Annotated in this window: 98 protein-coding genes, 1 tRNA gene and 5 pseudogenes (1 of these 104 only partly in view); 35 read left to right on the forward strand and 69 right to left on the reverse strand. The window is 72.1% G+C overall.

The features are described 5' to 3' along the window. Positions 1–131: 131 nt before the first annotated feature. Together AB0M97_RS04565 and AB0M97_RS04570 are read left to right on the forward strand one after the other, a co-directional pair. A complete protein-coding gene (locus AB0M97_RS04565; protein ID WP_365959238.1) occupies positions 132–545 on the forward strand; it encodes a RidA family protein in 414 nt (137 codons plus the stop codon). Further along, entirely contained in the window at positions 542–1,048 is a 507-nt protein-coding gene (locus AB0M97_RS04570; RefSeq protein ID WP_365959239.1) for a GNAT family N-acetyltransferase, read from the forward strand. The genes AB0M97_RS04565 and AB0M97_RS04570 overlap by 4 nt, the downstream gene beginning before the upstream one ends. A gap of 105 nt (positions 1,049–1,153) precedes the next feature. Here AB0M97_RS04570 and pip read toward each other — a convergent pair whose 3' ends face one another. Both pip and AB0M97_RS04580 read right to left on the reverse strand, forming a co-directional pair. Then, positions 1,154–2,116, reverse strand: coding sequence for a prolyl aminopeptidase (pip, locus tag AB0M97_RS04575; protein WP_365959240.1), 963 nt, complete (start codon positions 2,114–2,116; stop codon positions 1,154–1,156). Positions 2,117–2,153: 37 nt separating this feature from the next. Beyond that, positions 2,154–3,053, reverse strand: coding sequence for a uracil-DNA glycosylase (locus AB0M97_RS04580; protein WP_365959241.1), 900 nt, complete (start codon positions 3,051–3,053; stop codon positions 2,154–2,156). A gap of 396 nt (positions 3,054–3,449) precedes the next feature. Here AB0M97_RS04580 and AB0M97_RS04585 point away from each other — a divergent pair, with 396 nt between their 5' ends. Next, positions 3,450–3,899 (forward strand): RNA-binding S4 domain-containing protein, encoded by a 450-nt coding sequence (locus AB0M97_RS04585; protein WP_365959360.1) that lies wholly within the window; start codon positions 3,450–3,452, stop codon positions 3,897–3,899. Positions 3,900–3,973: 74 nt separating this feature from the next. Here AB0M97_RS04585 and AB0M97_RS04590 read toward each other — a convergent pair whose 3' ends face one another. The 6 genes from AB0M97_RS04590 to rpsA all read right to left on the reverse strand — a co-directional run bounded on the left by AB0M97_RS04590 (position 3,974) and on the right by rpsA (position 9,184). Then, positions 3,974–4,405, reverse strand: a complete 432-nt coding sequence (locus AB0M97_RS04590) for a DoxX family protein (protein ID WP_365959242.1) — start codon at positions 4,403–4,405, stop codon at positions 3,974–3,976. 102 nt (positions 4,406–4,507) lie between these two features. Beyond that, positions 4,508–5,203 carry a class I SAM-dependent methyltransferase gene (locus tag AB0M97_RS04595; RefSeq protein ID WP_365959243.1) on the reverse strand — a complete coding sequence of 232 codons (696 nt, stop codon included), beginning with the start codon at positions 5,201–5,203 and terminating at the stop codon, positions 4,508–4,510. A gap of 104 nt (positions 5,204–5,307) precedes the next feature. Next, positions 5,308–5,688: a tetratricopeptide repeat protein gene (locus AB0M97_RS04600; protein ID WP_365959244.1), complete on the reverse strand. Its 381-nt coding sequence runs from the start codon at positions 5,686–5,688 to the stop codon at positions 5,308–5,310. 50 nt (positions 5,689–5,738) lie between these two features. Continuing rightward, a complete protein-coding gene (gene coaE / locus AB0M97_RS04605; RefSeq protein ID WP_365959245.1) occupies positions 5,739–6,368 on the reverse strand; it encodes a dephospho-CoA kinase in 630 nt (209 codons plus the stop codon). Positions 6,369–6,497: 129 nt separating this feature from the next. Next, complete coding sequence (locus tag AB0M97_RS04610) at positions 6,498–7,436, reverse strand: PAC2 family protein (protein WP_365959246.1); 939 nt, start codon at positions 7,434–7,436, stop codon at positions 6,498–6,500. Between the two features lie 245 nt (positions 7,437–7,681). Beyond that, positions 7,682–9,184, reverse strand: a complete 1,503-nt coding sequence (gene rpsA, locus AB0M97_RS04615; protein WP_365959247.1) for a 30S ribosomal protein S1 — start codon at positions 9,182–9,184, stop codon at positions 7,682–7,684. A gap of 383 nt (positions 9,185–9,567) precedes the next feature. Between rpsA and AB0M97_RS04620 the strand changes: the two genes are divergently transcribed. Beyond that, positions 9,568–10,380, forward strand: coding sequence for a class I SAM-dependent methyltransferase (locus AB0M97_RS04620; protein ID WP_365959362.1), 813 nt, complete (start codon positions 9,568–9,570; stop codon positions 10,378–10,380). Positions 10,381–10,507: 127 nt separating this feature from the next. Then, positions 10,508–13,015, forward strand: a complete 2,508-nt coding sequence (gene hrpB / locus AB0M97_RS04625) for an ATP-dependent helicase HrpB (protein ID WP_365959248.1) — start codon at positions 10,508–10,510, stop codon at positions 13,013–13,015. Between the two features lie 97 nt (positions 13,016–13,112). On the opposite strand, the gene AB0M97_RS04630 is transcribed toward hrpB, so the two are convergent. Further along, the gene (locus AB0M97_RS04630) at positions 13,113–14,900 is read right to left on the reverse strand and encodes a lytic transglycosylase domain-containing protein (RefSeq protein WP_365959249.1); all 1,788 of its coding nucleotides are present in this window, start codon (positions 14,898–14,900) and stop codon (positions 13,113–13,115) included. A 374-nt stretch (positions 14,901–15,274) separates the two neighbouring features. On the opposite strand from AB0M97_RS04630, the gene AB0M97_RS04635 reads away from it, so the two are divergent. Beyond that, the gene (locus AB0M97_RS04635; RefSeq protein WP_365959250.1) at positions 15,275–16,129 is read left to right on the forward strand and encodes a DUF4184 family protein; all 855 of its coding nucleotides are present in this window, start codon (positions 15,275–15,277) and stop codon (positions 16,127–16,129) included. Here AB0M97_RS04635 and AB0M97_RS04640 read toward each other — a convergent pair. Both AB0M97_RS04640 and polA read right to left on the reverse strand, forming a co-directional pair. Further along, on the reverse strand, positions 16,050–16,640 hold the full coding sequence (locus tag AB0M97_RS04640) for a hypothetical protein (protein WP_365959251.1): 591 nt from the start codon (positions 16,638–16,640) through the stop codon (positions 16,050–16,052). The two genes, AB0M97_RS04635 and AB0M97_RS04640, sit on opposite strands and share 80 nt — an antisense overlap. Before the next feature lie 419 nt (positions 16,641–17,059). Further along, positions 17,060–19,786, reverse strand: a complete 2,727-nt coding sequence (gene polA / locus AB0M97_RS04645; RefSeq protein WP_365959252.1) for a DNA polymerase I — start codon at positions 19,784–19,786, stop codon at positions 17,060–17,062. Positions 19,787–20,050: 264 nt separating this feature from the next. On the opposite strand from polA, the gene AB0M97_RS04650 reads away from it, so the two are divergent. The 9 genes from AB0M97_RS04650 (at position 20,051) to AB0M97_RS04690 (ending at position 30,211) form a co-directional block, all read left to right on the forward strand. After that, on the forward strand, positions 20,051–22,330 hold the full coding sequence (locus AB0M97_RS04650) for an FdhF/YdeP family oxidoreductase (RefSeq protein WP_365959253.1): 2,280 nt from the start codon (positions 20,051–20,053) through the stop codon (positions 22,328–22,330). Between the two features lie 54 nt (positions 22,331–22,384). After that, the gene (locus tag AB0M97_RS04655; protein ID WP_365959254.1) at positions 22,385–22,873 is read left to right on the forward strand and encodes a hotdog fold thioesterase; all 489 of its coding nucleotides are present in this window, start codon (positions 22,385–22,387) and stop codon (positions 22,871–22,873) included. Between the two features lie 302 nt (positions 22,874–23,175). Continuing rightward, on the forward strand, positions 23,176–23,583 hold the full coding sequence (locus tag AB0M97_RS04660) for a hypothetical protein (protein ID WP_365959255.1): 408 nt from the start codon (positions 23,176–23,178) through the stop codon (positions 23,581–23,583). Further along, complete coding sequence (locus AB0M97_RS04665; RefSeq protein WP_365959256.1) at positions 23,580–24,185, forward strand: Tat pathway signal sequence domain protein; 606 nt, start codon at positions 23,580–23,582, stop codon at positions 24,183–24,185. The genes AB0M97_RS04660 and AB0M97_RS04665 overlap by 4 nt, the downstream gene beginning before the upstream one ends. 286 nt (positions 24,186–24,471) lie before the next feature. Continuing rightward, on the forward strand, positions 24,472–25,704 hold the full coding sequence (locus AB0M97_RS04670; protein WP_365959257.1) for a branched-chain amino acid ABC transporter substrate-binding protein: 1,233 nt from the start codon (positions 24,472–24,474) through the stop codon (positions 25,702–25,704). A gap of 112 nt (positions 25,705–25,816) precedes the next feature. Next, positions 25,817–26,749, forward strand: a complete 933-nt coding sequence (locus AB0M97_RS04675; protein ID WP_365959258.1) for a branched-chain amino acid ABC transporter permease — start codon at positions 25,817–25,819, stop codon at positions 26,747–26,749. Between the two features lie 5 nt (positions 26,750–26,754). Continuing rightward, complete coding sequence (locus tag AB0M97_RS04680; RefSeq protein WP_365959259.1) at positions 26,755–28,584, forward strand: branched-chain amino acid ABC transporter permease; 1,830 nt, start codon at positions 26,755–26,757, stop codon at positions 28,582–28,584. Positions 28,585–28,589: 5 nt separating this feature from the next. Continuing rightward, on the forward strand, positions 28,590–29,498 hold the full coding sequence (locus AB0M97_RS04685; RefSeq protein WP_365959260.1) for an ABC transporter ATP-binding protein: 909 nt from the start codon (positions 28,590–28,592) through the stop codon (positions 29,496–29,498). Next, positions 29,495–30,211, forward strand: a complete 717-nt coding sequence (locus AB0M97_RS04690) for an ABC transporter ATP-binding protein (RefSeq protein ID WP_365959261.1) — start codon at positions 29,495–29,497, stop codon at positions 30,209–30,211. Before AB0M97_RS04685 ends, AB0M97_RS04690 begins: the two co-directional genes overlap by 4 nt. Before the next feature lie 116 nt (positions 30,212–30,327). Here AB0M97_RS04690 and AB0M97_RS04695 read toward each other — a convergent pair whose 3' ends face one another. Then, positions 30,328–30,987: a response regulator gene (locus AB0M97_RS04695; protein WP_365959262.1), complete on the reverse strand. Its 660-nt coding sequence runs from the start codon at positions 30,985–30,987 to the stop codon at positions 30,328–30,330. A gap of 99 nt (positions 30,988–31,086) precedes the next feature. On the opposite strand from AB0M97_RS04695, the gene AB0M97_RS04700 reads away from it, so the two are divergent. Then, positions 31,087–31,161, forward strand: a tRNA-Leu gene (locus AB0M97_RS04700). A gap of 86 nt (positions 31,162–31,247) precedes the next feature. On the opposite strand, the gene pyk is transcribed toward AB0M97_RS04700, so the two are convergent. Both pyk and AB0M97_RS04710 read right to left on the reverse strand, forming a co-directional pair. Continuing rightward, the gene (gene pyk / locus AB0M97_RS04705) at positions 31,248–32,684 is read right to left on the reverse strand and encodes a pyruvate kinase (RefSeq protein ID WP_365959263.1); all 1,437 of its coding nucleotides are present in this window, start codon (positions 32,682–32,684) and stop codon (positions 31,248–31,250) included. Positions 32,685–32,927: 243 nt separating this feature from the next. Next, positions 32,928–33,650, reverse strand: a complete 723-nt coding sequence (locus AB0M97_RS04710; RefSeq protein ID WP_365959264.1) for an SIMPL domain-containing protein — start codon at positions 33,648–33,650, stop codon at positions 32,928–32,930. Between the two features lie 147 nt (positions 33,651–33,797). Between AB0M97_RS04710 and AB0M97_RS04715 the strand changes: the two genes are divergently transcribed. Further along, a complete protein-coding gene (locus AB0M97_RS04715) occupies positions 33,798–35,600 on the forward strand; it encodes a 5'-nucleotidase C-terminal domain-containing protein (protein WP_365959265.1) in 1,803 nt (600 codons plus the stop codon). Positions 35,601–35,670: 70 nt separating this feature from the next. Here the strand turns inward: AB0M97_RS04715 and pepN are convergent, their stop codons facing one another. The 3 genes from pepN to AB0M97_RS04730 all read right to left on the reverse strand — a co-directional run bounded on the left by pepN (position 35,671) and on the right by AB0M97_RS04730 (position 39,377). Beyond that, entirely contained in the window at positions 35,671–38,163 is a 2,493-nt protein-coding gene (gene pepN, locus AB0M97_RS04720; RefSeq protein WP_365959266.1) for an aminopeptidase N, read from the reverse strand. Between the two features lie 57 nt (positions 38,164–38,220). Further along, a complete protein-coding gene (locus tag AB0M97_RS04725; protein WP_365959267.1) occupies positions 38,221–38,850 on the reverse strand; it encodes a response regulator in 630 nt (209 codons plus the stop codon). A gap of 182 nt (positions 38,851–39,032) precedes the next feature. Further along, entirely contained in the window at positions 39,033–39,377 is a 345-nt protein-coding gene (locus AB0M97_RS04730) for a chorismate mutase (protein ID WP_365959268.1), read from the reverse strand. A gap of 91 nt (positions 39,378–39,468) precedes the next feature. Here AB0M97_RS04730 and AB0M97_RS04735 point away from each other — a divergent pair. After that, positions 39,469–40,361, forward strand: a pseudogene (locus AB0M97_RS04735) (hypothetical protein). Between the two features lie 15 nt (positions 40,362–40,376). Here AB0M97_RS04735 and AB0M97_RS04740 read toward each other — a convergent pair. After that, a complete protein-coding gene (locus AB0M97_RS04740) occupies positions 40,377–41,099 on the reverse strand; it encodes a VWA domain-containing protein (protein WP_365959269.1) in 723 nt (240 codons plus the stop codon). A gap of 205 nt (positions 41,100–41,304) precedes the next feature. On the opposite strand from AB0M97_RS04740, the gene AB0M97_RS04745 reads away from it, so the two are divergent. Then, entirely contained in the window at positions 41,305–42,213 is a 909-nt protein-coding gene (locus AB0M97_RS04745; RefSeq protein WP_365959270.1) for a chitosanase, read from the forward strand. Positions 42,214–42,346: 133 nt separating this feature from the next. Here the strand turns inward: AB0M97_RS04745 and AB0M97_RS04750 are convergent, their stop codons facing one another. From AB0M97_RS04750 to AB0M97_RS04760, 3 genes are all read right to left on the reverse strand, one after another. Beyond that, complete coding sequence (locus tag AB0M97_RS04750) at positions 42,347–43,810, reverse strand: glutamate synthase subunit beta (protein ID WP_365959271.1); 1,464 nt, start codon at positions 43,808–43,810, stop codon at positions 42,347–42,349. Next, a complete protein-coding gene (gene gltB, locus AB0M97_RS04755) occupies positions 43,803–48,395 on the reverse strand; it encodes a glutamate synthase large subunit (RefSeq protein ID WP_365959363.1) in 4,593 nt (1,530 codons plus the stop codon). Before gltB ends, AB0M97_RS04750 begins: the two co-directional genes overlap by 8 nt. 368 nt (positions 48,396–48,763) lie before the next feature. Further along, positions 48,764–49,495, reverse strand: a complete 732-nt coding sequence (locus tag AB0M97_RS04760) for a VIT1/CCC1 transporter family protein (RefSeq protein WP_365959272.1) — start codon at positions 49,493–49,495, stop codon at positions 48,764–48,766. Positions 49,496–49,656: 161 nt separating this feature from the next. Here AB0M97_RS04760 and AB0M97_RS04765 point away from each other — a divergent pair. Beyond that, positions 49,657–50,290 (forward strand): annotated as a pseudogene (locus AB0M97_RS04765) (CoA ester lyase); the annotation flags it as partial. Between the two features lie 66 nt (positions 50,291–50,356). Here the strand turns inward: AB0M97_RS04765 and lgt are convergent. The 11 genes from lgt to hisI form a co-directional block, all read right to left on the reverse strand. Continuing rightward, positions 50,357–51,307, reverse strand: coding sequence for a prolipoprotein diacylglyceryl transferase (gene lgt, locus AB0M97_RS04770; protein ID WP_365959273.1), 951 nt, complete (start codon positions 51,305–51,307; stop codon positions 50,357–50,359). Positions 51,308–51,416: 109 nt separating this feature from the next. After that, positions 51,417–52,193 carry a thioredoxin domain-containing protein gene (locus AB0M97_RS04775; RefSeq protein WP_365959274.1) on the reverse strand — a complete coding sequence of 259 codons (777 nt, stop codon included), beginning with the start codon at positions 52,191–52,193 and terminating at the stop codon, positions 51,417–51,419. Between the two features lie 98 nt (positions 52,194–52,291). After that, positions 52,292–53,107: a tryptophan synthase subunit alpha gene (gene trpA / locus AB0M97_RS04780; RefSeq protein ID WP_365959275.1), complete on the reverse strand. Its 816-nt coding sequence runs from the start codon at positions 53,105–53,107 to the stop codon at positions 52,292–52,294. After that, positions 53,104–54,387, reverse strand: coding sequence for a tryptophan synthase subunit beta (gene trpB, locus AB0M97_RS04785; protein WP_365959276.1), 1,284 nt, complete (start codon positions 54,385–54,387; stop codon positions 53,104–53,106). Before trpB ends, trpA begins: the two co-directional genes overlap by 4 nt. 109 nt (positions 54,388–54,496) lie before the next feature. Then, positions 54,497–54,664, reverse strand: a complete 168-nt coding sequence (locus AB0M97_RS04790) for a hypothetical protein (RefSeq protein ID WP_365959277.1) — start codon at positions 54,662–54,664, stop codon at positions 54,497–54,499. Between the two features lie 20 nt (positions 54,665–54,684). Continuing rightward, a complete protein-coding gene (gene trpC, locus AB0M97_RS04795; protein WP_365959278.1) occupies positions 54,685–55,494 on the reverse strand; it encodes an indole-3-glycerol phosphate synthase TrpC in 810 nt (269 codons plus the stop codon). Between the two features lie 177 nt (positions 55,495–55,671). Continuing rightward, positions 55,672–56,064 carry a DUF2752 domain-containing protein gene (locus AB0M97_RS04800; RefSeq protein ID WP_365959364.1) on the reverse strand — a complete coding sequence of 131 codons (393 nt, stop codon included), beginning with the start codon at positions 56,062–56,064 and terminating at the stop codon, positions 55,672–55,674. Positions 56,065–56,285: 221 nt separating this feature from the next. Further along, positions 56,286–56,531, reverse strand: a complete 246-nt coding sequence (locus AB0M97_RS04805; RefSeq protein ID WP_365959279.1) for an HGxxPAAW family protein — start codon at positions 56,529–56,531, stop codon at positions 56,286–56,288. A gap of 115 nt (positions 56,532–56,646) precedes the next feature. Beyond that, positions 56,647–57,288, reverse strand: a complete 642-nt coding sequence (locus AB0M97_RS04810) for a TIGR02234 family membrane protein (protein WP_365959280.1) — start codon at positions 57,286–57,288, stop codon at positions 56,647–56,649. Positions 57,289–57,340: 52 nt separating this feature from the next. After that, complete coding sequence (locus tag AB0M97_RS04815; protein WP_365959281.1) at positions 57,341–58,834, reverse strand: anthranilate synthase component I; 1,494 nt, start codon at positions 58,832–58,834, stop codon at positions 57,341–57,343. Positions 58,835–58,845: 11 nt separating this feature from the next. After that, positions 58,846–59,250 carry a phosphoribosyl-AMP cyclohydrolase gene (gene hisI / locus AB0M97_RS04820; protein WP_365959282.1) on the reverse strand — a complete coding sequence of 135 codons (405 nt, stop codon included), beginning with the start codon at positions 59,248–59,250 and terminating at the stop codon, positions 58,846–58,848. Positions 59,251–59,321: 71 nt separating this feature from the next. On the opposite strand from hisI, the gene AB0M97_RS04825 reads away from it, so the two are divergent. Continuing rightward, entirely contained in the window at positions 59,322–59,957 is a 636-nt protein-coding gene (locus AB0M97_RS04825) for a TIGR03085 family metal-binding protein (protein WP_365959283.1), read from the forward strand. A gap of 79 nt (positions 59,958–60,036) precedes the next feature. Here the strand turns inward: AB0M97_RS04825 and AB0M97_RS04830 are convergent. The 10 genes and pseudogenes from AB0M97_RS04830 to hisD form a co-directional block, all read right to left on the reverse strand. After that, positions 60,037–61,305, reverse strand: a pseudogene (locus tag AB0M97_RS04830) (MFS transporter). Between the two features lie 56 nt (positions 61,306–61,361). After that, complete coding sequence (locus tag AB0M97_RS04835; RefSeq protein ID WP_365959284.1) at positions 61,362–61,949, reverse strand: helix-turn-helix domain-containing protein; 588 nt, start codon at positions 61,947–61,949, stop codon at positions 61,362–61,364. Positions 61,950–62,069: 120 nt separating this feature from the next. After that, positions 62,070–62,825 carry an imidazole glycerol phosphate synthase subunit HisF gene (gene hisF, locus AB0M97_RS04840; RefSeq protein WP_365959285.1) on the reverse strand — a complete coding sequence of 252 codons (756 nt, stop codon included), beginning with the start codon at positions 62,823–62,825 and terminating at the stop codon, positions 62,070–62,072. After that, on the reverse strand, positions 62,822–63,232 hold the full coding sequence (locus AB0M97_RS04845; RefSeq protein WP_365959286.1) for a RidA family protein: 411 nt from the start codon (positions 63,230–63,232) through the stop codon (positions 62,822–62,824). Before AB0M97_RS04845 ends, hisF begins: the two co-directional genes overlap by 4 nt. Next, complete coding sequence (gene priA / locus AB0M97_RS04850) at positions 63,229–63,954, reverse strand: bifunctional 1-(5-phosphoribosyl)-5-((5-phosphoribosylamino)methylideneamino)imidazole-4-carboxamide isomerase/phosphoribosylanthranilate isomerase PriA (RefSeq protein ID WP_365959287.1); 726 nt, start codon at positions 63,952–63,954, stop codon at positions 63,229–63,231. The genes AB0M97_RS04845 and priA overlap by 4 nt, the downstream gene beginning before the upstream one ends. Before the next feature lie 2 nt (positions 63,955–63,956). Beyond that, on the reverse strand, positions 63,957–64,595 hold the full coding sequence (gene hisH / locus AB0M97_RS04855; RefSeq protein WP_365959288.1) for an imidazole glycerol phosphate synthase subunit HisH: 639 nt from the start codon (positions 64,593–64,595) through the stop codon (positions 63,957–63,959). After that, a complete protein-coding gene (locus AB0M97_RS04860; protein WP_365959289.1) occupies positions 64,592–64,756 on the reverse strand; it encodes a hypothetical protein in 165 nt (54 codons plus the stop codon). The genes hisH and AB0M97_RS04860 overlap by 4 nt, the downstream gene beginning before the upstream one ends. Continuing rightward, positions 64,753–65,346, reverse strand: a complete 594-nt coding sequence (gene hisB, locus AB0M97_RS04865; RefSeq protein WP_365959290.1) for an imidazoleglycerol-phosphate dehydratase HisB — start codon at positions 65,344–65,346, stop codon at positions 64,753–64,755. Before hisB ends, AB0M97_RS04860 begins: the two co-directional genes overlap by 4 nt. After that, positions 65,343–66,452, reverse strand: a complete 1,110-nt coding sequence (locus AB0M97_RS04870) for a histidinol-phosphate transaminase (RefSeq protein WP_365959291.1) — start codon at positions 66,450–66,452, stop codon at positions 65,343–65,345. The genes hisB and AB0M97_RS04870 overlap by 4 nt, the downstream gene beginning before the upstream one ends. After that, on the reverse strand, positions 66,449–67,774 hold the full coding sequence (gene hisD / locus AB0M97_RS04875; RefSeq protein WP_365959292.1) for a histidinol dehydrogenase: 1,326 nt from the start codon (positions 67,772–67,774) through the stop codon (positions 66,449–66,451). Before hisD ends, AB0M97_RS04870 begins: the two co-directional genes overlap by 4 nt. A 222-nt stretch (positions 67,775–67,996) precedes the next feature. Here hisD and AB0M97_RS04880 point away from each other — a divergent pair, with 222 nt between their 5' ends. From AB0M97_RS04880 to ybaK, 4 genes are all read left to right on the forward strand, one after another. After that, entirely contained in the window at positions 67,997–69,574 is a 1,578-nt protein-coding gene (locus AB0M97_RS04880; protein ID WP_365959293.1) for an oxidoreductase, read from the forward strand. Positions 69,575–69,644: 70 nt separating this feature from the next. Continuing rightward, positions 69,645–69,812, forward strand: coding sequence for a hypothetical protein (locus AB0M97_RS04885; protein ID WP_365959294.1), 168 nt, complete (start codon positions 69,645–69,647; stop codon positions 69,810–69,812). 11 nt (positions 69,813–69,823) lie between these two features. Continuing rightward, on the forward strand, positions 69,824–70,564 hold the full coding sequence (locus tag AB0M97_RS04890; RefSeq protein ID WP_365959295.1) for an LON peptidase substrate-binding domain-containing protein: 741 nt from the start codon (positions 69,824–69,826) through the stop codon (positions 70,562–70,564). A gap of 28 nt (positions 70,565–70,592) precedes the next feature. After that, positions 70,593–71,102, forward strand: coding sequence for a Cys-tRNA(Pro) deacylase (gene ybaK / locus AB0M97_RS04895; RefSeq protein WP_365959296.1), 510 nt, complete (start codon positions 70,593–70,595; stop codon positions 71,100–71,102). A gap of 108 nt (positions 71,103–71,210) precedes the next feature. Here the strand turns inward: ybaK and AB0M97_RS04900 are convergent, their stop codons facing one another. From AB0M97_RS04900 to AB0M97_RS04915, 4 genes are all read right to left on the reverse strand, one after another. After that, entirely contained in the window at positions 71,211–71,903 is a 693-nt protein-coding gene (locus AB0M97_RS04900; RefSeq protein WP_365959297.1) for an AAA family ATPase, read from the reverse strand. Positions 71,904–71,937: 34 nt separating this feature from the next. Continuing rightward, positions 71,938–72,759, reverse strand: a complete 822-nt coding sequence (locus AB0M97_RS04905; RefSeq protein WP_365959298.1) for an ABC transporter permease — start codon at positions 72,757–72,759, stop codon at positions 71,938–71,940. An 89-nt stretch (positions 72,760–72,848) separates the two neighbouring features. Beyond that, the gene (locus AB0M97_RS04910) at positions 72,849–73,823 is read right to left on the reverse strand and encodes an ABC transporter ATP-binding protein (RefSeq protein WP_365959365.1); all 975 of its coding nucleotides are present in this window, start codon (positions 73,821–73,823) and stop codon (positions 72,849–72,851) included. A gap of 108 nt (positions 73,824–73,931) precedes the next feature. Next, positions 73,932–75,143: an NYN domain-containing protein gene (locus AB0M97_RS04915; protein WP_365959299.1), complete on the reverse strand. Its 1,212-nt coding sequence runs from the start codon at positions 75,141–75,143 to the stop codon at positions 73,932–73,934. 224 nt (positions 75,144–75,367) lie between these two features. On the opposite strand from AB0M97_RS04915, the gene AB0M97_RS04920 reads away from it, so the two are divergent. Continuing rightward, the gene (locus AB0M97_RS04920; protein WP_365959300.1) at positions 75,368–75,532 is read left to right on the forward strand and encodes a hypothetical protein; all 165 of its coding nucleotides are present in this window, start codon (positions 75,368–75,370) and stop codon (positions 75,530–75,532) included. 136 nt (positions 75,533–75,668) lie between these two features. On the opposite strand, the gene dnaE is transcribed toward AB0M97_RS04920, so the two are convergent. Beyond that, a complete protein-coding gene (dnaE, locus tag AB0M97_RS04925) occupies positions 75,669–79,208 on the reverse strand; it encodes a DNA polymerase III subunit alpha (RefSeq protein WP_365959301.1) in 3,540 nt (1,179 codons plus the stop codon). Positions 79,209–79,428: 220 nt separating this feature from the next. Here dnaE and AB0M97_RS04930 point away from each other — a divergent pair, with 220 nt between their 5' ends. The 5 genes from AB0M97_RS04930 to AB0M97_RS04950 all read left to right on the forward strand — a co-directional run bounded on the left by AB0M97_RS04930 (position 79,429) and on the right by AB0M97_RS04950 (position 85,563). After that, positions 79,429–80,754 (forward strand): DUF2252 domain-containing protein, encoded by a 1,326-nt coding sequence (locus AB0M97_RS04930; protein ID WP_365959302.1) that lies wholly within the window; start codon positions 79,429–79,431, stop codon positions 80,752–80,754. A gap of 66 nt (positions 80,755–80,820) precedes the next feature. After that, positions 80,821–81,513, forward strand: a complete 693-nt coding sequence (locus AB0M97_RS04935; protein WP_365959303.1) for a hypothetical protein — start codon at positions 80,821–80,823, stop codon at positions 81,511–81,513. 97 nt (positions 81,514–81,610) lie between these two features. Next, positions 81,611–82,435, forward strand: a complete 825-nt coding sequence (locus tag AB0M97_RS04940; protein ID WP_365959304.1) for a thioredoxin domain-containing protein — start codon at positions 81,611–81,613, stop codon at positions 82,433–82,435. A gap of 130 nt (positions 82,436–82,565) precedes the next feature. Beyond that, positions 82,566–84,236 (forward strand): alkaline phosphatase D family protein, encoded by a 1,671-nt coding sequence (locus AB0M97_RS04945; RefSeq protein ID WP_365959305.1) that lies wholly within the window; start codon positions 82,566–82,568, stop codon positions 84,234–84,236. A 337-nt stretch (positions 84,237–84,573) separates the two neighbouring features. Continuing rightward, the gene (locus tag AB0M97_RS04950; protein ID WP_365959306.1) at positions 84,574–85,563 is read left to right on the forward strand and encodes a zinc metalloprotease; all 990 of its coding nucleotides are present in this window, start codon (positions 84,574–84,576) and stop codon (positions 85,561–85,563) included. On the opposite strand, the gene AB0M97_RS04955 is transcribed toward AB0M97_RS04950, so the two are convergent. Continuing rightward, positions 85,545–86,138, reverse strand: a complete 594-nt coding sequence (locus tag AB0M97_RS04955) for a dienelactone hydrolase family protein (protein WP_365959307.1) — start codon at positions 86,136–86,138, stop codon at positions 85,545–85,547. The genes AB0M97_RS04950 and AB0M97_RS04955 overlap by 19 nt on opposite strands. A 128-nt stretch (positions 86,139–86,266) precedes the next feature. Here AB0M97_RS04955 and AB0M97_RS04960 point away from each other — a divergent pair, with 128 nt between their 5' ends. Next, entirely contained in the window at positions 86,267–87,415 is a 1,149-nt protein-coding gene (locus AB0M97_RS04960) for a mechanosensitive ion channel domain-containing protein (RefSeq protein WP_365959308.1), read from the forward strand. Positions 87,416–87,723: 308 nt separating this feature from the next. On the opposite strand, the pseudogene AB0M97_RS04965 reads toward AB0M97_RS04960, so the two are convergent. From AB0M97_RS04965 to AB0M97_RS04985, 5 genes and pseudogenes are all read right to left on the reverse strand, one after another. Next, positions 87,724–87,930, reverse strand: a pseudogene (locus tag AB0M97_RS04965) (Na+/H+ antiporter); the annotation flags it as partial. Between the two features lie 101 nt (positions 87,931–88,031). Beyond that, positions 88,032–88,501, reverse strand: a pseudogene (locus AB0M97_RS04970) (GNAT family N-acetyltransferase). Beyond that, entirely contained in the window at positions 88,498–89,442 is a 945-nt protein-coding gene (locus tag AB0M97_RS04975) for an RluA family pseudouridine synthase (protein ID WP_365959309.1), read from the reverse strand. The pseudogene AB0M97_RS04970 and the gene AB0M97_RS04975 overlap by 4 nt, the downstream one beginning before the upstream one ends. A 60-nt stretch (positions 89,443–89,502) precedes the next feature. Further along, on the reverse strand, positions 89,503–90,198 hold the full coding sequence (gene lspA, locus AB0M97_RS04980) for a signal peptidase II (protein ID WP_365959310.1): 696 nt from the start codon (positions 90,196–90,198) through the stop codon (positions 89,503–89,505). Between the two features lie 65 nt (positions 90,199–90,263). Next, positions 90,264–91,454: a TraR/DksA C4-type zinc finger protein gene (locus tag AB0M97_RS04985; RefSeq protein ID WP_365959311.1), complete on the reverse strand. Its 1,191-nt coding sequence runs from the start codon at positions 91,452–91,454 to the stop codon at positions 90,264–90,266. 585 nt (positions 91,455–92,039) lie between these two features. Between AB0M97_RS04985 and ileS the strand changes: the two genes are divergently transcribed. After that, positions 92,040–95,186 (forward strand): isoleucine--tRNA ligase, encoded by a 3,147-nt coding sequence (ileS, locus tag AB0M97_RS04990; protein ID WP_365959312.1) that lies wholly within the window; start codon positions 92,040–92,042, stop codon positions 95,184–95,186. A gap of 200 nt (positions 95,187–95,386) precedes the next feature. Here the strand turns inward: ileS and AB0M97_RS04995 are convergent, their stop codons facing one another. The 16 genes from AB0M97_RS04995 to rsmH form a co-directional block, all read right to left on the reverse strand. Beyond that, positions 95,387–96,481: a DivIVA domain-containing protein gene (locus AB0M97_RS04995; RefSeq protein ID WP_365959313.1), complete on the reverse strand. Its 1,095-nt coding sequence runs from the start codon at positions 96,479–96,481 to the stop codon at positions 95,387–95,389. Between the two features lie 53 nt (positions 96,482–96,534). Then, on the reverse strand, positions 96,535–96,819 hold the full coding sequence (locus tag AB0M97_RS05000) for a YggT family protein (protein ID WP_007448661.1): 285 nt from the start codon (positions 96,817–96,819) through the stop codon (positions 96,535–96,537). Positions 96,820–96,880: 61 nt separating this feature from the next. Further along, a complete protein-coding gene (sepF, locus tag AB0M97_RS05005; RefSeq protein WP_365959314.1) occupies positions 96,881–97,522 on the reverse strand; it encodes a cell division protein SepF in 642 nt (213 codons plus the stop codon). A 125-nt stretch (positions 97,523–97,647) separates the two neighbouring features. Next, positions 97,648–98,367, reverse strand: a complete 720-nt coding sequence (locus AB0M97_RS05010; protein WP_365959315.1) for a YggS family pyridoxal phosphate-dependent enzyme — start codon at positions 98,365–98,367, stop codon at positions 97,648–97,650. Between the two features lie 5 nt (positions 98,368–98,372). Then, complete coding sequence (pgeF, locus tag AB0M97_RS05015; protein ID WP_365959316.1) at positions 98,373–99,101, reverse strand: peptidoglycan editing factor PgeF; 729 nt, start codon at positions 99,099–99,101, stop codon at positions 98,373–98,375. Next, a complete protein-coding gene (gene ftsZ / locus AB0M97_RS05020) occupies positions 99,098–100,288 on the reverse strand; it encodes a cell division protein FtsZ (RefSeq protein WP_365959317.1) in 1,191 nt (396 codons plus the stop codon). Before ftsZ ends, pgeF begins: the two co-directional genes overlap by 4 nt. Before the next feature lie 288 nt (positions 100,289–100,576). After that, a complete protein-coding gene (locus AB0M97_RS05025; RefSeq protein WP_365959318.1) occupies positions 100,577–101,371 on the reverse strand; it encodes an FtsQ-type POTRA domain-containing protein in 795 nt (264 codons plus the stop codon). A gap of 22 nt (positions 101,372–101,393) precedes the next feature. Beyond that, positions 101,394–102,491 carry an undecaprenyldiphospho-muramoylpentapeptide beta-N-acetylglucosaminyltransferase gene (murG, locus tag AB0M97_RS05030; protein WP_365959319.1) on the reverse strand — a complete coding sequence of 366 codons (1,098 nt, stop codon included), beginning with the start codon at positions 102,489–102,491 and terminating at the stop codon, positions 101,394–101,396. Positions 102,492–102,497: 6 nt separating this feature from the next. Continuing rightward, on the reverse strand, positions 102,498–103,859 hold the full coding sequence (gene ftsW, locus AB0M97_RS05035) for a putative lipid II flippase FtsW (protein WP_365959320.1): 1,362 nt from the start codon (positions 103,857–103,859) through the stop codon (positions 102,498–102,500). Between the two features lie 74 nt (positions 103,860–103,933). Then, entirely contained in the window at positions 103,934–105,352 is a 1,419-nt protein-coding gene (murD, locus tag AB0M97_RS05040; RefSeq protein WP_365959321.1) for a UDP-N-acetylmuramoyl-L-alanine--D-glutamate ligase, read from the reverse strand. Beyond that, positions 105,334–106,404 (reverse strand): phospho-N-acetylmuramoyl-pentapeptide-transferase, encoded by a 1,071-nt coding sequence (mraY, locus tag AB0M97_RS05045; RefSeq protein WP_365959366.1) that lies wholly within the window; start codon positions 106,402–106,404, stop codon positions 105,334–105,336. Before mraY ends, murD begins: the two co-directional genes overlap by 19 nt. Continuing rightward, complete coding sequence (murF, locus tag AB0M97_RS05050; protein ID WP_365959322.1) at positions 106,404–107,819, reverse strand: UDP-N-acetylmuramoyl-tripeptide--D-alanyl-D-alanine ligase; 1,416 nt, start codon at positions 107,817–107,819, stop codon at positions 106,404–106,406. The genes mraY and murF overlap by 1 nt, the downstream gene beginning before the upstream one ends. 28 nt (positions 107,820–107,847) lie before the next feature. Continuing rightward, on the reverse strand, positions 107,848–109,374 hold the full coding sequence (locus tag AB0M97_RS05055; protein WP_365959323.1) for a UDP-N-acetylmuramoyl-L-alanyl-D-glutamate--2,6-diaminopimelate ligase: 1,527 nt from the start codon (positions 109,372–109,374) through the stop codon (positions 107,848–107,850). A gap of 194 nt (positions 109,375–109,568) precedes the next feature. Then, the gene (locus AB0M97_RS05060; RefSeq protein WP_365959324.1) at positions 109,569–111,539 is read right to left on the reverse strand and encodes a penicillin-binding protein 2; all 1,971 of its coding nucleotides are present in this window, start codon (positions 111,537–111,539) and stop codon (positions 109,569–109,571) included. After that, a complete protein-coding gene (locus AB0M97_RS05065) occupies positions 111,536–112,045 on the reverse strand; it encodes a septum formation initiator family protein (protein WP_365959367.1) in 510 nt (169 codons plus the stop codon). Before AB0M97_RS05065 ends, AB0M97_RS05060 begins: the two co-directional genes overlap by 4 nt. Before the next feature lie 135 nt (positions 112,046–112,180). Then, positions 112,181–113,137: a 16S rRNA (cytosine(1402)-N(4))-methyltransferase RsmH gene (rsmH, locus tag AB0M97_RS05070; protein WP_365959325.1), complete on the reverse strand. Its 957-nt coding sequence runs from the start codon at positions 113,135–113,137 to the stop codon at positions 112,181–112,183. 369 nt (positions 113,138–113,506) lie between these two features. Here rsmH and AB0M97_RS05075 point away from each other — a divergent pair, with 369 nt between their 5' ends. Beyond that, positions 113,507–114,115 (forward strand): carbonic anhydrase, encoded by a 609-nt coding sequence (locus AB0M97_RS05075; RefSeq protein WP_365959326.1) that lies wholly within the window; start codon positions 113,507–113,509, stop codon positions 114,113–114,115. A 320-nt stretch (positions 114,116–114,435) separates the two neighbouring features. Beyond that, positions 114,436–115,343, forward strand: the 5' portion of a protein-coding gene (locus tag AB0M97_RS05080; protein WP_365959327.1) for a MoxR family ATPase. 106 nt of this gene lie beyond the right edge of the window; 908 of the gene's 1,014 nt are visible here — the first part of the coding sequence; it begins with the start codon at positions 114,436–114,438; its stop codon lies off the right edge, out of view.

Raw genomic sequence — 115,343 nt, forward strand, 5'->3', positions numbered from 1 at the left:
GGTCGTCGCTCGTCCGGGGAGATCGCCTCCCGTCGGGGAGGTCGCCTTCTCGCCACTCGGTGAGTCACGTGAGGCGCCTCCTCATCCCGCGGCGAGGTGCCGCCCCGCCCGCCCGATCCACTGGAGCCCGCATGATCCGCCGCGTCACCGCACCCGGCCTCTTCCCGCCACCCGCCTACGCGCACGCGTCCGTCGTCGAGGCCGGTACCCAGCTCGCCTTCCTCGCCGGGGCCGTGCCCCTCGACGCCGGCGGGAACCTCGTCGGGGAGGGAGACCCGGTACGGCAGGCCGAGCAGGTGATCGCCAACCTCACGGAGCAACTTCGAGCGGCGGGCAGCGATGTGGAGCACGTCCTGACGACCGACGTGTACGTGGTGAGCGACGAGCCCGCGACCCTGTCCGCCGTGTGGGACGTCGTCACGGCGTCCGGCCTGAGCGCCGGGCCGCACGCGTCGACCCTGCTCGGCGTGGCCTGCCTCGGCTACCGGGGCCAGCTCGTGGAAATCACGGCGACCGCCGTGGTCCCCGAGGAGCGCCGGCCGTGAGCCACGACACGACCCGCGAAACCACTGGGGCCGGCGAGGCGACCGTCGTGCTGCGGCGGGCCGTGGCCACCGATGCCGAGGCGGCGGCCGGTGTCTGGCTGCGGTCGTTCTCCGCCGCACTGCCGACCGTCGTGCGGCCCCGGTCCGACGACGAGGTGCGCTGGTATTTCCGGGAGGTGCTGGTGCCGCAGGCGCACACGTGGGTCGCCGAGGCGCCGGGCGGAGGCCTGGTGGGCGTGATGGTGCTCGCCGACGGGGAGCTGGCTCAGCTCTACCTCGACCCGGACTGGCGGGGCTGCGGCCTCGGCGACCGCTTCGTCGCCCTCGCCAAAGAGCGATCCCCGTCCGGGCTGAGCCTGTGGACCTTCCAGGTCAACGAGTCCGCCCACCGCTTCTACGAACGGCACGGCTTCGAACCCGCCGAGCGCACGGACGGCAGCGGCAACGAGGAGCACGAGCCTGACGTGCGGTACGTGTGGCGACCTGGGCGTGCGGCGAGGTGACGGGGACGGACGGGCGAACGACCTCAGTCCGAGCCGTCGAGTGACGGCACCGCGCGTGCCCGTCCGAACCCCGGCCCGCGCCCGCCGACCCCACGTCCCGTCCCGTCAACCGCGCGCGTACCTGTCCGTCGCCGCCACCAGCGCGTCCGCGACTCCCGGGGTGCCCGCGTCGTGTCCGGCCTCGTCCACGACCACCAGTTCGCTCCCGGGCCAGGCGTGGTGCAGCCGCCACACGGTGCCGAGCAGATTGCCGAGGTCGAGGCTGCCCTGGACCATCGTGCCGGGGATGTCCGTGAGCAGAGGCGCGTCGCGCAGCACGACTCCCTCGTCGTTGCCCGCGCCGAGGAAGTGGTCGTTGCCGAAGTAGTGCGTGACCGTGCGGGCGAAGCCCATCCGGAACACCGGGTCCTCGAAACGCGCCACCGAGCGGGGCGGCGCCGGAATGATCGCCGTCTCCCAGTCGGTCCAGGCGCGCGCCGCCTTCTCGCGCAGTTCGGGATCGGGCGACTCGATGAGCCGGTTGTACGCGGCGGCCAGGTTCCCGTCCCGCTCCTCTTCCGGGACGAGGGCGAGGAACCGCTCGAACGCCTCCGGGAAGAGCCTGCCCAGTCCTCGCGTCAGCAGCGTCACCTCGCGGGTCGCGGCGGTCGCCACCCCGGTCAGCACCAGCTCGGACACCACCCCCGGATGCGTCTGCGCGTACCGCAGCCCGAGCACCGACCCCCACGACCCGCCCCACACCAGCCAGCGCCCGATCCCCAGGTGCCGGCGCAGCGCCTCCAGGTCGGCCATCACATGCCCGGTCGTGTTGACGCTCATGTCCGTGTCGTACACGCTCGCGTGCGGCGTCGAACGTCCGCTCCCCCGCTGGTCCAGCAGCACGATCCGATAGGCGACGGGGTCGAACAGCCGACGGAGGTAGGGACTGCTGCCGGAGCCCGGCCCGCCGTGCAGCACGAGCGCGGGCTTGCCGCGCGGGTTCCCGCAGGTCTCCCAGTAGACGCGGTTGCCGTCACCGACGTCGAGCATCCCGTGGTCGTACGGTTCGGTCTCCGGATACAGGCCCATCCGGGCACCGTAGCGTCCACGGAGCGGATCGGTCGTCTCAGTTTTCCGCGGCCACCGCCAGCCCGGCCGCCCGCGCCGCCGTGCGCAGCACATCCCGCAACATCTCCGGGGTGAGCCGCCCGGTGAACGTGTTGCGCTGACTTACGTGGAAGCACCCGAACAGATCCAGCCGCCGGTCATCGGGTTCACGTCCCTCAGGCTCACCGCGTCCCTCGGACCCGCCGTCTGCCTCCCGCCCGTCACGGCCGCCCGGCTCCCCGCTGCCGGCGGCCTCCCCATGACCGTCCTGCTCGCCGCTGTCGGCGGGTCCCTCATGACCGCCGTGTCCGCCGTGTCCGTCATGGGTGCCGGGCACGTCCGAGCCGGCGAGAGTCACCCGGGCACCGTGGGCGAACACCGGCCGCGGCCTCGGCACCGTCCAGCCCGCCTCCGCGAACGCCGGCAGAGCCGCCTGCCAGCCGAAGGCGCCGAGTACGACGGCGGCCCGCAGCGTCGGCCGCAACAACCGCAGTTCCTGGACCAGCCAGGGCCTGCAAGCGTCGCGCTCGCCGGGGGTGGGCTTGTTGGCGGGAGGCGCGCAGTGGACGGGCGACGTGACCCGCACCCCGTACAGTTCCAGCCCGTCCCCAGCCGCGACGGACGTGGGCTGCGAGGCCAGGCCCACGTCGTACAGCGCCCGGTACAGCACGTCCCCGGAACGGTCCCCCGTGAACATCCGCCCGGTCCGGTTGCCGCCGTGCGCCGCCGGGGCGAGGCCGACGATCAGCAACCGCGCGTCCGGCGGCCCGAAGCCCGGCACGGGCCTGCCCCAGTACGTCTCGTCGGCGAAGGCGGCACGCTTGACCTGGGCCACCTCCTCCCGCCAGGCGACCAGCCTCGGACAGGCCCGGCAGTCGGAGAGGCGCCGGTCGAGCAGGGTGAGGCTGCTGGTGTCCATGCCCCCAACGGTAGGCCGACGAAATTTCCGACGCCCTGTCCCGGCCCCGGTATTAAGGTCGGGGGCATGGTTGCCAAGGATGCGGACCACGACATGGCGGACGGGACAGCCGGGGCCCCACGACGCGGCGGCTCCCGCCGCGCCGACCAGGCACGCGCGGCCGAAGACCCGACCGTCGCCGGGGCCGCTGCTGAAGGCCCGACCGGCCCCGGGGCCGACGCCACAGGCCCGACCGGCACCAGGGCCGAGTCTGAGGGCACTCCCGGTACCAGTGCCCATGCCGGCGCTGAAACCACGACCGGTGCTGGCGCTGGAAGCGCCGCCGGTGCCGGCGCTGGAAACACCGCCGGTGCCGAGAACGGCGCCCCCGCCGCTCAGGACGCCCTCGACCCGAAGATCGCGGCCGCCCTCGCCGCCGCCCAGGCCGCCGGTCCCAAGAGCGGTGAGACCGTCCGCATCGACAGCTGGATCTGGGCCGTCCGCCTGGTCAAGACCCGCTCCACAGGGGCCACCGCCTGCCGGGGCGGTCACGTCCGCGTGAACGGCGAGCGCGTGAAGCCCGCCCACTCCGTGCGCGTCGGCGACGAGGTACGGCTGCGGCACGAGGGACGTGAGCGGGTCGTCGTCGTCAAGCGGCTGATCCGCAAGCGGGTCGGCGCCCCGGTCGCCGTCCAGTGCTACGTCGACAACTCCCCGCCGCCCCCGCCCCGCGAGGCCGTCGCCCCCGCCGGCATCCGCGACCGCGGCGCCGGACGCCCGACCAAGCGGGACCGCCGTGAACTGGAACGCCTGCGCGCCCTGAAAGGCCTGAGCAAGCCGGGCGGCCGACCCGGCACCGGACGGTGAGGCAGATGCCGTCCCGAGACCGGAGCCGCCGCGCATGACGAGGGTTCCGTCCCCGGGGACGCACCCCGACAACGTCACCGGGACAGTCTGAGTATGCGCAGCAGATCCGCGTTGTGTCCGCGCCGGGCCCACGCGATGAGGGCGAGCGGCAGGATCAGGATGACCGGGGTCGCGGCGTACTCGCCGTCGAAGACGGTGACCTGGACGACGAACGCGCCCACCATGAGCGCGCTGAGCGCCATGGCCGCGACCGATTGCAGTACGGGTATCAACAAGGCGACCGCACCGGCGAGTTCGAGTGCGCCGATGGTGTACATGCCCGCGCTGCCCCAGCCCAGCTCGTCGAACGACTCGGCGGCCGACGAGTGCGCGATCAGCTTGGGAAGGGCACTCGCGATTCCGAAGAAGAGCGCGAGTGCCACCTGGAGACCGCGCAGGGCGATACGGGCACGCCGCCCCTCGACGCTCGCGGGTTCGACGACGGCGGACGCGGTGTTTTCGGACATGGATCCTCCTGTGTGAAACGGTCGTGCGCTGGCACAGAGGAAGACCGCCGCGCCCCCGGCAATTCATCGCTCGCCCAAGTCCTTTTTGACGGGGCCTCTCTCCTACCCGTCCCCCGGCACTGCCCTCACCCACGTCCCGTCCTCCGTCAGGTATCGGTCCACCCGCAGGCCCGCCTCTTCGAGGGCCTCCTCGAACTGCTCTCTCGTCAGGGGGCGGGACAGGAAGGTCTGGGTCCATATCGCGTCCGGGAACGCGTACTCCACGTGGATCGAGTTGGCCCCGTCGCCCGCCGGCTCCGCCGACACGATGCGCACGGTGAAACCGGCGGGGTCGACCCACTCGCGCGGCACGCGGGTGTGGAAGTCCTCACCCTCCCGCTGGATCAGCACGCAGCCGTCCTGCGCGACATGCCGGACGCAGGTGCGCAGCAGCCCGCGCCGCACCTCGGGGTCCCCGGCGTGCACGAGGAAGGACGCGAGCATCACGACGTCGAATGTCTCGCCCAGGTCGAGCTTCTCGATCGGGCCGCACACGGTGCGCGCTCCGCGGACGCGCTCCAGCATCTCGGCGGACTCGTCGACCGCCGTGACCGTGAATCCGCGTTCCAGCAGTGGGTGCGTCACCCGGCCCACGCCGCAGCCCAGCTCGAGGATGTGCGCCCCCGCCGGGACGGCCGCGGCGATCACGTCCGGCTCGTTCCCCACCGGCAGCCGGGTGTACAGCTCGACCGCGCAGCCGTCCGGGGTGATCGCCCCGGGTCCTGTCCCCTCGTAGCCCTGACGCATTTTCAGTTCCATGCCCGTCCAACGGGCCGCGTCCGCACACCCGTTCCCTCTCGGGCACGGTTCACCCGACAGGGGGACGGCTGGCGGCGCGCAGCCCGGGCCGTGGGGCACGGCGCTCAGGAGTCGAAGCGTGCGGCCTTCAGGTATTCCGGGTTGGGGTCCAGGGCGGCGGCCAGCCGGAAGTGGCGTTTGGCCTGGTCGGGGCGGCTGAGACGCTCGTAGGTGCGGGCCAGCGCGAAGTGCGCGAAGGCGTTGTCGGGCTCGCGTTCCAGGACGATGCTGAATTCCAGTTCGGCGGGTCGCAGCTGTGCGGCGGCGAAGAAGGCGCGCGCACGCAGCAGTCGCGCCGCGGTGTTCTCCGGGTGGGCGGCGATCACGCCGTCGAGCAGCTTCACCGCGCCGCGCGGATCCCGTGCGGCGAGCAGCTGCTCGGCGGCACGGAAGTCGATGACATGGGTCTCCGGAGTCCGTCCGGTCGATCCGCTGCTCTCGTGCACGGCAGAGTCCTTCCCACGTGGGAAGGGTTCAACGCGTGAACCGGGGGCCGCTATTCCTCCCGGGCCCGAGGCGGCTGCCGCGTCACGTGGGCCCGGCGGGCCAGCTCGGCCCACACGTCCTGCACGCGCTGCCGCAGCTCCTCCAGCGGTCCGTCGTTGTCGATGACGATGTCCGCGATCTCCCGACGCTGCTCGCGGGTGGCCTGGGCGGCCATGCGCGCCCGCGCGTCCGCCTCGGTCATGCCCCGCTGCCGTACCAACCGGTCGAGCTGCGTCTCGGGGCTCGCGTCCACGACGATCACGAGGTCGTACAGCGGCGCGAGGCCGTTCTCCGTGAGCAGTGGCACGTCGTGGACGACCACGGAGTCGTCGGCGGCGGCTTCCTCCAGCTCGCGGGAGCGGGCGGCGACCAAGGGGTGCACGATCTTGTTCAGGACGGCCAGCTTCTCCGGGTCGGCGAAGACGATCGAACCCAGTCCAGGCCGGTCCAGGCTGCCGTCCGGGGCGAGGACGTCCGTACCGAAGGCCGCCACGACCGCGGCGAGGCCGGGCATCCCCGGCGCGACGACCTCGCGCGCGATGCGGTCCGCGTCGATCAGGACCGCCCCGCACTCGACGAGCAGCCGTGACACCTCGCTCTTGCCGGCGCCGATCCCGCCGGTCAGGCCCACCTTCAGCATGAGCGGAAGCTTAGGCCCTGCCACCGACAAGCCACTCGCCGGGACGGCGGACCGGCACGCCAATCGGGCGGCAAACCAGCCACCCCGCTGCGAAAGCCCGCTAGCCCTCGCCTCGCCTCCCCGCGCCCGCTAGCCGTCCCCTTCCCGCTCCGCCAGGAAGCGTTCGAACTCGCGCCCGATCTCGTCCGCCGACGGGATCTCGACTGGCTCGGCGAGCATGTTGCCGCGGGTCTCCGCTCCCGCTGCGGCGTCGTACTGGTGCTCCAGACCCTGGATGAGGGCGGTGAGTTCCTCGTCGCCCTCCTGGATCTGCCGGTCGATCTCCGTCTGCGTGCGGTGCGCGTCCGTGCGCAGCCCGTGGGCGATGCCGGGCAGGACCAGTCCGGTCGCCGCCGTGATGGCTTCCAGGACGGACAGCGCCGCGTCCGGGTACGGGGAGCGGGCGATGTAGTGCGGGACGTGCGCGGCGACGCCCAGGACGTCGTGTCCGGCCTGCATCAGGCGGTATTCGACGAGTGCCTCGGCGTTGCCGGGCACCTGGGCCTCTTCGAAGGGGCTGCGGTGGCCGGGGACGAGGTCGGTGCGGTTGCCGTGCGGGGTCAGGCCGACGGGCCGGGTGTGCGGGACGCCCATCGGAATGCCGTGGAAGTTCACGGACAGGCGTACGCCGAGGCGCTCCACGACCTGCTGGACGGCCGCGGCGAAACCCTCCCACTCGACGTCGGGCTCCGGGCCGGACAGCAGCAGGAAGGGCGCCCCGGTGGCGTCCTGGAGGATCCGCACCTCGATGGCGGGCTCCTCGTAGTCGGTCCAGCGGTCGCGCTGGAACGTCAGCAGCGGGCGCCGGGCGCGGTAGTCCACGAGCCGGTCGTGGTCGAAGCGGGCGACGAGTTGGTGGGGCAGCGAGTCGAGCAGCCGGTCGACGATCTGTTCGCCGGTCTCCCCCGCGTCGATGTAGCCGTCGAAGTGGTAGAGCATGACAAGGCCGGCCGATTCCTGGGCCAGTGCCATGTCGACCACGGCCAGGCCCTTCGGCTCCCATGCGTACAAACCCTGCGGATCAGGCACAGTGACCGTTCCTCCTCGTGTTCGTACTGGACAACGTGGCGCGGGGCACAGGCATTCCCCGCTCGTGTCCTTGATCAGGTTGTCCGCACCGCCCTCTTGCTCCGTCGTCGCCGGTCGTGGGCGTGCGCGCGGTGTGCGCCAAGCCGCCGGCACTCACCGCGGACATGGCTGAGGGCCCGCATCCATGAAGGATGCGGGCCCTCAGTCGAAGAGCTACTGCGCAGTGATCAGCTACTGCTCAGTGGTCAGCTCTGGCCACCGGCGAGCTTCTCGCGCAGCGCGGCCAGCGCCTCGTCCGAGGCAAGCGCGCCGGAGTTGTCCGGGCCCTCGGAGGAGTACGAACCGCCACCACCGCCACCGGACGCGGCCGGAGCGGCGGCCTCGCCACCCTCGGCGGCAGCGGCGGCGTCGGCCTCGCGGGACTTGATGACCTGCGCCTGGTGCTGCTCGAAGCGCTGCTGCGCCTCGGCGTACTGGCGCTCCCACTCCTCGCGCTGCTTCTCGTAACCCTCGAGCCAGTCGTTGGTCTCGGGGTCGAAGCCCTCGGGGTAGATGTAGTTGCCCTGGTCGTCGTACGACGCGGCCATGCCGTACAGGGTCGGGTCGAACTCGACCGCCGACGGGTCGGCACCGAAGGACTCGTTGGCCTGCTTCAGCGAGAGGCTGATGCGGCGGCGCTCGAGGTCGATGTCGATGACCTTGACGAAGATCTCGTCGTTGACCTGGACGACCTGCTCCGGGATCTCCACGTGGCGCTCGGCCAGCTCGGAGATGTGGACCAGACCCTCGATGCCCTCGTCCACGCGGACGAACGCACCGAACGGAACCAGCTTCGTGACCTTGCCGGGCACGACCTGGCCGATCTGGTGGGTGCGGGCGAACTGCTGCCACGGGTCTTCCTGGGTCGCCTTCAGCGACAGGGAGACGCGCTCGCGGTCCATGTCGACGTCCAGGACCTCGACCGTGACCTCCTGGCCGACCTCGACGACCTCGGAGGGGTGGTCGATGTGCTTCCAGGACAGCTCGGAGACGTGGACCAGGCCGTCGACGCCACCCAGGTCCACGAAGGCACCGAAGTTGACGATCGAGGAGACCACGCCGGAGCGGACCTGACCCTTCTGGAGGGTCGTGAGGAAGGTCTGGCGCACCTCGGACTGGGTCTGCTCCAGCCAGGCACGGCGGGACAGGACCACGTTGTTGCGGTTCTTGTCCAGCTCGATGATCTTGGCCTCGAGCTCCTTGCCCACGTAGGGCTGGAGGTCGCGGACACGGCGCATCTCGACCAGGGAGGCCGGGAGGAAGCCGCGGAGGCCGATGTCGAGGATGAGACCACCCTTGACGACCTCGATGACGGTACCGGTGACGATGCCGTCCTCTTCCTTGATCTTCTCGATGGTGCCCCAGGCACGCTCGTACTGGGCGCGCTTCTTCGAGAGGATCAGGCGGCCTTCCTTGTCCTCCTTCTGGAGGACAAGGGCCTCGATCTCGTCACCGACGGCGACGACCTCGTTCGGGTCGACGTCGTGCTTGATCGAGAGCTCTCGGCTCGGGATGACACCTTCGGTCTTGTAACCGATGTCGAGCAGGACCTCGTCCCGGTCGACCTTCACGATGACGCCGTCGACGATGTCGCCGTCGTTGAAGTACTTGATCGTCTCGTCGATCGCGGCGAGGAAAGCTTCCTCGTTACCGATGTCGTTGACCGCTACCTGCGGGGTGGTGGCGGTGGTCTCGGTGCTGCTCGTCATGTGGGAAAGGGCTCCGGTACGGACATTGAAGTCGTAGGTACTGCTTACGCCGGGAGCCCGTTTCGCTCTGCAGAAGCCGGACAGCCAAGGAAGCGCCAATCCAGACACCGGGTGCCCGGTGGCGCCTCGACAACCGAGGGGACATACAACAGATGCGAGCGCAGCCTGCTACGTCTGAGGTGCGCAGGCCCGCAGCGCAACTTGTAGCATACGGGGGCCGCCGGGCAGGGTCAATGCGCGAATCGCGCACCCGGGGCGGATCACCGCATACCCGGCACAGATCCAGCCTCCCGAGGCCATGAGGGCACCGGGCTGTCCCTGTTCCGTGCGACCGCGCGGGAGCGACCGGACGGGCTGGACGGAAGAGTACGACGAGGGAGCCGATCATCCAAGAGCCCGTAGCGTCCGAACCCGAGGCCACCCGTCGGGACGCCGGAGTCGCGGAGAGCGTCCGGGCGAACCGCGGCTGGTGGGACCGCAACGCGGACGAGTACCAGACCGAGCACGGCACGTTCCTCGGCGACGACCGGTTCGTCTGGGGGCCCGAGGGCCTGGACGAGGTGGAGGCCGAGCTGCTCGGCCCGGCCGAGGAACTGAGGGGCCGGGACGTCCTGGAGATCGGGGCCGGTGCGGCGCAGTGCGCGCGCTGGCTGGCCGCACAGGGTGCCCGCCCGGTCGCCCTGGACATCTCGCACCGGCAGCTCCAGCACGCGCTGCGGATCGGCGGATCGTTCCCGCTGGTGTGCGCCGACGCGGGCGCGCTGCCCTTCGCCGGCGGCTCCTTCGACCTGGCGTGCTCGGCGTACGGGGCGCTGCCCTTCGTCGCCGAGCCGGTGCTGGTGCTGCGGGAGGTGCGCCGGGTGCTGCGGCCGGGGGGCCGGTTCGTGTTCTCGGTGACCCATCCGATCCGCTGGGCGTTCCCGGACGAGCCGGGCCCGGAAGGGCTCACCGTCTCGGGTTCCTACTTCGACCGCACGCCGTACGTCGAGCAGGACGAGGAGGGCCGGGCGGTGTACGTCGAGCACCACAGGACGCTCGGCGACCGTGTGCGGGACGTCGTGCGGGCGGGCTTCCGGCTGGTGGACCTCGTGGAACCGGAGTGGCCGGCCTGGAACACCGCGGAGTGGGGCGGCTGGTCCCCGCTGCGCGGCAACCTGATCCCGGGGACGGCGATCTTCGTCTGCGAGCGGGACTGAGGACGCCGTCGGCGCGAGCGGGTGCAGCAGGCGTGCACGCGCGTGTGCGGGACGTCTCCTGCCGCCGCGACCGCCGGCCGGCACGCGCGCGTGCGAGACGGCTTCGGGCGCGTACGACACTGGGGGCGTGATCCGTTACGACGCTCTGGACGGCCTGCCCGTACGCACCGCCCTGCCCGCGCTCGGCGACGCCCTGGCGGGACACGGCGCCGCCGTGCTGGTCGCGCCGCCCGGGACCGGCAAGACGACGCTGGTGCCGCCGACGCTCGCGGGACTGCTCGGAGACGGGCCCGCGCGGCGGGTGGTCGTCGCCGAGCCGCGGCGAATCGCGGCGCGGGCGGCGGCCCGGCGCATGGCGTGGCTGCTGGGCGAGAAGGTCGGTGACAGCGTCGGTTGCACGGTGCGCGGTGAGCGGGTGGTGGGGCGGCACACGCGTGTGGAGGTCGTGACGACCGGCGTGCTGCTGCAGCGGCTCCAGCGGGACCAGGAACTGTCCGGCGTGGACGTGGTGGTGCTGGACGAGTGCCACGAGCGGCATCTGGACGCCGACACGGTGGCGGCGTTCCTGTGGGACGTGCGCGAGACGCTGCGCCCGGAGCTGCGGCTGGTGGCCGCGTCCGCGACGACCGACGCCGAGGGCTGGGCGCGGCTGCTGGGCGGAGCGCCGGTGGTCGAGGCGTCGGGGATGTCGTACGACGTGGAGGTGGTGTGGGCACCGCCGGCCCGGCCGGTGCGTCCGCCGCACGGCATGCGGGTCGATCCGGCGCTGCTCGCGCACGTGGCGTCGGTGGTGCGGCGGGCGCTGGCCGAGCGGGACGGGGACGTGCTGTGCTTCCTGCCGGGCGTGGGCGAGATCGCCCGGGTCGCCGGGCAGCTCGGGGATCTCGGCGCCGTGGACGTGCTCCAGGTGCACGGGCGCGCCCCGACGGCCGTGCAGGACGCGGTGCTGGCGCCCGGCGAGCGGCGCCGGGTGGTGCTGGCGACGTCGGTGGCGGAGTCGTCGCTGACGGTGCCGGGCGTGCGGGTGGTCGTGGACTCGGGGCTGGCGCGGGAGCCGCGGGTCGACCACGCGCGTGGGCTGAGCGCGCTGACGACGGTGCGGGCTTCGCAGGCGGCGGCGCGGCAGCGGGCGGGACGGGCCGGGCGTGAGGCGCCCGGCGCGGTGTACCGGTGCTGGGCGGAGGGCGAGGACGCGCGTCTGCCCCGTTTCCCGGCGCCGGAGATCAAGGTGGCCGACCTGACGGCGTTCGCGTTGCAGGTGGCGTGCTGGGGCGATCCGGACGCGTCCGGGCTGGCGCTGCTGGATCCGCCGCCGGGCGGGGCGATGGCGGCGGCGCGGCGGGTGCTGACGGCGGTGGGGGCGGTGGACGCGGCGGGGCGGGCCACTGAGCGGGGCGTACGGCTGGCGCGGCTGGGGCTGCATCCCCGGCTGGGGCGGGCGCTGCTGGATGCCTCGGCGGTGCTGGGTGCCGAGCGGGCCGCCGAGGTGGTGGCACTGCTCAGTGAGGAGGCGCCCCGGGAGTACGGGGACGATCTCGCCGGTGCGTTGCGGGCCGCGCGGCGTGGGGGTGACGCCTATGCGACGCGGTGGCGTGCGGAGGTGCGGCGGCTGCGGGGCGTCGTGGGCGAGGTGTCCGGACCGGCCGCTCGCGGGGGCGTTCCGGAGGACCGTGCGGCCGGGCTCGTCGCCGCCCTGGCCTTTCCCGAGCGGGTCGCCGCGGCGGACGGCGGCTCGTACCTCATGGCCTCCGGGACCCGCGCCGAGTTGTCCGACGGGTCGGCGCTGCGGGGTGCGCCCTGGATCGCCGTCGCCGTGGCCGACCGGCCCCTGGGCAAGGGGCACGCGCGTGTGCAGCTCGCGGCGGCGATCGATGAGGATGCCGCCCGCCTCGCGGCCGGTGCCCTCTTGAAGGAGCACGACGAGGTGCACTGGGGCGAGGGAGACGTCGTCGCGCGGCGCGTGGAACGGCTGGGGGCGGTCGAGCTCGCGGTGCGGCCGCTGCGGGAGGCGGCTGCCGGGCTGGTGCGCGAGGCGCTGCTGGAGGGGCTGCGGCGCGAGGGGTTCGCGCTGCTGCGGTGGTCGGCGGACGCGCTGGCGCTGCGGCAGCGGCTCGCCTTTCTGCGGCTGCACCTCGGCGAGCCCTGGCCGGACGTCGGCGACGAGGCCCTGCACGCGCGCGTGGACGAATGGCTGGAGCCGGAGCTGGGCCGGGCGCGGCGGCGGGCGGATCTGGCGCGGATCGACGCCGGTGAGGCACTGGGGCGGCTGCTGCCCTGGGCGTCCGGGGAGGCCGGGCGGCTCGACGAACTCGCCCCCGAGCGGATCACCGTACCCAGTGGGTCCAGAATCCGGATCGACTACTCCCGTCCGGAGCAGCCCGTGCTGGCCGTGAAGCTCCAGGAGATGTTCGGGCTCCAGGAGTCGCCCCGGGTCGCCGGGGTGCCGGTCCTGGTGCACCTGCTCTCCCCCGCCGGGCGGCCCGCCGCCGTCACCGCCGACCTCGCCTCCTTCTGGAAGGACGGCTACAAGGGCGTACGGGCGGAGCTGCGCGGCCGGTATCCGAAGCATCCGTGGCCCGAGGACCCGGCGACCGCGGAGCCGACGCGGCACACCAACGCCCGGCTGCGGCGCTGACGGCCACGCATCGCACGAGGGCACGCACACGGTCAGGGCCACGCGCGCAGGGCGCCCCGGCATGAAACAGCGGGGCGCCCTGCGGCTTCGTGGCGGGTTACGCGCTCGGGCTCGGGCTCGGCGACGGGTCGGCGGAGGGGCTGGTGGACGGGCTCGGCGACGACGTCTCGGCGGCCGTCACGGTCAGCTCGACCGTGACGGTGGCGCCGCCCGCGGTGGTGACGCGCAGCAGGAACGTGCCGCTGGTGTCGTCCGCGTAGAGCTTCGGCAGCGTCAGCAGGCCGTTGGCGTCCGTCTTCAGGCCGCTGAGGCTGCGGATCGCCCTGCCCCCGGCGTCCTTGAAGTACGGGCCCTTGTCGTTGACGGTCGGGTCGTCCGCGGACTTGACCAGGGTGGCCGTGGCGGCGACGCCGTCCGCGGCGGCTCCCTTGTAGGTGGCCTTCACCCCGACCTGCTGGGCGAACTCGCCGCCCGCGGTGCAGGTGAAGGCGGTGTTGTCGGTGCGGGTCAGGGCGTCGGCCGCGCGTTCGGTGACGGAGGCCGAGTAGTCCAGGCCGGGGACGAGGCGGCCGACGACGGTGGCGCGGACCGTGAAGGCGCCCGTCTTCTCACCCGCGCGCAGGCCGGGCGAGACCGCCACGCCGGAGCTGTTGGTGACGACAGTGGCGACGCTCTCGCCGTTGGAGAAGGTGGCGTCGGTGGAGCCGACGATGGTGAAACGTATGCGCACCGCGGCGACCGCCTTGCCCTCCCGGGTCTCGGCGCGGGTGCTGACCCGCTCGGTGAACGCGTCGCCCGCCATCGCGGTGAGCCTGTCGGTCCCCGCGTCCTCCAGGTGGTGCACCGTGTCGGTGGGCGTGGGCGACGAGGAGGGCGGCGGAGTCGGCTTCGGGCTCGGGGTGCCGGGCGGGGTGGGCTTGGGGCTCGGGCTGCCGCTGCCGGGCTTGTCGGACCCGCCGGGCTTGTCGGACCCGCCGGGCTTGTCGGACCCGCCGGGCTTCGGGGTGGACGGGGCGGCCGGCGCCGACGGCCGGGTGCTGGGCCCGGAGCCCTGCTTGTCGTCGCTGCGGCCCACCGGCAGGGTGCCGGTGCCGTCCGGGATCTCGTGCGAGCCCTTGCGGTAGTACTCCAGCCACGACAGGACCGTGTGCAGGTAGTCCTGGGAGTAGTTGTAGCTGAGGATCGCGCGGCTCAGGTCGGCCTGCACGGACAGGTCCCAGCCGTTGCGGCACAGGTAGTGGCCGGCGGCGAGGGCCGCGTCGTAGATGTTGTTGGGGTCCTTCTTGCCGTCACCGTTGCCGTCGCGGCCCGCCCACGCCCACGTGGACGGGATGAACTGCATGGGGCCGACGGCGTTGTCGTAGCTGCTGTTGCCGTCGTGGACGCCGTTGTCGGTGTCCCGGATGAGCGCGAAGCCGTTGCCGTCGAGCTGCGGGCCGATGATCGGGCTGAGCGTGGTGCCGTCGGCGCGGACCCGGCCGCCGCGGGCCTGGCCGGACTCCACCTTGCCGATGGCGGCGAGGAGTTCCCACGGCAGGTTGCAGCCGGGCTTGGCCTCGCCGAGTGCGGCGGCGGCCTTCTGGTAGGCGTCGAGGACGGTCGCGGGGATGCCGGCCTCGGCCGAGCCGGGCGGGACGGACGAGCCGTCCGTCGGCGACGGCTTCGGGCTGTTCAGCGGCGGCAGGTCCGTGTAGTAGGGCGAGTTGCCGGTCGCGCTGTCGGCGTTCGCCTCGGGTGACGGCGTGGTGTCGGCGGTGGACTGTCTGCCCTGGTCCCCCGGTGTGGCACCGGGAGCCTGGGACGCTGCCAGGGCCGCGACCGCGACCGCGGCCACTGCGGTGGTAGCCGCTCCCTTGCGCAGTCTCCTGCCGAAATGCGCCGTCATGGAGTGAACCCCTCCCGTGGACGCCGGAGCGCCCGTCGCTGCCTGGTGTACTCGCCTTGTTGTGACGGTCGGCCCGCCGCGCCGGTTGCCCTCGTGGAGCCGAAACATTCCGGCTCGCTGCGGACCCGTGGTGCCTGTGTGCAGTTGTGCCGCTGTTCGCGCGGTTTGTTCCCTGCGGTCGGCGTGCTCCCCGGGCACGGCGACCCAGGTGACCCTACGACAACTTGGGTGCGCCGGACACCCGTTCGTGCCCGGTTTTCCCCGGGTTGGCCGCCCTGTGGACAACCGGCGGGGCGGGCCGCGGGGCACGCATACTGGGCACAGGCGATCTTCGGGGCCGGGGGTCTCGTCAACGACTGTTTCGAGGAGCCGAGTTGCCTTTCACTCTCAGCCATGCGGCGGCCGTGCTGCCTGCCGTGCGCACCGACGGGACGGGGCGCGGGCCGTTGGTCCCGGCCGTCCTCGTGGCGGGTTCGTTCGCTCCCGACATGACCTATTACGCGGCGAGTGTGCTGTCCGGGGCGATGGAGTTCGGGGACGTGACGCACTCCTTCTGGGGTGTCCTCACGATCGACGTGGTGGTCGCCTGGGCCCTGGTGGGGCTGTGGCTGCTGGTGCGGGAGCCGCTGGTGGCCCTGCTGCCGCGGGCGAGACAGGCGCGGGCGGCCGCTCTGACGCGGTGCGGGGCGCCACGCGCGCGTGTCACCCGGTCGCTGGTGGCGCGGTGGTACGTGTCGGCGGTGCTGGGCTCCTTGACGCATGTCGTGTGGGACGCGTTCACGCATCACGACCGGTGGGGGATACGGGTGTTTCCCGTGCTCGGCAAGGAGGTGGCCGGCTCGCCGATGTACTGGTACGTGCAGTACGGCGGCTCGGCGGTGGCCGCCGTCGTCATCGCCGCGTTCCTGCTGTTCGCGTTGCGGCGGGCGCCGCGGGGCGAGGCGGTCGGGGTGGCGGCGCTGTCGGTACGGGACCGCTGGCTGGCCGGTGCGGTGATCGGCGGTTGCGCGGTGGTGGCCGCGGTGCAGCGGGCGTCGCGGTGGTGGGCGTACTGGAGGTCGGTCGCCGAGCCGTGGGAACTGATACCGACGGTGTGCTTCGGGGCGGGCGCGGGCCTCGTCCTGGGGGTGCTGCTGTACGCGGCCGGGGTCAGGCTGTGGCGTCCGGTCCCGGTCGGCGGTCGTCCCGGCGGCGTCGGTGCGGAGCCGGACCGTACGGGCGCCCGGTGACGGAGTCCGGGGCCGCGACGAAGACGGTGACCGTCTGCACGGGGCGGGGTCTGGGCAGCGCGGCGAGGGCGAGCGCGAGGTAGCCGCGGACGAGGTCGGTCCACTGCCGCCACGGGGGTGTCTCGCCGGGGCGGGATGCCGAGCGGAGCAGAGTGCGCGCCAGGTCGGCCCACTGGCGCCAGGACCCGGTGTCCCCGGGAGCGCCGGGGCGGGACTCGGAGCCGCGGAGTGCCAGGTCGAGCCGGCCGAGGGCGAGGTTCGTCCACTGCCGCCACAGCGGGGGGTCGCCGGGGCGGGAGGCGTCGCCGAGGGCCATGGCGCGCAGGGCGGGGTCGCGGGGGGTGAGCCGGCGTCGGAGGTCCTCCGCCGTGCACCGGAGGGCGGAGGTGAAGGTGGCGGGGACGCGGACGGTGCTTGCGGTGGCCGCGGAGGGCGGGAGTGGCACGCGGGTGCGCGCGCCGGCGTTCGCCTGTGCGGGCGCCGTCCGGCGGTGGAGCATGCGTATACCCATGCCCGCATCCTGACCGGCGGGGTGGGCGGGGGCGTTTTCGCGGGGGCCAGGCGAGTGACGCCCTCCGGGGGTGGGCGGTGCGGAGCGGGGGTGCGGTGTCGGGCCGCAGGGGGCGAAGGGCGGGGGATGCGGTGGTGCGCAGGTGACCGGGGTTGCCGTGGGCGTGGGGTGGGATGCGCGGCCCGGCGCTGTCGGGTTGCCGCCCACCCACCCTCCCCAAGCTCCCGGCTTCGCCCGGGCCCGGGGGGACCCCCAACACGCCAGCGGCACGATGGCCCGCGGCTTGCGACGGTCAGCCGCCTGCGAAGCCCGAGTACCGCACCCCGGCGTGGGAAGCGCCCGCCACTGCCCAGCCCGGCGACGCCCTTCCATGCACGCCCCCGGCGTGGAAACCCCCGCGCCCCCATCCCCGCCGAGGGCTAATGCGCTGCCGACTCCCAGTCCCGGCCCGCGCCCACCGAGACGCCCAGGGGCACTCGGAGGGTGACGGCGTTGGACATTTCGCGGCGGATCAGTTCCTCTGCGGTGGCGCGCTCGCCGGGGGCGATCTCCAGGACGATTTCGTCGTGGACCTGGAGGAGCATCCGGGACTTCAGGCCGGCCTCGCGCAGCGCCCCGTCCACCCTCAGCATCGCGATCTTGACGATGTCCGCGGCCGTCCCCTGGATCGGCGCGTTGAGGGCCATGCGCTCGGCTGCCTCGCGGCGCTGGCGGTTGTCGCTGTTGAGGTCGGGGAGGTAGCGGCGGCGCCCGAAGAGGGTCGCCGTGTAGCCGGTCGCCCGCGCCTCGTCGACCACGCGGCGCAGATAGTCCCGTACGCCGCCGAAGCGCTCGAAGTACGCGTCCATCAGGGCGCGGGCCTCGGCCGCCTCGATGTTCAGCTGCTGGGAGAGGCCGAACGCGGACAGCCCGTAGGCCAGGCCGTACGACATCGCCTTGATCTTGCGGCGCATTTCGGCGTCCACGGCGCTCTGCTCGACTGAGAAGACCTGCGCGGCGGCGGTGGTGTGCAGGTCCTCCCCGGAGGTGAACGCCTCGATGAGGCCGGCGTCCTCCGACAGGTGGGCCATCACGCGCAGCTCGATCTGGCTGTAGTCCGCGGTCATCAGGGACTCGAAGCCCTCGCCGACGACGAAGCCGCGGCGGATGGCGCGGCCCTCGTCGGTGCGGACGGGGATGTTCTGCAGGTTCGGGTCGGTCGACGACAGTCGGCCCGTCGCGGCGACGGTCTGATTGAACGTCGTGTGGATGCGGCCGTCCCCGGCGATCGTCTTGATCAGACCCTCGACGGTGACGCGGAGCTTGGCCTGCTCACGGTGGCGGAGCATGATCACCGGCAGTTCGTTGTCCGTCTGGGTGGCCAGCCACGCGAGAGCGTCGGCGTCCGTGGTGTAGCCCGTCTTGGTCTTCTTCGTCCTCGGCAGGCCCAGCTCGCCGAAGAGGACCTCCTGGAGCTGCTTGGGCGAGCCGAGGTTGAACTCGTGCCCGGCCGCCGCGTGCGCCTCCTTCACCGCCTGCTGCACCGCTCCGGCGAACATCTGCTCCATGGCCTCCAGGTGCGCCCGGTCGGCCGCGATGCCGTGGCGCTCCATCCGGGCCAGCAGTGCGGAGGTGGGCAGCTCCATGTCGCGCAGCAGGTCGGCGGCGCCGACGTCCTGGAGCCGGCTCTCGAACGCCTCGCCCAGGTCGAGGACCGCGCGGGCCTGCACCATCAGGGCCTCCCGCTCGGCGTCCTCGTCGGTGCCGAAGGCGAGCTGCCCGTCGGCCGCCGCGGCGGGCGCCAGCTCGCGGTGCAGGTACTCCAGGGACAGCGCGTCCAGGTCGAAGGAGCGGCGGCCGGGCTTGACCAGGTAGGCGGCGAGCGCGGTATCCATGGTCACGCCGCCGACGGTCCAGCCGTGCTCGGCGAAGACCCGCATGGCGCCCTTGGCGTTGTGGAAGACCTTGGGCCTGGCCTCGTCGGCCAGCCAGGACGCGAACGCCTTCTCGTCGGCCTCGTCCAGCTGCGCCGGGTCGAACCAGGCGGCGGCCCCACCGGGCGCGGCGAGCGCGACCTCGGCCACCGAGCCCGCGCCGAGCGCCCAGGTGTCGACGGTGGCGACGCCGAGCGTGCCCGTGCCGTGCTCGGCCAGCCAAGGGGCCAGCTCACCGGTGCCGAGGACCGCGCCGTCCAGCTCCACGCCGTCCGTGACGACCGGGGTGGTCTCGGCCGCCTCGGCCCCCGGGTCGACGGCGAAGAGGCGCTCGCGCAGGGAGGGGTTACGGATCTCCAGGGTGTCCAGGATCATCGCGACCGTCTTGCGGTCGTACGGGACGCGCTCGAGGTCGGCGACCGTCTTCGGCAGCTCCACGTGCCGCTCCAGCTCGGTGAGCCGGCGGTTCAGCTTGACGGCCTCCAGGTGGTCGCGGAGGTTCTGCCCGGCCTTGCCCTTGACCTCGTCGGCGCGCGCGACGAGGTCCGCGAACGAACCGAACTGGTTGATCCACTTGGCCGCGGTCTTCTCGCCCACGCCGGGGATGCCCGGCAGGTTGTCGGACGGGTCGCCGCGCAGCGCGGCGAAGTCGGGGTACTGCGCGGGTGTCAACCCGTACTTCTCGAAGACCTTCTCCGGGGTGAACCGGGTCAGCTCCGAGACACCCTTGGTCGGGTACAGCACCGTGGTGTGCTCGCTGACGAGCTGGAAGGAGTCGCGGTCGCCGGTGACGATCAGCACCTCGAAGCCGCGGGCCTCGGCCTGGGTGGCGAGCGTGGCGATGACGTCGTCGGCCTCGTAGCCCTCGACGGCGAACCGCTGCGTCCCCATCGCGTCCAGCAGCTCGCCGATCAGTTCGACCTGGCCCTTGAACTCGTCCGGGGTCTTGGAGCGGTTCGCCTTGTACTCCGTGAACTCCTCGGAGCGCCAGGTCTTGCGGGAGACGTCGAAGGCGACCGCGAAGTGCGTGGGCGCCTCGTCGCGCAGCGTGTTGGCCAGCATCGACGCGAAGCCGTAGATCGCGTTCGTCGGCTGGCCCGTCGCGGTCGTGAAGTTCTCCGCGGGGAGCGCGAAGAACGCGCGGTACGCCAGCGAGTGCCCGTCCATGAGCATCAGGCGGGGGCGGGTGCCGCCGGGGGTGGTCTCGGTCTTCTTCGATGCTGTCTCTGCCACGTCCCCGATCCTGCCACGTGCCACTGACAGCCGGGTCCTGCCACGGGCCGGCGGCTGCCCTCCCCGGCACTCGCACGGCACCGCGAGCCACCGCACGGCACCGCAAGCCACCGCCCGACATTGATCGGCCTCGCACGGCATGGCACAGCGCGGCACCGCCCGCGTTCCCGTCCACCGGGCCCCTGATCAATGTCAGTGCCGCGTGCGAGGATCGGAGACGTACCTCACACACGCCTCACACACGCAGTCGGAGAGGAGCGTGCGATGGCCACGAAGCCGCCCAAGGGCGATCCGGTCCAGGACGCGCCGCAGGTCGCCGAGCCGAAGCACGTGGCGGTCGGCTTTCGCGCGATCAGGAACAGCCTGCGCATGGCCCAGCAGCAGATGGGGGCGAAGCGCACGGCGCTGACACTGCTGCGTGTCAACCAGAAGGACGGCTTCGACTGCCCCGGCTGCGCCTGGCCCGAGCCGGAGCACCGCTCGCCGGCGGAGTTCTGCGAGAACGGCGCGAAGGCGGTGGCCGAGGAGGCCACGCTGCGCCGGGTCACTCCCGAGTTCTTCGCGGCGCACCCGGTCGCCGACCTCGCCGGCCGCAGCGGCTACTGGCTCGGCCAGCAGGGCCGGCTGACGCACCCCATGTACCTGCCGGAGGGGGCCGGGCACTACGAGCCGGTCACCTGGGAGCGGGCGTTCGACATCGTCGCCGAGGAGATCGCGGCGCTCGGCTCGCCCGACGAGGCGGTCTTCTACACGTCGGGGCGCACCAGCAACGAGGCCGCGTTCCTGTACCAGCTGTTCGCGCGTGAGCTCGGCACGAACAACCTGCCGGACTGCTCCAACATGTGCCACGAGTCGTCGGGCTCGGCCCTGTCGGAGACGATCGGCGTCGGCAAGGGCAGTGTCCTGCTGGAGGACCTCCACCAGGCCGACCTGATCATCGTCGCCGGGCAGAACCCGGGCACGAACCACCCGCGGATGCTGACCGCCCTGGAGAAGGCCAAGGCCAACGGCGCGCGGATCATCAGCGTCAACCCGCTGCCGGAAGCCGGGCTGGAGCGCTTCAAGAACCCGCAGACCGCCAAGGGCCTGACGGTGGGCGCCGCGCTCACGGACCTGTTCCTGCAGATCCGCATCGGCGGCGACCAGGCCCTGTTCCGGCTCCTCAACCAGCTGATCCTCCAGACGCGGGGCGCGGTCGACGAGGCCTTCGTCCGCGACCACACGCACGGCTTCGAGGGATTCGCCGCGGCGGCCCGCGCGGCCGACCCGGACGAGCTGCTCACCGCGACCGGGCTCAGCAGGGAGGACGTCGACAAGGCGCTGACCATGGTGCTGTCCTCCGAGCGGACGATCGTCTGCTGGGCGATGGGCCTGACCCAGCACAAGCACTCGGTGCCGACCATCCGCGAGGTGGTGAACTTCCTGCTGCTGCGCGGCAACATCGGCCGTCCGGGCGCGGGCGTGTGCCCGGTGCGCGGGCATTCGAACGTGCAGGGCGACCGCACGATGGGCATCGTCGAGCGCCCGGCCCCGGCGTTCCTCGACGCCCTGGAGAAGGAGTTCGGCTTCGCTCCCCCGCGCGAGCACGGCTACGACGTCGTACGGGCCATCCGGGCGCTGCGCGACGGCGAGGCGAAGGTGTTCTTCGCGATGGGCGGCAACTTCGTGTCGGCGTCCCCGGACACGGAGGTCACCGAGGCGGCGATGCGCCGGGCCCGGCTCACGGTGCATGTGTCGACGAAGCTGAACCGCTCGCACGTGGTCACGGGCGCGCGTGCGCTGATCCTGCCCACCCTCGGCCGCACGGAGCGCGACGTGCAGGACGGCGGCGAGCAGTTCGTGACCGTCGAGGACTCGATGGGCATGGTGCACGCCTCGCGGGGGCGTCTGGAGCCCGCGAGCCGGCATCTGCTGTCGGAGCCGGCGATCGTGTGCCGGCTGGCCCGGCGGGTGCTGGGCGCGGACAGCCGGGTGCCGTGGGAGGAGTTCGAGAGGGACTACGGGGCCATCAGGGACCGCATCGCGCGCGTGATCCCCGGCTTCGAGGACTTCAACGCGCGCGTGGCCCGCCCCGGCGGCTTCGTGCTGCCGCACGCCCCGCGCGACGAGCGCCGTTTCCCGACGGCCACCGGCAAGGCCAATTTCACGGCGGCGCCCGTGGAGTTCCCCGAGGTGCCCGAGGGCCGTCTGCTGCTGCAGACGCTGCGTTCGCACGACCAGTACAACACCACCATCTACGGTCTCGACGACCGCTACCGGGGCATCAGGAACGGCCGCCGAGTGGTGCTGGTGCATCCCGAGGACGCGCGCGAGCTGAAGCTGGCGGACGGCTCGTACGTGGATCTCGTCAGCGAGTGGAGGGACGGCGTGGAGCGGCGGGCGCCGGGTTTCCGGGTCGTGCACTACCCGACGGCGCGCGGCTGCGCGGCGGCCTACTACCCGGAGACCAACGTCCTCGTCCCGCTCGACGCCACCGCGGACACCAGCAACACCCCGGCCAGCAAGTCCGTCGTGGTCCGTCTGGAACAATCGGCGACCGACTGAGCGATTGCTCAGCCGACGCAGAGCCGTCCCGACCACGACGAAGGAGCCTGGCCCATGGGCGAGCAGCAGCACGTGAAGTTCCCGCAGGAGGTCATCGACGAGTACGCCGCGCTGGGCGTGGACCTGCGGGCGCTGTTCTCCGCCGGGCACCTCGGGACGCGGATGGGCGTGCAGATCGTGGAGGCGTCGGCCGAGCGGGTCGTCGGGACGATGCCGGTGGAGGGCAACACCCAGCCGTACGGGCTGCTGCACGGCGGCGCCTCGGCGGTGCTGGCCGAGACGCTCGGCTCGGTGGGCGCGATGCTGCACGGCGGCAGTGCGAAGGTCGCCGTCGGTGTCGACCTGAACTGCACGCACCACCGCGGGGTGCGCTCCGGCCTGGTGACCGGTGTGGCGACGCCGGTCCACCGGGGACGCAGCACCGCGACGTACGAGATCGTCATCAGCGACGAGGAGGAGCGGCGGGTGTGCACCGCCCGCCTCACCTGCATGCTGCGGGACGCCCATCCGGGCGACACCGCACCGACCGGCCCGACCGGCTGACCCGACACCCGCCCCGGCGACACCGCACCACCCGGCCCGACCTGCTGAACCGACACCCGCCCGGGCGACACCGCACCGACCGGCCCGACCGACCGGACACCCGCCCGGGCGACACCGCACCCACCGGCCCGACCGGCTGACCCGACGCCCGCCCGGGCAACGGCACACCGGCCGCCCCGGGCGGCGCGACACGCCGCGCACCCCCGGCACACCACCCCACGCCCCACACCACCCCACGCCCTCCACCACCCTCATGCCCCCGCGCCTGGCCCACCCACCCCCGCACCCCCTAACGTCGGCACATGGCAACGGCAGTTCTCCGTCCGGCAGCGGCGCTCGCGCTCGTGGTGCTGCTCACCGGCTGCGGGGCGGCACAGCCGGCCCGGGACGGCAGCGCCACCCCGCCCCCAGGGACCCCGGCCCCCCGGACCACCTCCCCCGACGACCTGTGCGCCCGCATCGTCGGACACTGGTCCCGCGAGGTCCTGAACGGCGACGCCTACGGGGACTACCAGTCGATGGGCCTGTCCAACGGCCAGTACGAGATCCTGCGCGCGGTGGTCGACGCCGCGCGGGCCGAGAAGCGGCGTGCCGGGGCACGGGCCGCCGACGCCCTGATCGACCGCAGGGCCGCGGCCGGGTGCGCGGAGCTGTACCGCACCGGCACGCCCGCCACGCCCGGCACGTCCGGCAAGGGCCCCTGGCAGTGAGCGGCATCGGCCCCGTCGAGCCCGGGGAGGGCACGCACGGCCCGCCGCCCTCCCCCCGGCGGTTCCGTGGCGCGCCGCGGGGCCGCCTCGCCGCCCTCTGCGGGCGTCACCGCCGCGCCGCCCTCGCGGGCGCGACGGCCTTCGTCCTGCTGGCGGGCGGCGGATACCTCTACGCCACGCGCCCTCGGCCGCAGCCGGCGCCTCCCCCGCCCCATCCCGCGCAGGTCGTCGAGGTCGACTACCTGGACCGGGCGGTGCCGCGCGGCGGCGGGCGGCGGGCCTTCGGCTTCGAGGTGCTGCTCGGCGTGGCGTCCGGCCCGCCGGTCACCGTGACCCGGATCGGACAGCCGTACGCGGGGCTTTCCGTGACATCCGCCCCGCGGACCCCTTTCCGGACACGGGCGGGTTCTCCCCGCAGGATCGCCATCACGATGAGAGTGACGGAATGCGGAAAAGTGCCGAAGAGCGCCGGGCTCCCTTTCCTGGACGTAACTCTACGTAATGCACGGGCAATACAAGTGCATAGTTTCCTCCTCGGTCCGCGTTACGCGCGGCATCTCTCGGAGGCCGTTCAGGTAGCCTGCAGCAACAGTTCTGTGTAATCATCAAAACCTGGAACGCGCCTGAATGACCGCGCCGGGTCCTGGGCGTTCTCACCATGTGGACGGTACGAATCAGCCTCAATTCGTCCGTTCCACCCGCTGAGTACCGCTCTGCATTACCTCGTGTCATAACAAGAGCGTCACAGCATGGCGCAGACACTCCTCCACGTTCCCCTCACACGCCTAGAGTCACGCCCAGTCACCGCGCCCGACGGATTTCATCTCCGCCCCGCGCTCGACTCGGCCGTTTCCACCGGGAAGCGGCTGCCAGGGGAAAGGACTGATCGTGCGTCAACGTTCGCTCATCGCCATCACCGCCGCGCTGGCGGCGGGAGCACTCACACTCACCGCCTGCGGCTCGCGCGACGACGACGGCGGCGGCTCGGACTCCGGTAGCGGCGGCACCACCGTCGTCATCGGCGTCGACGCCCCGCTGACCGGCGACCTGTCCGCGCTGGGCCTCGGCATCAAGAACTCGGTGGACCTCGCGACGAAGGTCGCCAACAAGGAGAAGTACGTCGAGGGCGTCACCTTCAAGATCCAGGCGCTCGACGACCAGGCGCAGCCCTCCTCGGGCCAGCAGAACGCCACCAAGCTCGTCGCCAACAAGGACGTGCTCGGTGCCGTCGGCCCGCTGAACTCCTCCGTCGCCGAGTCCATGCAGAAGGTCTTCGACGACGCCAAGCTGGTCCAGGTGTCGCCGGCCAACACCAACCCGGCCCTCACCCAGGGCCCGGACTGGCAGACCAAGAAGGTCCGCCCGTACAAGTCGTACTTCCGCACCGCGACCACGGACGCCATCCAGGGCCCGTTCGCCGCGCAGTACCTGTACAACGACTCCAAGAAGCGCAAGGTCTTCGTCATCGACGACAAGAAGACCTACGGCGCCGGCCTGGCCGCCACCTTCACCGAGGAGTTCAAGAAGCTCGGCGGCAAGGTCGTCGGCACCGAGCACATCAACCCCGACACCAAGGACTTCTCCGCGGTGGCGACCAAGGTGAAGAACTCCGGCGCGGACGTCGTCTACTACGGCGGCGAGTACCCGCAGGCCGGCCCGCTCAGCAAGCAGATCAAGGCCGCCGGCGCCAAGATCCCGCTGGTCGGCGGTGACGGCATCTACAGCGCCGACTTCATCAAGCTGGCCGGCGCCAGCGGCACCGGTGACCTGGCCACCTCGGTCGGCGCGCCGGTCGAGGAGCTGCCGTCCGCCAAGGAGTTCGTCGCGAACTACAAGGCCGAGGGCTACAAGGAGGCGTACGAGGCCTACGGCGGTTACTCCTACGACTCGGCGTGGGCGATCATCGAGGCCGTGAAGGCGGTCGTCGAGGACAACGACGGCAAGCTGCCGTCGGACGCCCGCGAGAAGGTCACCGCCGCCATGCAGAACGTCTCCTTCGACGGTGTGACCGGCAAGGTCTCCTTCGACGAGTTCGGTGACGCCACGAACAAGCAGCTCACCGTGTACGCCGTGGAGAACGGCGACTGGAAGGCCGTGAAGTCCGGCACCTACACCGGCTGAACCAGCCCGCACCACCGATGAGCCGCGCGGGGCGCCGCACCACAGGCGCCCCGCGCGGACTCGCATCCGGCCCCATCCGTCGAACTTTTCCGAACGTCTCGGAGGACATGCGGTGAACGAACTGCCGCAGCAGCTGGTCAACGGCCTGCTACTGGGATCCATGTACGGGCTGGTCGCCATTGGCTACACAATGGTCTACGGCATCGTCCAGCTCATCAACTTCGCCCACGGCGAGATCTTCATGACCGGAGCCTTCGGCGCGCTCACGGTCTACGTGTACGTCCTGCCCGGCGGCACATCCATGTGGATCGCCCTGCCGCTCATGCTCATCGGTGCCGCCCTGGTCGCCGCACTGGTCGCCGTGGGAGCGGAACGATTCGCCTACCGGCCCCTGCGCACCGCCCCCCGCCTCGCCCCGCTCATCACCGCCATCGGCCTCTCGCTGGCCCTCCAGCAGGCGGTGTGGGCCTGGTACCCCGAGGCCAAGTCCGCGCGCACCTTCCCCAGCATCCCCGGCGGCCCCTTCCACATCGGCGACGTGACCATCCAGACCGGTGACGTGTTCCTGCTGATCGCGGCCCCCGTCAGCATGGCGATCCTGGCGTACTTCGTGATGCGCACCCGCACCGGACGCGGCATGCAGGCCACCGCGCAGGACCCGGACACGGCCAAGCTCATGGGCGTCAACACCGACCGCATCATCGTGGTCGCGTTCGCCCTCGGCGCCGTGTTCGCCGCCGTCGGCGGTGTCGCCTACGGCCTGAAGTACGGCCAGATCGACTTCCGGATGGGCTTCATCCTCGGTCTGAAGGCCTTCACCGCGGCCGTCCTCGGCGGTATCGGCAACATCTACGGAGCCATGCTCGGTGGCGTGGTGCTCGGCATCGCCGAGTCGCTGTCCACCGCGTACATCGCCGACATCCCCGGCATGGACAAGTTCGGCAGCCAGTCCTGGGCCGACGTCTGGGCCTTCGTACTCCTCATCCTCGTGCTCCTGTTCAGGCCCCAGGGCCTGCTCGGCGAGCGAGTCGCGGACAGGGCGTGACACCGATGACCACACAGATCACCGCAGCCAAGACCCCCGGCACGCCCGCCGCGGGCGCCCCCAGGGGACTCGTCGGCATCCCCGAGAACATCGGCCGTGCCCTCGCCACCGGCGGTGGCGTCCTCGCCGTCCTCTCGACGTTCCTCGCCTGGACCTGGACCTCCGCCTTCCCCGGCGACCTCACCGTCTACGGCTACCCGGGCGGCCTGCAGGTCCTCGTCCTCATCGGCGGCGCCCTGACCGCCCTGTTCGGCCTGTCCTCGTACGGGGTGAAGGGCCTGCGCTGGCTGACCCCCGCGGGCGCCGACAGCGCGCTCAAGCTCGCCGCGCTCGGCACCTTCGCCACCGCCTGGTTCACGGTCATCGCCATCAGCAGCAAGCTCGGCGGCGTCGTCAACCTGGAGCCCGGCGGCTACGTCGTGGCCGCGGCCACGCTCGTGGCGCTCATCGGCGCGCTCGCCCTGCCGTTCACCTGGCCGGAGCCCGAGCCGATCGACCCCGACGACAGCGCGTGGGAGCAGTACCGCCACACCCTGCGCTCCCGGCTCGCCGTCTACCGCGCGGCCTTCGCCGGCGGCACCCCCGCCAAGCCCGCGATCACACTGCCCGCGTACGCCGAGATCCTGATCATCGTCGCGGCCCTCGCCCTCGGCCTGACCGTCTTCACGTACGGCATCGGCACCGAGTACGACGAGCTGTTCATCGGCTTCCTGATCACCGCCGGCTTCGCCTTCGCGGCCATCGCCAAGGCCGGACTCGTCAGCCGCGTGTCCGCGATCACCGCCAAGCACCGCGTGGTTACCATGGCCGGCGCCTTCGTCGCCGCCGTGGCCTTCCCGTTCACCCAGTCCGACGACCAGTACGCCACCATCGGCGTGTACATCCTGATCTTCGCCACGGTCGCCCTGGGCCTGAACATCGTCGTCGGCCTCGCCGGCCTCCTCGACCTCGGTTACGTCGCCTTCCTCGGTGTCGGCGCCTACACCGCGGCCATGGTCTCCGGCTCGCCCTCCTCGCCGTTCGACGTGCAGCTGCCGTTCTGGGCCTCGGCCCTGCTCGGCGCGGCCGTCGCCATGGTCTTCGGCGTCATCATCGGCGCCCCGACGCTGCGCCTGCGCGGCGACTACCTGGCGATCGTCACCCTCGGCTTCGGTGAGATCTTCCGGATCACCGTCCTCAACATGGACGGCACGTCCGGACCGGACATCACCAACGGCTCCAACGGCATCTCCTCGATCCCGAACCTCAACATCCTCGGGTTCGACTTCGGGCAGGAACACACCATCGCCGGGTTCACCATCGCCCGGTTCGCCAACTACTTCCTGCTGATGCTGCTGGTCACGCTGATCGTGGTCGTCGTCTTCCGGCGCAGCAGCGACTCCCGGATCGGCCGCGCCTGGGTCGCCATCCGCGAGGACGAGACCGCGGCGCTCGCCATGGGCATCAACGGCTTCCGGGTCAAGCTCATCGCGTTCGCCCTGGGCGCCGCCCTGGCCGGCCTCGCGGGCACCGTGCAGGCCCACGTCACCTACACGGTGACCCCGGAGCAGTACCAGTTCGCCCACGTGGTGCCGCCCAACTCGGCGTTCCTGCTGGCGGCGGTCGTCCTCGGCGGCATGGGCACGATCCTCGGCCCGCTCGTCGGCGCCTCGCTGCTCTACCTGATCCCCGCCAAGCTCCAGTTCCTCGGCGACTACCAGCTGTTCGCCTTCGGACTCGCGCTCGTGCTGCTGATGCGCTTCCGTCCGGAAGGCCTCATCCCGAACCGGCGACGCCAGCTCGAATTCCACGAAGAGGCGCCGGCGCCCGCAGTCCTCAGCAAGGCAGGGGCCTGACCACGATGACTACCGACACCACCACCAAGGGCACCGCCCCCGGCGTCACGCCCGGCGAGACCGTGCTCGACGCCCGCGGCGTCACGATGCGCTTCGGCGGCCTGACGGCCGTACGGAACGTCGACCTCACCGTCAACAGCGGCGAGATCGTCGGCCTCATCGGGCCCAACGGCGCCGGCAAGACGACCTTCTTCAACTGCCTCACGGGCCTCTACATCCCCACCGAGGGCGAGGTCCGCTACAAGGGCAACGTCCTGCCGCCCAAGTCCTTCAAGGTCACCGCGGCCGGCATCGCCCGCACCTTCCAGAACATCCGGCTGTTCGCCAACATGACGGTCCTGGAGAACGTGCTGGTCGGCCGCCACACCCGCACCAGGGAGGGCCTGTGGTCCGCCCTGCTGCGCGGCCCCGGCTTCCACAAGGCCGAGAACGCCTCGCGTGCCCGCGCCATGGAACTCCTGGACTTCGTGGGTCTGGCGAGCAAGGCCGACCACCTCTCCCGCAACCTCCCCTACGGCGAGCAGCGCAAGCTGGAGATCGCGCGGGCGCTGGCGAGCGAGCCGGGCCTGCTGCTGCTGGACGAGCCCACGGCCGGCATGAACCCGCAGGAGACCCGGGCCACCGAGGAACTCGTCTTCGCCATCCGGGACCAGGGCATCGCCGTCCTGGTCATCGAGCACGACATGCGGTTCATCTTCAACCTCTGCGACCGCGTCGCCGTCCTCGTGCAGGGCGAGAAACTCGTCGAGGGCGACTCCGCCACCGTGCAGGGCGACGAGCGCGTCGTCGCCGCCTACCTCGGCGAGCCCTTCGAGGACGCCCCCGGCGACGAGGAGGCCGCCGAGGTCCGGGCCGCCGAGGCGAACGCCGACAACAACTCGGACGCCGCGCCCGGCAAGGAGAACGACCGATGACCGCACTGCTCGAAGTCGAGGACCTGCGAGTCGCCTACGGCAAGATCGAGGCCGTCAAGGGCATCTCCTTCACCGTCGAGGCCGGCCAGGTCGTCACCCTCATCGGCACCAACGGCGCCGGCAAGACGACGACGCTGCGCACGCTGTCCGGCCTGCTCAAGCCGGTCGGCGGCCAGATCCGGTTCAACGGCAAGTCGCTGAAGAAGTTCCCCGCGCACGAGATCGTCTCGCTGGGGCTCGCCCACTCCCCCGAGGGGCGGCACATCTTCCCGCGCATGACCATCGAGGACAACCTGCGCCTCGGTGCCTTCCTGCGCAACGACAAGCCGGGCATCGAACAGGACATCCAGCGCGCCTACGACCTGTTCCCCATCCTCGGGGAGCGCAGGAGGCAGGCCGCGGGCACCCTGTCCGGCGGTGAGCAGCAGATGCTGGCCATGGGCCGCGCGCTCATGTCCCGGCCGAAGCTGCTGATGCTGGACGAGCCGTCGATGGGCCTGTCGCCGATCATGATGCAGAAGATCATGTCGACGATCGCCGAGCTGAAGTCCCAGGGCACGACGATCCTGCTGGTCGAGCAGAACGCCCAGGCCGCCCTGTCGCTGGCCGACCGGGGTCACGTCATGGAGGTCGGCAGCATCGTGCTGTCGGGCTCCGGGCAGGACCTGCTGCACGACGAGTCGGTGCGCAAGGCGTACCTCGGCGAGGACTGAGCCCCCGCCCCGCACGACGACGCGGCCCGCGCTCCCGGAAAGACCGGGGCGCGGGCCGCGCGTCGTACACCGGGGCCGGACGGGCTTCGGCTGCCGCCGGCCGTGCCGGACCGGCCTCAGCCGCCGGACTTGGAGGACTTCTTCTCCTCGCTGTCCTGGATGACCGCCTCGGCGACCTGCTGCATCGACATCCGGCGGTCCATCGACGTCTTCTGGATCCAGCGGAAGGCCGCCGGCTCCGTCAGGCCGTACTCGGTCTGCAGGATGGACTTCGCGCGGTCGACCAGCTTGCGGGTCTCCAGCCGCTGGGAGAGGTCGGCGACCTCCTTCTCCAGCTCCTTCAGCTGCGTGTAGCGCGAGACCGCCATCTCGATCGCCGGGACGACGTCGCTCTTGCTGAACGGCTTCACCAGGTACGCCATGGCCCCCGCGTCCCGCGCGCGCTCCACGAGGTCGCGCTGCGAGAAGGCGGTGAGCATGAGGACCGGCGCGATCGACTCCTCGGTGATCTTCTCGGCCGCGGAGATGCCGTCGAGCTTGGGCATCTTCACGTCCAGGATCACGAGGTCCGGCTTGTGCTCGCGGGCGAGCTCGACGGCCCGCTCACCGTCACCGGCCTCGGCGACGACGCGGTACCCCTCTTCTTCGAGCATCTCTTTCAGATCGAGCCGGATCAGGGCCTCGTCCTCGGCGATGACGACTCGGGTCGTCACCGGAGGAACGTGCGACTTGTCGTCGTCGGACACGTCTACGGGCTGGGGCGACTCGGCGGTCACGGGGGCTCCTCGTTCGGGGCAGGGGTACTGCTGACAAGAGCCTACCTAGCTACGGTAAGGTGGACGCGCGGAGGGTCCGGGACACCTTGGATTCCGCGAGCCCCGGTAGCCCAATTGGCAGCAGGCAACGGATTCAAAACCCGTACAGTGTCGGTTCGAGTCCGACCCGGGGCACTTTTCCTGCGATTCCAAGGTCACCGCTCAGCAAGCGGATACCACAGCGGGCCCCTCGTGCGAGGGGCCCGTTTCTCGTTGTCCCGCTAGGCGCTTGCGCCCCGCTCCCCCATGTGGTGGACGTGGACCATGTTGGTCGAGCCCGAGACGCCGGGTGGGGAGCCTGCCGTGATGATGACCGTGTCGCCCTTTTGGCAGTGGCCGTGTTCCAGGAGCAGTTCGTCGACCTGGTCGACCATCGCGTCCGTGGAATCCACGTGCGGGCCGAGGAAGGTCTCCACGCCCCAGGTGAGGCTCAGTTGGGAGCGGGTCGCCGGATCGGGGGTGAAGGCGAGCACCGGGATCGGTGAGCGGTAGCGGGACAGGCGGCGGGCGGTGTCGCCCGACTGGGTGAAGGCGACCAGGTACTTCGCGCCGAGGAAGTCGCCCATCTCGGCCGCGGCGCGGGCCACCGCGCCGGCCTGCGTGCGGGGCTTGCTGCGCTCGGTCAGCGGCGGCAGGCCCCTGGCGAGCATGTCCTCCTCGGCGGCCGCCACGATGCGGGCCATGGTGCGGACCGTCTCCACGACGTGCTTGCCGACGCTGGTCTCGCCGGACAGCATCACCGCGTCCGCGCCGTCGAGCACCGCGTTGGCGACGTCCGAGGCCTCCGCCCGCGTCGGGCGGGAGTTGTCGATCATCGAGTCGAGCATCTGCGTGGCGACGATGACCGGCTTGGCGTTGCGCTTCGCCAGCTTGACCGCGCGCTTCTGGACGATCGGCACCTGCTCCAGCGGCATTTCGACGCCGAGGTCGCCGCGGGCCACCATGATGCCGTCGAAGGCCGCGACGATCTCCTCGACGTTCTTCACCGCCTGCGGTTTCTCGACCTTGGCGATGACCGGGAGGCGGCGGCCCTCCTCGTCCATGATGCGGTGCACGTCCTCGATGTCGCGCCCGCTGCGCACGAAGGACAGCGCGACGACGTCGAAGCCGGTGCGCAGGGCCCAGCGCAGGTCGGCCTCGTCCTTGCCGGAGAGGGCGGGGACGGAGACGGCGACGCCGGGGAGGTTGAGGCCCTTGTGGTCGGAGACCACGCCGCCCTCGATCACGGTGGTGCTGACGCGGGGCCCGTCGACGCCGGTGACCTCCAGGCACACCTTGCCGTCGTCCACGAGGACGCGTTCGCCGGGGGTGACGTCGCCGGCGAGGCCGCGGTAGGTGGTGCCGCAGCCGTGGCGGTCGCCCTGGGCGCCCTCTTCGACGGTGATGGTGAAGGTGTCGCCGCGTTCGAGCAGTACGGGTCCCTCGGCGAAGCGGCCGAGCCTGATCTTCGGGCCCTGAAGGTCGGCGAGGACACCGACGCTGCGGCCGCACTCGTCGGCGGCCTTGCGGACCCGCCGGTAGCGCTCCTCGTGCTCGGCGTGGCCGCCGTGGCTGAGGTTGAAGCGGGCAACGTCCATTCCGGCCTCGACCAGGGCTTTGATCTGGTCGTACGAATCGGTGGCGGGACCCAGGGTGCAGACGATTTTCGCTCGGCGCATGAGGCGAGCCTAGGGCTTACCGGCCGGTAGGCCATTGGCCGTGTATGACTACTCAACGAGCTTTGGATGAAGGGCTGTTGACAACTGTTGAATTGGGCACCGGGGCGCTCCGATGAGCATTCCGGCCGTCTTCCCGGTGCGTTGAGCCGGCCTTCCCATTCGGCCACGCGGACCTGCGCGCGGTGAATTGCGGGAAAAGGGCGGAGAATGGGTGACGACCCGAATACGCGTTCCCGGAAATTCTCACAGGCTCGGCGGGGCCATCGTGAACCGCGCCTCGACCTCGGCGCTCACGTGCTGGCGCCGGGGTTGCAGATCGAGGGGTGCGGCCGGCGCGTCCTCGGCTGCCGCGGCGTAGGACAGGGAGCGCGTGCGGCCGGACGGCGGGTGGGCCGGAGGTCCCCCGGCGCCGACGTCGGCGAGTTCCACCAGGGCGGTGAGGGTGGTCCCGAGGGCCTCGGCGTACTCGCGGGCGCGCTGCACCGCCTCGCGCACGGCCTGCTGCCTGGCCTGCCGGTGGGCGGGCGAGCCGGGGCGCAGGGCCCACCAGGGGCCGTCGACGCGGGTCAGGTCGAGGTCGGCGAGGCGGGTGGTGAGGTCGCCGAGGGCGGTGAAGTCGGTGAGTTCCGCGAGGAGGTGGACGGTGCCGTGGTAGGTGCGGACGCGTTCACCGCGGCCGTGCTCGGCGAGTTCGGGCGTGATGCTGAACGCGCCGGTCTCCAGGCGTTCCACCGCGTCTCCGCAGGACCGCACGAGGTCGAGGGCGGTGGCGTTGCGGCGGGTGAGGTCGTCCAGGGTGCCGCGGCGGTCTCGGCCGTGGGCCCCGACGGTGATGCCGATGCGGGCGATCTCCGGGTCGACCTCCAGGTGGGCCTCGCCGCGCACGGCGAGGCGCGGGGCGCCGGGGGTGCCGTAGGGCACGGCGGGCGGCGCGGCGGCGTCGGACGGGGTGTCAGCAGTGGCCATACGCCCCACTCTGTCACCCCTTCGCCCGCTGCGGCGCCTCTCCGGCAGGGGGTGGTCACCGGATCGCAACCTGCCGGGCCTGTTGCCGCTCGTCGTGTCCGGGTCAGAATCTACGCGCGTTGTCGACTGTCCCCGAGGAGAACCGCCATGCCGCTGGACCGCCGCAAGTTCCTGAAGAAGTCCGCCGTGACCGGGGCGGGGGTGGCGCTGGCGGGCGCGGCGGCACCGGCCGCGCGGGCCGCCGGGGAGACGGCCGCGCGGCCGGGCTCGAAGCGGTACTCGCTGACCGTGATGGGCACGACCGACCTGCACGGGCACGTCTTCAACTGGGACTACTTCAAGGACGCGGAGTACTCCGACGCCAAGGGCAACGCGCAGGGCCTGGCCCGTGTCTCGACGCTGGTCAAGCAGGTCCGCGAGGAGCGGGGCCGCCGCAACACGCTGCTGCTCGACGCGGGCGACACGATCCAGGGCACGCCGCTGACGTACTACTACGCGAAGGTCGACCCGATCACCGCCGAGGGCGGTCCGGTGCACCCGATGGCGCAGGCGATGAACGCGATCGGCTACGACGCGGTGGCGCTCGGCAACCACGAGTTCAACTACGGCATCGAGACGCTCAGGAAGTTCGAGGAGCAGTGCGACTTCCCGCTGCTGGGTGCCAACGCGGTGGACGTGAGGACGCAGAAGCCGGCGTTCCCGCCGTACTTCATGAAGACGTTCCGGGTGCCGGGCGCGCCGCCGGTGAAGGTGGCGGTGCTGGGGCTGACGAACCCGGGCATCGCGATCTGGGACAAGGCCTATGTGCAGGGCAAGCTGGAATTCCCGGGTCTTGAGGAGCAGGCCGCGAAGTGGGTGCCCAGGCTGCGGTCGATGGGCGCGGACGTGGTGGTCGTGTCGGCGCACTCGGGTTCGTCGGGCACGTCGTCCTACGGTGACCAACTGCCGCACGTGGAGAACGCCGCGGCGAACGTGGCGCGGCAGGTGCCGGGCATCGACGCGATCCTGGTCGGCCACGCGCATGTGGAGATCCCGGAGCTGAAGGTCGTCAACGAGCAGACCGGCCGGACCGTCGTACTGTCCGAACCGCTGTGCTACGCCGAGCGGTTGACGCTGTTCGACATCGAGCTGGTGTTCTCCAAGGGCCGCTGGGAGGTCGAGTCGGTGGCCGCGTCGCTGCTGAACGCGAACACCGTGGCCGACGACCCGGAGATCTCCGCGCTGCTGCACGACGAGCACGCGAAGGTCGTGGAGTACGTCAACCAGGTCGTCGGCACCGCGACGGCGCCGCTGTCGACGGCCGAGGCGCGGTACAAGGACGCGCCGGTCATCGACCTGATCACCAAGGTCCAGGAGGACGTGGTCAGGGCGGCGCTGGCGGGCACCGAGTACGCGGCGCTGCCGGTGCTGGCGCAGGCGTCGCCGTTCTCGCGGACGTCGCGGATCCCCGCGGGCGAGGTGACGATCCGCGACCTGTCCAGCCTGTACGTGTACGACAACACGCTGGTCGCCAAGCTGATGACGGGCGCCCAGCTGCGCGCGTACCTGGAGTTCTCGGCGGAGTACTTCGTGCGGACGGCGCCGGACGCGCCGGTCGACGTGGCGAGGCTGACGAACGCGAACGGCCGGCCGGACTACAACTACGACTACGTGTCGGGCCTGTCGTACGACATCGACATCGCGCAGCCGGCCGGTGCGCGGATCAGGAACCTGACGTACCACGGCGCCCCGCTGTCCGACGGGCAGGAGTTCGTGTTCGCGGTGAACAACTACCGGGCGAACGGCGGCGGCGCGTTCCCGCACGTGGCGTCGGCGAAGGAGCTGTGGGCGGAGTCGACGGAGATCCGCACCCGGATCGCGGAGTGGGTGACGGCGAAGGGTGTGCTGGACCCGGAGGACTTCGCGTCGGTGGACTGGCGTCTGACGCGCGAGGGCACGCCGGTCTTCTAGTCCCACTCCCCGGGTCCCGTCCGTGACGCGGTTCTCGCCCCGCGGACGGGACCCGGTGCGGTGCGGCCCGCTATGCCTCCCGCACCCGCAGTGCCCGGCCGAGGTCGTCCAGCTGGTCGGCCAGCTTGCGGCGCAGGGCCGGGATCGGCTCGCCCTCGGCCAGGCACCGCTCGCCCAGGCGCAGGTTCTCCGCGTCGACGGCGTGGGCGGGGAAGGCCCAGCGGCCGGCGGCGTCGGCGATGGCCGGGCCCCGGCGGGCCGCGACGGCGACGGCGTCCTCGTAGTAGCGCGGCACGTACGCGCGGACCAGGTCGGCCTGCTCGGGCTGCCAGAAGCCCTGGGCGGTGGCCGTGAAGAGGTAGGTGGAGAGGCCGTCGGAGAGGAACATGGCCTCCCAGGCGCGGCTCTTGGCCTCGGCGTCGGGCAGCGCGGCACGGCAGCGGGCGGCGCCCTCCTGCCCGGCGGCGCTCGGGTCGCGTGCCAGCTCGGCGGCGATGGCGTCCTCGTCGGTGGCGCCGAGGACGGCGAGCCGGCCGAGGACCCGCCAGCGCAGCTCGGGGTCGAGTTCCGGGCCGCCGGGCACCGTGCCGTCGGCGAGCCAGGCGGCGATGGTGTCGGGGTGGGCGGCGACGTCGATGCGGTGGCGTACGGCGATCAGGCGCAGGCCGGGGTGGTCGCCGTCCTCGGTGCGGCGCATGAGGTCGCGGCACAGCTCGGACAGGGTGGCCAGCGCGGCGGGCCGCTGCCCGGGGTTCAGGTAGCGGTCGGCGATCTGGGTGGAGGCGAAGGCGAGCACGCCCTGCACGACGGCGAGGTCCCGCTCGTGCGGGAGGTGGGCGCGGGCGGCCTCCAGGTAGGCGGTGGGCGCCAGTTCGCCGTCGCGGACCGCGTCGCGCAGCGCGTTCCACACGACGGCGCGGGTGAGCGGGTCGGGCACGCCGGACAGGGCGGCGCGGACGGTCGTGAAGGACTCGGGGTCGAAGCGGACCTTGGCGTAGCTGAGGTCGCCGTCGTTGAGCAGGAGCAGGGCGGGGCGCTTGCCGAGGGGCAGCGGCTCGGTCTGCGGCACGTCGAGGTCGAGGCGCCGGCGCAGGGCGAGCCGGCCCTCGTCGGTGAGGTCGCGGTCGTAGAGGCCGACGGCGATGCGGTGCGGGCGGCTGCCGGTGCGGTCGACGGTGAGGGCGACGGTGCCGGCGCCGGCGGGGGTGACGCGGGGGGTGAGGGTGTCGACGCCGGTGGTGCGCAGCCAGGCGTCGGCCCAGGCGTGGACGTCGCGGTCGGTGGCGTCGGCGAGGGAGTCGATGAAGTCGGCGAGGGTGGCGTTGCCGAACTTGTGGCGGGCGACGTGGGTGTTGATGCCGGCGAGGAAGTCCTTCTCGCCGAGCCAGGCGACGAGCTGGCGCAGCGCGGAGGCGCCCTTGGCGTAGGAGATGCCGTCGAAGTTGAGCAGGGCGGAGGCGGTGTCGTCGACGGCCTCGGGGGCGACGGGGTGGGTGGAGGGGCGCTGGTCGGCGTCGTAGCCCCAGGCCTTGCGGGCGACGCCGAAGTCGGTCCAGGTGTCGGTGAAGCGGGTGGCCTCGGTGAGGGTCTGGTAGCCCATGTACTCGGCGAAGGACTCGTTGAGCCAGATGTCGTCCCACCAGCGCAGGGTGACGAGGTCGCCGAACCACATGTGGGCCATCTCGTGGGCGACGACCATGGCGCGGGTCTGCCGCTCGGTGTCGGTGACGGCGGAGCGGTAGACGAACTCGTCGCGGAAGGTGACCAGGCCGGGGTTCTCCATGGCGCCCGCGTTGAACTCGGGGACGAAGGCCTGGTCGTAGGAGTCGAAGGGGTAGGGCTCCTCGAACTTCTCGTGGTAGCGGTCGAAGCACTGCCGGGTGATGTCGAGCAGTTCGTCGGCGTCCGCGTCGAGGTGGGGTGCCAGGGAGCGGCGGCAGTGGATGCCGAAGGGCAGGCCGCGGTGTTCGGTGCGCACCGAGTGCCAGGGGCCGGCGGCGACGGCGACGAGGTAGGTGGAGATCCGGGGTGTCGGGGCGGCCTTCCAGCGGCCCTCGCCGAGGTGTTCGGTGATGCCGTTGGCGAGGACGGTCCAGCCCTCGGGAGCCGTGACGGCGAGGTGGAACTCGGCCTTGAGGTCGGGCTGGTCGAAGGCGGCGAAGACGCGCTGCACGTCGTCCAGGAACAGCTGCGTGTAGAGGTACGTCTCGCCGTCGGAGGGGTCGGTGAAGCGGTGCATGCCCTCGCCGGTGCGGGAGTAGCGCATGGCGGCGTCGACGCGCAGGTCGTGCTCGCCGGGGGTGAGGTTCTTCAGCGGCAGCCGGTTGCCGTCCAGGGTGTCCGGGGCGAGGGGTTGTCCGTCGAGGGTGACGGAGCGCAGCTCGGCGGGCTTGACCTCGACGAAGGTGTCCGTGCCGGCCTCGTCCTCGCGGACGGTGAACCGGATCGTGGTGCGGGAGTCGAAGGTCTCGTCGCCGGTCGTCAGATCGAGTTCGATCGTGTAGCGGTGGACGTCGAGGAGCCTGGCACGGGTCTGCGCTTCGTCGCGCGTCAGTACGGACATGCAGGACATGCTGCCTGATGCCGTGGGGCGCGGCACAGGGGCGGACCGGATCACGGATTATGTCCGGTCCTTCTCCAGTTCCCCGGCGCGGTCCGGGGCCGCCGGTCCCCCGGCGCGGTCCGGGGCCGGTTCCCCGGTGCGCCCGCGGTCGGGTTCCCCGGCGTGGTTCCGGCCGGGCCGCTGGAGCGGGACGCGGGAGTCGGGGTGCGGTCGTGCGGCGGGCCGCGGGAGGTCGGCGCCGGGGCCGCCGCGGGCGCCGAGCACGGCGCGCAGTTCGCTCACCTCCCGCTGGAGGGCGAGCTGCCGCTGGTGCGCGTCGTACAGGTAGCGGACCTTGGTGCGCAGGGCCGTCGGGTCGACGGGTTTGGTGACGAGGTCGGCGACGCCGAGGCCGTGGGCGGCGGCGGCCAGCGCGTGGTCCCGGCCGAAGCCGGTGAGCAGGACGACGGGAATGTGCTGGGTCTGTTCCAGGCGGCGCATGTAGCGCACCACGTCGAGGCCGCTGATGCCGGGCATGCGCACGTCCAGCAGGAGCAGTCCGACACGGCCGCGCAGCAGTTGCTTGAGCGCCTCGTCGCCGCTGGTGGCCCGGCTGAGCCGGTAGCCCAGCGGGGCCAGGGCGTTCTCCAGCGCGAAGAGGGTGTCCTCGTGATCGTCGACGATGAGGATTCCGGAATCGTGCGGCATGGCCCGACGTCCCTCCCTCCTGGCTGCCGGGTGGGCGACCAGTTTGGGCCCGAGGCTGACGGGGAGTGCTCGTCAGCTGACATGGAGTGCACAGAAGCATGCACCGAACGGGCCGCCCTGTCACTCCCCGGGGACGTCCGCCGGGGGTCCGTCGGCCACGGCGGCGGGGCGTCCGAAGGGGGTCAGTCGGCCACGGCGGTGGTGCCGTTCACGGTGTCGTCGGCGATGCGCTCGTGGTGGCGGATGACCTCACCGATGATGAAGCCCAGGAACTTCTCCGCGAAGGCCGGGTCGAGCCGGGCGCTCTCGGCGAGGGCGCGCAGCCGGGCGATCTGGCGGGCCTCGCGCTCGGGGTCGGCGGGCGGCAGCCGGTGGGCGGCCTTCAGGTGGCCGACCTGCTGGGTGCATTTGAAGCGCTCCGCGAGCATGTGGACGACGGCCGCGTCGATGTTGTCGATGCTCTCGCGCAGCCGGTCGAGCTCCGCGCGGACGGCGGGGTCGACGGCGCCGTTGTTGCTGGTGGTCATGGTGGATCAGCGTACGGCCCGGCGGGGACGGCCCGCGTCCCGGTCGCCGCCGTAGAGTGGAAGCGGGGCCAGGCGTCTTGGGGGTGAGGGCGTGGCGGACGACGGACCGGTCGAGCACGGCTTCCCGCACCTGGAGACGGTACGGGCCGCGATCACCGCGCTCTACCGGCGGCTGTCGTACGACACGATCCGGACGTTCGCGGGCAGTGTGGCCCCGGCGGACGTGGCGTTCTGCGACACCGACGACCTGTACCTGGGGGCGCAGCGGGTGGCGCGCGAGCTGGTGCTGCACCACCGCCTGCCGGACGCCCGGCTGATCGTCGGCTTCCGCGGGATGTCGCACGCGGCGAACGTCGAACTGGCCGCGGGACCCGAGTACTTCATCGAGCTGAACGACCGATTCCGCACCCACCGGCGGGACATCGGCGCGGCGCTGGCGCACGAGGTGATGCACGTGTACCTGCACCGCCTCGGGCTGTCCTTCCCGGGCACCCGGGACAACGAGATCCTCACGGACACGGCCTCGGCGTACCTCGGCGCGGGCTGGCTGCTGCTGGACGCCTACCGGGAGGACGCGGTGTCGTCGCAGAAGCTCGGGTACCTCACGCCGGAGGAGTTCGGCTACGTCCTCGCCAAGCGGGCCCTGGTGTTCGGTGAGGACCCGTCGGTGTGGTTCACCAGCCCGCAGGCGTACGCGGCGTACACCGAAGGGCTGGAGCTGGCCCGGCACGACGGGCGGCAGCCGCCGCTGACGGCGGCGGGCCGGGCGGGCCGGCGCCGCTACGCCCGCGACCGCCGCCGCGCCCAGGACGAGCAGGCCCGGGTGGCCCCTCCCGGCGTGCCCTACTCCTTCGCCGCGGGGGACGGCGGCGCGCTGCGGGTCTCGTTCCCCTGCCCGACCTGCCACCAGCGGATCCGGGTGCCGGTGCGGGGCTGCGGGCGCGGTGCGCGCTGTGCCGGACGGTGCTGGAGTGCGACACGTAGGGCGCGGCGGGCCGGTCAGGGCCGCACGATGCCCCGGGCACGGGCGGCTACCAGCCACGTCCGGAACTCCGCGACCAGCCGGTCGTACAGCTCGGCGTCGGGGACCCGGCGCGGGTCGTGGCCCGCGGGGAAGAAGCCCGCGTTGTCGACGGTCCGCTTGGCGGGGACGGGGAGTTCGTCGAGCTTGCGCAGGAAGTCGAACTGCCTGCTGTCCGGGTCGCCGAAGCCCACGAACTGCCAGAAGAGGGGAAGCTTCGCCGCCTTGCACAGGTACCGCTCGGCGGCGGGGCGGCTGAGGGGGCCTCCGTCGGTCTGGAAGACGACCAGGGCGGGGCCGGTGGCTCCGCTGTCGAGGTAGTGGTCGATGACGGCGTCCATCGCCAGGTGGTAGCTGGTCTTCCCCATGTGCCCGAGCCCGGCCACGATCCGCTCGACAGCGCCCTCGTGGCCGTCGAGCGCGATCTCGGCCACGGCGTCGACGTCCGTGGAGAAGAACACCACGGGCACGGTGCCGTCGTCGTCCAGGTGCGCCGACAGGCCGAGCACCCGGTCGGCGAGCGCCTGCACCGTGTCGTCCGCGTAGTACGGCCTCATGGAGCCGGAGCGGTCGAGGACGAGGTAGACCGCGGCGCGCAGCCCGTCCAGGCCGTGTTTGCGCAAGGACACCCCGGCGCTCTCGTACGGGCCGACCAGCGCGGGCGCGGTCTCCTCCACCTTGCGCGGACTGATCGCCGCCATCCGGCTCCCCCTCGTTCCCCGTGACCGGCTGCGAGCGTACGGCACGGCGGGCCCCGGCGTGCTCTGTTTCCCCAGGTCACGTGCCGGCTGTCCGCAGGTCACGGGCCGGTGGGCGGCCGGCGGCGGACTGCCGGCGGGCGGTGCCGTGGCGCTGGCGTACGCTTACGCGGTCCGTGACGGAAATGACCGGCGGAGGTACTCCCCAGTGAAGCGTTCAGGTGTGCTGTGGCTCGCGGCCGTTCCCGTCGTGGCGACCGCGGCCGTGTACCTGCTGGGGCCCGGCGAGTCCGGCGACGGGTCCACGGGCGGCCCGGCCGTCTCCGCCTCGCCCAACGCCCGCGAGGCCGCCAAGGAGCGCGCCGAGTCGGAGCGGGCCAAGGACGACGCGCTGGTCGCGAGCCGGCCGCCCGGCCTGGCCGACCCGGCGAAGAAGGAGCTGGCCCAGCAGATCCTGGCGAGCGCCGAGAACTCCACGCTGCGCTGGCGCGAGACCTACGGCGCCATCGAGGACCTCGGCGACGGCGTCGGCTACACCGCGGGCATCGTCGGCTTCTGCACCGGCACCCACGACCTGCTCGCCCTGGTCGAGGCCTACACCGAGGACCACCCGGACAACGGTCTGGCCGCCTACCTGCCCGCGCTGCGCGAGGTCGACGGCACGGACTCCCACGAGGGCCTCGACCCCGGCTTCCCGGCCGCCTGGCGGGCGGAGGCCGAGAAGCCGGAGTTCCGCGCGGCCCAGGAGGCGGAGCGCGACCGGGTGTACTTCGACCCGGCGGTGCGCATGGCCAAGCTGGACGGCCTCGGCACGCTCGGCCAGTTCGTGTACTACGACGCGATGGTCTTCCACGGACCGGACGCGAGCCCCGAGGGGTTCTACGGCATGCGCGAACGGGCCATGCGCAAGGCGAAGACACCGGGCGAGGGCGGCGGCGAGAAGGCGTTTCTGGAGGCGTTCCTCGACGTGCGCCGGGCCGCCATGCTGGCGAAGGAGCCGGGCGCCGACACCTCCCGCGTCGACACGGCCCAGCGCCGCTTCCTGCGCGAGGGCAACCTGGAGCTGAACACGCCCCTGACGTGGGCGGTGTACGGGGAGACGTACCGGATCCCCTGAGGGACGCGGGAAAGGCGGCGGCGCCTGCCAGGTGTCCGGTCGGGGACGGGTGGGCAGGCGCCGTCAGTGTTCCGTACGCCTTTGTACGGGACGCTTATGAATGACCGTCAGGTCACCTTTGTGATCCGGCGGTTCACACCGTCAGGGCGCGGTCCGTCGGACGGATCGGGGCCGGCAGCTCGCTCGCGCCGGTCAGGAAGCGGTCGACGCCGCGGGCGGCCGAGCGGCCCTCCGCGATCGCCCACACGATGAGGGACTGGCCGCGGCCGGCGTCACCGGCGACGAACACACCCGGCACGTTGGTCTGGTACTCGGCGTCGCGGGCGATGTTGCCGCGCTCGTCCAGCTCCAGGCCGAACTGCTCCACGAGGCCGTTCTCGCGGTCGGTGCCGGTGAAGCCCATCGCCAGCGTGACCAGCTGGGCGGGGATCTTGCGCTCCGTACCCGGCTTCGGGGCCAGCCTGCCGTCGACGAACTCCACCTCGGTCAGGTGCAGCCACTGGACGTTGCCGTCCTCGTCGCCCTCGAAGTGGGTGGTGGAGACGGAGTAGACCCGCTCGCCGCCCTCCTCGTGCGCCGAGGTGACCTTGTACAGCAACGGGAAGGTCGGCCACGGCTGCGAGACCGGGTTCCGCTCGTCGTTCGGGCGGGGCATGATCTCCAGCTGCGTGACGGAGGCCGCGCCCTGGCGGTGGGCGGTGCCCACGCAGTCGGCGCCGGTGTCGCCGCCGCCGATGACCACGACGTGCTTGCCCTCGGCCGAGATCGGGGGCGCCACGTAGTCGCCCTCCTGCACCTTGTTGGCCAGCGGCAGGTACTCCATGGCCTGGTGGATGCCCTTGAGCTCGCGGCCGGGGACGGGCAGGTCGCGGGCGGTCGTCGCGCCGACGGCCAGCACCACGGCGTCGTACCGCTTCTTCAGGTCGGTCGCCTTCAGGTCGCGGCCGATCTCGACGCCGGTGCGGAAGCGGGTGCCCTCCGCGCGCATCTGCTCGATGCGGCGGTTGATGTGCACCTTTTCCATCTTGAACTCGGGGATGCCGTAGCGGAGCAGGCCGCCGATGCGGTCCGCGCGCTCGTAGACGGCGACCGTGTGGCCGGCCCGGGTCAGCTGCTGGGCTGCGGCCAGGCCCGCCGGGCCCGAGCCGACGACGGCGACCGTCTTGCCGGACAGGCGCTCGGGGATCTGCGGGGCGACGTCCCCGGTCTCCCACGCCTTGTCGATGATCGAGACCTCGACGTTCTTGATGGTGACCGGCGGCTGGTTGATGCCGAGCACGCACGCCGACTCGCACGGGGCCGGGCACAGGCGCCCGGTGAACTCCGGGAAGTTGTTCGTGGCATGCAGCCGCTCCTGTGCGGCCGACCAGTCCTCGCGGTACGCGTAGTCGTTCCACTCCGGGATCAGGTTCCCGAGCGGACAGCCGTTGTGGCAGAACGGGATGCCGCAGTCCATGCACCGGCCGGCCTGCTTGCTGATGATCGGCAGCAGCGAGCCGGGGACGTAGACCTCGTTCCAGTCCTTGACGCGCTCCTCGACGGGACGGGTCTTGGCGACCTCACGGCCGTGGTTCAGAAAGCCCTTCGGATCAGCCATTGATCGCCGCCTCCATCATCTTCTCGTGCGTCTCGGACTCGGAGAGACCGGCTCGCTCGGCGGCGTCCTTGGCGGCGAGCACTGCCTTGTACGTGCTGGGGATGATCTTGCTGAAGCGCTGCACGGCGGTGTCCCACTCGGCGAGCAGCTTCTCGGCGACGGTCGAGCCCGTCTCCTCCCGGTGCCGGCGGACCACGTCGTGCAGCCACTGCCGGTCGGCCTCGTCCAGCGGCTGCACGGCGTCCAGGTTGCCGACGTTGACGTTGTCCCGGTCGAGGTCGACGACGTACGCGACGCCGCCCGACATGCCGGCCGCGAAGTTGCGGCCCGTCTCGCCGAGCACGACCGCCTGGCCGCCGGTCATGTACTCGCAGCCGTGGTCGCCCACGCCCTCGGAGACGACCAGCGCGCCGGAGTTGCGCACGCAGAACCGCTCGCCGACCTTGCCCCGCAGGAACATCTCGCCGCCGGTCGCGCCGTACGCGAGGGTGTTGCCCGCGATGACGCTGTACTCGGCGAGGTGGTCGGCGCCGCGGTCCGGGCGGACCACGATCCGGCCGCCCGACAGGCCCTTGCCGACGTAGTCGTTGGCGTCGCCCTCCAGGCGCAGCGTGATGCCGCGCGGGACGAAGGCGCCGAAGGACTGGCCGGCGGAGCCGGTGAAGGTGATGTCGATGGTGTCGTCGGGCAGGCCCGCGCCGCCGAACTTCTTCGTCACCTCGTGGCCGAGCATGGTGCCGACCGTGCGGTTGATGTTGCGGATGGCGACCTGGGCGCGCACCGGCGCCGCGTCGGTGGCCGAGTCGGCGGCCAGGGCGTCGGCGGCGAGCTTGATCAGCTCGTTGTCGAGCGCCTTCTCCAGGCCGTGGTCCTGGGCGATCACCTGGTGGCGGACCGCGCCCTCGGGCAGCTCGGGCACGTGGAACAGCGGCTCCAGGTTCAGGCCCTGCGCCTTCCAGTGGTCGACGGCGCGGGTCACGTCGAGGGCCTCGGCGTGGCCGACGGCCTCCTCGATGGAGCGGAAGCCCAGCTCGGCGAGCAGCTCGCGGACCTCCTCGGCGATGAACTGGAAGAAGTTCACGACGTGTTCGGCCTTGCCGGCGAACCGGTCCCTGAGGATCGGGTTCTGGGTGGCGATGCCGACCGGACAGGTGTCCAGGTGGCAGACGCGCATCATGACGCAGCCGGAGACGACCAGCGGAGCGGTCGCGAAGCCGAACTCCTCGGCGCCGAGCAGCGCGGCGATGACGACGTCACGGCCGGTCTTGAGCTGGCCGTCGGTCTGCACGACGATGCGGTCGCGCAGGCCGTTGAGCAGCAGCGTCTGCTGGGTCTCGGCCAGGCCCAGCTCCCAGGGGCCGCCCGCGTGCTTGAGCGAGGTGAGCGGCGAGGCGCCCGTGCCGCCGTCGTGGCCGGAGATCAGCACCACGTCCGCATGGGCCTTGGAGACACCGGCGGCGACCGTGCCGACGCCGACCTCAGAGACCAGCTTGACGTGGATCCGCGCCTGCGGGTTCGCGTTCTTCAGGTCGTGGATCAGCTGGGCCAGGTCCTCGATGGAGTAGATGTCGTGGTGCGGCGGCGGCGAGATCAGGCCGACGCCCGGCGTCGAGTGCCGGGTCCTGGCCACCCACGGGTAGACCTTGTGGCCGGGCAGCTGGCCGCCCTCGCCGGGCTTGGCGCCCTGGGCCATCTTGATCTGGATGTCGTCGGAGTTGACCAGGTACTCGCTGGTCACGCCGAAGCGGCCGGAGGCGACCTGCTTGATCGACGAGCGTCGCGCCGGGTCGTACAGGCGCTCCGGGTCCTCGCCGCCCTCACCGGTGTTGGACTTTCCGCCCAGCTGGTTCATGGCGATGGCGAGGGTCTCGTGCGCCTCCTTGGAGATGGAGCCGTACGACATGGCGCCCGTCGAGAAGCGCTTGACGATCTCGGAGGCCGGCTCGACCTCCTCGATCGGGACGGGCCCCCGGTCGGACTTGAAGCCGAACAGGCCGCGCAGCGTCATCAGGCGCTCGGACTGCTCGTTCACGCGCTCGGTGTACTGCTTGAAGATGTCGTAGCGGCCGGTGCGCGTGGAGTGCTGGAGGCGGAAGACCGTCTCCGGGTCGAACAGGTGCGGCTCGCCCTCGCGGCGCCACTGGTACTCGCCGCCGATGTCCAGCGCGCGGTGCGCCGGGGCGATGCCGGAGGCGGGGTAGGCCTTGGCGTGCCGGGCGGCGACCTCCTTGGCGATGACGTCGATGCCGACGCCGCCGATCTTGGTGGCGGTGCCGTTGAAGTACTTCTCCACGAAGGCGTCGTCCAGGCCGACGGCCTCGAAGACCTGGGCGCCGCGGTAGGAGGCCACGGTGGAGATGCCCATCTTGGACATGACCTTCAGGACGCCCTTGCCGAGGGCGTGGATCAGGTTGCGGATGGCCTGCTCGGGCTCCATGCCCGGCAGGAACGTCCCTGCACGGACCAGGTCCTCGACGGACTCCATGGCCAGGTACGGGTTGACCGCGGCGGCGCCGTAGCCGATCAGCAGGGCGACGTGGTGGACCTCGCGGACGTCACCGGCCTCGACCAGCAGGCCCACCTGGGTGCGCTGCTTGGTGCGGATGAGGTGGTGGTGGACGGCCGCGGTGAGCAGCAGCGACGGGATCGGCGCGTGCTCGGCGTCGGAGTGGCGGTCCGACAGGACGATCAGGCGGGCGCCGTTCTCGATGGCCGCGTCGGCCTCGGCGCAGATCTCCTCGAGGCGCGCGGCGAGGGCGTCGCCGCCGCCGTGCACCCGGTACAGGCCGGACAGCGTCGCGGCCTTGAAGCCGGGCATGTCGCCGTCGGCGTTGATGTGGATGAGCTTGGCCAGCTCGTCGTTGTCGATGACCGGGAAGGGCAGCACGACGGAGCGGCAGGACGCGGCCGTCGGCTCCAGCAGGTTGCCCTGCGGGCCGAGCGAGCTGCGCAGGGAGGTGACGAGTTCCTCGCGGATGGCGTCCAGCGGCGGGTTGGTGACCTGCGCGAACAGCTGCGTGAAGTAGTCGAAGAGCAGGCGCGGGCGCTCGCTCAGCGCGGCGATGGGCGAGTCGGTGCCCATCGAGCCGATCGGCTCGGCGCCGGCCTTGGCCATCGGCGCGAGGATGACGCGCAGCTCCTCCTCGGTGTAGCCGAAGGTCTGCTGGCGGCGGGTGACCGAGGCGTGCGTGTGCACGATGTGCTCGCGCTCGGGCAGGTCGCTCAGCTCGATCTCGCCGGCCTCCAGCCACTCGGCGTAGGGCTTCTCGGTGGCGAGCTGCTCCTTGATCTCGTCGTCCTCGATGATGCGGTGCTCGGCGGTGTCCACGAGGAACATGCGGCCGGGCTGGAGGCGGCCCTTGCGGACCACGCGGGCCGGGTCGATGTCGAGGACGCCGACCTCGGAGCCGAGGACGACGAGGCCGTCGTCGGTGACCCAGTAACGCCCGGGACGCAGGCCGTTGCGGTCGAGCACGGCGCCGACCTGGGTGCCGTCGGTGAAGGTGACGCAGGCGGGGCCGTCCCAGGGCTCCATCATCGTGGAGTGGAACTGGTAGAAGGCGCGCCGGGCCGGGTCCATGGAGTCGTGGTTCTCCCACGCCTCCGGGATCATCATCAGCACGGAGTGCGGCAGCGAGCGCCCGCCCAGGTGCAGCAGTTCCAGCACCTCGTCGAAGGACGCGGAGTCGGAGGCGTCGGGCGTGCAGATCGGGAAGATCCGCTCCAGGTCGCGGTCGCCGAACAGGTCGGAGACGAGCTGCGACTCGCGGGCGACCATCCAGTTGCGGTTGCCCTTGACGGTGTTGATCTCACCGTTGTGCGCGACGAAGCGGTACGGGTGCGCCAGCGGCCACGACGGGAAGGTGTTCGTGGAGAACCGGGAGTGCACGAGCGCGATCGCGGAGGCGAACCGGCGGTCGGACAGGTCCGGGAAGAACGGCTCGAGCTGGCCGGTGGTCAGCATGCCCTTGTAGACGATGGTCCGCGCGGACAGCGACGGGAAGTAGACGCCGACCTCGCGCTCGGCGCGCTTGCGCAGCGCGAACGCCTTGCGGTCGAGGTCGATGCCGCGGCTCTCGCCGTCGGAGACGAAGACCTGCCGGAAGGCGGGCATCGTGGAGCGGGCGGTGGCGCCGAGCAGTTCGGGTGCGACCGGGACCTCGCGCCAGCCGAGGACGGTCAGGCCCTCGTCGGCGGCGATCGTCTCGATGTGCGAGACGGCGTCGGCGAGGGTGTCCTCGGGCAGGAAGGCGATGCCGACCGCGTAGGCGCCCGCCTCGGGCAGCTCGAATCCGGCCACCTCGCGGAAGAAGGCGTCGGGCACCTGGGAGAGGATGCCCGCGCCGTCGCCGGAGTCCGGCTCGGAGCCGGTGGCACCGCGGTGCTCCAGGTTGCGCAGCACGGTCAGAGCCTGGTCGACCAGCGTGTGGGACGCCTCGCCGGTGAGGGTGGCGACGAAGCCGACGCCGCAGGCGTCGTGCTCGTTGCGGGGGTCGTACATACCCTGCGCAGCAGGGCGAGCATCCATGAAGGACCGGTTCTGGCCCTTCGCGGAGTGCTGGGACGGCTGGCGCGGCGTACGCATCGGCTCTCCCGTCGTCGTCATGTGGCATGTGCGGTGCCGAGGGACGACGTTGGCCCTCTGCGTGAGTGCAAAATTTCGTGCAGGTTACATGATGGAGCGGTTCTCGGGAACCGGATACTCCGTTCCAGCATGCGGACACCGCAGGGGTCGCGGCGAGGGTGTGGCGCCGGGTGGCGGAGGCGGTGGGGGGCGAGGCGGACAGATCGGTGTCCGTCGTCCCGACGGCGGGCCGGGCGTCGTCGCCCGCCCCGCGGATGCGCCGCGGGCCTCATTGCCCCCAGCGCTTACGGCTCATGCCCGGTGGTCACGCGCGCGAAACCAGCGAGTAACGGCTACTTATGCGGTCCTTCGCATAAGTAGGAGCCGCACTATCCTACGACCGTTCCGAACATCGTGCCCAGGGCGTACGTCACACCGGCCGCCGCGCCGCCCAGGGCGAGTTGCCGCAGCCCGCTGTACCACCAGGTCCGCGTCGTCACCCTGGCCACCACCGCGCCGCACAGGAACAGCCCGGCCAGCGCCACCAGCACGGCGGGCCACAGCGCGCTCGCGCCGAGCAGGTACGGCAGGACGGGCAGCAGGGCGCCGAGTGCGAACGAGCCGAACGACGACCCGGCCGCGACCAGCGGGGAGGGCAGATCGCCGGGGTCGACGCCGAGTTCCTCGCGGGCGTGGATCTCCAGGGCCTGCTCGGGGTCCTTCGACAACTGCCGGGCCACCTCGCGGGCGAGCCCCGGTTCGACGCCGCGGGACTCGTACAGGGCGGCGAGCTCGGCCTCCTCGTCCTTCGGGTGCTTGCGCAGCTCGCGGCGCTCGACGTCCAGCTCGGCCTCGACCAGCTCGCGCTGGGAGGCGACGGAGGTGTACTCGCCGGCCGCCATCGAGAAGGCGCCGGCCGCGAGTCCCGCGAGGCCGCTCAGGACGATGGTCTGCTGACCGGCCGCGCCGCCGGCCACGCCGGTCATCAGGGCGAGGTTGGAGACCAGGCCGTCCATCGCGCCGAAGACGGCGGGGCGCAGCCAGCCGCCGTTGACGTCCCGGTGGGTGTGGTTGCCGCGGTGCGCCTCGTGCAGCGCCGCCTCGGTCTCGATGATGGCCATGCCGGTCCCCCAAAAGGCTTCTTTGGACGAGTTCCATTTTTCGACAACACCAAAGGTACGCCGTTCATACCGGCCCTGCCAGCAAGGAAAGGCTGTTCTAACCTGCGGCTTTGCCCGTAACGCCCACCCCTGGGAGGAGAACCGCGTAGGGCATCCAGCGGCCGCAGCCGGTCCCGGTCAACGCCCTCGACGGCCCGTGGGGCGCGGCCGATTCTGGCGGGCGCTCGCCCCGGCCGCGGCCCTCGGCGGGCTGCGGCTGCCGAAGGTGACCGGCCCGTCGGACGTGGTCCGGCGGCGCTGCACACCGGCGAGAGCCCTCTGTACGCCCTGCTGGAGACGGCCCTGGGCGTCGGGCACGCCTTCGCGGTCGCCTCCTGCCACCCGGCGCCGCGCGGCATCGCGCTCGGCGGGGCCGGCCTCCGGGCCGGTCTGGGCGTACGGGACGACGCGGGCCGCGACCGGTCCCGCTCCGGGGTGATCGTGGCCGCGCGGGCGGCCGGGCTCGCCCCGCCGCCCCGGTCGGGGCACCCGGACACCCGTGACCCGGAAGGGCTTGCCGCGTCCCGCGCGCGGCCGGGCCCTGGGCTGCCTGGGCCGGGCGGCCATCCCTCCGCGCAGCTCCCGGTGATCGAGCGGGCGTATCTGCCGACGCGGCGGGAGATCGAGCAGGCGGAGACGGTCGTCAAGACGGCAGCTCAGGACGCGGGCGCGCAGGCCCTGGCGGAGCGCCGTTTCGTGGACGCGGCGGTGGCCGGGGCGGCCCGGCGCGCGTCGGCCCTGTCCCGCCGCCGTTGAACGCGCCCGGCAGTACGGCGAGGGCGCCCGGAGGAACTCCGGGCGCCCTCGCCGTACTGCCGGGGGTCACGACTTCTGCGTCGGCTCCGCCTCGGCCTCGTCCTTCGCACCGTCCGCGTCCACCGCGTCGGCCTTGTCGCCGTCCTCGACGTCGGCGTCCTTGGTGTCGGCGGCCTTGGCGTCGTCGGCGGCGGCGCTCTCCGTCCCCGGCTCGACCACGGCCTCGCGGCCCGGACGCTTCTTCGCCGACACGACGATGTAGACCACCGCGAGCAGGAACACGAGCAGCGCGGTCCAGTTGTTCAGCCGCAGGCCCAGGATGTGGTGGGCGTCGTCGACGCGCATGTACTCGATCCAGAACCGGCCCACGCAGTACGCGGCGACGTACAGCGCGAACGCCCGGCCGTGCCCCAGGGTGAAGCGGCGGTCGGCCCAGATGACGAGCAGCGCGACGCCGATGCACCACAGCGACTCGTACAGGAACGTCGGGTGGTACGTGCCCGGCACCCGGCCGTCCGCCGACGACGTGATCTCCACCGCCCACGGCAGGTCGGTCGACCGGCCGTACAGCTCCTGGTTGAACCAGTTGCCCCAGCGCCCCAGGGCCTGCGCGAACGCGATGCCGGGGGCGACGGCGTCGGCGTACGCCGGCAGCGGGATGCCCCGGCGCCGGCAGCCGATCCACGCGCCGACCGCGCCGAGCGCGATCGCACCCCAGATGCCGAGGCCGCCCTCCCAGATCTTGAAGGCGTCCACCCAGTCACGGCCCTCGCTGAAGTACAGCTGGTAGTCCGTGATCACGTGGTAGAGCCGGCCGCCGACCAGGCCGAACGGCACGGCCCAGACCGCGATGTCCGCAACCGTGCCGACCCGGCCGCCGCGGGCGACCCAGCGCCTGCCGCCGAGCCAGACGGCGATGAAGACACCGATGATGATGCAGAACGCGTAGCCGCGCAGCGGAACGGGGCCGAGGTACAGCACCCCGCGCGACGGGCTGGGAATGTAGGCAAGTTCCATGGCAGGGTCGACGCTACCGTGCCGGACCGCGCCCTCGGCAGCCGCACCGGCTACGGCTCCATAACGGGCGGGGACGAAACAGGCGGAGTCGCAGCAGGGAGCCGGTCCGTCAGCCCTTCGCGGCCTCCTGCACCATCTGCTTCAGCTTCGCCGGGGTCATCGTCCGGTCCTGGTAGATGTTCTTGCCGTTGAGCAGCACGGTCGGGGTGCCCGTGAACCCGCCCTTGGAGAACGCCTCGCTGGACTTGGCCACCCAGCTGTTGTGCGTGCCCTCCTTGACGCACGTGCGGAACTCGGCCGTGTCCAGCCCCTTCACCTTGCGCGCCAGGTCCAGCAGCTTGCCGGTGTCCGCGAAGGCGTCGTCGACCTCCTGCGGCTGGTTGTCGTAGAGCACGTCGTGGTACTCGGTGAACTTGCCCGCGTCCTGGGCGCAGGCCGCCGCGTTGGCCGCGGTGCGGGAGCCGCTGCCGCCCATGTTGCCGTCGATGATCGTGGCCAGGCGGTAGTCCACCTTCAGCTGACCGGCCGCCGTCAGTTCGTGGATCGCCGAGCGGTAGGCCTGCTCGAAGCCCTTGCACGCCGGGCAGCGGAAGTCCTCCCAGATGGTGAGCGTCGACTTGGCGCTCTCCTTGCCGACCGGGATGACGAGACCGTCCTTGCCCTGCGCCCCCGACGGTGTCACCACCGGGCCCGCCGACTCGCTGCCGTCGTCCTTGCCCGCGTTGGCCGCGACGACGCCGATCACCGCCGCCAGTCCCAGGACGCCGACCACGGCGGTGCCCACGATGAGCGCCCGCCGCCGCTTCTCGGCGGCCCTGTGCTTCTCGCGCTCGACCGCCAGCCGCTCCCGGGCGGTGCGCTTTGCCTCTCGGTTCTTCTCGCTCACACCCCGCAGAACGAACCGGGGAGGCGCACCGCGCCTCCCCGGCCCCAGGTCCACCCGTACGAGGGACCCGTATGACCATCCCGCTTGTCACACCCGTTCTACGCCTGTCCGCGCACGCCCTTCGCGAGGTCCCCGGCGAGCGCGCGGACGCCCTCGACGCCGGCGGCGTCGTCCGGCGCGTCCAGCATCCGCTTCACGAACGCCGAGCCGACGATGACGCCGTCCGCGAAGCGGGCGACCTCGGCGGCCTGGGCGGGGCTGGAGACGCCGAGGCCGACGCAGACGGGCAGGTCGGTGGTGGCGCGCGTGCGCCGCACCAGGTCCTGGGCCTGCGAGCTGACCGTCTCCCGGGTGCCGGTGACGCCCATCAGGGAGGCGGCGTAGACGAAGCCGCTGCCGGCCGCGGTGATCTTCGCGAGCCGCTCGTCCTTGCTGCTGGGCGCGACGACGAACACCGTGGCGAGCCCGTGCTTGTCGGCGTGCTCCCGCCACAGCGCCGACTCCTGCACGGGCAGGTCGGGCAGGATGCAGCCCGCGCCGCCCGCCTCGGCGAGTTCGGCGGTGAAGCGCTCGACGCCGTAGCGGTCGATGGGGTTCCAGTACGTCATGACGAGGATCGGCTTGCCGGTGGCCTCGTGGGCCTCGCGGACCGTCCGCATCACGTCGGCGATCCTCACGCCGCCGCGCAGGGCGATGTCGTCGGCGGTCTGGATGACCGGCCCGTCGAGGACCGGGTCGCTGTGCGGCAGGCCGACCTCGACGACGTCCGCCCCGCCCTCCAGGGCCGCCTTGACGGCCGCGATGCCGCCGTCGACGGTCGGGAACCCGGCGGGCAGGTAGGCGATGAGCGCCGAGCGCCCCTCGGCCTTCGCCGCCGCGAGGGTGTCGGTCAGCAGCTGGATGTTCCCGCTCACTTGGCGTCCCCCTCGATCTCCGCGGTGTCGGCCGCGTCGGCGGCCACCTCGGCGTCGGTGTCGTACAGGCCGAAGTACCGCGCGGCGGTGTCCATGTCCTTGTCGCCGCGCCCGGACAGGTTGACCACGATCAGCCCGTCCCTGCCGAGTTCCCGGCCCACCTCGAGGGCGCCGGCCAGCGCGTGCGCGCTCTCGATGGCGGGGATGATGCCCTCGGTGCGCGACAGCAGGCGCAGCGCCTGCATGGCCGCGTCGTCGGTGACCGCGCGGTACTCGCCGCGTCCGCTGTCCTTCAGGTAGGAGTGCTCGGGGCCGATGCCCGGGTAGTCCAGACCGGCCGAGATCGAGTAGGGCTCGGTGATCTGGCCCTCGTCGTCCTGGAGGACGTACGACCGGGAGCCGTGCAGGATGCCGGGCTCGCCGGCGGTGAGGGTCGCGGCGTGCTCGCCGGTCTCGACGCCGTGCCCGGCGGGTTCGCAGCCGATCAGGCGGACGCCCTCGTCGGGGATGAAGGCGTGGAACAGGCCGATGGCGTTGGAGCCGCCGCCGACGCAGGCGACGGCGGCGTCGGGCAGCCGCCCGGCGCGCTCCAGGAGCTGGCGGCGGGCCTCGACGCCGATGACGCGGTGGAAGTCGCGGACCATCGCCGGGAAGGGGTGAGGGCCGGCGACGGTGCCGAACAGGTAGTGGGTGTGGTCGACGTTGGCGACCCAGTCGCGGAACGCCTCGTTGATGGCGTCCTTCAGGGTGCGGCTGCCGGACTTCACGGCGACGACCTCGGCGCCCAGCATGCGCATGCGGGCGACGTTCAGGGCCTGCCGCTGGGTGTCGATCTCGCCCATGTAGATCGTGCAGTCGAGGCCGAACAGGGCGCAGGCCGTGGCCGTGGCGACGCCGTGCTGGCCCGCGCCGGTCTCGGCGATGACGCGCGTCTTGCCCATGCGCCGGGTGAGCAGCGCCTGGCCGAGCACGTTGTTGATCTTGTGGCTGCCGGTGTGGTTGAGGTCCTCCCGCTTGAGGAAGACGCGGGCGCCGCCGGCGTGCTCGGCGAACCGGGGCACCTCGGTGAGGGCGCTCGGGCGGCCGGTGTAGTGGACGAGCAGGTCGTCCAGCTCGCGGGCGAACTCGGGGTCGGCCTTGGCCTTGTCGTACTCGACGGCGACCTCGTCCACGGCGGCGACGAGGGCCTCCGGGATGAACTTGCCGCCGAACGCGCCGAAGTAGCCCTCGGCGCTGGGGAGTTGACCCTGGGGGTCGGGGATGAAGAAGTCGCTGGGCATGCGGGTACCTCACGGTGTGTGCGTGGAAAAGACACTGTTCGCCGTGGGGCGGGGGGTGGTGTGGTGGCTGCGGGCCTCGTGGTGGCTTGTCGCGCAGTTCCCCGCGCCCCTAGAAGGGGCGCTGCCATCGGCGGCCGTTGACCTGGCCGGGCTCGTCGCCGATCACGTACCGCACTCGGCGGCCGTGGACGCGGCGTGCGGGCGCGCGGCAGCCCCGGGGGCGGCAGCCCCGGGCCAGGCGGGCGTGCCGGTCCCTGGGGGTCACGGTGGGCGTCATCGAGGTGGGCCTGGTGGGGGTCAGCCGCGGCCGTGCCGCAGTGCGGGGTGTTCGCCCGCCGCGACCAGGTCGGAGACGGCGGCCTTCGGGTCGCGGCCGGTGACGAGGGACTCGCCGACCAGGACCGCGTCGGCGCCGGCGTTGGCGTACGCGATGAGGTCGTGGGGGCCGCGGACGCCGGACTCGGCGACCTTGACGATGTGGGCGGGGATCTCGGGGGCGACCCGCTCGAAGGTGCCGCGGTCGACCTCGAGGGTCTTGAGGTTGCGCGCGTTGACGCCGATGACCTTGGCGCCCGCGTCGACCGCCCGGTCGACCTCCTCCTCCTCGTGCACCTCCACGATCGGGGTGAGCCCGATGGACTCGGCGCGCTCGATGAGGGACTCCAGGGCGGCCTGGTCGAGGGCCGCGACGATCAGCAGCGCGAGGTCGGCGCCGTACGCGCGGGCCTCCCACAGCTGGTACGACGTGACGATGAAGTCCTTGCGCAGCACGGGGACGTCCACGCGCGCGCGGACCGCCTCCAGGTCGGCCAGTGAGCCCCCGAAGCGGCGCTGCTCGGTGAGGACGGAGATGACGGCCGCGCCGCCCGCCTCGTAGTCCGCGGCGAGCCCGGCGGGGTCGGCGATCGCGGCGAGCGCCCCCTTCGAGGGGCTGGAGCGCTTCACTTCGCAGATGACCTTGACGCCGTCGCCGCGCAGGGCCGCCACGCCGTCCTTGGCCGCGGGAGCCTTCGCCGCGCGCTCCTTGAGCTCGTCGAGGCTGACGCGCGCCTGCCGCTCCGCGAGGTCGGCACGGACTCCGTCGATGATCTCGTCGAGCACACTCACGCGAGCGGCCCCCTTCCAGACGGTGGACTGTCAAACGGTGGGCTTGCGCCACCGTCCTCGCCTCCCCGGGCGAACCGCTGGGCGAAACCGGTGGTCATGGCGATGGTATCCGCAGGGCGGCCCGGGTCTCGCATCCGGTTGACGCCGGTCCCACAAGATGGACAGACCGGGGACCGGTCAGGGACGCAGCCAGCCGCCGAACGGCAGGTTGCGCAGCACCGTGAAGACCAGCAGCAACGCCCCCGCGCTCCACAGGTGGACGGGGCCGAGGTCGATCCGCAGGGGCCGGCCGCGCGCCGCGCGGACCACCCAGACGGTCCACAGCACGGCGCACAGCAGATAGCCGGCGACGGCGAGCGCGTTGTCCTGGAGCGCCGCCGCGAGGTCGCCGTGGACGACGGCGTGCGCGCTGCGCAGTCCCCCGCAGCCGGGGCAGTGGATGCCGGTGAGCCGAAGCAGCGGGCAGGCCGGGTAGTGGCCGGGCTCGTTCGGGTCGACCGCGCCGACGTACGTGAAGGCCCCCGCGACGGCCGCGAGGGCAGCGGCGGGGGCCGCCAGTCGGCGCGCCACGGGACGCGGCTGCGGGTGCCGGTGGGGCAGGGGACGCGGGTGCGGAGGAGCTGCCGCCGGGTGCGGGACGTGCGGCGGGGCCGCCGCCCGGTGCTGGGCGTCCGGTGGGCGCGGGATGTCGGCTTCCACGTCCGCATTGTGCCCCGCGCGGCACGCGGACGCGCGTGAGGGGCGCACCCGGGGTCCGGGCCCGCCCCTCGGCCAGGTCGTACGGGTGCCGCTCAGGCGTCGGCCGGCTCGCGCCCCTGCACGGCCTTGCGCGCGGCGCGGGCGTTGCGCGGCTGGCCGAGGCCCATCTTGCTCATGAGGCCGCCGATGACGCCGCCGATCACCACGATGACCATGCCGGCCCAGAAGCCCGCCGGCACCGCCATCACCATGAACGCGCCCGAGACGCAGAAACCGATGAAGGCGATGATGACACCGGTCCAGGCGGCCGGGGTGTGACCGTGGCTGCTGCCCGCCATTGCTTGCTCCTCGTTGCTGTGTACGTGTCCGAGCAGGATGCTCGCGCTCATTGTCCCGCACGCGTGCGGGTGCCGTGAGCCCGGGTGCGCCACGCGTGCGTGCCGCCCGGCGCGCTCAGGCTCCCGTGGGGTCCTCACCCCGGTCGAGAGCCTTCCACAGGTCCTCGGGGCGGTCGGGGTCGGTGGCGGGGGCGGTGCGGCGGCCGGGGCGGGCGGTGCCGCGTTCGTAGCGGCCGGACATCGCGGGCCACAGCCTGCCGTAGCGCAGTGCGAGCAGTCCGGCGAGCAGGAGCAGGACGCCGCCGGCGACCGCGACGTACGGCCAGCCGGTGTGGCTGAGCGCGTCGACGGTGGCCGAGGTGTCGCCGGAGGCCTGCGCGGCCTTCTCGTCGAGGGCGGTGCTGTCGGTGGCGCCGTGCGCGGCGGCGGCGATCGTGCCGGCGCCGCTCAGGGCGAGCAGGGCGGCGACGGCGACGCGGCCCGTGCGGCGGACGGCGAAGACGGCGACGAGCGCGGCGAGGCCCACGACGGCGAGCGCGGCGGGGACGCCGGTGACGTCGCTGCCCCTGACGGTCAGCGGGAACTCGCCGCCGGCCACCGTCGCGGTGCCCTCCGCCCAGCGCTGCCGGGTGGCCAGCAGGGCCACGGCCGCGCCGAGGGCGCCGCTGAGGAGGGCGGCGGCGAGGCTGCGGCGGCCGGCCCGCGCGGGGCCTGCGGCTTCGGTACGGGGGTGCGGTGCGGCAGTCACGTACTCCACTATCGCCTGAACCCCGGACGGCACGTCACCCGGGGTTCACGTGAGAACCGTCCTACTTTCCGAGCCGGTTCGCGGTGTGCACCGCCCTCAGCACCGCCGCCGCCTTGTTGCGGCACTCGGTGTCCTCGGCGACCGGGTCGGAGTCGGCGACGACGCCGGCGCCGGCCTGGACGTAGGCGGTGCCGTCGCGCAGCAGGGCGGTGCGGATGGCGATGGCGGTGTCGGAGTCGCCGGCGAAGTCGAGGTAGCCGACGCAGCCGCCGTACAGGCCGCGGCGGGACGGTTCGAGTTCGTCGATGATCTGCATGGCGCGCGGCTTGGGCGCGCCGGACAGGGTGCCCGCGGGGAAGCAGGCGGTGAGGACGTCGAAGGCGGTGCGGCCCCGTGCCACGCGTCCGGTGACGGTCGAGACGATGTGCATGACGTGCGAGTACCGCTCGATGGACATGAAGTCCACGACCTCGACGGAGCCCGGCTCGCAGACCCGCCCGAGGTCGTTGCGGCCGAGGTCGACCAGCATGAGGTGCTCGGCGCGTTCCTTGGGGTCGGCGAGGAGTTCGTCGGCGAGGGCCTGGTCCTCCTGCGGGGTGGCGCCGCGGTGCCGGGTGCCGGCGATGGGGTGCACCAGGGCCCGCCCGTCCTCGACCTTCACCAGCGCCTCGGGGGACGAGCCGACGACGTCGAAGACCTCTCCGTCCCCGTGGGGGAACCGGAACAGGTACATGTACGGCGAGGGGTTGGTGGCCCTGAGGACCCGATAGACGTCGAGGGCGCCGGCCGTGCACGGCGTCTCGAAGCGCTGCGAGGGCACGACCTGGAAGGCCTCGCCCGCGCGGATGCGCTCCTTGATGTCCTCGACGGCCCGCTGGTAGTCGGGGCCGCCCCACAGCGCGGTGTACTCGGGCAGCTCGGACGGCGGGAGCACGGCCGGGGGCTGCGCGACCGGGCGGGACAGGTCGGCCTCCATGGCGTCGAGGCGGGCCACGGCGTCGGCGTGGGCCTCGTCGACGCCGGTCTCCAGGTCGTTGTGGTTGATCGCGTTGGCGATCAGCAGGACCGAGCCCTCCCAGTGGTCCATCACCGCGAGGTCGCTGGTGAGCAGCATGGTCAGCTCGGGCAGCCGCAGGTCGTCGCGCTCGCCGGGGCCGATCTTCTCCAGGCGGCGCACGATGTCGTAGCCGAGGTAGCCGACCATGCCGCCGGTGAAAGGCGGCATGCCCTCCTGGTGCGGGGTGTGCAGGGCCTCGACGGTGCCGCGCAGCGCGGCGAGCGGGTCGCCGTCGGTGGGGACGCCGACGGGCGGGGTGCCCAGCCAGTGGACGCGGCCGTCCCGCTCCGTGAGCGTGGCGGCGGAGCGCACGCCGACGAAGGAGTAGCGGGACCAGGAGCGGCCGTTCTCCGCGGACTCCAGCAGGAACGTGCCGGGGCGCTCGGCGGCGAGCTTGCGGTAGAGGCCGACCGGCGTGTCGCCGTCGGCGAGGAGCTTGCGGGTGACGGGGATGACGCGGCGGTCGGCGGCGAGCTTGCGGAACGTCTCGAGGTCCATGGCGGCCGACCCTACTGATCCCGCGCCGCCGCGCCGGAACCGGCGTCCTTCAGCAGCACGTCGGCGTCGAAGCAGGTGCGGGCGCCGGTGTGGCAGGCGGCGCCGATCTGGTCGACCTTGACCAGCACGGTGTCGGCGTCGCAGTCGAGGGCGACGGACCTGACGTGCTGGACGTGGCCGGAGGTGTCCCCCTTGACCCAGTACTCCTGGCGGCTGCGGGACCAGTAGGTGCAGCGGCCGGTGGTCAGGGTGCGGTGCAGCGCCTCGTCGTCCATCCAGCCGAGCATGAGCACCTCCCCGGTGTCGTACTGCTGGGCGATGGCGGGCAGGAGGCCGTCCGGGCTGCGCCTGAGGCGCGCGGCGAGCTCCGGGTCGAGTCGGCTGGGCCGGGGGGACGAGCTGGTCATGGGTGCCATTGTGCCGCGCGCACGCATGTCCGGCCGGACGTCCACTGTGCGGACCCGGGAGGCGGTCGTAGGCTGGCGGCATGTCGACCCATGCGAAGCGTGAACGACTCCTTCTCGCCGACCTGCTGGAGACCGCGGGCCCGGACGCGCCGACTCTGTGCGAGGGCTGGCGGACGCGTGATCTGGCCGCGCACGTGGTGGTGCGCGAGCGCCGTCCGGACGCGGCGGGCGGCCTGCTGGTCAAGCAGCTCGCGCCGCGCCTTGAACGGGTGACGGCGGAGTTCCTGGCGAAGCCGTACGAGGAGCTGATCCAGCTGATCCGTACCGGCCCGCCGCGTTTCTCGCCGTTCTCGCTGAAGCAGATCGACGAGATGTCGAACACGGTCGAGTTCTACGTCCACGCGGAGGACGTGCGGCGGGCCCAGCCGGACTGGACGCCGCGCGAGCTCGACAGAGTCTTCCAGGACGCGCTGTGGTCCCGGCTGGAGCGCACGGCCCGGCTGATGGGGCGCAATGTGCCGACCGGACTGGTGCTGCGCCGGCCGGACGGGCAGACGGCGGTGGCCCGGCGCGGCACGCCCGTGGTGACGGTGACCGGCGAGCCGTCGGAGCTGGTGCTGTTCGCCTACGGCCGGCAGGGCGCGGCCAAGGTCGACACGGACGGCGACCCGGACGCGATCGCCCAGCTGTACGGGTCGAAGCAGCTCGGGATCTGAGACCGGCCCGGCCCTGGACCGCCCTCGACCGGGCCGGGTCCGGGGCCGACGGGGCGGCCCGGCCGCAGAACCGGCGGTGTCAGCGCGGCAGTTCGGCGCGCCGCAGGTCGCCAAAGCACAGCACGACGACTCCGCCGAGGCCGCACACGACCGCGCTGGTGACGAACACCGGTCCGGTGCCCCAGACGCCGATCGCGGCGGCGGCCACCGGCATGCCGAGCGGCGCGAGACCGAGGCTGACCAGGCTCGCCACGGCGGTGACGCGACCCAGGCGGGCGGGCTCGGAGTGGGTCTGGAGCAGCGCCCCGCACAGGGCGCCGCTGAGCCCGGCGAGCAGCCCGACGACCAGCGCGGTGCCGGTGGCGGCGCCGATGCCGGGTGCGTGGGCCAAGTATCCGATGGCGGCGGCGCCGGGCAGGAGCGTGCATGCCACGACGTACCCGGCGTGCGGCAGGCGCCCCCGCACGGTCAGCAGCAGGGAGGCGAGCCCGGCGCCGGTGCCGAACCCGGCGAGCACCCAGCCCATGCCGGTGGCGCCCCAGCCGCGTTCGTCGGCCAGCAGGGTCAGCCCGACGTTGAACGGCCCGACGAATCCGAGGTCCCCGAGGGCGATGGCCAGCATGAGGGGGGCGAGCACGCGGTGGCGGCGGACGTAGCGCAGGCCGTCGCGAAGGTCGGCCCAGGCCGTGGGACCGGCGGGTGCGGCGCCTGCGCCTGCGGTCAGCGTGCCGTCCGGCGGCAGCTCGCGGACGCGGACGCTGATCAGCAGCGGTATCGACACCGCTATCAGCAGTCCGGACAGGACGAAGGCCGTGGGCGCGCCCCCGAGGGCCACGGCGAGGCCGCCCAGCGGGGCGCCGACCACGCCCGCGACGCGGACGGCGAGCCCGCGCATGCCCTGCACCCGCGCGAGCTGGTCCCGGCTCGTCATCCGCGCGGGCAGGGCGCCCACGGCGGGCAGGAACACGGCGTCGACGGTGCCGAACACCACGGCCAGCGCGGCCAGCGGCCACAGTCCCGGTTCGGTGAGGAACAGCAGGGCGGCCACCGCGAGGACGGCCGCTTAGCGCACGGCGTCGCTGCCGATGACGACCCGGCGCGGCCCGAACCGGTCGGCGATCACTCCCCCGCCCAGCATCAGCAGCGCACGCGGCACCGCGCTCGCCGTCATCACGAGCCCGGCCTGCGCGGGCGTACCGGCGCTGACGGCCGCCCAGGACAGCGCGAGGTAGTACATGTGGTCGCCGACCATCGAGGCGGTGTAGGCGCCGACCCAGCGCAGGACGTTGCCGTCCCGGTGGGCGGGTCGGCCGGAGACGGGGGCCTTGCTCAGGAGTGTCGCGGTCACGGGCGGACGTCCTCTCGGAGACGGGGTCGGACACGGAACGAGACGCCGGCGCGGACTCAGACCCGGAACGGAAACCCGTACACGTGCAGCGCGACGTTCTCGCGCCCCTCGGTGTCGCCGGCGGCCTCGGCGGCGCGGCCCTTCTGGTCGTACTTCTTCAGCAGTGCGTGCAACTCCCCCGACAGCTCGGCGAGTTCGGCGGCGGTGAGCCGGGCCAGGTACTCCGAATCGAAGGAGGCCCGCTTCCACTCGGCGCTCCAGTGGGGCCGTGCGTCGAGGTGCCGGCGGTACAGCTCGCTGCGCTGCTCATAGATGAGCCGGGAGGCGGCGGTGTGCGCGGCGGCCTTCTCGGGGGCGTCGCTGAAGTCCTCGTCGTGGATGCTGAGGCCGTCCGACGCGGGCCGCCACCACCGCTCGCGCCCGTCGCCGCTCTGCGGCTCGGCCTCCTCGATGAGGCCGTGGTCGGCGAGTTTGCGCAGGTGGTAGCTGACCAGGGAGACGGCCTCGTCGACCTGGTCGGCGAGCTGTGAGGCGGTGGCCGTGCGGTTGACGTACAGCAGCCGGTACAGCTGCATCCGCAGGGGGTGGGCCAGCGCCTTGAGCGTGCCCATGTCGGTGATCCGCCGGTTCTCCTTGCTTGCCATGCACCCACCGTAGATACGAAGGGAAACTTGCACAACTTATTTTGCGCAACTTCCCTTTCGTATTTCGGATCGGAAAAGCCCCGGCCCGCCGCAGGAGCGGCCGGGGCCGGGAACCGCGCGCTACCTGACCGGCTGCCCGGCCTCGCGCAGCGCCTGCTTGACCTCGCCGATCCGCAGGTCGCCGAAGTGGAACACCGACGCCGCGAGCACCGCGTCCGCGCCCGCGTCGACGGCCGGCGCGAAGTCGGCCAGCTTGCCGGCGCCGCCGGAGGCGATCACCGGGACGCTCACGTGCTTGCGGACGGCCGCGATCATCTCCAGGTCGTAGCCGTCCTTGGTGCCGTCCGCGTCCATCGAGTTGAGCAGGATCTCGCCCGCGCCCAGCTCGGCGGCCCGGTGCGCCCACTCCACGGCGTCGATGCCGGTGCCCCGGCGTCCGCCGTGCGTGGTCACCTCGAAGGAGCCGGACGGCGTGCGCCGCGCGTCCACCGACAGCACCAGCACCTGCCGGCCGAACCGCTCGGCGATCTCCCGGATCAGCTCGGGCCGGGCGATGGCGGCCGTGTTGACGCCCACCTTGTCGGCGCCCGCGCGCAGCAGCTTGTCCACGTCCTCGGCGGTGCGCACACCGCCGCCCACGGTCAGCGGGATGAACACCTGCTCGGCGGTGCGCCGCACCACGTCGTAGGTCGTCTCGCGGTTGCCGGACGAGGCCGTGATGTCCAGGAACGTCAGCTCGTCGGCGCCCTCGGCGTCGTACACCTTGGCCATCTCGACGGGGTCGCCCGCGTCGCGCAGGTTCTGGAAGTTGACGCCCTTGACGACCCGGCCGTTGTCCACGTCCAGGCAGGGGATGACTCGTACGGCCAGGGTCATGCGGACGCTCCGTGTCCTGTGCCGGAGCGGAATGCCTCCACCTCGACCTCGACGACCAGGCTGGGGTCCACGAAGCCCGAAACGATGATCATGGACGCGGCGGGCCGGATCGCGTCGAACAGCTCTTTGTGGGCGCGCCCGATGTCGTCCACGTCCCGGGCGTGCGTGATGTACATGCGGGTCCGTACGACGTCCTCGCGGCCGAGGCCGAGTTCCTCCAGCGCCCGGAACGCGACGTTGAAGGCGTTGACGGTCTGCTCGTACGGGTCGCCCCCGGCGATCTGGCCGTCCACGACGGACGTGCAGCCGGAGACCAGCACCAGGCCGTTGGGGAGCTGCACCGCCCGGGAGTAGCCGAACGTGTCCTCCCAGGGCGCTCCGGTCGTGACGCGTCGTACGTCGCTCACTGGGCCACCGCCTCCAGGGCCTCTTCCAGGGTGAACGCCTTCGCGTACAGGGCCTTCCCGACGATCGCGCCCTCGACACCGAGCGGGACGAGCGCGGCGATGGCGCGCAGGTCGTCCAGGGACGAGACGCCGCCGGAGGCGACCACCGGGCGGTCGGTCGCCGCGCAGACGTTCTTCAGCAGCTCCAGGTTGGGGCCCTGCAGGGTGCCGTCCTTGGCGATGTCCGTGACGACGTACCGCGCGCAGCCCTCCTTGTTGAGGCGCTCCAGCGTCTCGTAGAGGTCGCCGCCGTCGCGGGTCCAGCCGCGGCCGCGCAGCGTCGTGCCGCGTACGTCGAGACCGACGGCGATCTTGTCGCCGTGCTCGGCGATGACCCGGGCGACCCACTCGGGGGTCTCCAGGGCGGCCGTGCCGAGGTTCACGCGGGTGCAGCCGGTGGCGAGGGCGGCGGCGAGCGTGTCGTCGTCGCGGATGCCGCCGGACAGCTCGACCTTGATGTCCATCGCCCCGGCGACCTCGGCGATCAGCTCGCGGTTGTCGCCGGTGCCGAACGCGGCGTCCAGGTCCACGAGGTGCAGCCACTCGGCGCCCGCGCGCTGCCAGGCGAGGGCGGCCTCCAGCGGGGGGCCGTAGGAGGTCTCGGTGCCGGACTCGCCGTGCACGAGGCGGACGGCCTGGCCGTCGCGGACGTCGACGGCGGGGAGGAGTTCGAGCGTGCTCATCTCTACAGGGTCTCGATCCAGTTGGTGAGGAGCTGGGCTCCGGCGTCGCCGGACTTCTCGGGGTGGAACTGCGTCGCCCACAGGGCACCGTTCTCCACGGCCGCCACGAAGGGCTTGCCGTGCGTGGTCCAGGTGACCTTCGGTGCGGCGAGGGTCGGGTTGTGCGCCTCCAGCTGCCACTCGTGCACGGCGTAGGAGTGCACGAAGTAGAACCGCGCGTCCGCGTCCAGGCCCGCGAACAGCTGGGAGCCGGCCGGTGCCGCCACGGTGTTCCAGCCCATGTGGGGCACGATGTCGGCCTGGAGCGGTTCGACCGAGCCGGGCCACTCGCCGAGGCCCTCGGCCTCCACGCCGTGCTCGACGCCGCGCGCGAACAGGATCTGCATGCCGACGCAGATGCCCATCACGGGGCGCCCGCCGGACAGCCGCCGGTCCACGATCCAGTCGCCGCGCGCCCCCTTCAGGCCCGTCATGCAGGCGGCGAACGCGCCGACGCCGGGCACCAGCAGCCCGTCGGCGTTCATGGCCCTGTCGAAGTCACGGGTGATCTCGACGTCGGCGCCCGCGCGGGCGAGGGCGCGCTCGGCGGAGCGGACGTTGCCGAAGCCGTAGTCGAAGACGACGACGCTCTTGGCGCTCAATTCCACACCTCCAGCCTCAGGACGCCCGCGACGAGGCACATCGCGGCGCCGATGGAGAGGAGCACGATCAGACTCTTGGGCATCTGCTGCTTGGCGAAGGAGATCACGCCGCCCAGCAGGAACAGCCCGACGAAGATCAGCAGGGTCGACAGCCCGGTCACAGCGCGCCCTTCGTGGAAGGCAGGATGCCGGCCGCGCGCGGGTCACGCTCGGACGCGTAGCGCAGGGCCCGGGCGAGGGCCTTGAACTGGCACTCCACGATGTGGTGCGCGTTGCGTCCGTAGGGCACGTGCACGTGCAGCGCGATCTGCGCCTGCGCGACGAAGGACTCCAGGATGTGCCGGGTCATCGTCGTGTCGTACTCGCCGATCATCGGCGCCATCTTCTCGGGCTCGGTGTGCACGAGGTAGGGGCGGCCGGACAGGTCGACGGTGACCTGGGCGAGGGACTCGTCCAGCGGGACGGTGCAGTTGCCGAAGCGGTAGATCCCCACCTTGTCGCCGAGGGCCTGCCGGAAGGCGGCGCCCAGTGCGAGGGCGGTGTCCTCGATGGTGTGGTGCGAGTCGATGTGCAGGTCGCCCTCGGTCTTCACGGTCAGGTCGAACAGACCGTGCCGGCCGAGCTGGTCGAGCATGTGGTCGTAGAAGCCGACCCCGGTGGCGATGTCGGTCCTGCCGGTGCCGTCGAGGTCGATCTCGACCAGCACCGACGTCTCCTTGGTGGTGCGCTCCACGCGCCCAACGCGGCTCATGCGTCCAGCTCCTTCTTCAACTCACGTACCGCGTCGAGAAACGCGTCGTTCTCTGCCGGGGTGCCCGCGGTGACGCGCAGCCATCCCGGTACGCCGTTGTCCCGGACCAGGACGCCCCGGTCGAGGATCCGCCGCCATGCCTCGTGGGCGTCGCCGAACCGCCCGAACTGCACGAAGTTGGCGTCGGACGCCGTCACCTCGTAGCCCAGCGCGCGCAGTTCGGTGACCAGCCGGTCCCGCTCGGCCTTCAGCTGCTCGACGTAGCCGAGCAGGGTGCCGGTGTGCTCCAGGGCGGCCAGCGCGGTCGCCTGGGTGACGGCCGACAGGTGGTACGGCAGCCGGACCAGCTGGACGGCGTCCACGACGGCCGGGTGCGCGGCGAGGTAGCCCAGGCGCAGGCCGGCCGCGCCGAACGCCTTCGACATGGTGCGGGAGACCACCAGGTGGGGCCTGCCGTCGATGAGCGGCAGCAGCGAGTCGCCGTGGCTGAACTCGACGTAGGCCTCGTCCACGACGACGATGGACGGCTTCGCCGCCTGCGCCGCCTCGTACAGGGCGAGGACCGTCTCGGGCGGGACGGCGTTGCCCGTGGGGTTGTTGGGGGTCGTGACGAAGACGACGTCCGGCCGGTGCTCGGCGATGGCCTTCTCGGCGGCCGGGAGGTCGATGGTGAAGTCCTCGCCGCGCGGCCCGGAGATCCAGCCGGTGCCCGTGCCGCGCGCGATGAGGCCGTGCATCGAGTACGACGGCTCGAAGCCGATCGCCGTGCGGCCCGGCCCGCCGAAGGTCTGCAGCAGTTGCTGGATGACCTCGTTGGAGCCGTTGGCCGCCCAGACGTTGGCACGACCGACCTCGTACCCGGAGGTGTCGGTCAGGTACCTGGCGAGCTGCGTGCGCAGCTCGACCGCGTCCCGGTCCGGATAGCGGTTGAGGTGCCGGGCGGCCTCGCGGACCCGCTCGGTGATCCGCTCGACCAGCGGCTCGGGCAGCGGGTAGGGGTTCTCGTTGGTGTTCAGCCGGACGGGGACGTCCAGCTGGGGCGCGCCGTAGGGGGACTTGCCGCGCAGCTCGTCCCGTACGGGGAGATCCTCGATCCGGATGTTCACTGGCTCTCCGGCACCTTCCAGTCGAACCTGGCCTTGATCGCCGCGCCGTGCGCGGGCAGGTCCTCCGCCTCCGCCAGCGTCACCACGTGGTGCGCGACCTCGGCCAGCGCGTCCTTGGTGTAGTCCACGATGTGGATGCCGCGCAGGAAGGACTGGACGGACAGGCCGGAGGAGTGGCAGGCGCAGCCGCCGGTGGGCAGGACGTGGTTGGAGCCCGCCGCGTAGTCCCCGAGGGAGACGGGTGCCCAGGGGCCGACGAAGATCGCGCCGGCGTTCTTGACGCGCTCGGCGACCTCGGCGGCCCGGGCCGTCTGGATTTCCAGGTGCTCCGCGCCGTAGGCGTCGACCACTCGCAGACCCTCCTCGACGCCGTCGACCAGCACGATCGCGGACTGCCTGCCCTTGAGGGCGGGGACGATCCGGTCGTCGACGTGCTTGGTGGCGGCGATCTGCGGCTCCAGCTCCTTCTCGACCGCCTCCGCGAGCTCCGGGGAGTCGGTGACGAGGACGGCGGCGGCCAGCGGGTCGTGCTCGGCCTGGCTGATCAGGTCGGAGGCGATGTGCACCGGGTCGGCGGTGGCGTCGGCCAGGACCGCGATCTCGGTGGGGCCGGCCTCGGCGTCGATGCCGATCCGGCCGGTGAAGTAGCGCTTGGCGGCGGCGACCCAGATGTTGCCGGGGCCGGTGACCATGTTGGCGGGCGGGCAGGACTCGGTGCCGTACGCGAACATCGCGACGGCGGTGGCGCCGCCCGCGGCGTACACCTCGTCCACGCCGAGCAGGGCGCACGCGGCGAGGATCGTCGGGTGCGGCAGGCCGCCGAACTCGGCCTGCGCCGGTGAGGCGAGCGCGATCGACTCCACGCCGGCCTCCTGGGCGGGCACGGCGTTCATGATCACGGACGACGGGTAGACCGACCGGCCGCCGGGCGCGTACAGGCCGACACGCTCGACCGGCACCCACTTCTCGGTGACCGAGCCGCCGGGCACGACCTGCGTGGTGTGGGTGGTGCGGCGCTGGGCGCGGTGGACGAGGCGGGCGCGGCGGACGGACTCCTCCAGGGCCGCGCGGACGGCCGGGTCCAGTTCCTCCAGGGCGCGTGTGAGCGCGGCGGCCGGTACCCGCACCTGATCGAGCCTGACGCCGTCGAACCGCTCGGCGAAGTCGATCAGCGCCGCGTCGCCGCGATGATGCACGTCCTCGCAGATCGGACGCACCTTCTCGAGGGCGGCCGAGACGTCGAAGTCGGCTCGGGGCAGCAGCTCGCGCAGGGCGGGACCCTCGGGGAGGGCGTCGCCGCGCAGATCGATTCGGGAGATCACGTGCTCAATTCTCTCAGACCCGCGACGAGCACCGTCCGCGCGTATCAATGGCTGATACGTGCCCCTTTGCCACCCCCCTCCCCGGCCGGTGCGGCACCCTCGGGCGAGCCGGAAAGTCGCCCTTACTTTCCGTGACTTTTTGTGTTCAGTTCGTCACTCAGCGGGCATGAACACGTGTACGAAGACACCGACTCGCGAGTAGCAGGGGAAGGGGGGATTGCTGTGAACGAGGGGGCGGGCGTCCGCGCCGGAGATCTGCCCGACGACCTGACCGCCGCCGAGGCCGGCATGTGGCAGGCCTTCCGCAACGGCAGCGTCTACGACCTGAGCAGCGGGGACCCGCAGGTGGACGACCCGCACGGCGGGCACCCGTGGGGCCTTGAGCGGACCGTGCGGGCCCGCATCGTGTGCTGGCTGCTGCTGGACGGGCCGCCCGCGCTCGCGGGCCGGGTGTCGTCGCTGAAGCTGGTCGGCGTGCAGATCAGCGGTTCGCTGGACCTCGCGGGCGGCACGGTCACGCCGTACCTGGAGATGCGGGGCTGCCGCTTCGAGCGGGAGATCCTGCTGCCGGAGGCCCGCTTCAGCACCGTCCGGCTGGTGGACTGCGACGTGCCGCGGCTGGAGGCGGCCCGCGTGCACACGGAGGGCGACCTGCACCTGCCGCGCTGCCGCTTCCACCGCGGCATACGGCTCACCGACGCCCGGATAGGCACCGACCTGATGCTGAACATGGCGATCGTGCGCCGCGACCGCAGCGGCCGCTCGATCGCCGCCGACGGTCTCGCCGTCGGCCAGGATTTCCAGGCGGAGATGCTGGAGACCGACGGCGAGCTGAGCCTGCGCGGCGCCACCGTCGGCGTGTCGCTGAGCCTGCGCGGCGCCCGGCTGGCCAACCGGTACACCCGTCTCGCGCTGAACGCCCCGCAGCTGACCGTGGAGCGCACGCTGTACCTGACCCCGGCCGGCCTCGGGAACCCGCTGATGAGCGGCACGACACCGGCCGAGGGCACCCGCGTCCAGCGCTTCGAGTGCCGGGGCGGGGTGCGGCTGGACGACGGGCGGTTCGGGGACGCGGTCGATTTCGGACAGGCCCGGTTCACGCTCACCGACGAGCAGGAGCTGTCGCTGCGCCGCGTGCAGACACCCGAACTGCGCTTCCTGAGCGAGCATCCGGAGCGCGGCCGGGTGGTGCTGTCCGGGGCGCGGGTCGTCAACCTGATGGACCGCGCGGACAGCTGGCCGGGCCCCGGCCGGCTGCACATGGGCGGCTTCACGTACGAGAACCTGGTGCCGCGCGGCCCGTTCCCGCTGGCCGAGCGCCTCGCCTGGGTGGCCGCCGCGACCGCCGAGTACAACCCCGAGCCGTACGAGCTGCTCGCCGCCGTGCTGCGGGCCGGCGGCGAGGACGAGGACGCCCGCGAGGTGCTGCTCGCCAAGCAGCGCCGGCGCCGCGAGAGCCTGCCGCTCGCCGCGAAGCTGTGGGGGTACGCGCAGGACTGGACGGTCGCCTACGGGTACCGGCCGGGCCGGGCCGTGGTGTGGATGGCGGTGCTGTGGGCGGCGGGCTCCCTCGCCTTCTCGCAGGCCGACCATCCACCGCTGAAGCGCGGCGAGCACCCCGACTGGGACCCCGCCCTGTTCGCCCTCGACCTGCTGCTTCCGGTCATCGAGCTGGGCCAGGTGGGCTTCTGGCAGCTGAGCGGCGGCTGGCAGTGGCTGGCCGCGGCCATGGTTCTGCTGGGCTGGGTACTTGCCACGACGGTGGCGGCGGGCGCGACCCGACTGCTGCACCGGAACTGACCCACAGGAACCGACCCGCCGGGCCGGCACCGGCCGCCGCCACCGGCCGCGCACGGCGCCGGCACCGGCCGTGCAGGGACGCCGCCACCGGCCGCGCAGGGACACCGACGACCCGCTCGGCCGGTTCCTCCGGGTGCGGGGCGAGGTCCGCGCCGCGGTGGCCGCCGCCCTGTCCGCCGCCGGTTTCGGCCACCCGCGCGGTGGGCGCGGCGGACATGCCCACCGCGGCGAGCATTAGGCTTCTGCGTCGTGACCACCGTCCGGCTCCCCCTCTTCCCCCTGAACTCGGTGCTGTTCCCGGGGCTGGTGCTCCCGCTCAACGTCTTCGAGGAGCGCTATCGCGCCATGATGCGCGAGTTGCTGAAGACCCCCGAGGACGAACCGCGCCGGTTCGCCGTCGTGGCGATCCGCGACGGGCACGAGGTGGCGGCCACGTCGCCCGGCATGCCCGACCCGACGGCGCTGCCGGAGCGCGGGCCGTCCGCCGGCTTCGGCCCGGACCCGGCCAGGGCGTTCCACAAGGTGGCCTGCGTCGCGGACGCGGCGACGATCCGGGAGCGGCCCGACGGCACCTTCGAGGTGCTGGCGACCGGCACGACCCGGGTGCGGCTGCTGTCGGTGGACGCCTCGGGCCCGTTCCTGACGGCCGAGCTGGAGACCCTGGAGGAGGACCCGGGCGACGAGGCGGGCACGCTGGCCGAGGGCGTGCTGCGGGCCTTCCGACAGTACCAGAAGCGGCTCGCGGGGGCGCGGGAGCGGTCGCTGGCGACCGGCGCCGACCTGCCGGACGAGCCGTCCGTGGTGTCGTACCTGGTGGCCGCCGCGATGATGCTCGACACCCCGACCAAGCAGCGGCTGCTCCAGGCGCCGGACACCGCGTCCAGGCTGCGCGACGAGCTGAAACTCCTACGCTCGGAGACGGCGATCCTCCGTAGTCTTCCGTCGTTGCCGGCGGCTGAACTGACGCGCGGCCCGACGAGCCTCAACTGAGGCGCGCAACTCCCAGGGAAAGGCCGGGATGGCGAAGAAGGCGAAGAAGCAGCAGGACAAGGGGCCGGGTGGCACCCCCGCGACGGTGGCGCTCGCCGCGGCCGGGGCGACGTACACGGTGCACTCCTACGACCACGACCCCGCCCACCCGTCGTACGGCGAGGAGGCCGCCGAGGCGATGGGTGTCTCTCCCGACCGGGTCTTCAAGACGCTGGTGGCGGACGTCGACGGCGCCTTGACGGTCGCGGTCGTGCCGGTGGCGGGCCGGCTGGACCTCAAGGCGCTGGCCGCGGCGGTCGGCGGCAAGCGGTCCGCGCTGGCCGACCCGGCCCTCGCGGAACGCGCCACCGGCTACGTCCGCGGCGGCATCTCCCCCCTCGGCCAGCGCAAACGGCTCCGCACGGTGCTGGACGCGTCGGCGTCCGCGCACCCCACGATCTGCGTCTCGGCGGGCCGCCGCGGCCTGGAGGTGGAGCTGTCCCCGGACGACCTGGCGAAACTGACGGACGCGGTGGTGGCGCCGATCGGGAAGGAGTAGCAGCGGGGCGGTGCCGGGGCGGGGTGCCGCCCCGGCACCGCCCCGCAGGGAGCCCTTTCCTGGCGCCGGGGCGCCCGGCCCCGCGACGCCCCGCCCGGCGCACCGGGCTCACCGCTTCGGCGGCGTGCCCTCCGCCGTCCGCCCCTGCTGGTACTCCGGGTCCGGCTCCGGGTCCCGTGGGCCGAACATCGCCGTCAGGCCCAGGTGGACGACCAGCGCCGTGAGGGACCACGCCAGCAGCGCGCCCTTCGCGCCGAGCCTCAGGGGCGCCGAGAAGGTCACGCCCTTGCCGACCTCCTTGGCGTGCGCGACGACGTCCTGTGCGGGCCCGAGCCACACGCCGAGCCGCCACGCGAGCAGCGAGCCGAGCAGTCCGCCGACGGCGAGCGCCACCACCAGCGGCACTCCCCCGCGCCGCCGCGCGAGGAAGGCGACGCCCGCGCTGACGGTGCCGAAGGCCAGCGCGAGCAGCGTGAACGTTCCGTCCACGCCCACCGCCTGCTCGCCCTCGGTGTCCTTGAGGTAGACCACCCAGCTGCCGTCGGACACGTCACCGACCAGCGGCACGTGCGGCGCCAGCCACCACCACAGCACCCCGAGCAGCGCTCCGGCGAGCGTCACCGCGACCGTGGTCACGGCGGCCTCGCGCAGTTCCGTCTTCATACCGGGGCCGTCCTGCCCGTACCGGCCGAGCCCGCTTCCCCGGGGCGCGTCCGCCGCGTACCCGGGGGCCGGCTGCTGCCACGCCCGGTGCGCGGACTGGTCGTGCGGCGGAGGAGGTGGCGTATGGGGTGCGGTCACCCTGACATCGTGCCAGGTCCGGACGCCCGGCGTGTCACCGGACGGCGGCCCGGCGGTAGGCCCGGGTCGCCACGGCGAGCGAGACGACGCCGACCAGGCCGCACACGGCGAGGTCACCGAGGACGAAGGCCCAGTCGGGGTCGGGCCCGAAGGTGCGCGCGAAGGCCTCCACGCCGTACGTCGACGGCAGCAGGTTCCGCGCCAGGCGCACCACCTCCGGCATCCGCTCCGGCGGCAGCACGCCGAGCAGCAGCGCCGCCGACATGCCGAGCTGGCCGAGCAGCGTGGCCAGCTCCGGCCGGGGCGCGAGCAGCCCCAGCGCGGCGCCGAGGCCGGCGAGCGCGGCGCCCGCGAGCGGGATCACCGCGGCGAGGATCCACAGGTGGGCCAGCGGCAGCCCGAACAGCACGCACCCGAAGACGGCGGTCACGACGGTGCCGGGCACCGTGAAGGAGGCGTACGCGCCGGCCGCGCCGAACACCACCGCGGCGGGCGGCACCGGCAGCGTCGCGTAGTGGTCGAGGCCGCCACTGGCCCGCAGCTGCCCGAAGTACTGGGCGAGCAGGTTCAGCGCGACGAACGCGACGACGAGCACCGCGGAGCCGGCGACGACGGTCCGCGCCTCCTCCCCGCCGTCCACGACGCCGCGCATCAGGATCATGATGCCGACGGACTGGAAGGTCGCCACGAACAGCAGCGGGATGCGCGCCACCCGCGCCCGGGACAGCTGTGCCCGGTACACGGCCGCCAGCGACGGCCACAGCCGCGCCCGCGGCCCGAGCTCGGCGGCGCTCGTCACGGTCTCCCCCACCGTCACGGCACCGCCCGGCAGGACATCGGCGGGTACGGCACTCACGTCGCGCTGCTCCCCTTCACCAGGTTCGACTCCGGCTCTCGCCCCGTCCGGTACGGACGCGGAGGCTCCCGCGCTCAGGACCCGCAGGTTCACGCCTTCACCAGCCCCTGCTGCGCGGCGCCGCCCAGCGCCAGGTACACGTCCTCCAGGCTGGGCGTGGCCAGCGTGAAGTCGTCCAGGGCGGCGAAGGCGGCCCCGCCCGTGACGGTGGCGACGACGGCGCGGGCCTCCTCGGGCGCGAGCCGCAGCGTCCAGCGGCGGCCCGCGCGCACGGCGTGGTCCCGCAGCGCGGCGACCTCGGGGACGTGCAGCGGGGCGGACTCGCGCCACACCAGGTCGACCCGGACCTCGCCGGCGACCTGCTCCTTCAGCCCGGCCGGGGTGTCGCAGGCGATCACCCGCCCCCGGTCGAGGACGGCGACCCGGTCCAGGACCGTCTCGGCCTCGATGACGTTGTGCGTGACGAGCAGGACGGTCGTGCCGCGCTCGGCGCGGCGCCGGTCGACGGCGGCCCAGACGGCGCGCCGCGCCACCGGGTCCATGCCGCTGGTCGGCTCGTCCAGCACGAGCAGCGGGCGCTCCCCCACCAGCGCGGCGGCGAAGCAGGCGAGCCGGCGCTGCCCGCCGGAGAGCTTCTTCAGCGGGCGCCCGGCGATCCCCGTGAGGCCCAGTTCCTCCAGCACGTCGTCCCGCTCGGCCCGTGCGCTGCGCACGTCCAGGCCGCGCAGCCGTCCGGTGGTCTCGGCGGCCAGCGACACGGTCAGCTCGTCGAGGGCGGTGGACTCCTGCCCGAGGTAGGCGAGGATGCGGGAGGCCCGCTCCGGGTGGCGCACGATGTCGTGGCCGAGGATCTCGACGCTGCCGGTGTCGGGCCGCATCAGCCCGGTCAGCTGGCGTACGAGGGTGGACTTGCCGGCGCCGTTCGGGCCGAGCAGCCCGAAGATCTCGCCGCCCCGGATGTCGAGCCCCACGTCGTCCGTGGCCCTGACCTCGGGCGTGCCCGGTACGCCGCGCCTGCCCCGTACCGCCGGGTAGGTCTTGGTCAGCCCGCGCACCGCGCACACGACGTCACCGCCGTGCCGAACCGCCTGTGCCGCGCGCCTACTCACAAGGGACGAGACTACGGGGTCCGCGGGCCCGGTTCGTCCCCGGGGGCCGCGCCGGGGGGCGTCTCAGTCCGCGGCCGGGGCGTGTTCGACCCCTGTGCGGACGCCGATCTCACGCCAGAATCCGGCCCGGATGGCATACCGGTCGTGCTCGTCGATCTGGTCGTCCTTGTGGGCGAGCAGCCCGAACCGGGCGGCGTACCTGAGCAGTTCCCCGTCGATGCGGTGCGGGATGCGCGGGTACATGCCGGACAGCCGCTGGAGGTGGCTGTGGTCGCCCAGCCGCTCCACCCAGCGCCGGGCGAAGACCTGCCCGACCTCGAAGGGGTCACCGCCGACGGTGGTGATGTCCTCCTCCCGGTCGGCCCACCGCTGCTCGGCGGTGGTCAGCTGGGCGAGCGTCGGCATCGACGCGGCCTCCGGCGCCTCGGCGGGCGGCCGGTCCACCCAGCCCTTGTCGGAGGACCAGCGCAGCGTCGCGGTCGTCGGGTGCGGCGCGGAGGGCTGGCCGGGGGCGCGCAGGGCGGCGAGGTCCTTGGGCGTGGGCACGCCGCCCTTCACGGCGGGCGCCCGGTCCTGGGTGCCGTTCGACGCGGCGGCGGCCGGGCGGTGCGGGGTCTCGTCGGCGGGCCGCTCGGGCACGGCGAGCGCGGACTCGGGCAGCGGCGCGGACAGGATCGCGGCGATGTCGGGCCGGGGCGCGGGCTGCGGCGCGCACACCGCGGTGAGTTCCTTCGCGCGGACCGCCCGGGTGATCCACGTGCGGTCCAGGACCCGGCGTTCGTCCGCCTCGGCGACCAGGTCCTCGGACTGGTTGTAGTCGCCGTCGGCGGCCTGCACGGCCCACAGGTGGACGGCGACGCCGTGTTCCTTGGCGGCCATCATGCCGGGCAGCAGGTCGCCGTCGCCGGTGACCAGGACGATGTCGGAGCAGGCGCGGTTGCGGGCCAGCTCGGTCAGCTCGGCGTGCATCGCGGCGTCCACGCCCTTCTGCGCCCAGCGGCCGTCGCTGCGGGTCAGCGCGCCGAGCCGGACGGTGACCCGGGGCATCACGCGCAGCCTGCGGTGTTCGGGCTGCGGGACGCGGTCGGGGGCGCCGTCGAACCAGTAGATGCGCAGCAGCGGCCGCTCGGTCTCGGCCTCGGCCCGTTCTCGCAGGCCCTGGATGAGGGCGGTGTGGTCGACGGTGATGCGGGAGCGCGACGGTTCCCCGGCGAGGAGACTGGCGGCGGCCCCCAGCAGATACCCGGCGTCCACCAGGACGATGCAGCGGTCCACGCGGTCCACCCTCTTTCCGGGAGGTTTGCTTCGGGCTTCCTTCGAGTCTGCCCGACCACGCGGGGGTTAACGGCCCGAACTCGATCTTCGGCGTGGCGTTTCGGGCCGGCGCGGCACGACCCGCCTTGTCACAGACGGTAATTACCCGACATGCGTTCTTTGTCGGCCTGTGTGAATCTGATCCCGGCCCTGGCCCCGAGATCCCCCACAGGAGGCAGATCACCATGGCCAAGAACAAGAACCGTGATCGCAAGCAGTCGCAGGCCGAGCGCGGCGTGGACCCGGCGCAGCAGACGGCGATGGACACACCGGCGCACGACCGCGCCGCGCAGGTGACGCCCGGCGACGTCGGCCGCAAGGGTCGGCAGAAGCGCTTCGGCCACAACTGACAGCGGCGCTTGGGGCACAGCGGAAGCCGCGTTCCCGGTCACGACCGACCGCCGCGCGACGAGCCGTTGAAGCCCGGGCACATGACGAGAGGGCGCACCCACGGCCGGGGTGCGCCCTCTCGCACGCGCGGGGCGCTCAGCCCGCCAGGCAGGACGGCCCGAGCAGCACCTTCAGGTCGCCGAAGAGCGCCGGGTCGGGCTTGACGCGGTGCCGGTCCAGGCGCAGCACGGTGGTCTTCGTCGGGCCCTGGAGCCTGATCCGGACCTCGCTGTCGCCCTTGTGGTGGCTGAGGATCTCGCCGAGGCGGCTGACCATCGGCGGGGTGACCCGGGTGGCCGGGATGGTGAGGACCACGGGCGCGTTGGTGCCCGCGTGGGACAGGTCGGGGACCTGGAGCTCCATCGCCACCAGGCGCGGCACGTCCTCGCGCTTGTCGAGCCGGCCCTTGACGAACACGACGGCGTCCTCGACGAGTTGGGTCGACACCAGCTGGTACGTCGCCGGGAAGAACATGCACTCGATGGAGCCGGCGAGGTCCTCGACCGTGGCGATGGCCCAGGCGTTGCCCTGCTTGGTCATCTTGCGCTGCAGGCCGGAGATGATGCCGCCGATGGTCACCACGGAGCCGTCGGAGTAGTCACCGCCGGTGAGCTGGGAGATGCCCGCGTCGGCCTTGTCCGACAGGACGTGCTCCAGGCCGAACAGCGGGTGGTCGGAGACGTAGAGGCCGAGCATCTCCCGTTCCTGGGCGAGCAGGTAGGCCTTGTCCCACTCGTCGGAGGAGAACTCCACGTCCATGCCGAAGCCCGGTTCGCTGTTGTCCTCCTCGCCCATGCCGCCGAAGAGGTCGAACTGGCCCTCGGCCTCCTTGCGCTTGACCGCGACCACGTTGTCGATCATCGGCTCGTACTGCGCGGTCAGGCCCTTGCGGGTGTGGCCCAGGGAGTCGAAGGCACCGGCCTTGATCAGCGATTCCGTCGTGCGCTTGTTGCAGACGACCGCGTCCACCTTGTCGAGGTAGTCCGGGAAGGACGTGTACTTCCCCTTGGCCTTGCGGCACTTGATGATCGACTCGACGACGTTGGTGCCGACGTTGCGCACGGCGGACAGGCCGAAGAGGATCACGTCGTCGCCCTGGGCGGCGAAGTTCGCCTCGGACTCGTTGACGTTCGGCGGGAGGACCCGGATGCCCATGCGGCGGCACTCGTTGAGGTAGACCGCCGACTTGTCCTTGTCGTCCTTCACCGAGGTGAGCAGCGCGGCCATGTACTCGGCGGGGTGGTTCGCCTTGAGGTAGGCGGTCCAGTACGACACCAGGCCGTACGCGGCGGAGTGCGCCTTGTTGAACGCGTAGCCGGCGAAGGGCACCAGCACGTCCCACAGCGCCTGGATCGCCTCGTCGCTGTAGCCCTTCTTGCGGGCGCCCTCCTGGAAGAGGACGAAGTTCTTCGCCAGCTCCTCGGGCTTCTTCTTGCCCATCACGCGGCGCAGGATGTCGGCCTCGCCGAGCGAGTAGCCGGCGATGATCTGGGCGGCCTTCTGCACCTGCTCCTGGTAGACGATCAGGCCGTGGGTGACGTCCAGGACCTCCTTGAGCGGCTCCTCCAGCTCGGGGTGGATCGGCGTGATCTCCTGCTGCCCGTTCTTGCGCAGCGCGTAGTTCGTGTGGGAGTTCATGCCCATCGGGCCCGGCCGGTACAGGGCCGACACGGCGGAGATGTCTTCGAAGTTGTCCGGCTTCATCAGCCGCAGCAGCGAGCGCATCGGGCCGCCGTCGAACTGGAAGACGCCGAGGGTGTCGCCGCGCTGGAGCAGTTCGAAGGTCGTGGGGTCGTCGAGCGGCAGGCTCAGGAGATCGATGTCGATCCCCTTGTTGGCCTTCACCATCTTGACGGCGTCGTCCATGATCGTGAGGTTGCGCAGGCCCAGGAAGTCCATCTTCAGCAGGCCGAGCGCCTCGCAGCTCGGGTAGTCCCACTGCGTGATGGTCACACCGTCGGTGTGCCTGACCCAGACCGGGACGTGGTCGGTGATGGTCTCGCTGGACATGATCACGCCGGCCGCGTGCACGCCCATCTGCCGGACCAGGCCCTCGACGCCCTTGGCGGTGTCGATGACCTTCTTCACGTCCGGCTCGTTCTCGTACATCGCGCGGACCTCACCGGCCTCGGAGTACCGGGGGTGGCTGGGGTCGGTGATGCCGGACAGCGGGATGCCCTTGCCGAGGACGTCGGCGGGCATGGCCTTGGTGATGCGGTCGCCCATTGCGTACGGGTAGCCCAGCACGCGCGCGGAGTCCTTGATCGCGTTCTTGGCCTTGATGGTGCCGTACGTGCCGATCATGGCGACCTTGTCGGCGCCGTACTTCTCCGTCACGTACCGGATCACCTCGACGCGCCTGCGCTCGTCGAAGTCGATGTCGACATCGGGCATGGAGACGCGCTCGGGGTTGAGGAACCGCTCGAAGATCAGGCCGTGCGGGATCGGGTCGAGGTCGGTGATGCCCATGGCGTAGGCGACGATCGAGCCGGCCGCGGAGCCGCGGCCGGGGCCGACGGCGATGCCCTGCTTCTTGGCCCACATGATGAAGTCGGCGACCACGAGGAAGTAGCCCGGGAAGCCCATCGAGATGATGACGTCCATCTCGTACTCGGCCTGCTTCTGGCGGTCCTCCGGGACGCCGCCGGGGAAGCGGCGCTCCATGCCGCGGCGGACCTCCTCCTGGAACCAGGTGACCTCGGTGTACCCCTCGGGGATGTCGAACTTGGGCATCAGGTCGCGCTTTTCGAACATGCCCGTGGTGTCGACCATCTCGGCGATCAGCGCGGTGTTGGCGCAGCCCTCCTGCCAGGCGTCCGAGGAGTCGATGGCGTACATCTCCTCGGTGGACTTCAGGTAGTAGCCCGTGCCGTCGAACTTGAAGCGGTCGGGATCGGAGAGGTTCTTGCCGGTCTGGATGCACAGCAGGGCGTCGTGGGCGGTGGCCTCGTGCGCGTACGTGTAGTGCGAGTCGTTGGTGACCAGCGGGGGGATGCCGAGCTTCCGGCCGATCTCCAGCAGGCCGTCGCGGACCCGGCGCTCGATCTCGATGCCGTGGTCCATCAGCTCCAGGAAGTACTTGTCCTTGCCGAAGATGTCCTGGTAGTCGGCCGCCGCCTTCAGGGCCTCGTCGAAGTGGCCGAGGCGCAGGCGGGTCTGGACCTCGCCGGAGGGGCAGCCGGTGGAGGCGACGATGCCCTCGGACCACTGGGCGATGGTCTCCTTGTCCATCCGGGGCCACTTCTGCAGCCAGCCCTCGGCGTACGCGTCGGAGGACAGGCGGAAGAGGTTGTGCAGGCCCGTCTTGTTGACCGCCCACATCGTCTTGTGGGTGTAACCACCCGAACCGGAGACGTCGTCCCGCTTCTGGTGCGGCTGGCCCCACTGGATCTTGCGCTTGTTGCGGCGCGACTCGGGGGCGACATACGCCTCGATCCCGATGATCGGGGTGATTCCGGCCTTCTGCGCGGAGTGGAAGAAGTCGTACGCCCCGTGCAGGTTGCCGTGGTCGGACATGGCGATGTGCGCCATGCCCATCTCGTTGCACGCGTTGAACATGTCCTTCAGCCGCGCGGCACCGTCCAGCAGCGAGTACTGGGTGTGGACGTGCAGGTGCGTGAACGGCGGTTTCGACACGTTCGGCCTCCAGGGAAAACGACGGACGGCGGGCTGCGGACAGTCTGGGGGGACAGCGTCGAAGTCTATGCCTCGGCACTGACACCCGCGGGCGCCCCCGCGTACCTTTCGTGCGGGGATCACGGGCACTCGCCCGCACCCTCGAACGTTGATCCGGATGACAGATCCGCTCCACCCGTCACGCACCACCGGCACCACCAGCACCAGGAGGCACCCAGCGATGTCGGTTCCGCAGCTCGGCGACGAGCACCGCGGCGAGGAGGTCCTCGCCGTGTTCGACACCGCGTTCGGCGAGCTGCTGGCCGCCGACCCGGCCGCCTTCCACGTGAAGTTCCGCAAGATGGCGGCCTCGGCGTTCGCCTTCTACCGCGGGACGGCGTGCCTCTTCTACCACGACCTGGCGGCGGACGGACGCGGCGGACCGTACCTGGACGAGCGCACCTCGCGCGTGTGGATCCACGGCGACCTGCACGCGGAGAACTTCGGCACGTACATGGACGCCACGGGCCGCCTGATCTTCAACGCCAACGACTTCGACGAGGCCTACGTCGGCCCGTTCACCTGGGACCTGAAGCGCTTCGCCGCCTCGGTGGCCCTGATCGGGTACGCGAAGGCGCTCAGCGACGAGCAGATCACCGAGCTGGTGCTCATCTACGCGGGCGCGTACCGCGAGCGGATCCACGCCCTGGCGACCGGCGCCAAGAACGACGAGGTGCCGCCGTTCACCCTGGACACCGCGCAGGGCCCGCTGCTGGACGCGCTGCGTGACGCCCGCGCGCTGACCCGCTTCGGGCTGCTGGACTCCATGACCGAGATCCGCGACTTCGAGCGCCGGTTCGCCGGCGGGGGCGGCGCCGTCGAGCTGGACGCCGCCACGCGCTACAAGGTGCTCGCCGCCTTCGAAGGCTATCTGGAGACACTGCCGCCGTCGTCGCTGGCCCGCCCGGACTCCTACCGCGTGAAGGACGTCGTCGGGCGCCGCGGCATCGGCATAGGCTCGGCGGGCCTGCCGTCGTACAACATCCTCCTGGAGGGCAACAGCGACGCCCTGGAGAACGACGTGGTGATCTACCTCAAGCAGGCCCAGACCCCGGCCGTCTCCCGGCACGTCACCGACCAGGCGATCCGCGGCTACTTCCAGCACGAGGGCCACCGCACGGTGATCTCGCAGCGCGCCCTCCAGGCGCACGCCGACCCGTGGCTCGGCTGGACGGAGCTGGACGGGGCGGGCCAGCTGGTCGCCGAGGTCTCGCCGTACGCGGTCGACCTGGACTGGGGCGACATCGACGACCCCGAGGAGATCGCCCAGGTCGTCGCCGACCTCGGCCGGGCCACGGCGGCGATGCACGCGGCGGCGGACGACCAGTCCGGCGAGTCGCTGGTGCCGTTCTCCACGGAGCGCGCCATCGACGCGGCGATCGCGGCCGACGAGGACGGCTTCGCGCCGCTGCTCGCCGACTTCGCGCACGCCTACGGCGCACGCGCGCGTGCCGACCACCAGATCTTCGTGGACCTTTTCCGCAACGGCCGGATCCCGGGTCTGTGACCCCCCGGCTCACAGGTTCCCTTTAGGAGCCCCTTACCGGAGCACGTGACACACTCTTCTTTCGCTATGGACATGTCCGGGACCCCGATCAGAGCCCTGCGCGCGGCGCTCTTCACGGCACTCGTCGTGACGCTCAGCACCGCGTCGCACGTGCTGCTGTCGCGGGCCCCGCTGCCGCTGAACACGGTGGCCGCGGTCGCCGCCGCCGTCTTCGCCGTCACGTACGCCCTCGCGGGCCGCGAGCGCTCCTTCGGCCGGATCGCCGCGCTGCTGGTCCCGCTGGAGCTGGCCGCGGACACCGTCCTGACCACCGGCCAGCACGTCTGCTACGGCAGGGCGGGCGGCCCGGTCGCCGGACCCCTGCGCTCCGTCGGCCTCGACGTGCTGTGCGGCGACGGCACCCCGGTCGGCTCGCCGCTCGCGCGGGTCGCAGGCGCCGACACCGACCGGCTCGCCACCCTGGTGGTGCACGCCGAGCCGGCCACCGCCTGGCTGCTGCTCGCCGCGCACATCGCCGTGGGCCTGCTCGCGGCCGGCTGGCTGCGCCGCGGCGAGCGGGCCCTGGCCCAGCTGCTGCGGGCGGTGGGCGCGGCCACGTTCCGGCCGCTGCTGATCGCCGTGGCCGCCGTCACCGCGCGGGCCGGATCGGCACCGCGCCCCTTCCCGCGCCCGGCGCGCCGTACGGCGCCCGCCCGCGGTCTGCTCCTCGCGCGCTCCCTGGGACGGCGTGGACCTCCGTGCCCGGCCGCCCTCGTCTGAGGCCCCGGGCCTCCACGTCGGCACCACCTCTGAGCACCCGTAGTTCCCCCGTACGTATCCCGCACACGACGTGTGCGCGTCCCCGTGGAGAAAACCCATGAGCAAGCGGAACAGCCAGGCGGCGAAGATGGCGGCCCGGGAGCGGCTGCGCGCCGAGCGCGAACGCGCCGCGAAGCGGGCGAAGGCCAAGCGGCAGATCATCGTCGCCTGCTCCGTCGTCGGCGTCCTGGCGATAGCCGGCGGCATCGGCTACGCGGCGGTCCAGGCGAGCAAGCCGGAGTACTGGGACGCCGCGAAGGACGACAAGCTCGTCAAGCCCGCCCACACGACCGGTGAGGACGGTACGACCGTCGTGGTGGGCAAGAGCAGCGCCAAGAAGACCCTGGTGATGTACGAGGACCCGCGCTGCCCGGTCTGCGCCTCCTTCGAGCAGGCCGTCGGCGAGTCGGTGCACAAGGGCCTCGAGGACGGCAAGTACAAGGTGCAGTTCGTCGGCGCCACGTTCATCGACAACAACGTCCCCGGCGAGGGCTCGAGGAACGCCCTCAGCGCGCTGGGCGCCGCCCTGGACGTCAGCCCCGAGGCGTTCCTCGACTACAAGGCGGCGCTCTACTCGGCGAAGTTCCACCCCGAGGAGAGCGACGACAAGTTCAAGGACGACGACTACCTCATCGAGGTGGCGAACAGCGTCGAGGCGCTGAAGGGCAACAAGGCGTTCCAGAAGGACGTCAAGGACGGCACCTACGACAAGTGGGCGCTGACCATGAGCGAGAAGTTCGACTCCGACGGCGAGAAGTACGGCTTCCAGGGCACGCCGACCCTGCTCATGGACGGCAAGAAGGTGACGGGCGCGGACGGCAAGAACGCGCCGATGACGGCCGAGGAGTTCACCACGGCGATCGAGAAGGCGCTGAAGGCCTGACCCACCGGCCTCGGCCGCCCGGCGCCGATCACCGGCCCCGGCAACCGGCCGTCGACCCCGCGCTGAAGGGCGGGCGAACTTCTACCGGTTCGCCCGCCCTTGATCCTACCGATCAGTAATCTGATCGGCCGTGACCAGTCGATACAGATCAACCAACAGCACGGCCGCGCCCGACTCCCTTTCGCCGCGCCGCCGTACGGTCGTCAAGGCGGTCGCCGCCGGGGCGGTGCTGGCCGGGCCGCTCACCGGCGCGCTCCCCGCCCGCGCCGCCACCGGCGCCCCCGCCTTCCTGCACGGCGTGGCATCCGGCGACCCGCTGCCCGACGGCGTCCTGCTGTGGACGCGCGTGACGCCCACGCCCGAGGCGATACCCGGCTCCGGGACGGGCCCGGACACCGAGGTGAGCTGGATCGTCGCCAGGGACCGGGCCCTGACGGACATCGTCGCCAAGGGCTCCCTGACCGCCACCGCCGCCTCCGACCACACCGTCAAGGCCGACCTGCGCGGCCTGGAGCCGGCCACCGACTACTGGTTCCGCTTCTCCGCCGGCGGCACCGACTCCCCCGTCGGCCGCGCCCGCACCGCGCCCGCCGCCGACGCCCCCGTCGCCAACCTCCGCTTCGGCGTGGTCTCCTGCGCCAACTGGGAGGCCGGCCACTTCGCCGCGTACCGCCATCTCGCGGCCCGCGGCGACCTGGACGCCTGGCTGCACCTCGGCGACTACATCTACGAGTACGGGACCGGCGAGTACGGCACGCGCGGCACCGTCGTACGGCCGCACGAGCCCGCGCACGAGATCCTCACGCTCGCCGACTACCGCGCCCGGCACGCCCGGTACAAGACCGACCCGGACCTCCAGGCGCTGCACGCGGCGGCCCCGGTCGTCGCGATCTGGGACGACCACGAGTTCGCCAACGACAGCTGGTCGGGCGGCGCCGAGAACCACACCGAGGGCGCGGAGGGCGCCTGGTCCGCGCGGCAGGCCGCCGCCCGCCAGGCCTACTTCGAGTGGATGCCGGTGCGCCCGGCGATCGCGGGCACCACCTACCGCCGGCTGCGCTTCGGCAAGCTCGCCGACCTGTCCCTGCTCGATCTGCGCTCGTTCCGCTCACGGCAGGTCTCGGCCGGCAGCGGCGACGTGGACGACCCGGAGCGCACCCTGACCGGCCGCGCCCAGCTCGACTGGCTCAAGTCCGGCCTGCGGGCGTCCGACACCACCTGGCGGCTGGTCGGCAACTCCGTGATGATCGCGCCCTTCGCCATCGGCTCGCTCTCCGCCGAACTGCTGAAGCCGCTCGCCGAGCTGCTGGGGCTGGGGCGGGAGGGGCTGGCCGTCAACACCGACCAGTGGGACGGGTACACGGACGACCGGCGCGAGATCCTGTCCCACCTGCGGTCCCACGCAATCCGCAACACCGTCTTCCTGACCGGCGACATCCACATGGCGTGGGCCAACGACGTGCCGGTGAACGCCGGCACGTATCCGCTGTCGGCCTCCGCGGCCACGGAGTTCGTGGTCACCTCGGTCTCCTCCGACAACCTCGACGACATCATGAGGGCCCCCGAGGGCACGGTCTCGGCGGTCGCGGCCCCGCTGATCCGCGCCGCGAACCGGCATGTCCACTGGGTCGACACCGACCGGCACGGCTACGGCGTCCTGGACCTCACGGCCGAGCGCGCGCAGATGGACTACTACGTCCTGTCCGACCGCACGAGGCGGGACGCGACCTCCTCCTGGGCCCGCTCGTACCGCACGCGCAGCGGCACCCAGAAGGTCGAGCGGAGCTACCACCCCGTGTAATCCGCACCGGCTCGCTCCAAGAGGGCGATTTTCAGCCAAGCTCGACGGGGCGGCGGGTCATTGCAGAGAGATCACATCGCCACGGCGGGTGGTGTGGGCCGTGAGCCGAATCCGGACACACCGCCCGCCTGGTGACCGAACCTGTTACGTCGGGATCTCAAACTCCGGACGGCGTGACGTTTCTGCATACGACACTTTCCCGATTGCCCCTGTTTGCCGGGTATTTGATTGGGCTTGATCACTGCTCTACCCGCATGGGCATGTCCACGTAATCTCCGGGCGGCGGCCAGGACGATCCCTGCGCCCCATCTCCCCACCGCATCCGCTAGGAGCCCGCATGCGTGCGCTTGCCCGGATATCGTCCCTGACGCGCAGACGCCTTCTCGGCACGGCCGTCGTGGCCGGAACCCTGATGTTCACCCCCCTGTCCGCCCCCACCGGCGTCGCCGCGGCCGGCACCCCGGCCGCCGAGTGCGCCGAGGACGCCCACGCGCACGCCGCCGCCCGCGAGGCCCGCCCCGGCCACGGCGAGCACGTCGCCGAGCCGAACGAGATCAGCGAGGCCCGCGCCCAGGCGATGAACGCCGACCTGCGCGCCAAGCTCGACAAGCTGCGCGCGAACGGCCGCAGCACGACGGCCGCCGCCTCCACGACCATCCCGGTCTACTTCCACGTCATCCACGACGGTGAGACCGGCAAGCTCAGCTCCGCCGACATCACCGCCCAGATGAACGTCCTGAACTCGGCCTACGCCGGCCAGGGCACCGGCAACACCGACTCGGGCTTCCAGTTCACGCTGGCCGGCACCGACTACACCGACAACCCCGCCTGGTACACCGTCGGCCACGGCTCGCCGGAGGAGAAGGCGATGAAGTCCGCCCTGCGCAAGGGCGGGGCGAACGCGCTCAACTTCTACACCGCCAACATCGGCGACGGCCTGCTCGGCTGGGCCACCTTCCCCAGCTCCTACCGGTCCAACCCGACGATGGACGGCGTCATCGTGCTGGACGCCTCGCTGCCGGGCGGCACGGCCGCCAACTACGACGAGGGCGACACCGCGACCCACGAGGTCGGCCACTGGCTGGGCCTGTACCACACCTTCCAGGGCGGCTGCAACGGCAACGGCGACTACGTCTCGGACACCCCCGCTGAGAAGAGCGCCGCGTACCAGTGCCCGACGGGCCGCGACACCTGCGCCAGCAAGCCGGGCGTCGACCCGATCCACAACTTCATGGACTACACGTACGACGCGTGCATGTACCAGTTCACCGCGGGCCAGGTGACGCGCATGAAGGAGAACTGGGCCGCCTACCGGGCAGCCGGCTGACGCTGCCCGAGCGAGTCGAGGAAGCCGAGCGCCACCCGCCAGGTGGCCTCGGCGGCCTCCTCGTCGTAGTCGGGCAGGTCGGGGTCGGTGTAGAGGTGACCGGCCCCGGCGTACCTGTACACCTCGACGTCGGCGCCGGTCCGGCCCATCCGCAGATACCAGGCGGTCAGCCAGTCGTCCGTCTCGAACGGATCCGGCTCGGCCACGTGCAGCTGGACCGGCAGCCCGTCCGCCGAGGCGTTCTCCGCGATGTCCGAGGTGCCGTGCAGGAGCAGCAGCCCACGCGCCTTCTCGTCGCCGAGGGCCAGGGTCTGCGCGACGGACGCGCCGAGCGAGAACCCGGCGTAGACCAGGCCCCGGTCCGCCCGGGGCGCGGCGGCCAGCACGGCACGCTTCAGCAACTCGTCCCTGCCGATCTCGTCCTGGTGGGCCATGCCCTCCTCGACCGTGTCGAACGTGCGCCCCTCGAAGAGGTCGGGCGTCCACACCTCGTGTCCGGCCGCGCGCAGCCGGTCCGCGTCCCGGCGCACGGCGGGCCTGAGGCCATAGGTCGAGTGAAAGAGCACGATGTCCATGAGGCCATGGTGCCAGCCGGGTGTGACAACGCGGCGGCTCGGCCGGACGCGCCCGGCGGGCGCCCCTGCCCCGGACGTTCCCGAAGTCACATGTTCGTGACCCCCCGGGGCCGGTTAGGTTCGAAGGCATGGAGAACCTGCTCCGCCCATTGATCGTGGTCGGCGGTTCGGTCGTACTCACTGTGGTGATCGGCTGGGCCACCGACCTTCTGTTGCGCAAGGCAGACCAGCGGCATCCGGAGACCCCGTTGTGGGGGCTGCTGCGTCGCGGGCGCATCCCGTACCAGCTCGTGCTGTGCGCGGCCTTCCTGAGAGGCGCCTACGACGAGGCGCAGGTGCTGGAGAGGCACGAGACCGCCGTCGGCCGCGTCCTGACGCTGGTCCTGATCGGCGCCGCGGCCTGGCTGGTGATCCGCATCGCCGCCGCGATCGTGGAGACGTCGTACTCGCGCTACGCCCGCAACCACCACAATGCCGCCCGGGTCCGCAGGGTGCGGACCCAGGTGACGCTCATCATGCGGGTGGTGTCGGCGATCGTCGGGGTGGTCGCCGCCGCGGCGATGCTGCTGACGTTCCCCGCGATGCGCGCGGCGGGCGCCTCACTGCTGGCCTCGGCCGGCATCCTCGGCATCGTCGCCGGCGTCGCCGCCCAGTCGACGCTGGCGAACATGTTCGCCGGGCTGCAGATCGCCTTCGGCGACATGGTGCGCATCGGCGACACGGTCGTGGTGGACGGCGAGTGGGGCACGGTCGAGGAGATCACCCTGACCTTCCTGACCGTGCGCACCTGGGACGAGCGCCGGATCACGATGCCCGTCTCGTACTTCACGTCCAAGCCGTTCGAGAACTGGTCGCGCGGCGGCGCGGAGATGACCGGCATCGTCTTCTGGCACCTCGACCACTCGGCGCCGGTGGAGCTGATGCGGGACAAGCTCCGCGACATCCTGCGCTCGTGCCCGGCCTGGGACGGCCGCGCCTACAACCTGTCCGTCACGGACACCACGCCCAACACCATGCAGGTGCGGGCGCTGGTGACGGCGAAGGACGCGGACGACATCTGGACGGTACGGGTCACGGTCCGCGAGGAGATGCTGCGCTGGCTGGCCGACCACCACCCGTACGCCCTGCCCCGCGTCAACACCGCGGACGCGGTGCTGCCGCCGTCCCGTGACGGCCGCGGCGTGCTGCCCGAGGGCCGTCGCCCGGCGTCGGACGGCTACCGTGCGACATCCGACGGCAAGGTCACGCGCCGCGCGCACGGCACGCCACGTCACTGACGCCGACACCTGAGCCCGCGCCCGCGGACGTCCACACCCGTATCCAACCCGTGTCACCGACCGCCCCGCCGACCTCGGCGCGGCGGTCGGTGCCGTGTTCGGTGCCGCCGTGAGCCGGCAGTACGGGCCGTGCCGGGAACCCGCCGGGTGAACGGCGCCGCGAGCGGGCACGGGATCACCGCAGGCTCCGCACGTCCAGGTGCCGCAGCACCCGGTCCACGATCTCCGGGTCGGCCCCCGGCTCACTGCGCGCCGCCAGCACCTCGTGCCGCGCGGCGCCCAGCATCTCCCCCTTGGATCCGCCGCACCCGCCGCACGGCCGCGTACAGCAGGGGCGGCAGCACCAGCGGCAGGATCAGGTCCGGCGGAATGTCGACGTCCGGCACGAAGCCGGCAGCGCGAGGCCGATCCCGAGGATGGTCATCAGCACCGGCGACGGCAGCCCCAGCCGTTCCCCGACCGGGACGCTCACCAGGGCCCCAGCACAGCACGAGGAGCAGGGCCGACTGATCCACGGTCAGCGCTCCGGGGTCGCGACGTCACACGGCCGCTCTCCACCCTGCCACGCCGCCCCCGTGACCAGCCGCTTCGGCACCACCGGCCGGCGAACGCGCGTCTAGAGCGAGCGCCGCATCGCCCGGTGCGCCATACCGGCGTCCGGGAACTCCGGACCGTACGCCTCGTATCCGAGCCGCTCGTAGAAGCCGAGGGCCGCGTCTGCGCGTGCAGGTCGACGGCCGTCAGCCCACGCGCGCGTGCCGCTTCCTCGATGCCCCGCACCAGCGCGGCCCCGACGCCGAGCCCGCGCGCGTCCTTCGTCACGGCGAGCCGCCCCAGGGAGCCCACCTCGGGGTCCCCGCCGTTCTTCGCGGCGGCCGCCTCGCCGTACAGCAGCCGTCCGGTGCCGAGCGGTACGCCGTCGTCCCGGACCGCCAGCACGTGCACGGCTCCGGCGTCGTGGGCGTCGAACTCGAGGTCCTCCGGCACGCCCTGCTCGCCGACGAAGACCTCCTTGCGCACCGCGAAGCACGCCTCGCGGTCGGCGGCGCCCTCGGCGACACGCACCGCGTACGGCGGCAGGCTCATGCGTAGGTCTCCTCGCGGACCTGGTCCAGGGCGTTGCGCAGGTCCTCGGGGTAGTCACTGGCGTACTCCACCCACTCGCCGTCGCCGGGGTGCTCGAAGCCGAGCCGGACGGCGTGCAGCCACTGGCGGGTCAGGCCGAGCCGCTTGGCGAGCGTGGGGTCGGCGCCGTAGGTGAGGTCGCCGACGCAGGGGTGGCGGTGGGCCGCCATGTGGACGCGGATCTGGTGGGTGCGGCCGGTTTCCAGCTTCACGTCGAGCAGGGAGGCCGCGCGGAAGGCCTCGACCATGTCGTAGTGCGTGACGGACGGCTTGCCCTCGGCCGTGACCGCCCACTTGTAGTCGTGGTGCGGATGGCGGCCGATGGGCGCGTCGATCGTGCCGCTCGTCGGGTCGGGGTGGCCCTGCACGAGCGTGTGGTACCGCTTGTCGACCGTGCGCTCCTTGAACTGGCGCTTCAGCGACGTGTACGCCCGCTCCGACTTGGCGACCACCATCAGACCGGACGTGCCCACGTCGAGGCGGTGCACGATGCCCTGGCGCTCGGCGGCACCGGACGTCGAGATGCGGTACCCGGCGGCAGCGAGACCGCCGATGACGGTCGGCCCGGTCCAGCCCGGCGAGGGGTGCGCGGCGACGCCGACCGGCTTGACGATCACGACCACGTCCTCGTCGTCGTGCACGATCTCCATGCCCTCGACCGGCTCGGCGACCACCTGCACCGGCGCGGGCGCCTGCGGCATCTCGACCTCCAGCCAGGCGCCGCCGTGCACGCGCTCCGACTTGCCGACCACCGATCCGTCGACCGTGACCTTCCCCGCGGCGGCGAGCTCGGCCGCCTTGGTCCGGGAGAAGCCGAACATGCGGGAGATGGCGGCGTCGACGCGCTCGCCCTCCAGGCCGTCGGGCACGGGCAGGGTACGGATCTCGGGAATCGTGCTCACCCGTCGAGTATGCCGGACCCGCCCGGCGGTCCCGACCGGGCCTGTGGACAAACGGGGTGTTCAGTCCTTGTGGACGGTGCCGTCCGGGTCGAGACCCCGGAACGACAGCAGCACGATCAGGATGCCGCCGCACACGATCGCCGAGTCGGCCAGGTTGAACACGGCGAAGTGCTTGGGCGCGATGAAGTCGACCACCGCGCCCTCGAAGACGCCCGGCGAACGGAAGATCCGGTCGGTGAGGTTGCCGAGCGCGCCGCCGAGCAGCAGCCCCAGCGCGATCGCCCACGGCGTGCTGTATAGCTTGCGCGCCAGGCGGGCGATCACCACGATCACGACCGCCGCGATCACCGTGAAGATCACGGTGAAGGCCTCGCCGAAGCCGAAGGCCGCGCCCGCGTTGCGGATGGCCTCGAACTTCAGCCAGTCCCCGACGACCTCGACCGGCTCGTGGTGCTCCAGCTTGGCGACCACGATCATCTTGCTGATCAGGTCGAGGGCGTACGCGACCGCGGCGACCGCGAACAGCACGGCGATCCGGCGCTTGCCCCGGGGCCGCTCGGCGCCTGCCGCCGCCCGCGCGGGGTCGGCGCCGGCGGAGTCCGCCGCCGGCCCGGGGCCGGACCCGCCGGCCGGGGCCGCGGCCCCCTCGGAGCCGGACCGCTCGCCCGGCGACGCGTTATCCTCGGGCCGGTCCTGCCGCGCCCGCGCCGTGTCCGGGGTGTCCGGCGTACCGATGATGCGCTCCGCCTCTGCCACGTGAGTCCCTCAACCTAGGTACCTGACTGAGCACGAGGGTACGGCACGCCTGCGCCCCGCCCCGGTCAGTACCGCCGTTCCTGCTTCTGCTTGCACTCCACGCACAGGGTGGCCCGGGGGAACGCCTGCATGCGGGCCTTTCCGATGGGATTGCCGCAGTTCTCGCACAGGCCGTACGTGCCGGCGTCCAGGCGCTCCAGGGCGTGCTCGGTCTGGGTCAGCATCTCGCGCGCGTTGGCGGTGAGCGCCAGCTCGTGCTCGCGCGTGATGTTCTTGGTGCCGGTGTCCGCCTGGTCGTCTCCGGCGCCGTCCCCGGAGTCCCGCATCAGGCCCGCGAGGGACCGCTCGGACTCGGCGATCTCGGTCTCCAGCCGCTCCTGCTCCGACTGCAGCCCCGCGCGGGCCTCCGCGACCTCTTCCGGGGTCCAGGGGTCCTCACCGGGGCGCACCGCGAGATCGCCGGGCTCCGCCGCGGCTACCCGTGCCTTGGGAACGGCGGTCTTCGCCGCCGTGGCCGTGCCAGGAGTCTTCTTCGCAACCACGTTCGTGGCTCCCGTCTGCTCCGCGGCCTCAGCCGCGCCCACCTTCTTGGCCGTGCTCTTCCCGGCGGCCGGTCTCCCGGCAGCCGCCTTGCTCCCACCCACGCCCGCCTCCCCGCCGGACCCCGCCTTCCCCGCGCCCTCCCGCGCGGCCCTTTCCTTGCCCGACGCCTTCTCGAGGCCCGTCTTCTTGCCCGATGTCTTCCCGGCGACCGCCTTCTTGACCGGAGCCTTCTCGCCGCCCGCCTTCTCGGCGACCGCCTCCTCGCCGCTCCCCGCCTCAGCGACCGCCTTCCTGGCCGGCGTCTTCTTGGCCACCGGCTTCTTGGCCGGCGTCTTCTTCGCCGTCTCCTTCACGGCCTCCTTCTTGGCCGGCACTCTCTTCGCCGCGACCTTCTCAGCGACCGCCTCCTTGACCGGCACCTTCCTGGCCGACGTCTTCTTGGCCGACACCTTCTTCGCCGTCTCCTTCACGACCTCCTTCTTGGCCGGCGCTCTCTTCGCCGCGGCCTTCTCAGCGACCGCCTCCTTGACCGGCACCTTCTTGACCGGCGCCTCCTCGGCCACCGCCTTCTGCCCGGTCGCCTGCTTCTTCCCCCCGCTCGCCGACTTCTTGCTCCCGCTCGCCGTCTTCTTCGCGGCAGCCTTCTTCACCCGTGTCGCCGCGCCGCCCGCCCCGGCCGCCGAGCCTCCCTGTGCGCTCTTCTTCGCCACCATGGCCGCGGCCCCTTCACATATTGTGATCTTGCACGCGAATCGTGCTGGGACGATAAATCGACTTGAGTCCCGCGGCAACGGGGCACACCGCCCGATTCCCCCGCCTCGCGCATCGCGCGCGGCGAGCATGCATGCGTTGTGCCCAGCTCCCCGCCCGGTAATCCGCCGAGCCGGACGTCCTGGGATCCGAACGCGCATACCGCACCATTCGGGTCATACCCCTCTATGCTCCACCCCGCCGCCGGGGCCCCGAAAACCGGTCCACCGCTGTCCGCGCGGCGCCGTACACTGGGTGGAGCGAAAAGCGTGGATGGGGACGAGTAGCGGCGTACGCAGCCCAGAGCGACCCGGGGACGGTGTGAGCCCGGGGGCCAGCGCGACGTGAAGATCACCCCGGAGCCGCCGGAAGAAAGCCCAGCAGGGCGAGTAGAACCGGCTTCGCGGCCCAATGAGAGGGCTCACCGCCGCACACTACGCGCGGGGGCCAAGGAGGGTGGTACCGCGGGAGCGCGCCGCACACGGCGTAGACAGGACAAGGCTCTCGTCCCTCCGACGGAAGGCAGTACGTCCGCCGGAGGAAGCTCGTTGAACACGCAGCCGCAGTACCGCCAGGTACCCGCCCAGGTCGACCTGCCCGCGCTCGAGCACGCGGTGCTCGACTTCTGGCGCGAGCAGAAGATCTTCGCCAAGAGCCTGGAGCAGTCCGAGGGCCGCCCCGAGTGGGTGTTCTACGAGGGCCCGCCCACCGCCAACGGCATGCCGGGCGCCCACCACATCGAGGCCCGCGTCTTCAAGGACGTCTTCCCCCGCTTCCGCACCATGCGCGGCTACCACGTGGCCCGCAAGGCCGGCTGGGACTGCCACGGCCTCCCGGTGGAGCTCGCCGTCGAGAAGGAGCTGGGCTTCTCCGGCAAGAAGGACATCGAGGCGTACGGCATCGCCGCCTTCAACGCCAAGTGCCGTGAGTCCGTGCTCCGCCACACCGACGCCTTCGCCGAGCTGACGACCCGCATGGGCTACTGGGTCGACCTGGACGACGCGTACGTGACCATGGAGCCCGAGTACATCGAGTCGGTCTGGTGGTCGCTGAAGGAGATCTTCACCAAGGGCCTGCTGGTCCAGGACCACCGCGTCGCCCCCTGGTGCCCCCGCTGCGGCACGGGCCTGTCGGACCACGAGCTGGCGCAGGGGTACGAGACGGTCGTCGACCCGTCCGTCTACGTCCGCTTCCCGCTCACCTCCGGCCCGCTGGCCGGCGAGGCCGCGCTGCTGGTGTGGACGACCACGCCCTGGACGCTGGTGTCCAACACCGCGGTCGCCGCGCACCCCGACGTCACCTACGTCGTCGCCACGAACGGCGAGGAGAAGCTTGTCGTCGCCGAGCCGCTGGTCGGCAAGGCGCTCGGCGAGGGCTGGGAGAGCACCGGGCAGAGCTTCACCGGCGCCGAGATGGAGCGCTGGACGTACCGGCGCCCGTTCGAGCTCGTGGAGTTCACCGAGCCCGCCCACTACGTGGTGAACGCCGAGTACGTCACGACCGAGGACGGCACGGGCCTGGTCCACCAGTCCCCCGCCTTCGGTGAGGACGACCTCAAGGTCTGCCGCGCCTACGGCCTGCCCGTGGTGAACCCGGTCCGCCCGGACGGCACCTTCGAGGAGGACGTCCCGCTGGTCGGCGGCGTCTTCTTCAAGAAGGCGGACGAGCAGCTCACCGCGGACCTCGACAGCCGAGGACTGCTGTTCAAGCACATCCCGTACGAGCACAGCTACCCGCACTGCTGGCGCTGCCACACCGCGCTGCTGTACTACGCGCAGCCCTCCTGGTACATCCGCACCACGGCCGTCAAGGACCGCCTCCTCCAGGAGAACGAGAACACCAACTGGTTCCCGGACACGGTCAAGCACGGCCGGTTCGGCGACTGGCTGAACAACAACATCGACTGGGCGCTGTCCCGCAACCGCTACTGGGGTACCCCGCTGCCCATCTGGCGCTGCGAGGACGACCACCTCACCTGCGTCGGCTCGCTCACCGAGCTCGGCGAGCTGACCGGCACCGACCAGTCCGGCCTGGACCCGCACCGCCCGTTCATCGACGAGGTCGCCTTCGCCTGCCCGCACGGCGGCTGCGGAAAGACGGCCACGCGCGTGCCGGAGGTCATCGACGCCTGGTACGACTCGGGTTCGATGCCGTTCGCGCAGTGGGGCTACCCGTACAAGAACAAGGAACTCTTCGAGTCCCGCTACCCGGCGCAGTTCATCTCCGAGGCCATCGACCAGACCCGCGGCTGGTTCTACACGCTGATGGCGGTCGGCACCCTGGTCTTCGACAAGTCGTCCTACGAGAACGTCGTGTGCCTGGGCCACATCCTCGCCGAGGACGGCCGCAAGATGTCCAAGCACCTCGGCAACATCCTGCAGCCGATCCCGCTGATGGACCAGCACGGCGCCGACGCGGTCCGCTGGTTCATGGCGGCCGGCGGCTCCCCGTGGGCGGCCCGCCGCGTGGGCCACGGCACCATCCAGGAGGTCGTCCGCAAGACGCTCCTCACGTACTGGAACACGGTCGCCTTCCAGGCCCTGTACGCCCGTACCTCCGGCTGGGCCCCCTCCGGGGCCGACCCGGCGCCGGACGGCCGCCCGCTGCTGGACCGCTGGCTGCTGTCCGAACTGCACGCGCTCACCGACCAGGTGACCCAGTCCCTGGAGGCGTACGACACCCAGCGGGCCGGCAAGCTGCTGTCCGCGTTCGTCGACGACCTCTCCAACTGGTACGTGCGCCGCTCCCGGCGCCGTTTCTGGCAGGGCGACAAGGCCGCGCTGCGCACCCTGCACGAGGTGCTGGAGACGGTCACGAAGCTGATGGCGCCGATCACCCCGTTCATCACCGAGCGGGTGTGGCAGGACCTGATCGTGCCGGTCAGCCCGGACGCCCCGGAGTCGGTGCACCTGGCGTCCTGGCCGGAGGCGGACCTGACCGCCATCGACCCGGAGCTGTCCAAGCAGATGATGCTGGTGCGCCGGCTCGTGGAGCTGGGCCGGGCCACGCGCGCGGAGTCGGGCGTCAAGACCCGCCAGCCGCTGCGGCGGGCGCTGATCGCGGCGACGGGCTTCGACGCCCTCGACCGCGAACTGCACACGCAGATCACGGAGGAGCTGAACGTCGAATCCCTGGCGTCCCTCTCCGAAGTCGGCGGCTCCCTGGTCGACACGACGGCGAAGGCCAACTTCCGCGCCCTGGGCAAGCGGTTCGGCAAGCGCGTCCAGGACGTCGCCAAGGCCATCGCCGACGCCGACGCCGCGGCGCTGTCCCTCGCCCTGCGGGAGGGCACGGCGTCGGTGCAGGTCGACGGCGAGACCGTCACCCTCGCCCCGGACGAGGTGATCATCACCGAGACCCCGCGCGAGGGCTGGTCGGTGGCCTCCGACGCGGGCGCCACGGTCGCCCTCGACCTGGAGATCACGGAGGAGCTGCGCCGCGCGGGCCTCGCCCGTGACGCGATCCGCCTGATCCAGGAGGCCCGCAAGAACAGCGGCCTGGACGTCGCCGACCGCATCGCGCTGCGCTGGACGGCGACGGACCCGGCCACGACCGCCGCCCTGACCGAGCACGCGGCGCTGATCTCCGACGAGGTCCTCGCCACGGACTACGCCCAGGGCGAGGCGGACGGCACGTTCGGCGAGCCGTTCACCGACGAGGGCCTCACCCTGACGTTCCGCCTGCGCAAGGTGTAACGGGCCACGCGGAGGCCCGGGTCCGCCAAAGATCTTGGCGGACCCGGGCCCTCGGCGTGGCGTACGTCGGACAGATCCCCTGAACCTCGAACAATTCCCCCAAAAACCCCGAACGCGCGTAGCACAAAGGCGGGGCCCCGGACCTCTCGGTCCGGGGCCCCGCCTGAACGCTGCCGACGCCTACGGCGTACTACAACCCGTCAGTTGTCGTCCTCGTCGATGAGGAACCCACGCATCGGGGAGGGAGCCTGCCCCATCGGCGCCGGGCCCTGCGGCCGGACCGGAGCCATGGGCTGGGTCATGGCCGGGGACATCTGCTGCTGACCACCGTAGGACGGCCCGGACTGGCCGGGGTTGCCGCCCATCGTCTGGTTGCCGCCGCCGTACGACGGGGCACTCGCGCCGGCCGGGGCCATGGAAGGCGCCGGGGACGGCGGGAGGGACGCGGTCGCGGGCGTGCGCGGCGGGGCCAGCGAGTCGTCGGCCTGGGTCTCCAGCTGGCGCAGCTGCGACTCCAGGTAGGACTTCAGCCGCGTGCGGTACTCGCGTTCGAAGCCGCGCAGGTCCTCGACCTTGCGCTCCAGCGTGGCGCGGGCGGACTCCAGGGAGCCCATCGCGACCCGGTGCTTCTCCTGCGCGTCCCGCTCCAGGGCGTCGGCCTTGGCACGGGCGTCACGCTCGAGACCCTCGGCACGCGAACGCGCCTCGCCGACGATCTTGTTGGCCTCGGAACGGGCCTCGGCGATCGCCTGGTCGGCGGTCTGCTGGGCCAGCGACAGGACGCGCGCGGCGCTGTCGCCACCGGGGCCGCCCTGACCGGGCATGCCGGGACCGCCCATGGGGCCGCCCATCGGGCCGTGGCCCATCTGGCCCTGCATCGGGCCCTGGCCCATCGGACCCTGACCCATGGGGCCGGGACCCTGCGGACCGCCCTGACCGCCGGGACCGGCGGGCAGCTGCGGGGCACCGCTCGGCAGCTGGGGCGGGCCGCCCATGGGGCCGCCCATCTGCTGCTGCGGCGGGCCCGATATGCCGGCGGGCACCGGAGCACCGGGACCTCGCATGCCCTGCTGCTGGTCCTGCTCGGGCGGCTTGCGCATGTTCTGCTGGTTCTGGGCAGCAGCGCGCGTGGCCGCGGCGAGTTTGGCGCGCAGGTCCTCGTTCTCGCGGAGCAGGCGCGTCAGTTCGGCTTCGACCTCGTCGAGGAAGGCATCGACCTCGTCCTCGTCATAGCCTTCTCGGAGGCGGACGGTCGTGAACTGCTTGTTCCGCACGTCCTCGGGGGTCAACGGCATCTCTTCACCTCAACGTAGTCGTCGGCATTCGGCAAGACGGTAGGTCACATCGCTCACAGCCGGCTCACGATCGAGATCAGGATGTAGACGATGATCATCAGTACGAAGAAGGACAGGTCGAGCGCCACGCCCCCGAGACGCAACGGCGGGATGAACCGCCGCAGAAGCTTGAGCGGTGGATCAGTGACAGTGTAGGTGGCCTCCAGAACGACCACCATCGCCTTGCCGGGTTGCCACGAGCGGGCGAACTGGAAGACGTAGTCCATGACCAACCGGAAGATCAGCACGATGAGGAAGCACATCAGCGCGATGTAGACGACATCCAGGACCACGCTCATGCTCGTGCTTCCCTCTCCCCTGCCTGCGTACTTCCAAAAGTACTTCTACCGGTCGTGCGTCTCAGCTCTGGTTGAAGAACCCGCCCTCTGCGATGCGGGCCTTGTCCTCCGCCGTGACATCGACGTTAGCAGGCGACAACAGGAACACCTTCTGCGTCACCCGCTCGATGCTGCCGTGAAGACCAAACACCAAACCGGCCGCAAAGTCGACAAGTCGCTTGGCGTCTGTGTCATCCATCTCAGTGAGATTCATGATCACCGGAGTGCCCTCACGGAAGTGTTCCCCGATGGTACGGGCCTCGTTGTAGGTCCGGGGGTGAAGTGTGGTGATCCGGTAAGGCTCTCGTTCGGACACGACCTTGGGCATGATCACCGGTGCGTTCTTCTCCAGGGACTGACGTTCTTGTGTGATGGATGCCACGGACGCGATGCGCGCCGGGCGGCTGGATTCCGCGGGTAGCGAAGCGGACTGCGGCACCGGCTCGCGCGGTGCCGGAGGCTGCACCACTCGCACCGATTCGTCCCTTTGGGACTGGTGTGCACCGTGCGACTGGTGCGACGGCTCGTGCCGCCGGTGATCTCGCTCGGGCTCGGGGTCCAGTTCGGGTTCGAAGTCGTCGTCGGGATCGAATCCCCGGCCGTCGTACCCATCGTCCTCCACGAGGCCGAGGTAGACCGCCATCTTGCGCATCGCGCCGGCCATGCTCTGAGTCCTCCGCTCTGTGGTGGATCGGCTGACTGCCAAATGCCTGCGATCCACAGGTCGTTTTGCCCGCCTTTCGGCGGAAATGACCATATTTTCTGCTGTGGTCCGACTTCTTGGCGACGTTACCCGAGCCTGGGGCGGACGCCGAGTACCGCCGTACCGACGCGTACATGTGTCGCCCCGGCCGCAACGGCCTGCTCAAGATCCGCGCTCATTCCTGCCGAGACCATGGTGGCAGCCGGATGGACTCGGCGCAGGTGGGTCGACAAATCCATCAACCGCTCGAACGCCGCCTGTTGCCGCCCGGCGTACTCGCCGGTCAGCGGAGCGACGGTCATCAGGCCGTCGAGCCGCAGCCCCGGCGAACCGGCGACCAGATCGGCCAATTCCCCGATCCCCTCCGGGGCCACGCCACCGCGCTCCCCGCGCGCGCTCTCCCCGGCGTCGAGCGCGACCTGGATCAGGCAGCCCACCTCGCGCCCGGCCCGCACCGCCTCCTTGGACAGCGTGGTGACCAGCCGGGAACGGTCGACCGACTGCACGACACCGGCATAACCGACCACGGACCGCACCTTGTTGGTCTGCAACTGGCCAACGAAGTGCCATGTGAGGGGCAGATCCGAGCACTCGGCGGCCTTGGGCGCCGCGTCCTGGTCACGGTTCTCGGCGACGTGCCGCACCCCGAGCTCCGACAGGATCCGCACATCGCTCGCCGGGTAGGTCTTGGTGACCACGATCAGGGTCACCTCCTCCCGCTTGCGGCCGGCGGCCACGCACGCGGCGGTGATGCGCTCCTCCACTTTCGCCAGGTTCCCGGCGAGTTCGTCCCTGCGGTCCGTCATGCCCATCAGTCCAGCCAGACATAGCCGGCGAGCCGCCCGGTGGTGCGGTCGCGGCGGTACGAGAAGTGGTCGCCCGACTCCAGCGTGCACACCGGCGACTGCTCCCGGTCGCGCACCCCGAGCCGGTCGAGCTGCGCGTGCACCCCGGCGCTCACGTCGACCGCCGGGGTCCCCCACGTGGTCACGGCGTGCGCCGCCGGTTCGAGGGCGGCGACCTCGGCGCGCATCTCCTCCGGCACCTCGTAGCACCGGCCGCAGACGGCGGGCCCGGTGCGGGCGACGATCCGGGAGGGCTCGGCGCCCAGTTCCGTCATGGCCCGTACGGCGGCGGGGACGACCCCGGCGACCAGGCCGGGCCGGCCCGCGTGGGCCGCGGCGGCGACCCCGGCGACCGGGTCGGCGAGCAGCACGGGCACGCAGTCCGCGGTGAGGACGGCGAGGGCGAGGCCGCGGCGCGCGGCGACGACCGCGTCGGCCTCGGGTACGGGGCGATCGCCCCACGGCTCGGCGACCACGGCGACGGCGTTGCCGTGCACCTGGTTCATCCAGACCACGCGGGCCGGGTCGATCCCCAGGGATTTCGCCGCGAGCTCGCGGTTGGTGCGCACGGCGGCGGGGTCGTCACCGACGGCGCCCCCGAGATTGAGCTCCTCGTACGGAACGGCGCTCACCCCGCCCCACCGGTCGGTGAAGGCGAAGTGCGCGCCGTTCACGGTGTCGCGCCGGCCTATCACTTCAGGAAGTCCGGCACGTCCAGCTCCTCGGCCGCGCTGTCCGAGTAGGTGCGCGGCGCCGGCGGGACCGGCGGGGCGACCGGGAGTTCACTGACCGGCTCCGGCTTGGGCTCCGGGTCCTCCTTCGGCGTGACGCTGCCGAGCGAGCCGAAGGACGGGCGGGTCTCCTGCCGTACCGGAGCGGGCTCCTCGCGCTTGGCCGAGGAGGAGCCGAGGACGGTGTCGCGCTTGTTGGGCGGCTGGCCGCCGTCGAAGCCGGCCGCGATCACGGTGACCCGCACCTCGTCGCCGAGGGCGTCGTCGATGACCGCGCCGAAGATGATGTTGGCCTCGGGGTGGGCGGCCTCGCTGACCAGCTGGGCGGCTTCGTTGATCTCGAACAGGCCGAGGTCGGAGCCGCCGGAGATGGAGAGCAGCACGCCGCGGGCGCCGTCGATGGACGCCTCCAGCAGCGGGGAGGAGATCGCCATCTCGGCCGCGGCCACCGCGCGGTCGTCGCCGCGGGCCGAGCCGATGCCCATGAGGGCCGAACCGGCCTCGGACATGACCGACTTGACGTCGGCGAAGTCGAGGTTGATCAGGCCGGGCGTGGTGATGAGGTCGGTGATGCCCTGCACACCGGAGAGCAGGACCTGGTCGGCCGACTTGAAGGCGTCGAGCACCGAGACCTGGCGGTCCGAGATGGACAGCAGCCGGTCGTTGGGGATGACGATGAGGGTGTCGACCTCTTCGCGGAGCTCGGCGATGCCGTCCTCGGCCTGGTTCGCGCGGCGCCGGCCCTCGAAGGTGAACGGGCGCGTGACCACACCGATGGTGAGGGCGCCGAGGGAGCGTGCGATGTTGGCCACGACGGGTGCGCCGCCGGTGCCGGTGCCGCCGCCTTCACCGGCTGTCACGAAGACCATGTCGGCCCCCTTGAGGACCTCCTCGATCTCCTCGCGGTGGTCCTCGGCGGCCTTGCGGCCGACGGCCGGGTTGGCTCCGGCGCCGAGTCCGCGGGTGAGTTCACGGCCGACGTCGAGCTTGACGTCGGCGTCGCTCATCAACAGAGCTTGCGCGTCGGTGTTGATGGCGATGAACTCGACGCCCTTGAGACCGACCTCGATCATCCGGTTGATGGCATTGACACCACCGCCGCCGACACCGATGACTTTGATGACTGCGAGGTAGTTCTGCGGTGCTGCCACGTCGAAGGCCTCTCGCCTCGAGTTACGTGTCGTCGAATCACCGTAACGCGCCGCGTTCCGCGATCCGACGACTGATGCCGAATGGGACGGTCCGTTTCGCCGACCCGAACCCTAACCCTGAAGTTTAGGGTTACCAGTGTGTCTGTTTCCTGGACTCTTCCGAACAGGACACTAAGTCGACAAGTGGCGCCCGTTCAACGAACACGCCGAACCTCCCGTTTTTCTTTTCACCCTATGTGATCAGGCACTGCGACGCCCAACCAGGGTGCTGGCCTGCGCGGATGTGCGTCAACTACCCGACGACGCGGGGGCGGTGGGGACGCTGACATCGAAGTGCCCGGCGTCCGGCGTCGCTTTCATCAGGGCCGTCAGCGTGCGAGACTTCACCGCGCCCTTCTCGCTGCTGCCCCACTCCACGGTGCGGTCGCCGGTCAGCTCGAGGGAGATGTCGTCGTAGGAGCGGACCCTGACGCTCCGTGTGTCGCGGGCGATCCGGCCGGGCAGGTCACCGGCCACCCGCACCGCCTCGCGCACCAGCCTGGCCTCGTCGAAGCGGCGCAGGCTCGCGGCGGCCGAACCGGATCGGGCGAGGCGCAATTCCAGGAGCGGAACGCCTTTCGGTGCCCGGGAAACTGTGGCGAAGCGGACACCTTCGTCGTCCACTTCCACGAACTTTCCGGCTTTTTGGACAAGGAGTACCGGCTTCCGCTCGGTCACTTTCAGCCGGATTCCGTTCGGCCAGGAACGGGTCACGTCGATCGTGTCGATCCGCAGCAGTCTCTCCCGCAGCCGCGCTTCCATGGCGTCGGTGCCGACCGACACGAGCGGCGCCCCGACGGGCACGTCGGCCGCCTCGCGGACCTGAGCCTCCGTCAGCACGCGCGTTCCGGAGACCGACACCCGCTCCACGCGCAGCCAGGCCGACCCGTACAGCAGCCAGACGGCCCCCGCGGTCAGCAGGACCAGGGCGAGGGCCGCGACGGCGATGGTGCGCAGGCGGCGCGGTCCGAGGCGCCGGACAAGGGGCGGGCCGGACGACTCCCGTCGGCGTTCACCGCGCTCGGCGGTCGTCGTTCCGGCCACGCTTCCTGCCTTCCGTCAGTGCCTAGCGGTGTGCACGATGGGCGGCGATCGCCTCGTACACCATGCCGACGAGCAGGTCGTCGGCGTCCCGGCGGCCGAACTCGGCGGCGGCGCGGGACATCTCGAACAGCCGGTGCGGGTCGGCGAGGACCGGCAGCACGTTCTGCTGCACCCACTGCGGGGTGAGTTCCGCGTCGTCCACCAGCAGGCCGCCGCCGGCCTTGACCACCGGCTGGGCGTTCAGCCGCTGCTCGCCGTTGCCGATGGGCAGCGGGACGTAGGCGGCGGGGAGCCCGACGGCGGACAGTTCGGCGACGGTCATCGCGCCCGCGCGGCAGAGCATCATGTCGGCCGCGGCGTACGCGAGGTCCATCCGGTCCAGGTAACTTACCGGGATGTACGGCGGCATCCCCGGCATCTGGTGCACCTGCGGCAGTTCGTTCTTCGGGCCGACCGCGTGCAGGATCTGGATGCCGGCCTGCTGGAGGTAGGGCGCGACCTGCTGGACGACCTCGTTGAGGCGGCGGGCGCCCTGCGAGCCCCCCGAGACCAGCAGCGTCGGCAGGTTCGGGTCCAGGCCGAACATCGCGCGGGCCTCGGGGCGGGCGGCGGCCCGGTCGAGGGTGGCGATGGAGTGGCGCAGCGGGATGCCGATGTAGCGCGAGTTGCGCAGCTTGCTGTCCGGGGTGGCGACGGCGACCTGCGAGGCGTAGCGCGAGCCGATCTTGTTGGCGAGGCCGGGGCGGGCGTTGGCCTCGTGGACGACGATCGGCACGCCGAGCCGCTTGGCCGCGAGGTACCCGGGCAGGGCGACGTAGCCGCCGAAGCCGACGACGCAGTCGGCCTTGGTGCGCTCCAGGATCTGCTCGGTCGCCTTGATCGTGCCGCGCAGCCGGCCCGGGACGGTGATCAGCTCGGGGGTGGGCTTGCGCGGCAGCGGTACGGCCGGGATCAGCGCCAGCTCGTAGCCCCGCTCGGGCACGAGCCGGGTCTCCAGACCGCGCTCCGTGCCCAGGGCCGTGATCCCCACGGTCGGGTCCTGCCTGCGCAGGGCGTCCGCGAGGGCGAGCGCGGGCTCGATGTGGCCCGCGGTTCCTCCGCCGGCGAGTACGACATGCACCGAAATTCACCGCTCTCCGGACGAGCGTGCCGCCGAGGCACGCCGTCGCATCGTGTTCCAACTCCGGGGACTCCGACCGGCCGCCGGGCCCCCAGCCCCCCGCTTTCTACCAAAGCGGGGTTGCCGCATCGCAAGCGCCGCCCGCGCAGCGGGCTCGTCGCGCGCGAACGCGATGAGCAGCCCGATGGCGAACATGGTCGGCAGCAGGGCGGATCCCCCGTAGGAGAACAGCGGGAGGGGGACGCCGGCGATCGGCAGCAAGCCGAGCACCGCACCGATGTTGATCACGGCCTGGGCCGTGATCCAGGTGGTCACACCTCCCGCGGCGTACCTCACGAAGGGGTCCTCCGTGCGTCCGGCCACGCGGATACCCGCATAGCCTAGAGCCGCGAAGAGGGCGAGCACCGACAGTGTCCCCGCCAGGCCCAGTTCCTCACCGGTGATGGCGAAGATGAAGTCGGTGTGCGCTTCGGGGAGTTGGCCCCATTTTTCCACACTCGCACCGAGCCCGGAACCGAACAGCCCGCCGGAGGCGAGGGCGTAGATGCCGTGCACGGCCTGCCAGCAGACGTCGCCGGGGCCGGGGTCTGTGGCGCCGAGGCAGGCGAGCCGCGCCATGCGGTTCTCGCTGGTCGTGATCAGGGCCGCGCCGAGCAGCCCGGCGACCGCCAGGACGCCGGCGAACAGCCGGGTGGGCGCGCCCGCCAGCCACAGCAGGCCGAACAGGATCGCCGTCAGGATGATCGCGGTACCCATGTCGCCGCCGAGCATGATCAGTCCGAGCAGCATGAAGGAGGCCGGCACCAGCGGCACCAGCATGTGCTTCCACTGGGTGAGCAGCTTGCGGTCCTGCTTGCGGGCGAGCAGGTCGGCCCCCCACAGCACGAGCGCGAGCTTGCCGAACTCGCTGGGCTGGATCTGGAAGGAGCCACCGACGGCGATCCAGTTCTGGTTGCCGTTGACCGACATCCCTATCCCCGGCACCTGCACGAGGGCCATCAGGAACACCGCTCCGGCGAGGATCGGGTAGGCCAGCGCGCGGTGCAGCTTCACCGGCATCCGGGAGGCGAGGAACATCAGCCCGCCGCCGATGGCGGCCGCGACGAGCTGCTTGCGGAAGAAGTACGAGCCGGGCAGCGACATCTGCAGGGCGGTGATCTGGGAGGCCGAGTAGACCATCACCAGGCCGAGCACGGTGATCAGCAGGCTGCCGCCGAGGATCAGGTAGTACGCGGTCAGCGGCCGGTCCCAGGCCCGGCGGGCCCGCTGGTGGAGCCGGAGTACGGGGTTGTCGGGCAGCGGTCCGCCGGCGACGGGCCGCTTGACGGCCCGCTGCACGGGCGGACGCCGGGTGCTGCTACCGGGCATCGCGGCCTCCGCCGGCCGTCGGCCTGGACCGTCCCACGCGTCCCTCCCGAGGTCGCCCGGCTCAGGCGGCCGGGTCAGGCGCCGAGTTCGCGAACGGCCTCCGCGAACGCGTCACCGCGCTTGTTGTAGTTGACGAACATGTCCATCGAGGCGCAGGCCGGGGCCAGCAGCACCGTGTCGCCCGGGCGGGCGAGCCGCTGGGCCTCCTGGACGGCCTGGAGCATCGCCCCAGTGTCGGTCCGGTCGACGTCGACCACGGGTACTTCCGGGGCGTGTCGCGCGAGGGCTTCGCGGATCAGGGCGCGGTCCCGGCCGATCAGGACGGCGCCGCGCAGGCGCTCGGCGGACCGGGCGACGAGTTCGTCGAAGGTGGCGCCCTTGGCGAGTCCGCCGGCGATCCAGACGATCGACTCGTACGCCGCCAACGAGGCCTGCGCGGCATGGGTGTTGGTGGCCTTGGAGTCGTCCACGTAGGCCACGTCGGCCACGTCGGCGACGTGCGCGATGCGGTGCGCGTCGGGCCGGAAGGCGCGCAGCCCGTCCCGTACGGCCTGCGGGGGTACGCCGAAGGCGCGGGCGAGGGCCGCCGCCGCGAGGGCGTTGGCGATGTTGTGCGGGGCGGGCGGGTGGACGTCGGAGACCTCGGCGAGTTCCTGGGCGTTCTTGTGCCGGTTCTCCACGAAGGCCCGGTCGACCAGGATGCCGTCCACGACGCCGAGTTGGGAGGGGCCCGGTGTGCCCAGGGTGAAGCCGATGGCGCGGCAGCCCTCCTCGACGTCGGCCTCGCGGACCAGGTCCTCGGTGGCCTGGTCGGCGACGTTGTAGACGCAGGCGACGCGGTTGCCCTCGTAGATGCGGCCCTTGTCCTTGGCGTACGCCTCCATGGAGCCGTGCCAGTCGAGGTGGTCGGGGGCGAGGTTCAGCACGGCGGCGGAGTGGGCGCGCAGCGAGGGCGCCCAGTGCAGCTGGTAGCTGGACAGCTCCACGGCCAGGACGTCGTACGTCTCCTCGCCGAGCACCGCGTCGAGCAGGGAGACGCCGATGTTGCCGACGGCGGCCGTGCGCAGGCCCGCCGCCTTCAGGATGGCGGCGAGCATCTGCACGGTGGTGGTCTTGCCGTTGGTGCCGGTGACCGCGAGCCAGGGCGCGGCGTCCGGGCCGCGCAGCCGCCAGGCCAGCTCGACGTCGCCCCAGACGGGGACGCCGGCCCGCTCGGCGGCGGTGAACAGCGGCTTGTCGGGCTTCCAGCCCGGTGCGGTGACGATCAGTTCGGTGCCGTCGGGCAGGGTCGCTCCGTCACCGAGGCGCACGGTGATGCCGAGCGCCCGGAGTTCGGCGGCCTGCGCGCGGGCGCGGTCGTCGTCGCCGTCGTTGACGACGGTGACCCGCGCGCCGAGCCCGTGCAGGACCCTGGCCGCCGGGATGCCGGAGACGCCGAGCCCGGCGACGGTGACGTTCTTCCCCTGCCAGTCGGTCACTTGTCCGCTGCCCATCCCGCGTAGAAGAGGCCCAGTCCGACGATCACGCAGATGCCCTGGATGATCCAGAAGCGGACCACCACGAGGACTTCGGACCAGCCCTTGAGTTCGAAGTGGTGCTGCAGTGGCGCCATCCGGAAGACGCGCTTGCCGGTCATGCGGAAGGAGCCGACCTGGATCACCACGGACATGGTGATCAGGACGAACAGGCCGCCGAGGATGGCGAGTAGCAGCTCGGTGCGGGAGCAGATGGCGAGGCCCGCGAGCACGCCGCCGAGCGCGAGCGAACCGGTGTCGCCCATGAAGATCTTGGCCGGTGAGGTGTTCCACCACAGGAAGCCGAGGCAGGCGCCCATCAGCGCCGAGGAGACGACGGCGAGGTCGAGGGGGTCGCGCACCTCGTAGCAGGCGCCCGGGTTGGTCAGGGTTTGGGCGTTGGCGCAGGACTCCTGGAACTGCCAGACGCCGATGAAGGTGTAGGCGCCGAAGACGAGGACGGAGGCGCCGGTGGCCAGGCCGTCCAGACCGTCCGTCAGGTTCACGCCGTTCGACATCGCCAGGATCATGAACAGCGCCCAGACCACGAACAGCACCGGGCCGATCGTCCAGCCGAAGTCCGTGATGAACGACAGCTTGGTGGAGGCCGGGGTGTTGCCGCGGTTGTCCGCGAACTGCAGGGAGAGCACCGCGAAGGCGATGCCGACGATGAGCTGGCCGGCCATCTTCGCCTTGGCCCGCAGGCCCAGCGAACGCCGCTTGACGATCTTGATGTAGTCGTCGAGGAAGCCGACCAGGCCCATGCCCGCCATCAGGCCCAGCACCAGCAGACCGGAGAAGGTGGGCTGGTAGCCGGTGATGACCTTGCTGAGGAAGTACGCGGCGATCGTCGCGAAGATGAACGCGATGCCGCCCATGGTGGGCGTGCCGCGCTTGCTGTGGTGCTCGCGCGGGCCGTCGTCCCGGATGTACTGGCCGTAGCCCTTGCGGGCCAGCAGCTTGATCAGCAGCGGGGTGCCGACCAGGGTGAGGAACAGGCCAATGACCCCTGCGAACAGGATCTGCTTCATCATCGGGCGGCAACCTCACCCTCGGCACCGGTCCCGAGCAGCGCCTCGGCGACGCTCTCCAGACCGACCGACCGGGACGCCTTCACGAGTACGACGTCTCCCGGGCGCAGCTCGCTGCGCAACAGGTCGATCGCCGCCTGTGCGTCGGACACGTGCACCGACTCCTCACCCCACGAACCCTCGTTATATGCGCCCAGTTGCAGCCAGGACGCTTCCCTGCCCCCGACCGCGACGAGCTTGCTGACGTTGAGCCGGACGGCGAGCCGTCCGACCGCGTCGTGCTCGGCGAGCGCCTCGTCCCCGAGCTCGGCCATCTTGCCGAGCACCGCCCACGTGCGGCGCCCCTTGCCGATGGCCGCGAGCGCGCGCAGGGCGGCCCGCATGGACTCGGGGTTCGCGTTGTAGGCGTCGTTGACGACCGTCACGCCGTCCGGACGCTCGGTGACCTCCATCCGCCAGCGGGAGAGGGAGCCCGCCTCGGAGAGCGCGACGGCGATCTCGTCTGCGGACATGCCCAGCTCGTGGGCGACGGCGGCCGCGGCGAGCGCGTTCGACACGTGGTGCTCACCGTACAGGCGCATGGTCACATCACTTGCACCGGAGGGTGTGCGAAGCCTGAAGGAGGGCTGTCCGCTGTCCGTGAGTCGCACGTTCTCGGCGGACACGTCCGCTTCGCCGGACTCTCCGAAGAGGAGCACCTTCGCCTTCGTACGGGATGCCATGGCCCGTACGAAAGGGTCGTCCGCGTTGAGGATCGCCGTGCCGCCCTCGTCGGCCGCGGGGAGGGCCTCGACGAGTTCGCCCTTGGCCTGCGCGATCTGCTCACGGCCGCCGAACTCGCCGATGTGGGCGCTGCCGACGTTGAGGACGAGGCCGATCCGCGGGGGCGTCAGTTCGGTGAGGTGGCGGATGTGGCCGATGCCGCGGGCGCCCATCTCCAGCACCAGGAAACGGGTTTCCGCGGTCGCGCTGAGCGCGGTGAGCGGCAGCCCGATCTCGTTGTTGAGGGAGCCCGGGGTGAACACGGTGGGCGCCTTGCGCCGCAGCACCTGGGCGATGAGGTCCTTCGTGCTGGTCTTGCCCGCGGAGCCGGTGAGGGCGACGAGGGTGGCGCCGAGCCGGGCGACGACGTGCCGGGCGAGGGCGCCGAGGGCGGCCTGCACGTCCGGTACGACGATCGCGGGGACGCCGACCGGGCGGGACGCCAGTACGGCCGCCGCGCCCGCCGCCACGACCGCTTCCGCGAAGTCGTGGCCGTCCACGCGCTCGCCGGCGAAGGCGACGAAGAGGCTGCCGGGCTCCACCTCGCGGGAGTCCCGGACGACCGGCCCGGTGACCTGCACGGAGGGGTCCGGTATGTCGTGCGTCTGCCCGCCGACGACTTCTGCGATCTCGGCGAGGGAGAGGGCGATCACAAGTTCATCCCCTGGATCATGCGGGATTTCATCCCTGGGTCTTCTGGATGGCTTCGCGAAGCACCTGGCGGTCGTCGAAGGGACGGACCACTCCGGCGATGTCCTGGCCCTGCTCGTGGCCCTTGCCCGCGACCAGCACGGTGTCGCCGGGCTCCGCGCGGGCGACGGCGGCGGCGATGGCCGCGGCCCGGTCCTCGAAGACCTGGACCTCGCCGCGCTCGTGCGCGGGCACGGACGCCGCGCCCTGGAGCATGGCCGCGAGGATCGCGAGCGGGTCCTCGGAGCGGGGGTTGTCCGACGTCAGTACGGCGGTGTCGGCGAGCCGGGCAGCGGCGGCGCCCATCGGCCCGCGCTTGGTGGTGTCCCGGTCGCCGCCGCAGCCGAGCACGATGTGGATGCGGCCCTCGGTGACCTTGCGCAGGGCGCGCAGCACCGATTCGACGGCGTCGGTCTTGTGGGCGTAGTCGACGACCGCGAGGTAGGGCTGCCCGGCGTCCACGCGCTCCAGCCGGCCCGGCACGCCCGGCACGGCGGCCACGCCGTCGGCGGCGGTCTGCGGGTCGAGTCCGGCGACGGCCAGGGCGGCGATCGCGGCGAGGGTGTTCGCCACGTTGAACGGCCCGGCGAGCGGCGACGTGGCGGCGATCCGCTCGCCCTTGGGGCCGATCGCGGTGAACGTGGAGTCCAGCGGCCCGACCCGGACGTCCTCGGCGCGCCAGTCGGCGTCCGGGTGGCCCTCGGCGGAGAAGGTGACGACCGGGACGGTGGCTTCCCCGGCGAGCCTGCGGCCGTACTCGTCGTCGACGTTGACCACGCCGAGCCTGCTGCGTTCCGGTGTGAACAGCTGCGCCTTGGCCTGGAAGTAGTCCTCCATGCCGGAGTGGAACTCCATGTGTTCCGGGCTGAGGTTGGTGAAGACGGCGACGTCGAAGACGCAGCCGTCGACCCGGCCGAGCACGAGCGCGTGGCTGGAGACCTCCATGGCGACGGCCTCGACGCCGCGTTCGCGCATGACGGCGAACAGGGCCTGCAGGTCGGTCGCTTCGGGCGTGGTGCGCTCGGACTTGATGCGCTCGTCGCCGATGCGCATCTCCACCGTGCCGATCAGGCCCGTGGAGTGGGCCGTGCGCAGGCCGCCCTCGACGAGGTAGGCGGTGGTGGTCTTGCCGGAGGTGCCGGTGATGCCGATCTGGAGCAGGTCGCTTCCGGGCCGGCCGTAGATGGTGGCGGCCAGCTCGCCCATCCGGGCCCGCGGGTCGGCGACGACCAGCACCGGCAGGCCGGTGGCGGCCGCGCGGTCGGCGCCCGTCGGGTCGGTCAGCACGGCGGCGGCGCCGAGGCCGGCGGCCTGCGTGACGAAGTCGGCGCCGTGCGCGCGGGCGCCGGGCAGTGCGGCGTACAGGTCGCCGGGGCGGACCGCGCGCGAGTCGTGGGTGATGCCCGAGACCTCGACCGCGCGGTCCGTCCGCGGCTGCTCGGCACCCAGCTGACCGGCGAGTTCCGCGAGAGGTGTGGCGGTGACCCGCTCCGGCCGGGGCGGTCCCGGATGGCTCACGGGGTGGCCCTTCTGGGTGGTTTGGGACTGATCAGCGTGTGGCACGGCGGTGAGCGTACCGGGCGTACCCGCCCTGGAGCGAAGTGAGGGGCCGGGGTCGCTGTGGTTCCCGGGGCCGGGGGTGATCGTTGTCACGAGGTGTTCCTGGGTGGTTCCGTGCCGACCGGGTGCGACCGGTCAGGGGTGCGGGCTGATCAGGGCTGGTAGGTGACGGGGAGCCGGGCGGGCGGGGCGCCGGTCGGCGGCACCTGGAGGGTCTTCAGGGCGAACTCCATGACCTGCTTGTAGACCGGTCCGCAGATCTGGCCGCCGAAGTAGCTGCCTCTCGTGGCGTTCTGGATGGCGCAGTAGACGGTGACGCGGGGCTTGTCGGCGGGCGCGAACCCGGCGAACGACGAGGTGTAGCCGTGGTACTTGCCGGTGGCCGGATCCACACGGTTGGCCGTGCCGGTCTTGCCCGCCACGCGGTACCCGGGGATCCGCGCCTTGGTGCCGGTGCCCTCCTCGTCGTCCACCACCGACTCCAGCATCTGGGCGAGGGTCTTCGCCGTCTTCGGGCTCACGACCCGCGTCTTCTTCGGTTTCGGGGCGGGTGTGAAGCGCCCGTCGGCGCCCTTCGTGCCGCGCACCAGGCTGGGGTCGACGCGTACGCCGCCGTTGGCGATGGTCGAGTAGACGGACGCCGCCTGCATCGCGTTGATGGACACGCCCTGGCCGAAAGGAATCGTGTACTGCTGCGAGGTGGACCACTGGTCGGGCGGGGCGAGGATGCCCTTGGTCTCGCCGGGGAAGCCGAGCCCGGTGTAGCTGCCGAGACCGAACTTGCGCAGGTACGAGTACAGGACGCGGTTGGACTCCCGCTGGGTCGTGCCGAGCTGGCCGGTGGCCAGGATGGTGCCGATGTTGCTGGACTTGGCGAGGACGCCGTTGAGCGTGAGGTACCAGGTCGGGTGGTCCACGTCGTCCTTGAACAGCCGGTCGCCCCGGTGCAGCCGGTTGGGCACGACGACGCGCGTCATGGGCGTGGCGGCATGCTCCTCCAGCACGGCCGCCATCGACATGACCTTGGCGGTGGAGCCGGGCTCGTAGGCGTCCTGGAGGGCCGCGTTGCCCAGCGCCTCGGGGCTCGCGGTGGACAGGTCGTTCGGGTCGAAGCCGGGCGCGTTGGCCATGGCAAGGATCTCGCCGGTCCGGGTGTCCTGGACGATCACGTAGCCGCGGTCCGCCCGGGACTTCCTGACCTGCTCGGAGATGGCGTCCTGCGCGGCCCACTGGATGTCGCGGTCGATGGTCAGCTCGACGTCGCTGCCGGGCACGGCGGGCGTCTCGTTCGAGCCTACGGTGGGGACCTGCCGGCCGCCGGACTGGGCGTAGCGGATCTTGCCGTCCTTGCCGGCGAGCTGCTTGTCGAGCTGCGACTCGATGCCGCCGCCGCCCTTGCCCTCGCTGTTGACCCAGCCCAGTATCCCGGCGGCGAGGTCGCCGTTCGGGTACACGCGCTTGCTGCTGGGGTCGGCGAAGACGCCCGCGAGGACGTTGACGGTGGCCTTGTCCTTCTCCGCCTTCTTCGCGAGCGCGCTCTTGAGGTCCTTGATCTGGTTCCAGACCTGGGGGGTGCGGCTGCGGGCGAGCCGGACGTAGCGCAGGTCCTTCTTCGCGGGCCGCAGCTTCCGCGCGAGGTCGCCCTGGTCGAGTCCGAGGATCGGCGCCAGCAGGGCCGCCGCCTGTTCGGGCCCGTCGCCGATCTCGAGCTGCTCGCGCGTGAACATCGTCGGGTCGGCCGTGATGTCGTACGCGTCCACGCTGGCCGCGAGGGCCACGCCGTTGCGGTCGGTGATGCCGCCGCGCTCGGCGGCCAGGGTGTGCACGACGTACCGGTTCTGCTGGGCCTTGGCGCTGTAGGTGCTCGCGTCGACGGCCTGCACCTGGAGCAGCCGCAGGGTGAACGCGATCAGCACGAGGGTGAGCGCGACGCCGACCAGGCGCAGCCGGGGGCGTGGGCTGCCCAGGCGGATGACGCGCGGGGAGGCCGGGCGGGGCGGGCGGGGGCGGCGGACGGCCGGGCGGGCGGCGGCTTTGCGGGGCCGGGCGCCGCCGGGGCGGGCGGGCCGGGCGGGTCCGGGCACGCGGCGGCGGGGCGGTTCCCTGTCGGACACTTCCGTCACCTGCCGGGGGTCGGGGTCATGGCGGGCCCTACGGGGCCCTGGGGCGTCGGGGCGGGCGTGGGACCGGTGGCCGGTCCCTCGGTGGGCTGCGCCGCGGGCGGCAGGAGGAGGGGCATGGTGTGCGACGTCCGCCGGTCGGCGGCGGGGCCCGGGACGCCCTTGATACGGCCGTCGGGGCCGAGGAAGGCCGGGTCCCCGCCGGGGATCATGCCGAGCTCGCGGGCGCGGCGCTGGAGGGCGTCGGGTGCGGAGTAGGCGTCGACGTCCCGCTGGAGCGCCTGCTCCTCGTCGGTCAGCTCCTGCGTCTGCCGCTGCAGGTCGTCCAGCCGGAACGAGCCCTCGCTGAGGGCGGAGTTCAGCACCAGCAGCCCGATCAGGCCGCCGCCCAGCAGCAGGACGACGAGCAGCACGAACGGGGTACGGGCAGCCTGGCGGCCCTGCCCGGTCGGGAACAACTGGGCGAGCCGGGCCGCCCTGCCCCTCAGCTCGGGTTTCCGCCCGAGCAGGGGTTTTCCGGCCGACGGCACCCGCGCGCCCGCCCCGGACCTCGCGCTCGACCGCGCCTTGCCGGTGAGTTGGGTCTTCCTACTCACGCGCCCTCCCCCGGGTCCGGTTTCCGAACCGACCGTGCGGCACCCGCCTCACTCCACGTCCTCCCTGATGCGCTCGGCCCCGCGCAGGCGGGCGGGCGCCGCCCGGCGGTTCGCCGCGACCTCTTCCTCGCTGGGAAGTTCGGCACCGCGGGTCAGCAGCTTGAGCCGGGGCTGGTAGCGCTCGGGCACGACGGGCAGCCCGGGCGGCGCGGTGGTGGCGGCGCCGGCCGCGAAGACCTGCTTGACCAGCCGGTCCTCCAGCGAGTGGTACGACAGCACGGCGATCCGCCCGCCGACGTCGAGGGCCCGCACGGCGGCCGGAACGGCCCGCTCCAGGACCGCCAGCTCGCCGTTGACCTCGATGCGCAGCGCCTGGAAGGTGCGCTTGGCCGGGTTGCCGCCGGTGCGCTTGGCGGCCTGCGGCAGCGCGTCGCGGATCAGCTCCACCAGCCGCGCGCTGTTGCTGAACGGCTCCTTCTGGCGTTCGCGCACGACGGCGGCCACGATCCGCTTGGCCTGCTTCTCCTCGCCGTACGCGCGCAGGATGCGGACGAGTTCGCCCGGCGGGTAGGTGTTGAGGACCTCGGCGGCGCTGACGCCGGTCGTCTGGTCCATGCGCATGTCCAGCGGGGCGTCCTGGGCGTAGGCGAAGCCGCGGCCGGCCTCGTCGAGCTGCATGGAGGAGACACCGAGGTCGAACAGGACGCCTTGCACGCGCGGGATGCCGAGCCGGTCGAGCACCTCGGGGAGTTCGTCGTACACGGCGTGCACCAGGGTGGCGCGCTCCCCGTACGGGGCGAGCCGCTCGGCGGACAGCCGCAGCGCCTCCTTGTCCCGGTCCAGGGCGACGAGCCGCGCCCCGGGGAACCGGTGCAGCAGGGCCTCGCTGTGGCCGCCGAGGCCGAGGGTGCAGTCGACGACGACCGCTCCCGGCCGCTCCAGGGCGGGCGCCAGCAGATCCAGGCACCGCTGGAGCATCACCGGGACGTGTCGACTCTCGCTCAAGGGGCCCTCTCAGATCCGGCGCCGCCGTCCGCACCGCCGGGCCCCGCCCGCTCGCCAAGAGGAGGCCGGCCGGCGCCGGAAGCGTCAGCCGACCGGGGAGCGGGGGAGGCCGAGCCGTACGTACGCGCCGCGCACGCGGGGAGATCTCCGGACGTCGTGCCGGGGTCTCCGGAAGAATTCAGTCCAGCAGGGAGAGCCTCGCCTCCCGCTTCGCGTCACTTTAGTCCACCCTGTCGCCCGGTCAATCAACCGGCCTGCGCGTCGCGGCCCCGGTCGCGGGGCGAACCCTCCGGCGCGGGAACGAAGGGGAACATCACCCGGCCGGCGGCAGGGTCACCACCCTTGTGGGTTAGCTCACAACAAGACGCAATGGCGTTCTTTGTCCCCTCTCACAGCGAGCCGCGAGCACGCGTGACCATTACCGTCGTCCGCATGACGACTTCTGCACCCGTACCCGCAGGCTCCGAGGCCGCCATCGCCCCCGGCTCCGTCACCGACCGTCTCGTCGAGGCGAACCAGCGGTACGCCGCCGCGTTCACCGCCCCCAGCACGGACGCCCGCCCCGTCCAGCGTGTCGCCGTGGTGGCCTGCATGGACGCCCGTCTCGACCCGCACGCGGCGCTCGGCCTGGAACTCGGCGACTGCCACACCATCCGCAACGCGGGCGGCGTGGTCACCGACGACGTGATCCGCTCCCTCACCATCAGCCAGCGCGCCCTCGGCACGCGCAGCGTGGTCCTCATCCACCACACCGGCTGCGGCCTGGAGACCCTCACCGAGGACTTCCGGCACGATCTGGAGATGGAGGTCGGCCAGCGTCCCGCCTGGGCGGTGGAGTGCTTCCAGGACGCCGCGCAGGACGTGCGCCAGTCGATGCAGCGAGTGCGCACCTCGCCGTTCCTGCTGCACACCGACGACGTCCGCGGCTTCGTCTTCGACCTGAAGACGGGCCTGCTGAACGAGGTCGACCCCGCCTGACCAGGCCACCCGCCCCGGAAACGGCACACCGCGCATGGCGCGAAAGGTGTTAAGACCCGACATATCGCGGCCAGTTGTCCACAGGCGAGTGACACGAAACGGTAACGGCAGCAAGAATGCGGGTGTGGCGTCGCGCGGGACCTCTCCCGCGAGGTGTCCGTGTTCGGGGTGGGCCGGTCCGCACCACAGAGCGTCGGCCCGGGATGTTCGAGGTACCCCCTGCTCACGCGTGAGCGCGGGGAAGGGCCGAGGAGGGCCGGGTGACGACCTATGACGATCGAGCGAGCCATGGAGGTCTCCCCACCGGAGTAGGTGCGACGGTGGGGGAGGATCTGACCGCCGTGGTGGAGCGCGTGCGCGCTTCGGTGGAGAGCGTGATCGAGGGCAAGCCGGAGGTCGTACGGCTCTCGCTGACCGTGCTGCTCGCCGAGGGACACCTGCTGATCGAGGACGTCCCGGGAGTCGGCAAGACGATGCTGGCCAAGGCCCTGGCGCGGTCCATCGACTGCTCGGTGCGCCGCATCCAGTTCACGCCGGACCTGCTGCCGTCGGACATCACCGGTGTGTCCATCTGGGACCAGCAGCGCTCCGACTTCGAGTTCAAACCGGGCGCGATCTTCGCGCAGGTGGTGATCGGCGACGAGATCAACCGCGCCTCGCCCAAGACCCAGTCCGCGCTCCTCGAATCCATGGAGGAGCGGCAGGTCACCATCGACGGCAAGACGTACGAGCTGCCCAGCCCCTTCATGGTGGTGGCGACGCAGAACCCGGTCGAGATGGAGGGCACCTACCCGCTGCCCGAGGCGCAGCGCGACCGCTTCATGGCGCGCGTCTCCATCGGCTACCCCAGCGCGGAGGCCGAGCTCCAGATGCTCGACGTCCACGGCGGGGTCAACCCGCTGGACGACCTCCAGCCGGTGGCGCACGCGCACGAGGTCCTGAAGCTGATCGAGGCGGTGCGCGGCGTGCACGTCGCCGAACCGGTCCGGCGGTACGCGGTGGACCTGGTCGCCGCCACCCGCACCCACCCCGACCTCAGACTCGGCGCCTCCCCGCGCGCGACGCTGCACCTGCTGCGCGCGGCGAAGGCGTCCGCGGCCCTCAGCGGCCGGGAGTACGCGCTGCCGGACGACGTCCAGGCGCTCGCCGTCGCCGTCCTCGCGCACCGCCTGCTGCCCACCGCCCAGGCCCAGCTCAACCGGCGCACCGCGGAGCAGGTCGTCCAGGA

The organism is Streptomyces sp. NPDC051207 (assembly GCF_040682395.1).
Lineage (GTDB): Bacteria > Actinomycetota > Actinomycetes > Streptomycetales > Streptomycetaceae > Streptomyces.

Coding starts and splice junctions, on each gene's coding strand:
- trpB (WP_365959276.1), bottom strand. CDS start 54,387: ATGCCCAGCGACTTCTTCATCCCCGACCCCCAGGGTCAACTCCCCAGC.
- AB0M97_RS04650 (WP_365959253.1), top strand. CDS start 20,051: ATGGCCACGAAGCCGCCCAAGGGCGATCCGGTCCAGGACGCGCCGCAG.
- ftsW (WP_365959320.1), bottom strand. CDS start 103,859: ATGCCCGGTAGCAGCACCCGGCGTCCGCCCGTGCAGCGGGCCGTCAAG.
- AB0M97_RS05075 (WP_365959326.1), top strand. CDS start 113,507: ATGGCGTTCTTTGTCCCCTCTCACAGCGAGCCGCGAGCACGCGTGACC.
- AB0M97_RS04985 (WP_365959311.1), bottom strand. CDS start 91,454: ATGGTGGCGAAGAAGAGCGCACAGGGAGGCTCGGCGGCCGGGGCGGGC.
- ybaK (WP_365959296.1), top strand. CDS start 70,593: ATGGCGAAGAAGGCGAAGAAGCAGCAGGACAAGGGGCCGGGTGGCACC.
- AB0M97_RS04760 (WP_365959272.1), bottom strand. CDS start 49,495: ATGGCCATCATCGAGACCGAGGCGGCGCTGCACGAGGCGCACCGCGGC.
- AB0M97_RS04660 (WP_365959255.1), top strand. CDS start 23,176: ATGGCAACGGCAGTTCTCCGTCCGGCAGCGGCGCTCGCGCTCGTGGTG.
- AB0M97_RS04655 (WP_365959254.1), top strand. CDS start 22,385: ATGGGCGAGCAGCAGCACGTGAAGTTCCCGCAGGAGGTCATCGACGAG.
- AB0M97_RS04595 (WP_365959243.1), bottom strand. CDS start 5,203: ATGGAACTGAAAATGCGTCAGGGCTACGAGGGGACAGGACCCGGGGCG.
- AB0M97_RS04725 (WP_365959267.1), bottom strand. CDS start 38,850: ATGCCGCACGATTCCGGAATCCTCATCGTCGACGATCACGAGGACACC.
- coaE (WP_365959245.1), bottom strand. CDS start 6,368: ATGCTGAAGGTGGGCCTGACCGGCGGGATCGGCGCCGGCAAGAGCGAG.
- AB0M97_RS04805 (WP_365959279.1), bottom strand. CDS start 56,531: ATGGCGGGCAGCAGCCACGGTCACACCCCGGCCGCCTGGACCGGTGTC.
- priA (WP_365959287.1), bottom strand. CDS start 63,954: ATGAGCACGCTCGAACTCCTCCCCGCCGTCGACGTCCGCGACGGCCAG.
- murD (WP_365959321.1), bottom strand. CDS start 105,352: ATGGGCAGCGGACAAGTGACCGACTGGCAGGGGAAGAACGTCACCGTC.
- hisI (WP_365959282.1), bottom strand. CDS start 59,250: ATGGCACCCATGACCAGCTCGTCCCCCCGGCCCAGCCGACTCGACCCG.
- AB0M97_RS04940 (WP_365959304.1), top strand. CDS start 81,611: ATGAGCAAGCGGAACAGCCAGGCGGCGAAGATGGCGGCCCGGGAGCGG.
- AB0M97_RS05010 (WP_365959315.1), bottom strand. CDS start 98,367: ATGACGGACCGCAGGGACGAACTCGCCGGGAACCTGGCGAAAGTGGAG.
- AB0M97_RS05000 (WP_007448661.1), bottom strand. CDS start 96,819: ATGAGCGTGGTCCTGGATGTCGTCTACATCGCGCTGATGTGCTTCCTC.
- AB0M97_RS04710 (WP_365959264.1), bottom strand. CDS start 33,650: ATGGCCACTGCTGACACCCCGTCCGACGCCGCCGCGCCGCCCGCCGTG.
- AB0M97_RS04630 (WP_365959249.1), bottom strand. CDS start 14,900: ATGACGGCGCATTTCGGCAGGAGACTGCGCAAGGGAGCGGCTACCACC.
- gltB (WP_365959363.1), bottom strand. CDS start 48,395: ATGCGTACGCCGCGCCAGCCGTCCCAGCACTCCGCGAAGGGCCAGAAC.
- AB0M97_RS04580 (WP_365959241.1), bottom strand. CDS start 3,053: ATGGACACCAGCAGCCTCACCCTGCTCGACCGGCGCCTCTCCGACTGC.
- AB0M97_RS04750 (WP_365959271.1), bottom strand. CDS start 43,810: ATGGCTGATCCGAAGGGCTTTCTGAACCACGGCCGTGAGGTCGCCAAG.
- AB0M97_RS04825 (WP_365959283.1), top strand. CDS start 59,322: ATGTCGACCCATGCGAAGCGTGAACGACTCCTTCTCGCCGACCTGCTG.
- AB0M97_RS04565 (WP_365959238.1), top strand. CDS start 132: ATGATCCGCCGCGTCACCGCACCCGGCCTCTTCCCGCCACCCGCCTAC.
- pepN (WP_365959266.1), bottom strand. CDS start 38,163: ATGTCCGTACTGACGCGCGACGAAGCGCAGACCCGTGCCAGGCTCCTC.
- AB0M97_RS04930 (WP_365959302.1), top strand. CDS start 79,429: ATGTCGGTTCCGCAGCTCGGCGACGAGCACCGCGGCGAGGAGGTCCTC.
- AB0M97_RS04935 (WP_365959303.1), top strand. CDS start 80,821: ATGGACATGTCCGGGACCCCGATCAGAGCCCTGCGCGCGGCGCTCTTC.
- AB0M97_RS04640 (WP_365959251.1), bottom strand. CDS start 16,640: ATGGGTATACGCATGCTCCACCGCCGGACGGCGCCCGCACAGGCGAAC.
- AB0M97_RS04790 (WP_365959277.1), bottom strand. CDS start 54,664: ATGACGCCCACCGTGACCCCCAGGGACCGGCACGCCCGCCTGGCCCGG.
- sepF (WP_365959314.1), bottom strand. CDS start 97,522: ATGGCCGGCGCGATGCGCAAGATGGCGGTCTACCTCGGCCTCGTGGAG.
- hisB (WP_365959290.1), bottom strand. CDS start 65,346: ATGAGCCGCGTTGGGCGCGTGGAGCGCACCACCAAGGAGACGTCGGTG.
- AB0M97_RS04715 (WP_365959265.1), top strand. CDS start 33,798: ATGCCGCTGGACCGCCGCAAGTTCCTGAAGAAGTCCGCCGTGACCGGG.
- AB0M97_RS04950 (WP_365959306.1), top strand. CDS start 84,574: ATGCGTGCGCTTGCCCGGATATCGTCCCTGACGCGCAGACGCCTTCTC.
- pip (WP_365959240.1), bottom strand. CDS start 2,116: ATGGGCCTGTATCCGGAGACCGAACCGTACGACCACGGGATGCTCGAC.
- rpsA (WP_365959247.1), bottom strand. CDS start 9,184: ATGACGAGCAGCACCGAGACCACCGCCACCACCCCGCAGGTAGCGGTC.
- mraY (WP_365959366.1), bottom strand. CDS start 106,404: ATGAAGCAGATCCTGTTCGCAGGGGTCATTGGCCTGTTCCTCACCCTG.
- pyk (WP_365959263.1), bottom strand. CDS start 32,684: ATGCGCCGAGCGAAAATCGTCTGCACCCTGGGTCCCGCCACCGATTCG.
- AB0M97_RS04685 (WP_365959260.1), top strand. CDS start 28,590: ATGACTACCGACACCACCACCAAGGGCACCGCCCCCGGCGTCACGCCC.
- AB0M97_RS04730 (WP_365959268.1), bottom strand. CDS start 39,377: ATGACCACCAGCAACAACGGCGCCGTCGACCCCGCCGTCCGCGCGGAG.
- AB0M97_RS04680 (WP_365959259.1), top strand. CDS start 26,755: ATGACCACACAGATCACCGCAGCCAAGACCCCCGGCACGCCCGCCGCG.
- AB0M97_RS04955 (WP_365959307.1), bottom strand. CDS start 86,138: ATGGACATCGTGCTCTTTCACTCGACCTATGGCCTCAGGCCCGCCGTG.
- AB0M97_RS04995 (WP_365959313.1), bottom strand. CDS start 96,481: ATGCCGTTGACCCCCGAGGACGTGCGGAACAAGCAGTTCACGACCGTC.
- AB0M97_RS04960 (WP_365959308.1), top strand. CDS start 86,267: ATGGAGAACCTGCTCCGCCCATTGATCGTGGTCGGCGGTTCGGTCGTA.
- AB0M97_RS04815 (WP_365959281.1), bottom strand. CDS start 58,834: ATGGACCTCGAGACGTTCCGCAAGCTCGCCGCCGACCGCCGCGTCATC.
- AB0M97_RS04920 (WP_365959300.1), top strand. CDS start 75,368: ATGGCCAAGAACAAGAACCGTGATCGCAAGCAGTCGCAGGCCGAGCGC.
- lgt (WP_365959273.1), bottom strand. CDS start 51,307: ATGGAACTTGCCTACATTCCCAGCCCGTCGCGCGGGGTGCTGTACCTC.
- hisF (WP_365959285.1), bottom strand. CDS start 62,825: ATGACCCTGGCCGTACGAGTCATCCCCTGCCTGGACGTGGACAACGGC.
- AB0M97_RS04590 (WP_365959242.1), bottom strand. CDS start 4,405: ATGTCCGAAAACACCGCGTCCGCCGTCGTCGAACCCGCGAGCGTCGAG.
- AB0M97_RS04835 (WP_365959284.1), bottom strand. CDS start 61,949: ATGGCAAGCAAGGAGAACCGGCGGATCACCGACATGGGCACGCTCAAG.
- AB0M97_RS04740 (WP_365959269.1), bottom strand. CDS start 41,099: ATGGCGGCGATCAGTCCGCGCAAGGTGGAGGAGACCGCGCCCGCGCTG.
- AB0M97_RS04690 (WP_365959261.1), top strand. CDS start 29,495: ATGACCGCACTGCTCGAAGTCGAGGACCTGCGAGTCGCCTACGGCAAG.